The organism is Oryzisolibacter sp. LB2S (genome assembly GCF_040732315.1).
Classification (GTDB): domain Bacteria; phylum Pseudomonadota; class Gammaproteobacteria; order Burkholderiales; family Burkholderiaceae_C; genus Alicycliphilus; species Alicycliphilus soli.
This window is the reverse complement of record NZ_CP160388.1, coordinates 3619051-3734393: the sequence shown is the minus strand read 5'-3', so window position 1 is coordinate 3734393 and position 115343 is coordinate 3619051. Positions and strand designations below refer to the sequence as shown.

The window sequence follows — 115343 nt, the reverse complement described above, 5'->3', positions numbered from 1 at the left end:
GCCCTGGGCCAGCACGCTGCGGTCGGCAATGACGATGACCTCGTCCGCGTACTGCGCGACCAGGTTCAGGTCGTGCAGCACGGTCAGCGTGGTGCAGTGGCGCTGGCGCGTCTGCTCCAGCAGGATGTCCAGCAGTCGCACCTGGTGCTTGAGGTCCAGGGCGCTCACGGGCTCGTCGAGCAGCATCAGCGCGCTCTGGCGCATCAGCAGCTGCGCGAACAGCACCATCTGGCGCTGTCCGCCACTGAGCTGCGCCACGGAGCGGTTGGCCAGGTGCAGCAGCCCCACGGTGTCCAGCGACTCCAGCGCCTGCTGCAGCAGCTCGTCGCCGATGTGCATGCCGAGGTTGGACAGCCGGCCCAGCAGCACGACCTCGATGGCGCTCAGATCCACGTCCAGGCTGATGTCCTGCGGCATGTAGGCCATGCCGGCCTGCCAGGTGGGCAGGCGTGCGTGATCCTGCAGCACATCCCTGTGGCGCACCTGGCCCGCCTTCAGGCGCAGCTGACCGGTCACGGCCTTGAGCAGCGTGCTCTTGCCGGCGCCATTGGGGCCGATGATGGCGTGCAGCCGCCCCGGCCGCAGTTGCAGCGTGATGTCTTCGAGAATCGCGGTGTTGCCGCGCACAACGGTGGCGTGGGCGATGTCAAGCATGTCGGCGCAGCCCCCGCAGAATCAGCACGAAGAAGAACGGCACGCCGATGAGCGCCGTGACGATGCCGATGGGGAAGATGGCGCCCGGCAGAATCGTCTTGGACAGCACCGACGAGACCGACAGCAGGCAGGCGCCGCACAGCATGGACAGGGGGATGTAGTAGCGCTGATCCTCCCCCACGAGCATGCGTGCGATGTGCGGCGACACCAGGCCGATGAAGCCGATCACGCCGACGAAGCCGATGGCCGTGGCCGTGAGCAGTGACACCAGCGCCAGGGTCTTCAGGCGCAGCCGGCGCACGTTCACGCCCAGGCTGGCGGCGCGTTCTTCGCCCATGCGCAATGCCGTGAGCTTCCAGGCGTCGCGCATCAGGAGCAGCGTGCACATGACCAGCACGCCGGCCACGCAGGCCACGCTGTACCAATGGCTCTTGAGCAGGCTGCCAAACAGCCAGAACGTGATTTGCTGGCTCAGCTCGGGCGAGGCGATGTACTGCAGCAGGCTCAGCAGCGCCTGGAACAGAAACAGCAGCGAAATGCCCGCGAGCACCAGCACATAGGTGCTGATGGCGCGCATGGACGCCAGCGCAAACAGCAGACCCGCGGCGAGCATGCAGAACACGAAGCCGCCCAGAGGCACGGCCACCAGTGTGGGCAGACCGAAGCCATCGAAATACAGCGTCAGCGCGGCGCCAAAGCCCGATGCGGCCGCCAGGCCCAGCGTGTACGGGCTGGCCATGGGGTTGTTGAGCAGGGTCTGCATCTCGGCACCGCCCAGCGCCAGCGACGCGCCCACCACCAGCGCCATGGCCGCGATCGGCAGGCGCATGTTCATGACGATGGCACGGGTGGCGCTGTCGGCGGCATCCGGATTCAACAGGGTCTGCACGACGTCGCCCAGGCCGATCATCGAAGGTCCGGTGGCGATGTCCAGCACCAGCGAGCACAGGCTGAGCGCCACGAACACCAGCAGAAAACCGCCGCGGCGGCGTTCGTGGCGGCGGTGGCTCAGGCGTGCCGCATCCAGCTGTGCGGTGAGTTGCATGGGGGGCTTTCGGGAACCGCCGCGCGCGGGCGGCTTGCCCCGGCGCGGCGTCGGTCAAGCGAGCGCGGGCCTATCGCGCGCTCAGATCGGTGGCGAATGTGCCCTGCGGCACGACGGGCAGGTACTTCTTGTAGAAGTTGATGTAGTTCTGCTCGGGATTGAGGTCGGGGAACACCGTGGGGTACAGCGCCTTGGCGATGTACTGCACCATGGTGTAGTCGGCCTGCGTGCGCGATGCGCCCTGGTAGAGCGCGTGCAGGCGCTGGCCCTTGATGGCGGGCAGCGTGCCCCAGCCGGGGCGCTGGGCCCAGCCCGACAGACGCTCGGCCACCTCCTTGCGTGGCACGCCCTGGCCGATGCGCAGGGCCGTCGGGCTCTTGGCGGTTTCCGTGCCGGTGATCAGCACCACGTCCGGCTGGGAGGCCAGCACCTGCTCGGGGTTGATGGGGCCCCACCACTCGACAAAGGGCTTGGAGATGTTGATGCCGCCGGCCTGCTCGATCATGCCGCCCCACATGTTCTTGCCATAGCTGATGCCCACCTCGCCGGGGCCCTTGTTGCCGAACTCGGCGTAGGCCTTGGGCTTGGGCAGCCTGGCCTTGGCCAGCCGTGCGTCGATGTCGCCGAGGGCGTCCTTGTAGTCCTTGTTGATGGCCGCGGCGCGCGCGGGCTGACCGGCGATCTCGCCGAGCAGTTCGGTGCTCTTGAGGTGGCGTTCCAGGGTCTGTGCGTTGTAGTCCACCACGACGATGGGGATGCCGGCACTCTTGATCTGGTCGATGTCGCTGCCCAGGCCCTGCATCTGCCACTCGGCCAGCACCAGCACATCGGGCTTGAGGGCAATCACCTTTTCCACCGAGAACGTCATGGCCTCGACCTCGCCCATGTCGGGCAGCTTGTCGATGGCGGGCATGTGGTCGGTGTAGAGCTTCCAGCTTGCGGGGCGCCAGCCCTTCCACGCGTCCTTGGAGATGCCGACCACGTGGGACCAGCCCTTCTCGCCGGCCACGGCCAGATAGTCTTCAAAGTAGAAGCCCAGGGCCACGCGCTTGGCGGGCAGATCCAGCTTGACCTGCTGGCCGGAAATGTCGGTGAGGGTTTTGATTTCTGCCTGGGCGCCAAGGGCACAGACAGCCAGGGCAAGGCTGGCCAAGGAGTTTTTGCGGAGCATTGTGTCGATGGATGAATGAGGAGAACCGCCCGCCAACCCATGGACGCATGTCACGTGCATCGACATGCCCATCGGCCCGTACCGGCCGCGGCATTCTAGGGATTAAGTTGAAAACAATTCTCATTACCAATCAAAACACTAGGGTTTACGCTGTTGCCTGGCGGGTCAAACTGGTTCAAGAGTCTGCGCGCGGCAGGCGCAGCCGCGCCATGGCACAGGCGCTCGCTGCGGGCAGCAGCATCGCCAGGCCCCAGGCCAGGCCGGTGCCGCCCGGCACGGCCATGTGCGCGAGCGCGTCCTGCACCAGTCCCACGGCCACATTGCCGCACAGCACCATGAGTCCGCCCATCGAGGCCAGCAGGCCGTAGTAGACCGGCAAGGCCTGCTGCCGGGCAAAGTGCGGCACGAGCGACATGGCCACGGGCGCGGCGAACATCTGTCCGAGGCTGAGCAAGAGCACGAACAGCGTCACGGGCACGGCGCTGGCATGGGAGGCCGAAAAAGCATCGGGAACCCCGGGGAGCATGCTGCCCAGCAGGGCGCCAAAGGCCAGCGTCATCCACGCAAAGCCTATGACCAGGGCCTTGCGTGCGGACATCCTGCGGCACAGCGCCGCTATCGGAAACTGCAGCCCGATCACCAGCACCGAGGCCAGCACAAACAGCCAGGACAGCGCCATGGGCGGTGCGCCGATGCGTGAGATCTCGGCAGGCACGGCCATGTACAGCTGGTTGTAGCTGAACAGATAGGTGCTGTAGGCCAGCGCAAACAGCAGGAAGTCACGCTCGCCGAACACCCGGCGCCAGCCGCCCGGCATGGCCTTGGCGCGCTGCAGATCGTGCGGCACCGTCGCATGCAGCACGATGGCGGCCAGCACGAACACGCCGGCGCATGACACCGCAAGCCAGGCAAAGCCCCAGGGCATGAGCAGGCCACCCAGCACAGGCCCGGCCACGGCGCCGAGCTCTCCGGCCACGGCAAAGGCCGCAAACAGGTTGGCGCGAGCCTGCGTCGCTGGGCGCGCCTCTTGATCGCGGGCCTGTATCTCGGCCGTCAATGCCTCCATGCAGGGCGAGAACATGGCGCCGCCCAGGCCCGTCAGGGACGCGCTGGCAATGAGCATGAGCGGCGTCTGGGCAAGGGCCAGCCCCAGGTAGCCCAGCACCCGCACCGCACAGCCCGCCAGCATCAGCCGACGATAGCCCCAACGCTGCGCTAGCAGCCCGCCGAGGAAGAACATGCCCTGCTGCGAGAACGTGCGCACGCCCAGCACGATGCCGATCATGGCGCTGCCCATCAGCAGGTCGTCGCGCATGTGCATGGCGATGAAGGGCACGACGGCAAAAAAGCCGATGTTGAACACCAGCTGCGTGCCCAGGATGACGTTGCGCTGGGGAAGAGGCCTGGCCGGGGCCATGAGGTGAGCCTGGTTACTGGTCATGCTGCTTTGCTGGCGTCACGGCCTTGATGTCCCGGCATCGGGCGACAGCCGCTGCAGGCATTGCAGGACCAAGCGCGCCGCATCGACGACGCGCGGGCCCGGGCGCACCAGGAGGTCGAACTCGGCGTTCGGAATGCGGCAGTAGCCGTTGCCGCGCAGCGCGGCGATGCGGTTCCAGCCCTGGCGCTCGGGGGGCGGCACAGGCATGTCGGTCATGGTGATGACCAGGTCCGGGTTGGCGCGCACCACATATTCGGGGTTGAGCTTGGGGTACATCGGCAGGTCGCGGCCCGCGATGTTCACCAGCCCCAGGCCCTGCAGGGTCTGGCCGATGAACGAGGCCTCGCCCGCGGCCGCCATGCCGCTGTGCAGCTCGAAGTACACCTTCCTGCCCTGCCAGTGCGCGGGCACCTCGCGCCGCAGTGCGGCGAGCCGCTCCTTCGTCTGCCGCCACAGCCGCTGGCCCGCGCCCGGCCTCCCGATCAGCATGGCCAGGGTTTCCATGTCCCGGGCCATGTCCTCGTAGGTCTGCACGTTGAGCGCCAGCACCTGGATGCCCAGGCTCTCGAGCCGTTCGTTGAGCTTGTGCCCGGGCCGCGACAGCACCACATCGGGCCGCAGGGCGACGATGCGCTCCATGTCCGGGTCGCGCAGGCTGCCCACCTTGGGCAGTGCGGCCGCCTGCCCGGGCCAGAGTGAATGGCGGTCGACGGCCACAAGCGCGTCGCAGCCGCCCAGGGCGCACAGGGCCTCGGTGAACGAGGGTTGGAGCGAGACGATGCGCTGCGCCGGGCGGGCCAGTGTGATGGTCTTGTGCCTGGCATCGGCAAGCTCGATCGCGCCCTGTGCCGCCAAGGGCTGCGGCGCGCCGGTCAGGCAGAGGGCCGAGCTCAGCGCCAGGGCCTTGAGGTAGTCGCTCATGTCGCGGCTGGGTAAAGCCATCGATTCTATGCATCGCCTCAGGGACTGGAATCAGCGGCGGCTGTTTGCCTCCTCATTCCCTCGTCAGGCCCAAAGGCGCGCGGCGGTGGGGCAGGGCCGTCCCCGACCGCTCAGCATGTGAGCGCAGGCATCCGCGTCTGCTCCACGTGGGGCGTGTCGGCCGCGCTGCGGAACACCGCCACCGCCCGCACCAGTGCCTGGGACTGGCCGCTCAGCGCGTCGGCGGCGGCGGCCATTTCCTCGACCAGCGCGGCGTTCTGCTGCGTCACCTGATCGAGGGCGCTGACGGCCTCGCCCACCTGGGCCACGCCGTTGGCCTGTTCCTGGCTGGCGGTGCTGATCTGGCCGACCAGGGCGCTCAGGCGCTGCATGCTCTGCACCACCTCGGCCATGGTCTGGCCCGCGGCGGCGGCCTGCTCGTTGCCCTGGTCCACGCGCGCGCGGCTGTCCTCGATGAGGGCGCGGATCTGCTTGGCGGCCTCGCCGCTGCGTCCGGCCAGGCCGCGCACCTCGCTGGCCACCACGGCAAAGCCGCGCCCCTGCTCGCCGGCGCGCGCGGCCTCCACGGCGGCGTTCAGGGCCAGCAGATTGGTCTGGAAGGCGATGCCGTCGATCACCTGGATGATGTCGGCCATCTGCTGCGCGGCCTGGTGCACGCCGCGCATGGTGCCCACGACCTGCTCCACGCTGGCGCCGCCCTGGCGGGCCATGTCGCGCGTCTGCTCGGCAAGCTGGCTGGCCTCGCGCGCGGTCTCGGCGTTGTGCTGCACCGTGGCGCTGAGCTGCTCCATGGAGGCGGCCGTCTGCTCGAGCGCGCTGGCCTGGGATTCGGTGCGGCCCGACAGGTCGTGGTTGCCCTGGGCGATCTCGCTGCTCGCCAGGGCCACGCTCTCGGAGCCGCGGCGCACCTGGGCCACGATGGGGCGCAGGGTGGCGCGCATCTGCTGCTGTGCGGCGATGAGCTGGCCGACCTCGTTGCTGCCATGGGGCTGGTCGGCGCCGCTCAGGTCGCCCCGGGCCACGGCACGTGCCAGCGCCACGGCCTGGTCCAGTGGGCGCGTGATGGAGCGCACGAAGACGGCGGCCAGGGCCAGGGCCAGCAGCAGCAGGGCCGCGAGCGCGCCGGCCATGAGCCAGAGCGTGCGCCGTGCCTGCGCGGCCTGATCCTGGGCCATGGACAGCAATGCTTGCGTGGCCTGGCCGCCAAGCGCGTTCACGGCCTCGATGGCGGCCGTGAGCGTGTCGAAGTAGCGTGCGGCGGGGAGCTGCATCTCCACGGCCTCGAGCAGCCCCTCGTCGACCATGGTCAGGGCCTCGGCCACGCGCGCCTTTTCGCTCGCGAGTGCCGGCGTCAGCACGGCGCTGCGCTCGGGCGCGTAGCGCTGGGCGCGCTGCAGGCTGGCCTGGCTGGACGCATCGAACTCATCGGCGCGCGCGCGCAGGGCGCGCAGCTGGCCGCGGACGTCGGGGGGCAGTTCGGCGCGGGCCAGCGCGCCCGTGCCCATTGCGCGCATCTGGCCCAGCTGCTCGCCCAGCATGGGCAGTTGTTCGAGTGCGGCCTCGATCAACGCCTGGGTGTCGCGCCGGTCGCTGGTGCTCAGGCCGCTCGTGTGCAGCAGCTGATCGCTCAGCTCGAGCAGCCGCGCCACCAGCCGCGTGTGGCGCGCCAGGCTTTGCGCGGGCGCCAGGGCGCGGTCGGCCTCGGCCTGCTGCAGCGCCTGCCAGTCCTGACGCAGGCGCGCCAGCTCCGCGGCCTGTTCGGGCGCGACCGCGTCGAGCTCGGTGGCCGAGGCCTGCAGCGCCTGTTCCAGCGCGTCGCGCACGGCCGGCCGGCGCGCCGCGAGCTGCTCGTCGCCCGCGAGCGTGGCCGCGGACAGGCCCCGGTGCGTCTGCGTGAGGCGCACGGCCTCGCCGAGCCGCTGCAGCGCCGGCATGGCGCGTGCCTGCGTGTCCAGGATCTGGACCTGGTCCAGCTTGTCGCGCAGGTACAGGCCGGCGGGCAGTGCCATCATGAGCAGGGCGATGGCACCCAGGATCAGGAACTTCTGCGACAGGCGCAGGCGGTCGAGTAATCGCATGAAATTTATACAAATGTAATAAATTGCACGCGATTCTAGGGGTAACCCGGATGGGCGTCAGCCGCACCCCGGGGCGCTGTCGGAAAAATGCGGCACGCTTGATCCGGGTCAGGCGCGGGCCCGTGGCGTCAAAGCGCGCGCCGCCTGGCAAAGCGCACCACGGTCACGCCGGCGCGCGCCTGGCGCGTGCTGGGCATGACGAGCACGCAGTCGTCATAGGGCGTGGTGACCGGCTCGCCATCGTTGTCACCGATCACCGTGCCGGCCTTGGGGATCACCTCCAGGCCCGTGAAGGGCTCGGTGAAGCGAAAGCGCTCGCTTTTCGCCACCACCGGGCCCGTGACCGCGAGCGCCCATTGGCGCGGCGCGTCGGGCAGGCGCCAGCCGGGCAGCCGCTGCGCGAGCGTGGCCGCGTCCACCACGCCCGCGGCCTGCAGAAAGCGCAGGCACATGTCCTGGGCCACGGCGCGGCTCGCCGGGTCGCCGTGAAAGCCGCATTCCACGAGCAGCGAGCGGCTGTCGCCGGCCGCCGCGTCGTCCAGGCCGAAGCGCCCGTAGTCGCGCATGCGCGTGCCGTCCTGGTGGCCGGCGTCGATCACGATGTGCTCGGGCGTGGCCAGGGCCTTGGCCAACTGCAGGTTGCGCGGCTGCATGCCCGTGAGCAGCAGCGGCACGCAGGGCTCGTGCATGGAGTGCAGATCGAGCAGCCAGTCGGCCTCTGCCACATAGGGGCGCAGCGCGTCGCAGCGCCGGCGCTCCAGGCTGTCTGCGGCATCCATGCGCGCGTCCTGCCACTGGCGGTTCATGTCCTGCTCTACGAAGCGCGCCGCGTCATGGTTGGCCGGATCGAACCGGTCGAACGCCGCGAGGTTGCAGAAGGCCAGCGTGAGCCGGCCCGCCTGCGGGCGCAGGCCGGCCTCGAGCAGGCCCTTGAGCGCCCAGGCGCCGCACAGCTCGTTGCCGTGGATCAGCGCGCTGATCAGGACATGGCGGCCGGGGTTGCCGGAGTCGAAGCGCCACACACCCTCGGTGTCCGTGTTGCCGGCGCGCCAGGCGGCGATGTCGGGTGCGGGCAGCGCAAATTGCAGCGGGTCTGTCATTCGTCGATCTTCGCGAATTGCACGATCTTGGTGTACTTGGCGACCTCGTCGCGCCAGAACTGGGGCAGGTTGGCGTCGGGCGCGGCCACACCCGAGCCGGCGGCCGCCATCTTCTTGCGGAAGTCGGGCGACTGCAGGGTCTCGGCCAGCGCCTTCTTGAGCTTGGCGACGACGGGCTGGGGCAGGCCGGCCGGCCCGACCAGGGCGAACCAGCTCTCGATGTCCACGTTCTTGAACTGCGGCAGCTCGGCCAGGGCCGGGATGTCGGGCGTGGCCGGCGCGCGCTTGGCCGCCGTCGTGCCCAGCGCCACCACCTTGCCCGACTTGATGTGCGGCAGGCCGCTGGAGAGCACGAACACGCCGAACTCCAGGTTGTTGCCCACCAGGTCGTTGGTCAGCGGCGCCACGCCGCGGTAGGGGATGTGGGTCATGAACAGGCCGCCCTGTTCCTTGACCATCTCGCCGGCCAGGTGCAGGGCCGTGCCCACGCCCGAGCTGCCGTAGCTGAACTTGCCCGGGTTCTTCTTGACCAGATCGGTGAAGTCGCCGGCGTTCTTCACGCCAGTGGCGGTGGAGGCCACCAGCACCAGGGGCTGGGAGCCGATCAGGCCGACGGGCGTGAAGTTGGCGGGGCTGTACTTGACGCTCTTGTTGATCAGCCTGGCGATCGCGAGCTCGTTGCTCGAGCCCACCAGCAGGGTGTAGCCGTCGGGCGCCGCGCCGACCACCTTTTGCGCGCCTATGGTGCCGCCGGCGCCGCCCAGGTTTTCGATCACCACGGCTTGGCCCAGGCGCGTGGAGAGCTCGGCGCCCACCAGGCGGCCCATGAGGTCGGTGCTGCCGCCGGGCGGATAGCCCACGACGAGGGTGATGGGCTTGGCGGGCCAGGCGGCCTCCTGTGCGGCGGCCGGTGCCGTGCACAGCAGGGTCAAGCCGCCGGCGATGAGGGCGGCGGCAAGGCGGCGCGAGAGGGTGGGGGGCGTGGGACGCATGGATTCCTCTGATGTCATGTGGGGTGTGGCCGCATTGTGCGTAGCGGTGCACCGCAGCATGGTGCCGAATGGGCACGCATTTGTGCCAATTCGTGGCGGGTCAGCGCCGGGCCATGGCGCCCCACAGCGTCTCGGCCAACGGGCCCAGGCGGCGCTTGGGGCGGTACAGGCGCACGTCGAACTTCAGCTCCAGGCTGCGGTCACCTGCGCTCGCCAGCCGCCCTGCCTGGCAGTCGGCATGCACCATGGACCAGGGCAGCCAGGCCACGCCCAGGCCCTGGAGCGTGTATTCGTAGTTGGCGTCGGGCGAGTCGCATTCGAGCAGCCGCCGCAGGCGTGGGCGCGCCGGGTGGTGGGCCAGGTGGTCCTCGAGCAGCCGGCCCAGCGCCAGTGTGTGCGCATAGGCCACATGGGGCACCGGCGCGTCGCCGCCCAGCGCGTGGAGCGGCGCGCCCTGGGCGTCGGCGCGCGCGACGGGCACCAGCCGGTCGCTGGCCAGCGTGAGATGCTGGAACTGGCGCGCATCCAGCGGCACGACCAGCGTTGGGTGGTGGTAGAGGATGGCGAAGTCCGCCTCGCCGCGCTGGAGCCCGTCCACCGTCTCGGCCAGCGAGCCGGTGCGTATGCGCAGCTCGCCGTCCTGGCCCAGCAGCGGGGCGAGCCGTACCAGCCAGTCGGCCACCAGGGTGCGTGCCAGCGTGCGGCCGGTGGCCAGCGTCACGGTGCGCGCCTGACGCCCGGCAAGGGCCTGCAGCTCTTCGTGCGACTGGGCCAGGCCGCGCGCGGTCTGCTCTGCGGTCTCGAGAAACGCCTGGCCCGCGGGGGTCAGGCGCACCGGCGTGCCGCCATGCTCGACCAGCGCCGTGCCGGCCCAGGCCTCGAGCGCGCGAATGCGCCGGCCAAAGGCAGGGTGCGTGACATGGCGCAGCTCGGCCGCACGCGTGAAGCTGCGCTCATGGGCGAGCGCAATGAAGTCCTCCAGCCATTTGAGCTGCATGGCCGGGCCCGACAGGCTAGGTGCGTGCGGCGTTGAGCGCGGCGCGCGTGGCCAGGGCCGCGGCGCGCGCGGCCTGGGCAAAGTCGGCGCCGCTGGAGGCGTAGAGCACGGCGCGCGAGGAGTTGACGATGATGGGGCCGTCCTCGGTGAGCCCGGCGCGCACGGTGGCAACCGCATCGCCGCCCTGGGCGCCCACGCCCGGGATCAGCAGCGGCAGCCGGGGCGCGATGGCGCGCACGCGCGCGATCTCTTCGGGGTAGGTCGCGCCCACCACCAGGCCGAGCTGGCCGTTCTTGTTCCACGGGCCCTGGGCCAGGCGCGCCACATGCTCGTAGAGCAGGGGTTGGCCCTCGACGCTGGCCAGGCGCTGGGCCTGCAGATCGTCGCCGCCGGGGTTGGAGGTGCGGCACAGCAGAAACGCGCCCTTGCCGTGGTATTCGAGGTAGGGCGCGACGGAATCAAAGCCCATGAAGGGCGAGAGCGTCACGGCGTCGGCGCCGTAGCGCTCGAAGGCCTCGCGCGCGTACTGCTCGGCCGTGGAGCCGATGTCGCCGCGCTTGGCGTCCAGGATCACCGGCACATGTGGCGCGTTGCTGCGCATGTGCTGCATCAGGCGCTCGAGCTGGTCCTCCGCGCCATGGGCGGCAAAGTAGGCGATCTGCGGCTTGAAGGCGCAGACCAGGTCGGCCGTGGCGTCCACGATGGCGGCGCAGAAGTCGTAGATCCGGCGCGCGTCGCCCTGCATGCCCGCGGGAAAGCGCGTGGGCTCGGGGTCCAGCCCCACGCACAGCAGGGAGTCATTGCGCGTGGTGGCGTCGCGCAGCATGTCGAGAAAGGTCATGGGGGGAATTTTAGGAGAGCACCGCTGCAACGGCCGTCCGCGGTGACAATCGGGCCCGCGCACGCCGCAGGCCGGCTTGCTCCGCACCCAGCTCCCCTCCCGTCTCATCCCATGCCAACCCTTGTGCCCGCCGCGGTCCTGCGCACCGCGCTCCAATTGCTGTCCCTGCTGCGACCCGCCACCGCTGCCGCGTACCAGGGGCAGGCCCTGCCCATGGTGTTCAAGGGTTCGGGCGCGCCGGGCATGGCGGGCACCCCACCGGCCGCCATTCCCCGGCGCATCTGGACCTACTGGAACGGCGCCACGCTGGACCCCGTCGTCGCCCAGTGCGTGGACAACTGGCGCCGGCAATGCCCGGACTACAGCGTCGAGGTGCTCCATGCCGGCAACCTCGAGCGTTTCGTCGCGCCCGGCGATCTGCCGCCCGGTTTTCTCGACCTCGCCGCGGCCAAGCAGGCCGACTGGCTGCGCCTGTACCTGGTGCGCCACCATGGTGGCTTCTGGCTCGATGCCTCCATCGTGCTGACCCGCTCTCTGGACTGGCTGGTCGCCGAGCAGCAGGCGCAGGGCAGCGAGTTCGCGGGCTTCTTCCTCGAGGGCTTCACCCATGACGCGCGCTGGCCGGTGGTGGAGAGCTGGGCCTTTGGCGCGCCGGCCCACGCACCGTTCGTGACGGCCTGGCAGCAGGAGTTTCATCTGGCGCTGATCACCCAGGGCACGCAGGACTATCTGGCAGAGCTGCGCGCCAGGCCCTGGGGGGCTGAGCTGCTGCAGGGCATCCCGGACCCCGAATACCTGCTCATCCACGTTGCGGCCCAGCAGGTGCTGCGGCGCGGCAATGCCTTTCATCTGTCGCTGTACAGCGCGGAAGACACGGCCTACTTCTACCAGAAGGCCTTGCGCTGGAAGTGGTATCTGCTCTACCCCCGGCTCTGCCTGGCCCCGGCGCAGGCTGCTGTGGCGCCGTTGGTCAAGCTGCGCGGGGGCGAGCGACGTCATTTTTCCGAGCTGCTGGCGCATCACGGCGGGGCCAGCCCCGGCAGCCTGTGGCAGCGCGCCTGCGCCGCCAGGTCCGGTTAGCCACTGCGGCCTGGGGCCATGGGCCCCGCCGGCGGCGCATGCCGCGCCGGCCCGGCACAATCGCCGGCCATGCCCGCCTTCTCCCGCCGCCAGCTTGTCGTCCTTGCGCTCCTGACGCTGGTGTGGGGCTTGAACTGGCCGGTGATGAAGGTCGGCGTCGGGCATTTCCCGCCGCTGTCGTTTCGCATGGCATCGCTGTGGCTGGGCCTGCCGATTCTGGCGGCGGTGATCGTGCAGCAGGGCCTGTCGTTCAGGATCGAGCGCGCCCACTGGGGGCGGCTGGCGCTGCTGGCCGTGACCAACATGGTGCTGTGGCACGCGCTCATGATCCTGGCCATGCCGCTGCTCTCGAGCGGCCGCGCGGCCATTCTGGGCTACACCATGCCGATCTTCTCCGCCGTCATGGGCGCATGGCTGTTTGGCGACCGGCTCGCGGGCCGCGCCTGGGCCGGCGTGGCGGCGGCGCTGCTGGGCGTGGTGCTGCTGCTGTGGCACGAGATGGGGGCGCTGGGCAGTCGGCCCCTGGGCGTGACGCTGATGCTGGTCTCGGCCGCGAGCTGGGCCCTGGGCACGCAGCTGCTGCGCCGGCTCACCATACCCGTGCCGCTGCTCACGCTGTCGTTCTGGATGGTGGCCATCACCTGCGCGTCGCTCACGGTGCTCGCGGCGCTGTTCGAGCGCGACCGCTGGCAGTTGCCCGACGCCCAGGCGCTCGCGGCCATCGTCTACAACGGCCTGCTGGTGCTGGGTTTTGCGCAGACGGCCTGGTTCTTCCTGGTGCGTACGCTGCCGCCCGTGGCCTCCACGCTCAGCGTGATGATGATTCCCGTGCTGGGCGTGTTCAGCGGCACGCTGTGGCTGGGCGAGCCGCTGCGCTGGCAGGATTGGACGGCCGTGGCGCTCATGGTGCTGGCGATCGCCTCGGTGCTGTGGCCCGCGCGCAGTGCCACACAGAAAATTCAATAAAAAAAGGCCGCCAGCGCCCGTCCAATAAGCGCTGGGAGCTCTTGTTTGAATAGCTACTGCGGCGATCAGCCCGCGGCGCGCTTCTGCAGGATCTCGAAGGCCGGCAGCTGCTTGCCCTCGAGCACCTCGAGGAAGGCGCCGCCGCCCGTGGAGATGTAGCCCACGTCCTTCTCTATGCCGTACTTGGCGATCGCCGCGAGCGTATCGCCGCCGCCGGCGATGCTGAACGCGCTCGATTCGGCAATCGCCCGCGCAATCGCCTGGGTGCCGCCCGCGAACTGGTCGAACTCGAACACGCCCACCGGGCCGTTCCAGACGATGGTGCCAGCCTGCTTGAGCTGCGCGGCCAGGCGCGCGGCGGTCTCGGGGCCGATGTCCAGGATCATGTCGTCCTCCTGCACCTCGCTGGCCTTCTTCACCGTGGCCGGGGCATCGGCCGCAAAGGTCTTGGCCACGACCACGTCGGTCGGGATCGGCACCTCGGCGCCGCGTGCGGCCATGGCGGCGATCACGGCCTTGGCCTCATCCAGCAGGTCGGGCTCGGCCAGGCTCTTGCCTATGGGCAGGCCCGCAGCCAGCATGAAGGTGTTGGCGATGCCGCCGCCGACGATGAGCTGGTCCACGTTCTTGGCCAGGCTTTGCAGGATGGTGAGCTTGGTCGAGACCTTGGAGCCCGCGACGATGGCCACCAGCGGGCGCTTCGGTGCGGCCAGCGCCTTGGTGATGGCGTCGATCTCGGCGGCGAGCAGCGGGCCGGCGCAGGCTTGTTTTGCGTATTCGGCGATGCCGTAGGTCGTGCCCTCGGCGCGGTGGGCCGTGCCGAACGCGTCGTTGACGTAGATGTCGCAGAGCTGGGCCATCTTCTTGGCCAGCTCCGGGTTGTTCTTCTTCTCACCCATGTTCACGCGGCAGTTCTCCAGCAGTACGACCTGGCCGGGCTGCACGGCAACGCCGTCGACCCAGTTGGCAATCAGCGGCACCTCGCGCCCGAGCAGCTCGGACAGGCGTGCGGCCACGGGGGCGAGCGAGTCGGAGGGCTTGAACTCGCCCTCGGTCGGGCGGCCCAGGTGGCTCGTGACCATGACGGCGGCGCCGGCGTCGAGCGCCATCTGGATGCAGGGCACGGAGGCGCGGATGCGTGTGTCCTCGGTGATGCGGCCGGCATCGTCCTGCGGCACGTTCAGGTCGGCACGGATGAACACGCGCTGGCCGCGGGCCTGGCCGTTGGCGCAAAGGTCGGAGAAGCGAAGAATATGCATGGCGGGTCTTGCGGTCGAATGAAAATCGCGCCGCATTGTAGGCGGCGCGGTAACCGGCTCGTAACTCGGGAGCCCGCGCTCACCAGCCCAGGGCTATGTGCAGCGGCAGATACACGGCCATGCCGACGACGATGGTGCCCAGGATGCTGCGGCGCCAGAAGTAAAAGGCCGTGGCCGCGGCCGCGGCGGGCAGGCGCGCGTCCAGCAGGGTCTGGATGAGCGCGCCCTGGGTCATGACCAGCTCGGGCGCTATCACGGCGGCCAGCGCCGCCAGCGGTGCGTATTTGAGGCCCCGGCGCAGCCAGTCGGGCATGGGCAGCTCGCGCTCGGGGATCATGAAGAAGGCGCGCGTGACCACGGTGATGAGCACCAGGCCCAGCGTGGCGATGAGGGGCGAGAGCCATTCGCCGTTCATGCGTCGCCTCCCGTGGCGCGCATGCGCGCGCGCCGCGCGGCGCGCTCGGCAGCCTCCATGGCCAGGCCCGCCGCCACGGCCGCGGCGATGGCCACGAGGATGTTGAGCTTGAGCGGCAGCGCGAACGCCGCCACGGCCGCCGTGCAGGCCACGGCCGTGGCCAGCCAGCTCGCGCGATCGCCCAGCATGGACAGCAGAATGCCCAGCAGCGCCAGCACCCCGGCAAAGCCCAGGCCCCAGGACAGCGGAATCGCGTTGGCCAGGATGATGCCGGCAATCGACGGCACCTGCCAGGCCAGCCAGTTGGTCGTGGCCGCGCCCCAGAAGTAGGGCAGTTGCTCGGCCTGGGGCTCGGGCCGGGGGTAGCGCTTCATGAAGGCGACAAAGATCACGTCGCCGCTGAAATAGCCCAGCGCCATGCGCTGGCGCCGCGGCAGATGCGCGAAATAGCTGCGCCACATGCTGCTGAAGATCACGAAGCGCAGGTTCACGCAGGTGGCCGTGAGCCAGATCACCCACAGCGGCGCACCCGCCACCAGCAGCGGCAGCACGGCCAGCTGCGCGCTGCCCGCGTACACCGTGAGCGACATGAACAGCGCCAGCGGCGTGGACATGCCGCCCTTGACCATGGCCACGCCCGTGACCAGCCCCCAGGCGCCCACGCCCAGGCCGGCGCCCAGCATGTCGGCCGCGCCCTGGCGAAACACCGGGTCGCGCGTGCGGGCGAGCCAGGCCTGCAGATTCATGCGCCCAGCACCATGCCGGGCGCGAGTGCAAAGCCGCGCAGGAAGTCGGCCGCCGCCAGGCGCTTGCCGCCGGCGCGCTGCAACAGCGTCAGGCGCAGCACGCTGTCCGCGCCGCAGGCCACGCTGATGCCGGCATGATTTATATGCAAAATCTGGCCGCAGCGCGCACCACGCAAGCGCGAGCAGCTATCAATTTCGCAGTTCCAGACCTTGATGGTGTCGGGCCCGAGATGGGTGGCCGCGCCGGGGAAGGGGTCGAAGGCGCGCACGCGCCGGGCGATCACCTCGGCGCTCTGGCTCCAATCGATCACGCTCTCGGCCTTGTCTATCTTGTGCGCATAGGTCACGCCCTCGGCGGGCTGGGGCGTGGCCGTGAGGGCGTCGTCCGCGGCCCGGTGCAGCGCCTCGACGATCAGGCGCCCGCCCAGATCGGCCAGGCGGTCGTGCAGGCTGGCCGTGGTGTCGGTGGCGCCTATGGCCAGGCGCTCCATGAGCAGCATGTTGCCCGTGTCCAGTCCCGCGTCCATCTGCATGATGGTCACGCCGGTCTCGGCGTCGCCGGCCTCGATGGCGCGGTGGATGGGCGCCGCACCGCGCCAGCGCGGCAGCAGGCTGGCGTGGATGTTCAGACAACCGAGCCGGGGTAGATCAAGCACCCATTGCGGCAGGATGAGTCCGTAGGCGGCAACCACCATCACGTCGGCGTCGGCGGCCGCCATCGCCGCGCGCGCCGCGGCCGCATCGTCGGGGTATTTGCCATCGAGGCGCAGGCTGCGCGGCTGGGCGACGGTGATGCCATGCGCGATCGCGCATTGCTTGACGGGCGAGGCCTGCAGCTTCATGCCGCGGCCCGCGGGGCGGTCGGGCTGGGTCAGCACCAGGGGGACGGCAAAGCCCGCGGCCAGCAGGCGCTCGAGGGCCACGCGCGCAAACTCCGGCGTGCCGGCAAAGATGACTCTCATGGGATGGGTTCTCAACGAGGGGGTTCGAGGTCGCGCATGCGCTCGTCGGTGAACATCACGCGGCGCACCACGCCCGCGGGGTCGATGTGCACATGGGCCTGGCGTGGCTCGCCGTTGTCCAGGATGCGGTAGGTCCAGATGTCGCCGTCAAAGCGCGCCACCCGCTCCACGAGCGCTGGCGGGCCGAACATGCGCCGCACCGTCTCCCGGGTGTCCACGCCGCTGTGCAGCGCCTGGAAGTTCGCGAGCGTCAGCACCTGGCGCACGCGCACCAGGCGCTGGCCCGCGTCGAAGTCCATGTGATAGACCTGCTGGCCCGCGGGCTGTCGGCTGTAGAGCAGGCGCTGACCACCGCCTTGCAGGGGCTCGGTCAGCGTGGGCCGGCCCATGTCGCGCTCCACGTCCGCGAGCGGCGTGCCCGGTTGCTGCCACTCGGGCACGGCGCAGGCGCTCAGGCCCAGGGCCAGCGCCATGGCCGCGGCCAGCCTGGTCATGCGCGCGCGGCCTGCTTTTGCTGCTTGAGCAGCTTGGTCTTGATGCGGTTGCGCTTCAGGGGCGAGAGGTATTCGACGAACACCTTGCCCATCAGGTGGTCCATCTCGTGCTGCACGCACACGGCCAGCAGGCCCTCGGCCTCGATGGTGCGCTCCTGGCCGTCGCGGTCGAGCGCGCGCACATGCACGGCCAGCGAGCGCTCCACGCCGTCGTAGATGCCGGGCACGGACAGGCAGCCCTCGTCGCCCACGCGCTTCTCGTCGCTGGCCCAGGTGATCTCGGGGTTGATCAGCACCATGGGCTGGTCGCGCTCCTCGGACACGTCGAGCACCACGATGCGCTCGTGCACGTCCACCTGCGTGGCCGCCAGGCCTATGCCGTTGGCGTCGTACATGGTGGCGAACATGTCGTCGACGATGGCGCGTACGCGCTCATCGACCTGCGCGACGGGGCGCGCGACCTTGTGCAGGCGGGGATCGGGGTAGCAAAGAATCGGAAGAATGGCCATGGCGCGATGCTGGATATGTCGCTATTTTCGCCACTTTGCCCGGTCATTGCAGGCGCTGCCCACAATAATCATTGCCCGATGAAGGACTAGGGCAGAGAATCTCGAATCGTTTAATGAGTATCCAAGGCGGTTTCTTTTGTAAAAAAATTTACAGACTGCCGGTGGGAGGGGTGCTATCCAATGCATGACAAGAGAAACCATCTGACGGCCCTGGCCCGTTCGCGCGCGACGGCGCTGGGTGCCATGGTGCTGGGGCTGGGGCTGGCCGCGCTGGCGCCGGCCGCCCAGGCCCAGGGCTATCCCGTCACCGCTACCCAGCGCGCCACGGCGCAGCAGGTGGCCGCGCGCGGCGTGCCGCTGGCCGAACTGGCTCCGAACGCGCCCGACACCTATGTGGTCCAGCGTGGCGACACGCTGTGGGCCATCTCCGGCCTGTATCTCAAGCGCCCCTGGCGCTGGCCCGAGCTCTGGGGCATGAACCTGCAGGCCATTGCCAACCCGCACCTGATCTACCCGGGCCAGACCCTGTACCTGGAGAAGGTCGACGGCTATGCGCGCCTGAGCACCAGCCGCGGCGGCGGCGCGGGCGAGACCGTGCGCGTCTCGCCGCGCACGCGCTACGAGAGCCTGGCCGATGCGGCACTGCCGACCGTGAAGATGCACCTGATCGAGCCCTTCCTCGTGCAGCCCCTGGTGGTCGACGAGCTGGCCTTGGCGCAGGCGCCGCGCATCATCGCCACGCGGGACAAGCGCGTGATCATGGCCAATGGCGACCGTGCCTATGTGCGCGGGCCGCAGGGCAACCCGCTCGCAATGACGCCCGAGACGCCGCGCCAGTACCGGGTGTTTCGCAACGCCGTGCCGCTCAGGGATCCCGAGACCGGCCTGGTGTTGGGCTACGAGGCGCAGTACGTGGGCCGTGCCGAGCTCGCGCGTGGCGAGTCGCTCGAGCAGACGACGAAGGACGGGCGCGAAGCGGTGACGGATATCGTGCCGGCCACGGTGGACCTGACCGGCGTGAAGGAAGAGGTGCGCATCGGCGACCGCCTGCTGCCCGCACCGCAGCGCAGCCTGGTCAACTACGCGCCGCATGCGCCGCAGGGGCCGGTGCAGGCCAGCGTCATGTCCATCTATGGCAGCGGCGCCAGTGCCAGCGCCGGGCAGAACCAGGTGATCACCATCAACCGCGGCAGCGCGGACGGCATGGACGCCGGCATGGTGCTGCAGCTGCGCACCGGCGGCGAGCGCATCAGGGACAAGACCGACGAGGATAGGACCATGGTTCGCCTGCCGAGCGAGCCCAACGGCCTGGCCATGGTGTTCCTGACCTTCGAGCGCGTGTCCTACGCGCTGATCCTGCAGGCCGAGCGCGACGTGGTCGTGGGTGACCGCCTGGTCAACCCCGAGTAGGCGCCATTGATGGCGCGCGCACTGTGATGACCTCCATGGAGCGCGACGAACTTGCCGGCTGGCTGCGCCTGTCCACCACGCCCGGCGTGGGTCGGGGTGCGGCGCGACGCCTGCTGGCCGCGCTGGGCCTGCCGCAGGCCATCTTTGCGCAGCCGCCGGCGGCCTGGCGGTCCTGCGTGACACCGGCCCAGGCCGCGGCGCTGGCGCGCCCGCCCGAGACCCTGGAGGCGCTGCTGGAGCAGACCTGGGCCTGGCTACAGGACGCTGGCGAGCCCGCGCGCCGCATCGTCACGCTGGGCGACGCGGCCTATCCCCCGGCGCTGCTGGCCACCGAAGACCCGCCGCTGCTGCTCTACCTGCTGGGCGCGCCGCAGTTCGTGCACGCGCAGGGCCAGCCATTTGCGCCGCAGCGCTGCCTGGCCATGGTTGGCAGCCGCAACCCCACGGCCCAGGGGGCGCAGCATGCGCGCCAGTTTGCGCGCGCGCTGCGCGACGCGGGCCTGACCATCGTCTCCGGCCTGGCGCTGGGCGTGGATGCGGCGGCCCACGAGGGCGCGCTGCAGGCGTCGGCCGACCCGGCCACGCCGGCCACCATCGCCGTCGTCGGCACGGGGCTGGACCGCGTCTACCCGCGCGCCAATCGCGAGCTGGCCCAGCAGATCGCGCGCCACGGCCTGCTGGTCAGCGAGTACCCGCTGGGCACGCCGCCGCTGCCGGCCAACTTTCCCAGGCGCAACCGCATCATCTCGGGCCTGTCGCAGGGCACGCTGGTGGTGGAGGCCGCGCTGCAGTCGGGCTCGCTGATCACCGCACGCCTGGCGGCCGAGCAGGGGCGCGAGGTGTTCGCCATCCCCGGCTCCATTCACGCGCCGCAGTCACGCGGCTGCCATGCGCTGCTGCGTCAGGGCGCCAAGCTCGTGGAGGCGGCCGAGGACGTGCTGGAGGAGCTGCAGCCGGGCGGCGCTGCATCGCCACGGCCCGCCTCGGTGGCCGCGCCCGAGCCGGCACCGGCCACCCACCGGCATCAGGAGGTGCTGCAGGCGCTGGGCCATGACCCGTTGGGGCTGGATGCGCTCGTGGCGCGCACGGGGCGTGACGCCGCCACGCTGCAGGCCTGGCTGCTCGAGCTCGAGCTCGATGGCCTGGTGGCGCGCCTGCCCGGCGGCCTGTTCCAGCGCCTGGGCGCAGCCTGATTTACTATAAAAAGGTGAGCTGCTCGCGCTTGCTAGGAAAGTGTCATAGGCTGTTTTTATTCGATTCCCAGCATCAGCCTGAGGTTCTGCACCGCGGCGCCGCTCGCGCCCTTGCCCAGGTTGTCCAGCCGCGCCACGAGCACGGCGTGGCGATAGGTCTCGTTGGCAAACACGCGCAGCTCGAGCTGGTTGCTGTCGTTGAGCGCCTGGGCATTGAGCTTGCCGTCCTCGGTGGCGGGCAGCACCTTCACCCATTGCTCGGGCGTGTTGCTGCGGGTGTAGTGCGCGGCCAGCGCGTCGTGCAGGTCGGCGGCCTTCGGGCTGCCGGGCAGCAGATCGAGGTGCAGCGGCAGCTCCACCAGCATGCCCTGGCGGAAGTTGCCCACCGAGGGGATGAAGATGGGCCGGCGCGTGAGGCCCGTGTACTTCATGATCTCGGGCAGGTGCTTGTGCGACAGGCCCAGGGCGTAGAGCTCGAAGGGCGCGGCCTGGCCGGCCTCGTAGGCCTCGATCATGGTGCGCCCGCCGCCCGAGTAGCCGCTCACCGAGGGCAGGGCCAGCGCCTGGTCGGGGGCGATCAGCCCGGCATCGACCAGGGGGCGCAGGAGTGCGATGGCGCCCGTGGCGTAGCAGCCCGGGTTGGCCACGCGCGTGGCGCCGCGCACGGCCTCGCACTGGCCCGCGGCCAGTTCCGGGAAGCCGAACACCCAGCCCGGCGCCGTGCGGTGGGCGGTGGAGGCGTCGATGATCTTGATGGCGCGGCCCGTCTCGGCCGTGATGGCGTCCACCAGCGCCACGGTCTCGCGTGCGGCGTCGTCGTGCAGGCAGAGCACGACCAGATCCACGCCGGCGATCAGCGCGCGCTTGGCGCCCGCGTCCTTGCGCAGCTCGGGCGCAATGCTGACCAGTTCGACAGCAGGCATGGCCTGCAGACGCTCGCGAATCTGCAGGCCGGTGGTGCCTGCCTCGCCATCGATAAAGACCTTGGGCATGGGTGATCTCCTGCAGCGCCGCGCACAGGCGCGGCCGCATCGTCAATGTGCACCAAGCATGGTGCATCGCAACATAATACAATCGATGATTGCCATTCCCGGGCATGCGGCAGTTTCTGCACATCAATAGAACGGGTACAAACACCATCCTTCCCCTGAGAGAGACCTCATGAAGATTCACGAATACCAAGGCAAGGAAATCTTGCGCAGTTTCGGCGTGCCCGTCCCGCGTGGCATTCCCGCTTTCACGGTGCAAGAGGCCGTGGAAGCCGCTCAAAAACTCGGCGGCCCGATCTGGGTCGTGAAGGCGCAGATCCACGCCGGTGGCCGCGGCAAGGGCGGCGGCGTGAAGGTGGCCAAGACCATTGACGACGTCAAGAACCTGGCCGGCCAGATCCTGGGCATGCAGCTGGTCACGCACCAGACCGGCCCCGAGGGCCAGAAGGTGCGCCGCCTGTACATCGAGGACGGTGCCGACATCCAGAAGGAATACTACCTGTCGGTCGTGACCGACCGCGCGAGCCAGAAGGTGGCCTTCATCGCCTCCAGCGAGGGCGGCATGGACATCGAGGAAGTGGCGCACAGCACGCCCGAGAAGATCGTCAAGGTCTTCGTCGATCCGCTCGTGGGCTTCACCGACGCGCAGGGCCAGGAACTGGCGCGCGGCGTGGGCATGCCGGCCGACTCGGTGGAGCAGTTCGTGGACGTGTGCCGCAAGCTCTACAAGTGCTACATGGACACCGATGCCTCGCTGGTCGAGATCAACCCGCTGAACCGCGACAGCAAGGGCAACATCATCGCCCTGGACGCCAAGTTCAACTTCGACAGCAACGCGCTGTTCCGCCACCCCGAGATCGTCGCCCTGCGCGACCTCGATGAGGAAGACCCGGCCGAAGTCGAAGCCTCCAAGTTCGACCTGGCCTACATCAGCCTGGACGGCAACATCGGCTGCCTGGTCAACGGCGCCGGTCTGGCCATGGCCACCATGGACACCATCAAGCTGTTCGGCGGTGAGCCCGCCAACTTCCTGGACGTGGGCGGTGGCGCCACGCCCGAGAAGGTCACCGAGGCCTTCAAGATCATGCTCAAGAACCCCAAGGTCAAGGGCATTCTGGTGAACATCTTCGGCGGCATCATGCGCTGCGACACCATCGCCACCGGCGTCATCACCGCCTGCAAGGCCGTGAACCTGCAGGTGCCGCTGGTCGTGCGCATGAAGGGCACGAACGAGGAGCTGGGCAAGAAGATGCTGGCCGAGTCCGGCCTGCCCATCATCAGCGCAGACACCATGGCCGAAGCCGCCACCAAGATCGTCGAAGCCGTCAAGTAAGCCCCCGGAGAGAACAACATGTCGATCTACATCAACAAAGACACGAAAGTCATCACCCAGGGCATCACGGGCAAGACTGGCCAGTTCCACACCGAGAAGTGCCAGGAATACGCGAACGGCAAGAACTGCTTCGTCGCCGGCGTGAACCCGAAGAAGGCCGGTGAGTCCATCTTCAACATCCCGATCTACGCCAGCGTCAAGGAAGCCGCGCAGCAGACCGGCGCCACCGTCAGCGTGATCTACGTTCCGCCCGCAGGCGCGGCCGCCGCCATCCTGGAGGCCGTCGAGGCCGATCTGGACCTGGCGATCTGCATCACCGAGGGCATTCCGGTGCGCGACATGCTCGAAGTGCGCAACAAGATGAAGGCCAAGGAGGCCGCCGGCGGCAAGAAGACGCTGCTGCTCGGCCCCAACTGCCCGGGTCTGATCACGCCCGACGAGATCAAGATCGGCATCATGCCCGGCCATATCCACAAGAAGGGCCGCGTGGGCGTGGTCTCGCGCTCCGGCACGCTGACCTATGAGGCCGTGGCGCAGCTGACCGAGCTGGGCATCGGCCAGTCGTCGGCCGTGGGCATTGGCGGCGACCCGATCAACGGCCTCAAGCACATCGACGTGATGCGCGCCTTCAACGAGGACCCCGACACCGACGCCGTGATCATGATCGGCGAGATCGGCGGCCCCGACGAGGCCGAGGCCGCCCAGTGGTGCAAGGCCAACATGAAGAAGCCCATCGTCGGCTTCATCGCCGGCGTCACGGCCCCTCCGGGCAAGCGCATGGGCCATGCGGGCGCGCTGATCTCCGGCGGCGCCGACACGGCCGACGCCAAGCTCGCCATCATGGAAGAGTGCGGGTTCAAGATCACGCGCAACCCGTCCGAGATGGGCCGCATCCTCAAGGGCCTGCTGTAATCCCGCGTTGCCCGGCCACGCCGGGCAAGTCTTGGCGGCATGGGAGTGAGAAACCCCAGGCTGCGTGCCATGACCAGACGCCAGCCCGAGCCATCGGGCTGGCGTTTTGCATTCTGCCCGGCAATGGCAGCCCGGCGGAGTGGGGCTTCATGCCCCGCCAGGGTGCACAGGCCGCGGGGGGCTGGCCGAATACCCGCCATGGAATGAAAAAAAAGCCGCTGCCGCTCGCCACAAAAGAGCGACTCGGTCTATGATGCAGTCCTCTGTAACATATTGCATCAATTCATAACATGGTGGGATCTCCACAGACGGTCACGGCAAGACAGCGCTTGCCTCTCATCCCACCTGCGCGTACCGGCCGGAGCATTGGATGATGTCTCCGTCCAACCCCGGCTACGAGTTTTTCGCGCTGACCGATACCGGGCGCGTTCGCACCAACAACGAAGACGCGGTGGCCATCCATGAGAACGTCCAGCTCGTGCTGCTGGCCGACGGCATGGGTGGCTACAACGCCGGCGAGGTCGCGAGCGGCATGGCCATCAACGTCATCGGTGCCGAGTTGGCGCAGTGGCTCGAGGAGGCGCCGGCCGCCGTTTCCATCGCCGAGGTGCGGCGCGCGCTGCAGACCTGCGTGGACAACGCCAACCAGGCCATCTTTGGCGCGTCGCTGGCCAATCCGCAGTATCTGGGCATGGGCACCACCCTGGTCGTCGGAGTCTTTTGGGCCGGGCGCCTGATCCTGGGTCATATCGGCGACTCGCGCTGCTATCGCCTGCGCGGCAACGAGCTGCGCCAGATCACGCGCGACCATTCCTGGCTGCAGGAGCAGATCGATCTGGGCCTGCTCACGCCCGCGCAGGCCGCCATGTCGGGGCTGGGCAACCTGGTCACGCGTGCGCTCGGGGTGGACAGTACGGTGCACCCCGAGATCAACGAGTTTCCCGTCGAGCCGCAGGACCTGTTCATTCTGTGTTCCGATGGACTCACGGACATGGTGGGCGACGATACACTCGCCGAGCTCGCACGCCTGCCGATTGCACTGGCCGAGAAGGCCCGGCGCATGGTCGCCACGGCCAATGCCATGGGCGGGCGCGACAACATCAGCGTGTTGCTGGTGCGGGCGAAAGGGCGCAGGAGGCGTGGGTTGGTTTCCCGCCTTCTGGGGGCGTCATGAGTCGCCACGGTGCTATCGTCACCGCACAATCAGCGTAAACGGGGGGAACAGGGATCATGCCGAGAATGGTCGTGGCAATCGATGGAGCAGTCATCAAGGAGGTCTTGCTGACGCAGGGGCGCACGACCGTGGGACGCCGGCCCTACAACGACGTGGTCATCGACAACCTGGCCGTGAGCGGCGAGCACGCGGTGCTCGTCATGAACGGCGACGATGTCGAGCTGCAGGACCTGGGCAGCACCAACGGCACCTACGTCAACGGCAAGCCCATCAAGCGCCAGCTGCTGCGCAATGGCGACGTGGTGGAGATGGGAAAGTACCAGATCCGCTTCCTGCAGGACGCCCCCCCTTCCGGCTATGACAGGGCCCTGGCCTTTGCCAATGGCGTGTCGCCAAAGGAGCGTGCGGCGCCCGTGGGGGCCGGTACGAACGCGATCGTGCGTGTCGTCACCGGGCCCGCCACGGGGCGTGAGGTCGCCCTCACCAAGGTCGTCACGACCATTGGCAAGCCGGGCGTGGCCGTGGCCTCGATCACGCGGCGGCACTACAGCTTCGTGCTGGCCCATGTGGATGGGGACGAGCTGCCGCGCCTCAACGGCACGACGGTGGGCTCCGACCCCGTGCCGCTCAAGACCGGCGACCGCATCAGCCTCGCCGGCGCCGAGATGGAATTCCAGCTGAGCTGAGCCCGCGCAGGGCATCTGCCAACGTGCGGCCACCCATGCAGGTACGCATACTCGGCTGCAGCGGCGCCATTGCCAGGGGTTGCCGCACGACCTCGTTCCTGCTCGACGAGCGCATTCTGGTCGATGCGGGCACGGGCGTCGGGGAGCTCACGCTCGACGAGATGCGGCGCATCGAGCATGTCTTTCTCAGCCACGCGCATCTCGACCATATTGCGGCCCTGCCGCTGCTGCTCGACGCCGTGGGCACCAGCCGCGCCCGCCCCCTGCAGGTCCATGCCCTGCCCGCCACGGTGGCGGCATTGCGCGCCCATGTGTTCAACGACGTGATCTGGCCCGACTTCACGCGCATCCCGACGCCGCGGGCGCCCTTCGTGCAACTGCAGCCCCTGGGCGTCGGCGACGGCTTCGCCATCGCCGGTCTGGTGCTGGAGGTGCTGCCTGCGCGCCACAGCGTGCCCGGCGTGGGCTACGCCGCCAGGGGCGGGCTGGGCTGGTGGGTCTACAGCGGCGACACCGAGGGCGAGAATCCGGCGTTCTGGCGCCGCATCAAGGCCCTGCATGGCGAGCGCGGCGGCGTCGCGGCGCTGTGCATCGAAACCGCCTTCAGCAGCGCCGAGGCAGGGCTCGCGCGCGCCAGCCGCCACCTCTCTCCCATCGCACTCGCGCGCGAGCTGGCCGGGCTGCCCGCAGGCAGCGACATTCCCATCTACATCACCCACACCAAGCCGCGCGAGAGCGCGCTCATCATGCGCGAGGTGCAGGCGCTCGCGCCCGGCGGGTTGCGCCTTCTGGATCTGCAGGCCGTGGACATGCTGGAACTGTGACGCGGCTCGGCCCGGCACCGGGCCGCCGGTTCAGGCGACGAAGCTGCCGGACTTGCCGCCATGCTTTTCGAGCACGCGCACGCCGGTCATCACCATGCGCTTGTCGGCCGCCTTGCACATGTCGTAGATGGTCAGAAGGGCCACCTGCACGGCGGTGAGCGCCTCCATCTCCACGCCCGTGGGGCCCACGGTCTCCACGGTGGCGGTGCATTGCACCGCCGCGTCGGCGGGCAGCAGCGCAAACTCCAAGGCCACGCGCGTGAGGGCCAGCGGGTGGCACAGCGGGATCAGGTCGCTGGTGCGCTTGGCCGCCATGATGCCGGCGATGCGCGCGACGCCGAGCACGTCGCCCTTGCGCGCCTGGCCGGATGCGATCAGCTCCAGCGTGGCGGGCTGCATCTCGATGCGGCCCTGGGCAACGGCGATGCGATGCGTGGCGCTCTTGGCTCCCACGTCGACCATATGGGCCTGGCCCTGGGCATCGAAGTGGGTCAGCGGGGAAGGGGTCTGGGTCATGGCAGGCTTGCAGGCGGGGAAACATTTACGGAGCCGGGGCATCATACGGCCATGTGCCAGCGGTTGTGGCCCGCCGAAGCGGGTGGAGGATAGGGGTGCAGAAATTCAAGTCAAATTGGCGTTTGGCGCTTGCTGGTAAAGCGCTGGCAGCTTCTGTTTTGATAGTTGGCGGTGGCATGTTCGCGCCCCTGGCCCAGGCGCAGTCGCAGCTGCCCATGATGGGCGACGGGGCCGAGATGACGACCAGCGCCGAGCGCCGGCTGGGCGACAGCATCATCCGCGAGCTCTACCGCGACCCGGACTACATCGACGACCCGGTGCTGCAGGAATATGTCCAGGGCCTGTTCCAGGCTCTGGTGCACGCGGCCGAGGCGCGTGGCGAGCTCTCGCCCGAGCTCCAGGAGCGCTTTGCCTGGCAGATCCTGCTGGGCCGCGACCGCTCGGTGAACGCCTTCGCGCTGCCTGGCGGCTACTTCGGCGTGCACCTGGGGCTGATCGCCGTGGTGGCCACGCGCGACGAGCTGGCCTCGGTGCTGGCGCATGAGCTCAGCCATGTCACGCAGCGCCACATCGCGCGCCTGATGGCCCAGCAGGGCCGGCAGACGCCATTGATGCTCGGCGCCATGGTGCTGGGCGCGCTGGCGGCGGCCAAGAACCCGACCGCGGCCCAGGCCATGATGGTCGGCGGGCATGCGCTCGCGGTGCAGAACCAGCTCAACTTCTCGCGCGACATGGAGCGCGAGGCCGACCGCGTGGGCTTTGGCCTGATGCAGCCCGCGGGCTTTGCGCCCCAGGGCTTCGTGGCCATGTTCGACAAGCTGCAGCAGGCCAACCGCATCAACGACAACGGCAGCTGGCCCTATCTGCGCAGCCACCCGCTGACCACGCAGCGCATTGCCGACATGCACAGCCGCATTCCACAGGGCGCCGCGGCGCCGGGCGCGCCGACGGCCGAACATCTGATGATGGCCGCGCGCGCGCGCGTGCTCATGCGCCCGGGCGTCGACACCTGGCGCCAGTGGGTGGCAGAGCCGCAGGACGTCGGCTTTGCCGCGCGGCCACGCGCCCAGCGCGTGCCGGCCTGGTATGCGGCCACGCTCAGCGCCGTGCAGCTCGGTGACCATGCGGCGGCACGCCGCAGCCTGCGCGGACTGTTGGCCGACGTGCAGGACGATGCCGCGGCGCTGCGCCAGGCGCGTCTTTTGGGCGCCGAGGTGGAGCTGGCCGCGGGCGACGCGGCCGCGGCGCTGGTCCATCTGCAGCACGACAGGGCGGCCCAGGACAAGGGCGGTCGGCCCGAGCTGCTGCTGCGCGCCCAGGCCCTGCTGCGCAGCGGCGCGGCCGCCCCCATGGCCGGACCGCTGCAGACCTGGGTGAGCGCGCACCCAGGCGATGCGAACGCATGGCAGACCCTGGCGCAGGTGTGGCAGCAGCAGGGCCAGCGGCTGCGCGCCGTGCGTGCCGAGGCCGAGGCCCAGGTGGCGCGCTACGACTACGCCGCCGCGGTCGATCGCTTCAAGGCCGGGCAGGATCTGGCGCGCAGCCTGGCGCGGCAGGGCGCCGGCGGGGACTACATCGAGGCCTCGATCATCGACACGCGGCTGCGTGCCGTGCAGTCACTTCTGAAGGAACAGGCCGCCGAGCGCTGATTCGATCACCAGGCCCAGCAGCGAATAGATCAGCGAGCCTATCAGCGCCGCCGTGAAGCCGTGGACCTGAAAGCCGTCGCCCAGCACCGAGGCGGCGGCCCAGAACATCAGGGCGTTGATGACGAAGAGGAACAGCCCGATGGTGACGATGGTCACCGGCAGCGTGAGGATCACCAGAACGGGCCGCAGCACCACGTTGAACAGGCCGATGACGAAGGCCGCGAGCAAGGCAGCGCCGAAGCTGCGCACCTCCACGCCGCTGTAGACATAGGCCACGCAAAGCAGGGCGGCCGCGCTCAGCAGCCATTTGAGAAGCAGTCGCATATCAATCCGTTGCAAGCATGAACATCAGGCCCAGGCCGGTCAGCGAGCCGGGCACGGACCAGCGCCGCGCGGGCTTGCGGATGACGATGGGTGCCGCCTTGGCCTCCTGCGCGTCGGCCTGCTGCGGCGCCGGCGTCTCGAGCTTGGGGCGGCGCGCATCGAGCACGGCCGTCTGGGCGCCATGCTCGGCCTGCAGCTGGCCGAGCAGCTCGGGCAGCGGGCCCCTGGCCAGTACCAGGCTCACGCGGTGGCCGGCGCGGCTCAGCCAGGGCTGGAGCTCGCCAAACAGCCTGTCCGCCCATTTGGCGCGCCAACTCTCGCGCGTGCTGTGGCTCACCCACTTGCCGATGCGGTGCGTCATGCGCGGCGCGCAGGCCACGAGCACCCAATGCGTGGCCTCGGCGCTCGCGCCGGTGACCAGCGGCGCGAGCGCCTGCCGCGCGTGCGCGGCGTCGTCCACATACACGATGAGCGGGCGCATGTCCGTGGTGCAGCCGGTCAGTGCTTGGCGGCCGGTTCGGCGGTGCTGTTGCGCGCGGCGATGATCTTGCCGAGCACCAGCACCAGCAGGGCGCCGGCCACATGGGCCGTCCAGTACAGCGTGCGCGAGATCTCGGCCATGCCTTGCGCGTCCACCGTGCCCAGCTTGGGCATCCATTGCCACTTGTCGGGGTTGACGAAGGCCGGGTCGGTCACCAGCATGCCGCCCGCAATCCAGCCCAGCAGCATGCCGCCGGCGACGATGATGAAGGGAAAGCGCTCCATGAGCTTGATGACCAGCTGCGAGCCCCAGACGATGATCGGGATGGAGATCAACAGGCCCAGCACCACCAGCAGGGTGGAATGCGCGCCCGAGTTCTGTGCCGCGCCGGCGATGGCGATCACGTTGTCCACCGACATCACCAGGTCGGCGACGATGATGGTCTTGATGGCCGTGAGCAGCTTGTCGCTCTCCTGGATGTTGCCATGGGCCTCCTCGTCCGGGGCGATGAGCTTGACGCCTATCCACACCAGCAGCAGCGCGCCCACCACCTTGAGGAAGGGCAGGTTCAGCAGCGTCATGGCGAAGATGATGAGCACCACGCGCAGCACGATGGCGCCGGCCGTGCCGTAGATGATGCCCTTGGTGCGCTGCGCGGCCGGCAGCTTGCGGCAGGCCAGCGCGATCACAACCGCGTTGTCGCCGCCGAGCAGGATGTCGATGATGATGATCTGCCCGAGCGCGATCCAGAACGGGGCGTGGGTGAGAAAGTCCAAATCCATAGTGTGAGTACCTTGAAGTCGATTGCCGGCTCGGGGGAGCCTGGCTGCGTCCGAAAAATACCGGCCACCATGGATGGTGCGCAGCGACTGCCTGCAGGCAGGGAGAACCTGCTTGCACCAATGGGGCGCGCTTTGAACCGACCAGAAAGTGGCTGTGGCTCAAAGGTCTTGTTCGGTGCCCGCTGCGGTGGCGCCTGGCAGGCCGGAAGCACAAGGCTTCGTCTTGACGACCTGACATCCGTTTGCGCGGCCCGCAAGGCATGGCGCAAACGGGGAACTACTCCCCTTTGAAGGGCGCGATTAAACCATGATTCCCGGCCCTTGGCAAAGACCGGGCCGGCGGTGGCGGCACATCGGCCGCACTATCATGCGTGGCCCCTACCGCCTGTAGCCGCGCACCGTCCCGCGCATGACCGACCGCATCCACATCACCGACATGGAGGCCGCCATCAACCACTGGCGTGCCCGCGCGCCCTCGCCCGACGGCGTGCACCTGGCGCCCGAGCTCGCGGCGCTGGCCGAGGTCTATGCGCGCATGGTGGTCGCGCGCGCCGAGGAGGTGGAGGAGCGCCTGCTCACGCCCCAGGCCCGCGCCGCGTGGCTGGATTGGTATGCCACCACGCCGGACACGCCCTGCATCGCCATCTGCTCCACGAGCCAGGGCGACGCCTGGTGCAAGGGCTGCGGGCGCAGCTTTGCCGAGGTGCAGCAGTGGCTGGAGATGAGCCCCGCGGCCAAGCGCGCCGTCTGGCGCCGCATCACGCGCGAGGGCCAGGCGCTGCGCTTCACGCGCTATGCCGAGCGCGCGCTGTGAGCATGCTTTGACCATGGCCCAGGCCTGGGCTATCGTGGCGCCATGCTGCGCTTGACCCAGGCTCCCGACATCGCCATGGCCACGCTGTGGTGCGACCTGCTGTGTGAGGCCGGCCTGCCCGCGAGCGTGCAGCGCCAGCACCTCGGGGCGGCCGCGGGCCAGCTGCCGCCCGGCGAATGCCTGCCCGAGATCTGGCTCGCGCATGCCGAGCATGCCGACCGCGCCCGCGCGCTGCTGCGCGACTATGAGCGCCTGCCGCAGCGCCACTGGATCTGCCGCGGCTGTGGCGAATCCATTGAGGGTGGCTTCGAGCAATGCTGGAACTGCGGCGCCCTGATGCCGCGCTGAAGCCCCGTCGCTATTTCCAGCGCAGCGGCTCGATGTGCACGCTGCCAAGCTGGCTGCTGAGCGTGAGCGCACCCTCCTGCACCGTGGCCTGCAGCTGCATGCTGCGCTCGGCCAGGGTGGCGAGCTGCTGCGTGGCCTCGGTGGGCAGGCGCCAGACCTGCAGCCGATCCAGGCGCGTGAGCTTGTTCTCCATGCCCTTCCACCAGACCTCGGCCGCGTGGTGAAAGGCGTAGACGACCACGGCATCCGCGCGGCTCGCGGCCTTGGCGAGGGGCTTGTCCTCGGGCTGGCCGACCTCGATCCACAGGCGCTTGCGGCCCGTGAAGTCGGTCAGCGACGCGTCCGGGTCGTCGGGGTCGGACAGGCCCGCGCCAAAGGCCAGTGTTCCGTCGCCGCGGCAGATGTCCTGGAGCTGGTGCGCCTGCAGCGCCAGCGCCGCCAGGCGCACCATCATGCGCTCGTCGGTCTCGCTCGGGTGGCGCGCCAGGGTGAGCTGGTGGTCGGCGTAGTAGCCATGGTCTATGTCGGCGATGGCCAGGTTGGCCTTGAAGATGGTGGACTTGAGCGCCATGCGTTTCGCACTTTCAAAATGAGAGCTGCCCGCGCTTGACTGGCAAGGGCGGGCAGCCAAAAAGACTAAAAATCAGGATCAGACGCGGCGCGCGAGCTCGGCGGCCTTGCCGGTGTAGCTGGCCGGGGTCATGGCCAGCAGGCGCTGCTTGTCGGCCTCGGGGATCTGCAGGCTCTGGATGAGCGCATGCAGGGCCTCGGCCGTGACATGCTGGCCGCGCGTGACTTCCTTGAGCTTTTCGTAGGCGCCGGCCACGCCGTAGCGGCGCATCACGGTCTGGATGGGCTCGGCCAGCACCTCCCAGCTCGCGTCGAGGTCGGCGGCCAGGGCCTCGCGGTTGAGTTCCAGCTTGTCCAGGCCTGTCATCAGCGAGCTGTAGGCCAGCGTCGCGTAGCCCATGGCCACGCCGATGTTGCGCAGCACCGTGGAGTCGGTCAGGTCGCGCTGCCAGCGCGAGACGGGCAGCTTCTCGGCCAGGTGGCGCAACAGCGCGTTGGCCAGGCCCAGGTTGCCCTCGGCGTTCTCGAAGTCGATGGGGTTGACCTTGTGCGGCATGGTGGAGGAGCCGATCTCGCCGGCCTTCAGGCGCTGCTTGAAGTAGCCCAGGCTCACATAGCCCCAGATGTCGCGCGAGAGGTCCACGAGGATGGTGTTGGCGCGCGCGATGGCGTCGAACAGCTCGGCCATGTAGTCGTGCGGCTCGATCTGGATGCTGTAGGGCTGGAACGTGAGGCCCAGGCCTTCGGGCTCGTGCGTCTCCACGACCTTCTGGCTGAAGGCCTCCCAGTCGAAGTCGGGCCAGGCCGCGAGGTGGGCGTTGTAGTTGCCCACGGCGCCGTTCATCTTGGCCAGGATCTTCACGGCCGCGATGCGCTCTGCGGCGGCCTGCAGGCGCATGACCACGTTGGCCAGTTCCTTGCCCACGGTGGTCGGGCTGGCGGTCTGGCCGTGCGTGCGGCTGAGCATGGGCACGTCGGCAAAGGCGCGCGCCATCTCGCGCAGCTTGAGCAGGATGCGGTCCAGTCCCGGCAGGATGACCTGGTCGCGCCCGGCGCGGATCTGCAGCGCGTGGCTGGTGTTGTTGATGTCCTCGCTGGTGCAGGCGAAGTGCACGAACTCGGCGGCCTTCTCCAGCTCGGGGCGGGCCTCGAACTTGGACTTGATCCAGTACTCCACGGCCTTCACGTCGTGGTTGGTGGTCTTTTCGATGTCCTTGATGGCGGCGCAGTCGGCCTCGCTGAAATTCTTCACCAGACCCTGCAGATAGCCGCGTGCGCCCGTGGACAGGGGCTTGAATTCGGCAAAGCCGGCATCCGACAGCGCGATGAACCAGGCAATCTCGACCTGAACGCGGCGGTGCATGTAGCCATGCTCGCTCATGATGGGACGCAGGGCGGAGAGTTTGGCGGCGTAGCGGCCGTCAAGCGGCGAAAGGGCGGTAATGGTGGACAGGCTCATGGGGCGCAATTGTAGGTGGCAGGTGTGCGGGCGGCGGCTGGGGCGTTCCATTGGCCTGGGTGACCATGGCGCGCCGCTAGAATCATCCGCCCACCCCTCTCGCGCGCCACAGGCGGCGCCCAGAACTGACAAGACCACCATGAAGCTGATCGGAACGACGTCGAGCCCCTATGTGCGCAAGGTGCGCGTGGTGATGGCCGAGAAGAAGCTCGACTACCGCTTCCACGAGGACAACGTGTGGTCCGACGATACGGCGATCAGCGCCACCAATCCGCTGGGCAAGGTGCCCTGCCTGGTCATGGAGGGGGGCGAGGCGATGTTCGATTCGCGCGTCATCGTGGAATACCTGGACACGCTCTCGCCCGTGGGCAAGCTCATTCCAGCGTCCGGGCGCGAGCGCGCCGAGGTCAAGGCCTGGGAGGCGCTGGCCGACGGTGTGCTCGATGCCGGCGTGCTCGCGCGCCTGGAGGCCACCTGGGCCGGGCGCCAGGACGGCGAGCGCTGCCAAGCCTGGATCGACCGCCAGCTCGGCAAGGTGCGGCTCGGTCTCGCGGCCATGAGCCGGGGACTGGGTGAAAAGCCGTTCTGCAGCGGCATTCACCTGAGCCTGTCGGACATCGCCGTGGGCAGCACCCTGGGCTGGCTCGAGTTCCGCTTTCCGCAGATCGACTGGCGTGGTGACCACCCGAACCTCGGCCGCCTCATGGACAAGCTCATGCAGCGCCAGAGCTTCATCGACACCCAGCCGCGCTGACATCGGCCGCCCCACAACGCACAAAGCGCGCCTTCCGGAGGGAAGAGCGCGCTTTTGCTGCGGAATAAAAAATGTTGCGAAGCGCCCCGAAACGAATGAAGAGAGGGAGGGAGGAGAAGCGCCCCAGGGTTGCAGCCAGGTGATGCCTGGAAGACTTCGCAACAGCCAAAACAGTGTGGACTCAAGCCATAGACTTACATCCCTTGGTACATAGGAGTGGGGATGAGCGCAAAAGGTTCAACCACTTTGTGCATCAAAAAGCAAGCGGATGACCTGCGCAGACACGTTAGTTGACTTTCTCGCACAACGGAGCGGCCTGTGCGTAACTTCTTGCGTCCGATGTAAGAGTGCTGAGGCAAAATCCGCGAATCCTGCCTTGCGGGTTTCACCTTGTTGCCTTGTGACCCCCGAGGCGCCGGCGCAGCCATTGCTCGAGGTCGTCCACATAGGTGAACACGGCCGGCACCACGAGCAGGCTCAGCACCGTGGAGGTGATGAGTCCGCCGATGACGGCCACGCCCATGGGGGAGCGGAAGGTCATGTCCGCGCCGCCCAGGCCCAGCGCGATGGGCATCATGCCCGCACCCATGGCCAGCGTGGTCATGATGATGGGGCGCGCGCGCTTGTGGCAGGCGTCCAGCAGCGCGTGCAGGCGGTCCATGCCCTGGCGGCGCGCGACGATGGCGTACTCCACGAGCAGGATGGAGTTCTTGGTGGCAATGCCCATGAGCATGATGAGCCCGATCAGCGAGGGCATGGAAAAGCTCTTGCCCGTGAGCAGCAGCCCCACGAAGGCGCCGCCGAGCGACAGCGGCAGCGCCGCGAGGATGGTCACGGGCTGCAGGAAGTCCTTGAACAGCAGCACCAGCACGACGTAGATGCAGACCACGCCCGTGACCATGGCCAGGCCGAAGCTTGCGAACAGCTCGCCCATGACCTCGGCGTCGCCCACGTCGATCAGGCGCACGCTGGCCGGCAGCGACTGCACGGCGGGCAGCTGGCGCACGGCCTCGGTGACCTCGCCCAGGCCGCGGCTGCCGAGCTCGATCTCGAAGTTCACGTTGCGCGAGCGGTCGTAGCGGTTGATCACGGCCGGGCCGCCCGCGAGCGTGAGCCGGGCCACCTCGCCCAGGCGCACCGGGCCGCGGCTGCCGGGCACGGCCAGGTGTTCAAGCACAGCCAGGTCCTGGCGCGCCGCGTCGTCGAGGCGCACGACGATGGGCACCTGGCGCTGGGCGAGGTTGAGCTTGGGCAGGAACTGCTCGTAGTCGCCCACGGTGGCCACGCGCAGCGTCTCGGCGATGGCCTGGGAGGTCACGCCCAGATCCGCGGCGCGCGCGAAGTCGGGGTGCACGGCGATCTCGGGGCGCACCAGGCTGGCCGTGGAGCTCACGCCGCCTATGCCGGCTATGGTGCGCAGCTCGCGCTCGACGGCGCGCGCGGCCGTGGACAGCGCCTGGGGATCTTCGCTGGCCAGGGCCAGGATGTACTTGTCGTTCGATCCGCCCAGGCCCACCTTGACGCGAGCGCCGGGCAGTTCGGCCATGGCCTCGCGCAGCCGCTGCTCGATGTCCTGCTTGCGCGGGCGCTCATGGCGCGCCGCGAGGGTCAGCGTGAGCGTGGCCTTGCGCGGGTCGCCCGCGCCGGCGCCGGCGAACGGGTCGGCACCGGCCGAGCCGCCGCCAATGGTGGTGTAGATGCGCTGCACATGGCCCACCTCCATGGCCAGGGCCGCCGCGCGCAGGGCCAGGTCATGGGTGTCGGCGAGCTTGGTGCCCGGCGGCAGCTCCAGCGTCACCTGGGTCTGGGCGTTGTCGTCGGGCGGGATGAAGCCCGAGGGCAGCAGCGGGATCAGTGCCAGCGAGCCGACAAAGAACAGCAGCGCGCCCGCCAGGGTCAGCACGCGGTGGCGCAGGCACCAGTCGCTCGCGCGCATGTAGGCGGCCAGCCAGCGCGGCTCGCGCTCGGGCGCCACCAGCGGCTTGAGCAGATAGGCCGACATCATGGGCGTGAGCAGGCGCGCCACCACGAGCGAGGCGAACACCGCCAGCGCCGCCGTCCAGCCGAACTGCTTGAAGAAGCGCCCGGCAATGCCGCTCATGAAGGCCGTGGGCAGGAATACCGCGATCAGCGTGAAGGTGGTCGCGATCACCGCCAGGCCGATCTCGTCGGCCGCCTCCATGGCCGCCTGGTAGGGCGTCTTGCCCATGCGCAGGTGGCGCACGATGTTCTCGACCTCGACGATGGCGTCGTCCACCAGGATGCCCACGACCAGCGACAGCGCCAGCAGCGTGATGATGTTGATGGAAAAACCCAGCAGATACATGCCGATGAAGGCCGGTATCACCGAAAGGGGCAGGGCCACGGCCGAGACGATGGTCGCCCGCCAGCTGCGCAGGAACAGCCACACCACCACCACCGCGAGGATGGCGCCCTCGTAGAGCAGCTGCATGGAGCTGTCGTACTCATCCTGCGCGATTTCCACGAAGTCCAGCGTGCGCGTGAGCGTGAGGTGCGGATGCTCGGCGCGCAGGCGCTCGAGCGCGCGCTGCACGCCCGCGCCGACCTCCACCTCGCTCGCGCCGCGCGAGCGCGAGACCTCGAAGCCGATCACGGGCCTGCCGTCGAGCAGGGCCGCCGAGCGCGGCTCGGCCCAGGTGTCGCTCACCCGGGCCAGCTGGTCCAGCCGTACATGGCGCCCGCCCGATATCGGAATCTGCAGCGCCGCGATCTGCTCGGCCGTCTGCATGGTGGCCAGCGTGCGCAGGGGCTGCTCGGCGCCGCCCAGATCGGCGCGCCCGCCCGCGCTCTCGAGCTGCACGGCGCGCAGCTGCTGCGAGACCTCGGCCGCCGTCACGCCCAGGGACTGCAGCCTGAGCGGATCGAGCGCCACGCGCACCTCGCGCGTGACGCCGCCCACGCGCGTGACGGCGCCCACGCCCGTCACGGCCAGCAGGCGGCGCGTGAGCTGGTCGTCGACGAACCAGGACAGCTCCTGCTCGTCGAGCCGGCTCGAGGCGATGGCGAAGGCCAGGATGGGCTGGCTCGACAGCTCGAGCTTGGTGACCACCGGGTCGCGCAGGTCGGCCGGCAGGTCGGCGCGCACGCGCGAGACGGCCGAGCGCACGTCGTCCACGGCCTCCTGCACGGGCTTTTCGAGCTCGTACTCGGCGGCAATGGTGGCCGAGCCGTCCACCAGCGTGGTGGTGATGTGCTTGAGCCGCTGCGTGGTGGCGATGGCGTTCTCGATCTTGCGCGCCACGTCGGACTCGAGCTGGCCCGGCGCCGCCCCGGGCAGCGTGGCCGTGACGATGACCACGGGCAGGTCCATGTCGGGAAAGTTCTGCACCTTCATGGCGCGGAACGACATCAGCCCGGCCAGCGTCAGCAGCACGAACAGCATGGCCGCCGGCACGGGGTTCCTGATCGACCAGGCAGACAGGTTCATGAGCGTATATTGCTTTATATTTGATAGCTGCCGACGCTTTACTGTCGGGCGATGGAGGCTGTTTTTGCTCTGATTATTCGACCACGCGCACCATGTCGCCATCGTTCAGGAAGGCGCCCCCCTGGCGCACGATGCGGGCGCCCGCCGACAGGCCGGCGGTGATCTCCACGCGCCCGTCCACGCGCTGGCCGGTCTGCACGCGGCGCATGGCGACGCGCCCGTCGGCGCCGACCTCGAACAGATGGTGGAATCCGTCGCGCACCACCAGGGCCGACAGCGGCACGGTCAGGGCCTCGTGCCGGCCGAGCAGAAACTCGCCGCGCGCGAACATGCCGGCGCGCAGATCGGGGTGGGCCGGCAGGTCCACGTAGACCAGGGCATTGCGCGTCTGCGCATCCACCGTGGGTGCGAGCATGCGCACCCGGCCCTCGACCTGGGCGTCGCCCGCCGTGGCCACGAGCACCTTGCCGCCGGTGCGCAGCTGGGCCAGATCACTGGCCGCGACCTCGGCGCGCCATTCGAGCCGGCCGCGGCGCAGCATGCGAAACAGCTCCGTGCCCGCGGCTGCGACGGCGCCCACGGTCGCCTGGCGTGCCGAGATCACGCCCGCGTCGGGCGCACGCACCTCGGTGTAGCTCAGGCGCAGGCGCTGGCTGTCCACGCCCGCCAGTGCCGCGGCCACGCGCGCCTGGGCGGTCTGCGCAGCCGTCGCGTACTGGTGGATCTGCTGCTCGCTCATGGCGCCGCTGGCGCTGAGGGCGCGGGCGCGCTCGGCGTTGGCCTGGGCCTCGGCCAGGGCGGCGCGCGCCTCCTGCAGGTTGGCGCGGGCCTGGGCCAGGTCGGCGCGCACCTGCTCGCTCGCAAAACGCGCCAGCACCTGGCCGGCGCGCACCCTGTCGCCCACGTTGACCAGCACCTCGGACAGGCGCAGGCCGTTCACCTCGCTGCCTATGCTGGCCTCCTGCCAGGCCGCGACGTTGCCGTTGGCCGGCAACCGCCGCGCGAGCTGCTCGCGCCGGGGCTCGGCGATGGTCACTGTGAGGGCCGGGCGCGTGCCGCTCGCCGCGGGCTCGGGCGATGCGGCGCGCAAGGGCGCGCCGGCCAGCAAGGCGCCGCCCGCGGCAAGCAGGCAGGCGACGGCCAGGGCGGTCAGGGATGGGCGTGTCATGGAATGTCAGCCAAAGACGGCATGCCAGAGCGCGAGCACCGCGGTGCGCTCGGTGGCCAGGGCCTCGGGTGGAACGCGCGTGGGTTCCTCGTTCAGTCGTGCGCGGTGCTGCACCTGGCGCAGCGTGCGGTAGGCGTCGGCAGCGCCACGGCCCACGCCCTCGGGCAGCAGGCCCGCGGCCTCGGCGCGCTGCAGGAGCGCGATGTTGCCGAGGTTGCCCTGCAGCGTGGGGTAGGCCGCGGATTGCGACAGCACCAGGTACTGCACGGCAAACTCCGCGTCCACCATGCCGCCCGGGCTGTGCTTGACCTCGAACCAGTCGGCGCCGACCGGGTGGGCCGAGCGCATGCGCTCGCGCATGGCCATGATCTCGGTGCGCAGCGCGGCGTGGTCGCGCGGCGCGGTGATCACAGCCTCGCGCACGGCGTCGAAGCGCGCGCGCAGGTCCTCGCTGCCGAGCACGAAGCGCGCGCGCGTCATGGCCTGGTGCTCCCAGGTCCAGGCGGTGTTGCTGCCGCGCTGCTGCTGGTAGTCGGCATAGGCCGAGAAGCGCGTCACGAGCAGGCCCGAGTTGCCGTTGGGGCGCAGCGCGGTGTCGATCTCGAACAGGTCGCCCTCGCCGGTCTTCACCGTGAGCCAGTTGATGAGCTTGCGCACGAAGGCCGCGTAGACCTCGGGCGCGCGCTCGTCGTCGTCGTCGAAGACGAAGACGATGTCCAGGTCGCTGCCGTAGCCGAGCTCCTTGCCGCCGAGCTTGCCGTAGCCAATGATGGCGAACTGTGGCTCGTTGCGGTGGCGGTTCTTCAGGCGACTCCAGCACCACTGGGCCGTCACGCGCAGCACGCAGTCGGCGAGCAGCGACAGGTCGTCGGCCACCTGCTCCACCGTCAGTCGCCCCTCCACGTCACGCGCCAGCGTGCGGAAGGTCTCGGCATGGTGGGCGCGGCGCAGCAGGTCGAGCAGGTTTTCGTCATCGTCCTCGCCGGTGGACTGCAGCGCCGTCAGGCGCAGCGCCAGCTCTTTGTCGAAGTCCTCGGCCACGAAGCGCTCGGACAGCAGGGCCTCGCTGGCCAGCTCGTCGACCACGCCCGGGTGCTGCAGCATGTAGCGCGCGGGCCATTTGGCCGCGCCCAGCAGGTGCAGCAGGCGCTCGTGCACCAGCGGGCGCTCGAGCAGCAGCGCCAGATAGCTCTCGCGGCGCAGCAGCGGCTCGAGCCAGCCCACGAGGCGCACGGCCGCCTCCTCGCTCACCTGGCCCGCGGCCTGCCACTGGGCCGTGCGCTGCACGATGCGCAGCAGGCGCGCACGCGCCTCGTCGCGCAGGCCCTGCACGCGCGCATGGCTGCGCCATTCGGCCACGCGCTCGCGCAGCGCGGGCGGCAGTTCCTCGAGCAGCGCCTCGAGCTCGGGCGCGGGCGCCTCGGCCGCGCGCGCCTTGCCGCATCCGCCGTTGCTGCAGCGCCTGGGCTGCGCCCCGCCCAGCAGGGTGTCGAACTCCTGCGCCACGATCTCGCGGTGGGCGTCGAGCTCGCGCAGAAAATCGCAGCACGACAGGCCCATGGTGTGGGCGATCCAGGCCAGATCCTCGTCGCGCGTGGGCAGCACATGGGTCTGCTGGTCGTCCAGGTACTGGATGCGGTGCTCCACGCGGCGCAGAAAGGCATAGGCGGCGGCCAGCTGGGCGGCCTTGTCGGCCGGCATGAGCCCGGCCTGCTCCAGGCGCGCGAGCGCGTCGAGCGTGGGGCGCCGGCGCAGCTCGGGGAACTGGCCGCCACGCACCACCTGCAGCAGCTGCACGGTGAACTCGATCTCGCGGATGCCGCCGCGCGAGAGCTTGACGTCGTTGGCGCGCTCGGGCCGGCCGGCGCTGCGCTGCACGGCATGGTCGCGGATCTGGCGGTGCAGCACGCGCAGCGCGTCGAACACGCTGTAGTCCAGATAGCGCCGGAAGACAAAGGGCAGGACCACCGCGCGCAAGGCCTGGACGTTGCTCGTGGCGATGCAGTCGAGCGGCGCCACCACACGGCTCTTGAGCCAGGCAAAGCGCTCCCATTCGCGGCCATGCACCTGCAGATAGTCCTCCAGCGCCGACAGCGACAGCGCGGCCGGCCCCGAGTTGCCGTGGGGGCGCAGCGCCAGATCCACGCGGAACACGAAGCCATGCTCGGTGGTGTCGCCCACGAGGCTGTAGATGGCCTTGATGGCCCGCGCGAAGTACTCGTGGTTGGAGAGCCGGCCGCGCCCGCCGTCGAGGCCTGCGGTCTCGCCGTCATGCTCGTAGACGTAGATCAGGTCGATGTCGCTCGAGACATTGAGCTCGCGCGCGCCGAGCTTGCCCATGCCTATCACCCACAGCTGCACCGGCTGGCCCTGGGGGCCGAGCGGTGCGCCGTGGCGCGCGTCAAGCTCGGCGCGTGCCTGGCGGCAGGCGCGGTCCAGCGCCAGCTCGGCCAGCTCGGTGACGGGGCGGGTGATGTCGGCCAGCCCCGCGCCCTGGTCGCAGTCGAGCACGATGAGCCGGTGCATGACCAGCTGGCGCAGTATGCGCAGCGCCGCGCCCAGGTCGTGGCCGCGCGCGAGCAGGGCGTCACAGGCCTGGCCCATGGTCTGGTGGTCGGGCACGCCCGCAGGCAGCAGGGACAGCTCCGCGCCGTAGCGGCGTTCCAGGCGCTGGAAGAAGCGCGAGTGCTGCGAAAGTGGTTCATTCGCGGCGGCGAGGTCGGTCAAAGGCATCGGCATGGCAACGGTTGCGGCTGAACTCCCGGCGGGATGGGCGGGTCATAATTCCTGCCTTCGATTCCACCTGACATGACAGCGCCGCCCACCCATCCTTCCCGCATGCTCAGGTTCGTGGCGGGCTGTGCGCGATGGGGCTTGGGATTGCTGGCCATGGTGTGGCTGCTGCTGGCGGTGGCCTGGGTGGCGCTGCATGGCTGGATTGTGCCGCGTCTTGGCGACTGGCGCCCCGAGCTGGAGGCACAGGCCGGGCGCACCCTGGGGGTGCCGGTGCGCATCGGCGCCATCACGGCGCGCAGCGGGGGGATTTTCCCCACGGTCGAACTGTCTCAGGTGGCCCTGCTGGACGGCGCGGGACGGGAGGCCCTGGTGCTGCCGCGCGTGGTGCTGGCCCTGTCGCCGCGTTCGCTGCTGCGCCTGGGCTTCGAGCAGATCTACCTGCAGGGCCCGGCGCTCGACATCGCCCGCACGGCCGACGGCGCCGTGACCGTGGCCGGCATCGTCATGCGCGAGAGCGCCGAGGACGACAGCGCCGCGGCCGACTGGCTGTTCGACCAGACCGAGGTGGTGATAGAGGGGGGCACGCTGCGCTGGACCGATGCGCTGCGCGGTGCCGAGCCGCTGGCGCTGACCGGGGTGAACCTGGTGCTGCGCAACAAGGGCCTGCACCACGCCATGCGCCTGGACGCCACGCCGCCCGCCGACTGGGGCGAGCGCTTCTCGCTGCGTGGCGGCTTTCGCCAGCCCCTGCTCACCACCCATGAGGGCAACTGGCGGCGCTGGACCGGCGTGCTCTACGCGGACTTCACGCGCGTCGATGTCTCGCGGCTGAACCGGTATGCGGATCTGGGTGCCATGGAGGTGACCCAGGGCCATGGCGCGCTGCGTGCCTGGGTGGATGTGCAGCGTGGCGAGGTCGCCGGCGCCACGGTCGATCTGGCGCTGGAGGCCTTCGATGCCACGCTGGGCCGGGAGCTGCGGCCGCTGGTGCTGCACGAGGTCACGGGCCGCGTCGGCGGCCGCTGGCTGGCGGGGGGCTTCGAGTTCAGCGGGGAGAACCTGCAGTTCCAGGCCGACGATGGCCTGCGCTGGCCCGGTGGCCGGCTGTTTCTGCGCTACACCGACATGGATCAGCCGGGTCGCGAGCGCGGCGAGCTGCAGGCCGACGCCCTGGACCTGGCCGCCGTGGCGCAGATCGCCGGCCGCCTGCCGCTCGCGCCCGCCGTGCATCAGGGCCTGCAGACCTATGCGCCCCGGGGCCTGGTGCAGCAGCTCAAGGCCAGCTGGCAGGGGCCGCCGGAGCAGCCGCGCCAATACCAGCTGCGGGGCCGGGTGACGGGCCTGGCGCTGGCCGCTCAGGGGCAGTCGCAGGCCGCCGCGGGGCTGAGCGGCGCCAACCTCGAGCTCGACCTCACGCACCAGGGCGGGCGCGCCGAGTTGGCCATGGCCGATGGCCAGCTGCTGCTGCCCGGCGTGTTCGAGGATCCGGTCGTGCCCGTGCAGCAGCTGTCGGCCAGCGTGCGCTGGCAGGTCGAGGGCGGGCGCATCAGCGTGCAGAGCAACGACCTGCGCTTTGCCAATGCCGATGCCGCGGGCGAGGCCCGGCTGGCCTGGCGCACCGCAGACGCCGAGGGCGAGCGGCGCTTTCCCGGCGTGCTCGACCTGTCGGGCAGCCTGTCGCGTGCCGATGGCACGCGCGTGCACCGCTATCTGCCGCTGGTCATCCCGGCCGAGACACGCCACTACGTGCGCGATGCCGTCGTGGCGGGCAGCGCGACCCAGGTGCAGTTCCGCGTCAGGGGTGGCCTGGAGGACTTTCCCTACGGTCATGCGCCCGACAAGGGTGAGTTCCACATCGCCGCACGCGTCAAGGATGTGCAGTACCACTACGTGCCTGCCCGCCTGCTCGAACGCGGGGATCTGCCCTGGCCGGCGCTCTCCGGCCTGTCGGGCGAGCTCGTCTTCGACCGCGCCAGCATGCTGGTGCGCAATGCCACGGGCGGCTTCGGCGGCCGGCCCGCGCTGCGCATCCCCAAGGTGCAGGCGCGCATTGCCGATCTGGAGCACAGCGTGGTCGAGGTCGAGGGCCAGGTGCGCGGCCCGCTGCAGGACATGCTGGGCCTGGTGAGCGGCTCGCAGATCGCGCAGCTCACCGCTGGTGCGCTCGAGGGCGCCACGGCCACGGGTGGCGCCGAGCTGCAGCTGGGCCTGAGCCTGCCGTTGAGCGATCTGGCGCATTCCAAGGTGCGCGGCAGCGTCACGCTGGCGGGCAATGATGTGCGCTTCGTGCCCGAGGCGCCCACGGTCAGCGGCGCGCGGGGCGTCGTGCAGTTCAGCGAATCGGGCTTCACGCTGACGGGCGTGCAGGGGCGCGCCATGGGTGGTGAGGTGCGCCTCGAAGGTGGCATGGGCCCGCCCCAGGGCGCACGGCCATCGGCCGTGCAGGTGCGTGCGCGCGGCACGGCCACGGCCGAGGGGTTGGTGGCCTCGCCCCAGCTCGGACTGCTCGCGCGCGTGGCGCAGCACGCCAGCGGCAGCGCCGCCTACACGCTGAACCTCGGCGTGCGCCGCGGCGCGCCGCAGATCGAGGTGGCGACCGACCTCGTGGGCATGGCCGTGGCGCTGCCGGCCCCGCTGGGCAAGACCGCGCAGCAGGCCCTGGCGGTGCGCTTCGACCACAGGCTCACGCCGGAGGCGGCCGCCTCGGACAATGCGCCGCTGCAGGATCAGCTCACGCTCGACGTCGGTGAAGTCCTGCGCCTGGCCTATGTGCGCGCCATCGATGGCGACCAGGCGCGCGTGCTGCGCGGTGCCCTGGCCGTGGGTGGAGCGACCCTGCCCGACATGCCGCAGCAGGGCGTGGCCGCCAGTGCCGTGCTGGACGCGCTCGATGCCGATGTCTGGCGCGCGCTGCTTGACAACCCAGCCCCGACCGCCGCCGCCACCGCCTCCACGGCGCCTGCCCTGCCGCTGGGCGATGGGCAGGCGATGTCGGACTACCTGCCGACCCGCCTCGCGCTGCGTGCGGCCACGCTCACCGTGCAGGGGCGCACGCTGCACGACATGGTGGCGGGCATCACGCGCAGTGCATCGGTCTGGCGCGCCAATCTGAGCGCGCGCGAGCTCGATGGTTACCTCGAGTACCAGGCCGGCACCGAGGCCGCGGCGGGCGCGCAGCCGGCGCCGGAGCGGCTGCATGCGCGCCTGTCCAGGCTGGCCCTGCCCCAGAGCGCCGATGCCCAGGTGGATGCGCTGCTCGATGCGCGCCAGCCCGCAAGGCTTCCGGCGCTGGACATTGTGGTGCAGGACTTCGAGCTGCACGGGCGCCACCTGGGGCGCGTGGACATAGAGGCGCACAACCGCACCACGCGCGGCGGGCAGCGCGAATGGCATCTGTCGCGCTTCAACTTCACGGTGCCCGAGGCCACGCTCACCGCGAGCGGCGACTGGACGCTGCTCGGCGAGGCGGGCAGCGCCGCGCTGCGGCGCACGAGCATGCAGTTTGCTCTCGATATCCGCGACTCGGGGGCGCTGCTGGCGCGCTTTGGCATGGACGGCGTGCTGCGCCGCGGCCAGGGGCGCATGGAGGGGCAGGTGAGCTGGCAGGGATCACCCCTGTCGCCCGACTATCGCAGCATGGACGGGCAGCTCAACGTGAGCATGGAGGCCGGCCAGTTCCTCAAGGCCGACCCGGGCATGGCCAAGCTGCTCGGCGTGCTCAGCCTGCAGTCGCTGCCGCGGCGCTTTGCGCTCGATTTTCGCGACGTGTTCAGCGAGGGCTTTGCCTTCGACTTCGTGCGCGGCGACGTACGCATAGACCATGGCGTGGCCACCACCAACAACCTGCAGATGAAGGGCGTGAGTGCGGCCGTGCTCATGGAGGGGCGTGCAGACATCGAGCATGAGACGCAGAATCTGCATGTGGTCGTCGTGCCCGAGATCAACGCCATGACGGCCTCGCTCGTGGCCACGGCCATCAATCCCGTCGTCGGTCTGGGCAGCTTTCTGGCGCAGGTCTTTCTGCGCGGCCCGCTGATACAGGCCGCGACGCGGGAGTTCCGCATCGATGGCACCTGGGCCGATCCGCGCGTGGAGCGCATCCGGGGACGCAGCCCCGCTGCCGAGGTCGAGCGCACGGGCACGGCGCCAGCCGCCCCAACAGGAGGAAAGCCATGAGCATGAAAGTCGCAGCCCTGCAAATGGTCTCTGGCGTGCAGCAGCAGACCAATCTGGATCAGGCGCGCCATCTGCTCGAGCAAGCTGCCCTGGCCGGGGCCGAGCTGGCCGTGCTGCCCGAGTACTTCGGTGCCATGGGCCTGCGCGACGAGGACAAGCTGCAGCTGCGCGAGACCATGGGCGACGGGCCGGTGCAGCGCTTTCTGTCGCGCGCGGCGCGCGAGCTCGGGCTGTGGATCGTGGGCGGCACGCTGCCGCTCGCGGGTGACGACCCGCGGCGCGTGTACAACAGCTCGCTGGTCTTCGCGCCCGATGGCGCCTGCGTGGCGCGCTACGACAAGATCCACCTGTTTCGCTTCGACAACGGCCAGGAGCGGTTCGACGAGGCGCGCGTGATCGCGCCGGGCCGGGACAGCGTGCGCTTTGCGCTCACGGCGCGCGATGGCCGGGTCTGGCATGTGGGCCTGTCCGTGTGCTATGACCTGCGCTTTCCCGAGCTCTACCGTGACCATGCACGCTCCGGCGCCGAGCTGCTGCTCGTGCCCAGCGCCTTCACCTGGACCACGGGGCGGGCGCACTGGGAGCTGCTGCTGCGCGCCCGCGCCGTGGAAAACCTGGCCTATGTGCTGGCCCCGGCCCAGGGCGGAACGCACGAGAACGGCCGGCGCACCTGGGGCCACAGCATGCTCGTCGATCCATGGGGCCAGGTGCTGGCGCAGCGGGCCGAGGGCGCAGGCGTGGTGCTGGGCGAGCTCGATGCCGACACCTTGCGCCATCTGCGCGGCCAGTTGCCGGCGCTCTCGCATCGCGTGCTGTAGGCCGCATCGGGAAAGTCATGCAGGACGAGGCGGACGGCGTGCAGGAGCAGGGCAGCGACAGGCTGCCGCGGCGCTGGCGCCGCTGGCTCGGCGCATGGCGGCGCTGGTCGCTGTGGGTGCTGCTGCTGGCGCTGGTGGCCAGCATGCTGGTGACGCTGGTGTGGCTGGCCGGCCGCTACGAGGCCGCCGAGGTGCAGAGCCGGCTCGAACGCGACACGGCCGACGCCGTGGCCGACATGCGCAGCGCCTTTGCGCACAACCTGCAGAACCTGCAGGCCCTGCAGGCGGGCGACCCCGACCTCACGACCTGGGAGCTGCGCGCCGGAGAGCTGCTGTCCACGCGCCGCGAGCTGGTGCGCATCGAGTGGCGCGACGCGCAGCTGCAGATGCGCGCGCATGCCGAATCGCCTTACCGCGCACCGCACTGGGACCAGGGCGAGCGCAGCAGCGTGCACTCCGAGGCGGCCCTGGCCTGCATCAACGCGCGGCGCATCACCGGGGCGTCGTATTCCAGCAGCTACTTCCAGCCCATGCCCGATGGCGTGGGCGCGGAGATGATGGAGGTCTGCCTGCCGCTGATCCACGAGGGGCGCGTGCGCGGCTTCGTCGTCGCCACCTACGCCCTGCAGACCGTGCTGCAGGACCTGGTGGCGCCCGGTCTGCAGCGTACCCAGGAGGTGTCGTTCACCGAGGCCGACGGCACGCGCCTGGCCCTGGTCGGTGCCATGCGCCGCGGCACGCGCATGTTCACGGCGCAGCAGCTGTTCGACCTGCCCGGCAACACCCTGGTGCTGCGCATGGATGGCTGGCATGCCGCGCCCAATGTGTTCCCGAACGTGCTCACGGCGCTGGTCACGGCCATGTCCATTGCGCTGGTGTCGGTGCTGGTGGTGCTGGTGCGGGACAACCGCCGGCGCCTGCGCGCCGAGCGCGACCTGGGCGATGCGCTGGCGTTTCGCAAGGCCATGGAGGACTCGCTCGTCACCGGCCTGCGCGCCCGTGACGTGCGCGGGCGCATCACCTACGTCAATCCGGCCTTCTGCAGCATGGTGGGCTTTTCGGCCGACGAGCTCGTGGGCCAGGCCACGCCGCCGTACTGGCCGCCCGAGCATGCGCAGGAATACGCCGAGCGCCAGGGCGTGCGCATGGCAGGCCGGCTCGACCCGCCGCGCGAGGGCTATGAGTCCATCTTCATGCGCAAGGACGGCACGCGCCTGACAGTCATGATCTACGAGGCACCGCTGATCAACGCCCAGGGCCTGCACACGGGCTGGATGGGGTCGTTTCTCGATGTCACGGGGCAGCGCCGGGCCGAGGAGCTCTCGCGCACCTCGCAGGAGCGACTGCAGGCCACGGCACGCCTGGCCACCGTGGGGGAAATGGCGTCGCTGCTCAGCCATGAGCTCAACCAGCCCCTGGCCGCCATCTCCAGCTACGCCACGGGGTCGCTGAATCTGCTCGAGCCCGGAGCCTCTGCCGCCGCGCCCGCCGAGCAGGACCTGGCCGACGTGCGCCTGGCCGTGCAGCGCATCGCGGCCCAGGCCGAGCGCGCGGGCCGTGTCATCAAGAGCGTGCACGACTTCGTGCGCCGGCGTGACCAGTCGCGTGAACCCATCGCGGCGCAGGCGCTGTTCGACGCCGTGCTGCCGCTCATCCGGCTGCAGGCGCACAAGCTCGCCGTGCGCGTGATGCTCGACATCCCGCCGGACCTGCCGCAGGTATGGTGCGACGCGACCATGGTCGAGCAGGTGCTGCTGAACCTGGCACGCAATGCCATGCAGGCCATGGACGAGCCCGAGACACGCACGCGCATCCTGGAGCTGCGCGTGCGCCGCGCACCCTCCAACGGCACCAAGGGCTGGCTGGAGTTCTCCGTGGCCGACATGGGCAAGGGCATAGCGCCCGAGGTCGCAAAGCGGCTGTTCACGCCGTTCTACACCACGCGTGCCGAGGGCATGGGGCTGGGCCTGAGCCTGTGCCGCACGGTGGTCGAGCAGCATGGCGGCTTTCTGGCCTACACGGCGCGCACGCCCCGTGGTACGGTCTTCACCTTCACGCTGCCCGTATTTGAGGAAACCAAGCACTGATGGACTCCACCGCCCCTGCCACCGTGTACATCGTGGACGACGACGCCGAGGTGCGCGAGGCCATGGCCTGGCTGCTGCGCTCGCGCCGCCTGCTGAGCGAGGCCTATGCCAGCGCCGAGGCCTTCGAGCTCATGCTGGAAGAGCGCGCCGCGCGCGGACTGGCCCAGCGCGGCCCCTGCTGCCTGCTGCTCGATGTGCGCATGCCCGGCATGAGCGGCCTGGCGCTGTTCGACAAGCTCGTCGAGCGCGGCCAGACGGCCGCCATACCGGTGATCTTCCTCACGGGCCATGCCGACGTGCCCACGGCCGTGGCCACGGTCAAGCGCGGCGCCTTCGATTTCTGTGAAAAGCCGTTCTCGGACAACCAGCTCGTCGACCGCGTGCTGGCGGCGCTGGAGCTGTCGGCGCGCCATCTGCAGGACTGCCGCGCGCAGCACCAGCTGCAGGACCGGCTGGCCGAGCTGACCGAGCGCGAGCATGACGTGATGCGCCTGGTGGTCGAAGGCCTGCCCAACAAGCTGATCGCGGACCAGCTCAACATCAGCGTGCGCACGGTGGAGGTGCACCGCGCGCGCGTGTTCGAGAAGATGCAGGTCAAGTCCGCCGTCGAGCTGGCGAACCTGCTGCGCGCCTGACGTTCTGCCGCTGCCGGTTTCAGCCCTGGCGCTGACCCACGTAGATCTCCACCCGGCGGTTGCGCGCGCGGCCCTCGGCCGTGGCGTTGGTCGCAATCGGCTCGTGCGAGCCGCGGCCCGCGACATGGATGCGCGCGCCGCTCACGCCGCGCGCCGTGAGGTAGTTGCGCGCGCTCTCTGCGCGATCGAGCGAGAGCGGGTCGTTGATGGCGTCGTTGCCCGTGGAGTCGGTGTGGCCGATGATGCGGACCTCGGTGTTGGGGTTGTTGCGCAGGCCCTCGGCGAAGCGGTCCAGGATGGGGCGGAAGCTCGGCTCGATGTCGGAGCGGTTGGTGGCGAACGAGATGTCGCTCGGAATGTCGAGCTTGAGCTGGTTGTCGGCCGTCTGCGACACGGTCACGCCCGTGCCCTGGGTGGCGGCCTGCATCTCCCGCTTCTGCTGCTCCATGTGCTGCGACCAGATGTAGGTGCCCAGCGCGCCCACGCCCGCGCCGATCACGGCGCCCGTGCCGGCCTTGCCTCCCGTCATGGCACCGATGGCGGCGCCGCCCAGGGCGCCCGCGCCCGCGCCGATGGCGGTGCGACGCTGGGTGTCGCTCATTTCGGCGCAGCCGGAGGTCAGCAGGATGGCGATCGCCGTACCTGCGATAAGAGAGTTGCGCATGTCGGATTCCTTGTATGAAGAGAGAGTGAGGGGTCGACGCCAAGCCTAGCAGGCATGGCGTGCGAGCGCTGTAGGAATGGGCCCCGGGGGCGGGCCGGCTGGTGACAACAACCGTCAATCCTCCTGGTCGGGCGGCAGTTCGCCCCGCTTGCGTCCGGAGAACATGGTCCACCAGATAATCCCCACCAGGATCAGCAGCGCCACCAGCGCCTCAAGCAAAATCAGCCCCATGAACCTTCGTCTCCTGCGCCTGCTTGTTACCGCGTCGATTGTAGGAATCCTCGCGGCCTGTTCCACGCCGGTGCCCCTGGGGCCGTCGGATCCGTCCGCGCGTCCCGCCGCGACGGGGCCGGCCGCGGCGGTGGTGCCTGGCACGCTGGCCCAGGCCAAGAGCCGCTGGGTGCCGGCGACCTGGAGCGAGCTGCCGGGCTTTGACGGCGATGCGCTGCACGAGGCCTGGAACGCCTGGCTGCGCAGCTGCGAGCGCCCGGCGCCGGCGTTTGCGCCGCTGTGCGGCGATGTGCGCCGGCTGAGCATCGCCAGCGCCGAGGAGCAGCGCGGCTGGATCATGCAGCGCCTGCAGCCCTACCGCATCGAATCGCTCGACGGCGGCGCCGAGGGGCTGCTCACGGGGTACTTCGAGCCCTTCCTGGAGGCCTCGCGCCGGCCGGGCAACGGCTTTGTCGTGCCGCTGTACGCGCCGCCGGCGGACCTGGGCAGGCGCCGGCCCTGGTATACGCGTCAGCAGATCGAGACCCTGCCCGAGGCCCAGGCCCAGCTCGCCGGTCGCGCCATCGCCTGGGTGCGCGACCCGGTGCAGGCCATGGTGCTGCACATCCAGGGCTCGGGCCGGCTGCGCGTCCAGGAGGCCGACGGCAGCCAGCGTCTCGTGCGCCTGGCGTTCGCCGGCACCAACGACCAGCCGTACAGGAGCGTGGGCCGCTGGCTGCTGGACCAGGGCCTGGTGCGCGACGCCACCTGGCCCGGCATCACGGCCTGGGTGCAGCAGAACCCGCAGCGCGTCAATGAGATGCTGTGGTCCAACCCGCGCTACGTGTTCTTCCGCGAGGAGCCGCTCGACGCGCTGGACGCCGGCTTTGGCCCCAAGGGCGCGCAGGGCGTGCCGCTCACGCCGGGGCGCTCGATCGCCGTGGACCGCCAGAGCATCCCCTATGGCACGCCCGTGTGGCTTGCATCGAGCGGGCCCACGGCCGAGCTCTCGCGCCTGGTGCTGGCGCAGGACACGGGCAGCGCCATCGTCGGTGCCGTGCGCGCCGACTATTTCACGGGCTGGGGCCAGGAGGCCGGCGATCTCGCGGGACGGCTCAAGCAGAACCTGCGCCTGTGGGCGCTGTGGCCCAAGAACTGACCCCCGTGGCCCAGGCAAGTCCGCTGCCCGCACGCAGCGGCAGATAGAGCTCGGTGCGCCATGCGCTCGCGTCCGAGCCGATCTCGGGCCCCGTGACATAGCATTCCCACAGCTCGCCCGTGGCGGCCAGTCCCTGCCGCGCGATCCACGCCTGCAGGTCGGCCCAGGCCCTGGGCAGGTCCTCGTAGCGGCCGCGGTACAGCGCATGGGCCGCGCGCATGACTGGCCATTGGCTCGGGTGCACATGGCCTGCCGCCCGTACCGGCAGGTCCACGGCCACGCCGACCTCGCAGTCGAAGCTGTCGGTGGGGTCACGCATGTGGTGCGTGAACAGCGGGCCCATGGCGCGGGCGCCCTGGGTCTTGATGCGGTCGAGCAGCTCGCGCACGCCGCGGTTCAGCGTGCAGGACAGCTCCTCGCGGGGGCAGTGGATGCGCACCACGGCAATCGCGCGCGCGGGGTCGATGTCGATGATCTTCGGTGCCTCGATCATGATCGCCTCCTGCGCCAGCATGCGGTTGCCCGGTGGCGGTGCCCCCGGGGCCTGGGCAATCGTAGATCGCACGCGGCCCTCTTGTCTGTAGGAGGGTGGCGAAAGCATGTAACCGTCAGCGCCGCCGCCCGAGCCACCAGCCCGCGGCCAGGCCCAGGGCGCCGAGCAGGGCCACCAGGCCGGCCGACCCCTTCATGTGCCGGCGGTGGCCGCCGTCGATGGCCGTGTGCAGCGACGGGCGGAACAGATTGCCCTCGGAGACGGGCGCGGGCGCCGCGCGGCGCAGCCCCTGGTCGCTGAGCCAGCGCAGCGCGCGCGCCGTGCCCTGGGGTGCGAGCGCGTGGGCGAGCCTGCCGGGCAGCGCACCCAGGCCCAGCCAGGTGACGGCGCGTGGTTCGGGGCTGTCGGCCAGGGCCACGATGGCCTGGGCCACGGCATGGGGATCGACCATGGGCAGAGGCGCGCGCAGGCGCCGGCCCGTGTAGTTGGCGCCATGGGACATGCCCGGGGTGTCGACCACGGTGGGCGCCACGTCGCAGATATGCACGCGCGGCAGGTCGGCGACCTCGGCGCGCAGGCTCTCGGAGAGGCCGCGCAGCCCGAACTTGCTCGCCGCATAGGCCGCGGCATAGGGCGTGGGCAGCCAGCCGCCGAGCGAGATCAGGTTCACCAGCAGGCCGCTGCCCTGGGCGCGAAAGCGCGTGAGTGCCGCATGCGCGCCGTGCAGGTGGCCGAGCAGGTTGGCCTCGACCACGCGCCGGTGCGCCGCCAGCGGCACGCCGTCAAAGCGCCCCACGGCACCCACGCCCACGGCGTTGACCCAGATGTCGATGCGCCCGAAGTGGCGCTGGGCCTTGTCGGCCAGCGCGAGCACGGCATCGGCATCGGTCACGTCCGTGGGTATGCCCAGGGCCTGGCCGCCCGCGGCGCGGCAGGCCAGGGCCACGGGCGCCAGGGTGTCGGCATTGCGCGCGGCCAGCACCAGGCGCGCGCCGCGCCCGGCAAAGGCCAGCGCCGTCGCATGGCCTATGCCGCTGGAGGCGCCGGTGATCACCACCACCGGCTCCGGCGGGGCGGCGGTCAGGCTGTCGGGTGCGGCGGCTGCGGAGGGTAGGGGCTGGCGCATGGTCTGGCCGGGGCGGTGGTGGCAATGCCTTGTTTGTAACCGCTAGTCCGCCATGGTGGCGTAGGACATGGCCCGCGCAGGAAATATGAGTCAAAACGGGCTCCAACGCCCTTCCATCAAGCGCTGAAAGCTATAAATTCAAAAGCAATCAGGGCAGTGGTCTTGCGCCAAAGCGCAGCAGCAGGCCGCGTGGCGTGACGCTGATGGCCTCGGGCTGCAGCCCCAGCGCGTGGACGGACGCCAGATCCTTGTCGCGCAGCCGGTGCAGCACGACCTCGCGCAGCGACTGGTCGGCAAGCTGCTGGCCGTAGCGCTGCAGGAGTGCGGCGGCCTGGGGCCTGAGGCCGTCCACGCGCAGCGCGTTCACATGCAGCTGGTGCGCGCGGATGCTGCGGTCCGTGGGCTCGTAGCGCAGGCCGAAGTCCACGTCGAACAGCCCGCCGTGGCGCTGCGCCAGCAGCGGGCCGGTGGCGGCGAGGTCGAGCACGGCGTTGAGGCGGTTGCTCTCGGGCAGCAGGGTCAGGCGTGGCGTCTGCAGTTCCAGGTCCAGCAGGCCGGCGAGCGGGTAGCTGCGCGGAAAGCGCTCGGCCAGGGCCTGCTGCAGCTGCTGCAGGCTGATGGTGTAGCCGGGCTCGGCGCTGGCGCAGCCGGCCAGCAGCGCCAGGGCCGCGGTGCCGGCGTTGTTCAGAAAGCGTCTGCGGTGCATGGGCCCGATTGTGCCGGCATGCGCGCCGGCAGCTTCACGGCTGCGCCGCCGCCTCGCGCAGCCGCTGGAGAGCGGCGCTGGCCGGGTCCACGGGGCGCTGCTCGCGCGCCAGCAGGTAGCGCTCGGAAAACAGGTCCAGCCAGGCCTGCAGCAGCGCGCCGGCGCGCAGGTCACCCGCCTGGGCCAGGCACAGGGCCGCGACCTCGGCGGTGCAGAAATGGTCGCCGCGCGTGGAGCGGCGCAGCCGGTAGCGCGAGGCCGTGTCGCTGTGCAGGCTGAGCACGGGCAGATGCGCCAGATAGGGGCTCTTGCGGAACATCTTGCTCGCCTCGGGCCAGGTGGCGTCGAGCAGCACAAACAGCGGGCGTTTGCCCGTTCCAGGGTCCGTGGGCGCCACTTGCTGCACCACGCGCTCGGGCGCGGCGAACTCGCCCGGGAACACCACACAGGGCTGCCACTCTGGGTCGGCGAGCAGGGCCAGCAGGGCCGGGTCGACCTCGGTGCGCGCCCAGCCGAAGGCATAGGTGTCGGCCACCAAATCGGCGATCAGCCAGCCGGTGTTGCTGGGCTTGAGTGGCTCGATGTCGTGCATCAGGAGGCAGACGCCGGCGCGCGCCTCGACGTGCGGGCGCAGCGCGCAGATGCAGTGGCTGGGCACGAGCCGGCAGCCCGGGCAATGCGCGCGGCGCGAGCCGCCGCGCGCCAGAAACGGCTTGGCGCTGCGCGCCAGGCGTGCGGCGCGCAGGCGGGAGACGGCGTGGGCCATGGCTACTCGACCTGCGCCGCCGCCAGGCTTTGCACGATGGCCTCGAGCTGGGCGCTCATGGGCAGGCCCAGGCGCTCGCCGCTGCCGGGCAGCTTCTGCAGGAACCAGCGCCGGTACTGGCGGTCGATCTCGCCGTCGCGGGCCAGCCGGCGCATGGCGTCCGTGACCAGCCTGGCCAGCTGCGGGTCGCCTTGGCGGAACATGATGGCGTAGGGCTCGTAGGAGAGCAGCTCGCCGACCACGGCCAGGCGCCCGGCCGCGTCCGGGGTCTGCGCGAGCAGGCCGTAGAGCAGCACGTCATCGGTGGCGAAGGCATCGGCTGCGCCGTCCGCCACCTGCGCGAAGGCCTGGGCATGGTCGGGCGCGACCACGATGCCCATGGGGATCTTCAGGCGCTGCGACAGGCTGCGCATCACCGGCTCGTTGGTGGTGCCAGCGGTCACGACCACCTTCTTGTCCACCAGGTCACGCCAGTCGCGTATGCCGCCGCCCTTGCGCACCAAGAGGCGCGTGCCCGCGACGAAGATGGTGGGCGAGAAGGCCACGGTCTTCTGCCGCTCCAGATTGCTCGTGGTGGAGCCGCATTCGAGGTCGGCCTGGCCCGAGGTGATGGCCTGCATGCGCGTGGCCGAGGTCACGGGCACCCAGCGGATCTGCAGCGGGCGCTGCACGGCCGTCTCCATCGCACCCACGAGGGACTTGCACAGCTCGATCGAGTAGCCAATGGGCTGGCCGCGCGCGTCGAGGTAGGAGAACGGCACCGAGCTGCCGCGGTAGGCCAGTGCCACGGTGCCGCTCGCGTGCACCTTGGCCAGCGTGCCCGTGAGCGCCTGGGGCCCGGGGTTGGCGGGGGTGCTGTCGATGTCCTGCGCCTGCGCGGCCAGGGCCGCCAGCAGGGGCAGGGCGCACAGCAGGCGGCGCAGGGTTTTCATGCCAGATCCTGTCCGGGAATCGGGTGGGCGCGCGCGGCGGCCTCCTCGTCCATGCGGCGCGCATGGGCGTCGGCCTCGTCCTGGGGCAGGAGCTGGTCCTCCCACTTGGCCACGACGGCGCTGGCAATCGAGTTGCCCACGGCGTTGGTGGCCGAGCGGCCCATGTCGAGGAAGGTGTCCACGCCCAGGATCAGGAGCAGGCCGGCCTCGGGAATGTCGAACTGGTTCAGCGTGGCGGCGATCACCACCAGCGAGGCGCGCGGCACGCCGGCCATGCCCTTGGAGGTGAGCATGAGGATGAGCAGCATGGTGATCTGCGTCGCCATGGACAGGTGGATGTCATAGGCCTGGGCGATGAACAGCGTGGCGAAGGTGCAGTACATCATGGACCCGTCCAGGTTGAACGAGTAGCCCATGGGCATGACGAAGCTCGAGATCTTGCGCTTGACGCCGAAGCGGTCGAGCGCGTCCAGGATCTTGGGGTAGGCCGCCTCGGAGCTGGCCGTGGCAAAGGACAGCATGAAGGCCTCCTTGATCAGCACCATGAGCCTGAAGATGCGCGGCCCGAGGAAGACGAAGCCCGCGAGGATGAGCAGCGCCCAGAGCAGGAACAGGCCCAGGTAGAAGTCGCCCATGAACACGGCGAACTTGAGCAGAATGCCCAGGCCGTTCACGGCCACCGTGGCCGCCATGGCCGAGAGCACGGCCAGCGGCGCGAGCTTCATCACATAGCCCGTGATCTTGAGCATCACATGGGCCAGCTCCTCGACCACCAGCACCAGGGTCTTGCCCTTCTCGCCGAGCGCCGCCAGGGCCACGCCGAAGAACATCGAGAACACCACGATCTGCAGGATCTCGTTGTTCGCCATGGCCTCGGCAAAGGACTTTGGGACAAGGTGGTTGATGAATTCCTTGAGCGTGAACTTGGCCGTGGCCAGGTTGGTCGCCGCGCCCACCTCGGGCAGCGGCAGGCCCAGGTTGTGGCCGGGCTGCAGCCAGTTGGCCAGCACCAGGCCCAGCACCAGCGACACGAGCGACGCGGTGACGAACCACAGCATGGCCTTCAGGAACACGCGCCCCACCGAGGCCGCGTCGCCCATGTGCGCAATGCCCACGACCAGGGTGGAGAACACCAGCGGCCCGATCAGCATCTTGATCAGGCGCAGGAACACGTCCGAGGCGATCGAGATGTAGCCCGCGATCTCCTTGGCGGCCTGCTTGTCGGGAAACTGCACGAACACGAAATAGCCGATGCCGATGCCGATCAGCATGGCGATGAGGATCAAATATGCAGGCGGTATGCCTCTTTTTTCGGAAATTGGGGCAGTCATGGTGTGATCCTCGTGCGGAGCGGGCTGTGTTCTATGTCGGGGTCTGCAGGCCGCGCTGCACGGGGGCTCGGCCCTCGAATGCGGCGAGTGCGCGCTGGATCTGGACGAAGTCGGAAAACCCCACCAGGTCGCCCGCACCATAAAACCCCACGAGGTTGCGCACCCAGGGGAAGACGGCGACATCGGCGATGGTGTAGTCGGGCCCCATGATCCATGTGCGCTCCGTCAGACGTTGCTCCAATACGCCAAGCAGACGCCGCGATTCTGCCACGTAGCGGTCGCGCGGCCGCTTGTCCTCATAGTCCCTGCCGGCAAACCTGTGGAAGAAGCCGAGCTGCCCGAACATCGGGCCCAGGCCGCCCATCTGCCACATCAGCCACTGCAGCGTCTCGTAGCGCGCGGCCGCATCCCGGGGCAGCAGCCGGCCGGTTTTTTCGGCCAGGTAGACCAGGATGGCGCCGGACTCCCACAGCGCCAGCGGCTGGCCGTCCGGGCCATCGGGGTCGATGATGGCCGGGATCTTGTTGTTCGGATTGAGCGCGAGAAACTCCGGCGAGAACTGGTCGTTGCTCTCGAAGCTCACCTTGTGCGCCTCATAGGGCAGACCCAGCTCCTCGAGCGCGATCGACACCTTGACGCCATTGGGCGTGGGCAGCGAATACAGCTGGATCCGGTCGGGGTGCCGGGCGGGCCATTTCGCGGTGATGGGGTGGGTCCATGCCATGGGCGTAGCCTCCTTCGGGGGTGGTTCAGGGGTGCGGCAGCGGCCTCAGCCCGCCTTGGCCGGCTGGTGCAGCACGCACAGCTTGTTGCCCGCGGGGTCGCGCAGGTAGGCCAGGTACATCCGGCCCGCGCCCTCGCCGCGCCAGCCGGGCGGGTCTTCGCAGGTCACGCCGCCGGCGGCCAGGCCCGCGGCGTGCGCGGCATTCGCCTGCTCGGGCGACTCGGCCACAAAACCCGTGGTGGCGCCGTTGCCGTGGCTGGCCGGTTCGCCATTGATCGGCGCGGAGATGGCGAAGGTGTTGCCGCCGTGGCGCCAGAAGGTGCGGTTCTTCGGGTCGGTGAAGCCCGGCTTGCAGCCCAGGCTGCCGAGGAAGGCGTCGTAGAACTGCCTGGATTTGTCGAGATCGCTCGCGCCGAGCATGACGTGGCTGAACATGTGCAAAAGTCTCCTGTGGTGGAATGGAACCGCCACGGCTGTGGCGGCCCGCATATCGTAGTGCGTGGCGCTGCCGGACCGGTCGCTGGGGCCAGGCCGGGCAGCGCAGCCTGCCTCAGGCCAGATGTGGCCCGAGCACGCCGGCCAGCTCGAACATGCCGATGCGGTCCTTGCCGAACACCGCGCGCAGCTTGTCGTCGGCGACGATGGTGCGCTTGTCCTGCGGGTCCTGCAGGCCGTGGGCCTTGATGTAGTCCCACATCTTCTTCACGGCCTCGGGGCGGGCCACGAGTTCGGCGCCGATCACGGCGGCCAGTGCGGCGCTCGGGGTCTTGCCGGCCGTCGTGCCGGTCTTGCGCGGGGTCTTGGCCGCGGCGCTCTTCTTGGTTGCAGGTTTAGTGGATTTTTGGGCTCCAGCTCCCGTCCCTGCTGCGCGAGCAGCTCCTGTTTTTGATGCTGCGCGGGCCGGGTACTTGCCCTCGCGCTGCTCGAACTCGAAGTTCACCTTGGCCGCCACCTTGTCCCAGACCAGATGCGCCTTGAAGGCGCGGCGCGTGCGGTTGGAGATGAACTTGTCCAGCAGGTCGGTCCTGCCGGTCTCGAGGAGCTTGTGCATCTGCGCGCGCTCCACGGGCTGCTGCAGGATGATCTTGCCGCTCTTGAAGCTGCACGTGGGCGTGGGGTGCTGTGCCGTGGGCACGGCGCGGCTGCAGACATAGTTGCTGCCATGCTCGTGCACCGGGCTGCCGCAGGCGGGGCACGGCCCCAGGCTGGCGTCGGCGAATTCGACCAGCTCGCCCGTTTCCTCGGCGTTTTTGTCGTCGCCGAAGTCGAATTCAAGCTTGTAGCGGCCCGGGGCCTCGTCGTCCTGCACGATGGCGACCTCGGCCGTGAACGGCCAGCCGGCCTTGGAGCGAAAGCCCTCGAGCGGGCCGAGCTTGCGCGCGCGCAGCAGTTCCTCGGCCTCGGCCGTCTCGAAGGTGCGGCCCGCGGGCGACTTGCCGAACGAGAAGCCGCAGCCCTCGCCGCCGTCCCTGCCCACGCAGGCATAGCGGCGGTAGTTTTCACGCACCACGCCGCCGCAGTTGGGGCAGGGGCTGGCGAGCTCGGCGTAGTCGCCGGGGATGGTGTCGCGGTCGTATTCCTTGGCCTTTTTGACCATGCGCTCGGTCATGGCGGCGATCTGCTGCATGAAGCTCTCGCGCGAGAGCTCGCCGCGCTCCATCTGCGCGAGCTTGTACTCCCATTCGCCCGTGAGTTCGGCCTTGCACAGTTCGTCCACCTCCAGGCCGCGCAGGAGCGTCATGAGCTGGAAGGCCTTGGCCGTGGGGATGAGCTCGCGCCCCTCGCGCAGCATGTATTTCTCGGTCAGCAGCCCTTCGATGATGGCTGCGCGCGTGGCCGGCGTGCCCAGGCCCTTTTCCTGCATGGCGCTGCGCAGTTCCTCGTCGTCGATCTGCTTGCCCGCGCTCTCCATGGCGCCCAGCAGCGTGGCTTCGGAATAGCGCGCGGGCGGTTTGGTCTTGAGCCCCTTGGCCTCGGCGAATTCGGTGTGCGTCATCTCGCCGGGCCGCACGGGCACCAGCGGCTGGCCCTTGTCGCCCTCCTTGCCGCCCTCGACCTCGCTCGCGGCCTCCTTGCCGTAGATGGCGAGCCAGCCGGGCTTGACCAGCACCTTGCCCTCGGTCTTGAAGTGGTGGCCCAGCACCTGGCTGATGCGCGTCGTGACCTGGTATTCGGCGCTCGGGAAGAACACGGCCATGAAGCGGCGCACCACCAGGTCGTAGAGCTTTTGCTCGGCCTCGGACAGGCCGTGCGGCGCCTGCGTGGTGGGGATGATGGCGAAGTGGTCCGACACCTTGGCGTTGTCGAAGATGCGCCTGGAGGGCCGCACATAGCCGTCGTCCAGCGCCTGCTGGGCGTAGGGCGCGAGGTGGCGCATGCCGCTCGTGGCCAACATGGCGAAGGTGTTCTTGGCCACCGGCAGGTAGTCCTCGGGCAGGGCGCGCGAGTCGGTACGCGGGTAGGTCAGGGCCTTGTGCCTTTCATACAGCGCCTGGGCCAGGGCCAGCGTGGTCTTGGCCGAGAAGCCGAACTTGCCATTGGCCTCGCGCTGCAGGCTGGTGAGGTCGAACAGCAGCGGCGATGCCTGGGTCGTGGGCTTGGATTCCTCGGTGACCGTGGCGGCCTTGCCGCGCACGGCCTGGGCTATTGCTTCGGCGTCCTGGCGCGACCACAGGCGGTCGGCGCGCGCCTCGGGGTCGTCGCTCTTCTTCCACTGTGGGTCGAACCATTTGCCCAGGTATTGCCCGGCCTCGGCCTGAAAGCCCGCGTGGATCTCCCAGTAGTCGCGGCTCACGAACTTGCGGATCTTTTCCTCGCGCTCGACGACGAGCGACAGCGTGGGCGTCTGCACCCGGCCCACGGTGGTCAGGAAGAAGCCCCCGCCCTGGGAGTTGAAGGCCGTCATGGCGCGCGTGCCGTTGATGCCGACCAGCCAGTCGGCCTCGGAGCGGCTGCGCGCGGCGCTGGCCAGGCCCTGCATCTGCGCGTCGCTGCGCAGGCTCTCGAAGCCCTCGCGAATCGCCTGGGGCGTCATGCTCTGCAGCCACAGGCGCCGGATGGGCTTGCCCAGCGTGCCCTTGGCGCCGCCCGCGTACTGCTCGATGAGGCGGAAGATCAGCTCGCCCTCGCGCCCCGCGTCACAGGCGTTGACCAGTTCCGTCACGTCCTTGCGCTTGGCCTGTTTGACCACAGCGGCCAGGCGGCTCTTGGTCTTGTCCACGGGCTTCAGGTCGAAATGTGGCGGGATCACCGGCAGGTGGGCAAAGCTCCACTTGCCGCGCTTGACGTCGTACTGCTCGGGCGCCTGTATCTCCACCAGGTGGCCCACGGCGCTGGTGACCACATAGCGCTCGTTCTCGAAATGATCCTCGTGCTTGTCGAACTTGCCGGCCACGGGCGTGAGGGCGCGCACGATGTCCTGCGCCACCGAGGGTTTTTCTGCAATTACCAGGGTCTTGGTCATGTGTGGGTCTATCGGGCCAAATCGCGCCATGCCGGCGCTTCTACAATCGTCGCTCCACGCGCGCACGCGCATGTGTGCACATATTCAAGGTAGCAGAGTTTCCCCCATGTCCCGCAAGTCTCCGACCGCAGCCCCCATGCCAGCCGCAGGGCGGCGCATACAGACCCGGCGCTCGGGCGTGCATGGCAAGGGGGTGTTCGCGCTGCAGGACATCGCCGAGGGCGAGGTCATCATCGAGTACACCGGCGAGGTCATCAGCTGGCAGGAGGCGCAGGACAGGCACCCGCACGACCCGGCACAGCCCAACCACACCTTCTACTTCCATGTGGACGAAGACCGCGTGATCGACGCCAAGCATGGCGGCAACTCCTCGCGCTGGATCAACCACAGCTGCAACCCGAACTGCTTTGCCGACGAGCGTGATGGTCGCATCTTCATCACCGCGCTGCGCAACATCCGCGCCGGTGAGGAGCTCAACTACGACTACGGCCTGATCATCGAGGAGCGCTACACCAAGCGCCTCAAGGCCGAATACCCCTGCTGGTGCGGGAGCAAGAACTGCCGCGGCACGCTGCTCGCCCCCAAGCGCGGCTGGGCGCCGCCGGGCCTGCCGGCGCAGCCCGCGGGCGACAGGAAGGCAGACGGCAAGAACAAGGGCAAAAAGACGGGCAAGAACGGAGGCAAGGCGCGATGACCCCGTTGCACACGCGCTGGCCCGCCGAGGCCATCTGGCAGGCCGTGGCGCCGCTGCTGCCGGGCTTCACCGTCGAGGTGCTGCCCAGCATCGACTCCACGAGCAGCGAGCTCATGCGCCGCGCGCGTGCCGGTCGCCAGGAGCCCACGCTGCTCGTCGCCGAGACACAGACCGCGGGCCGCGGCCGCCTGGGCCGGGACTGGCACAGCGAGGCCATCTACCGCGACACCGGCGTGGTGCCCGCGCTCACCTTCTCGCTGGGCCTGCCGCTGGCGCCGCGCGACTGGTCGGGCCTGTCGCTGGCCGTGGGCGTGAGCGTGGCCGAGAGCCTGCAGCCGCAGCTGCCCGCGGCGGCCAGCGGCCAGCCGCGCGTGCTGCTCAAATGGCCCAACGACCTGTGGCTGCAGGACGGTCGCAAGCTCGGCGGCATCCTCGTGGAGACGGCCAGCCTGTCCGGCGTGGCGGGCGAGCCGCGCCATGTGGTCATAGGCATAGGCCTGAACGTGCTGCCCGTGCTGGCCCAGGGGCTGCGCACGCCGCCCGCCTGTCTGCGCGAGGTCGATGGCACGCTCACCGCGGCCCGGGCGCTCGAGCGCATCGCTGCGCCGCTGGTGCAGACCCTGCTCGGCTTTGCCGAGGCGGGCTTTGCGCCGTTCCAGGCGCGGTTTGCCCAGCGCGACCTGCTCGCGGGCCGCGCCGTGACGCTGAGCGACGGCAGCCAGGGCACGGCCCATGGCGTGGCCGAGGACGGTGCGCTGCTCGTGCACACGGCGCGCGGTATGCAGGTCGTCACCAGCGCCGAGATCAGCGTGCGCCCCGCGGAGGCCTGAGATGCTGCGCCTGGCCGTCGTTCTGCTGCTGCTGGCCAATGCCGGCTACTACGCCTGGGCCCATGGCCTGCTCCAGGGCTGGGGCCTGGGGCCCGTGAGCCAGTCCGAGCCGCAGCGCCTGGAGCAGCAGATCCAGCCGCAGAACCTGCGCCTGCTGCCCGCCGAGGATGGCGAGCCGGACAACATCCCGGCCAGGCCGGCCGGGGAAAGGGCGTACGGGGAAGGGACGAACGGGGAAAGGGCGGCTGCGCCCGGCGGCGCGCCAGGTCAGTCCGCCGTCTGCCTGCAGGCCGGCACCTTCGACGCGCGCCAGGCCGAGGCCCTGCGCCAGGCCGCGGCGCAGCTGCCTGCGGGCAGCTGGCGCCTCGATCCGATTCCGGTCTCCGGCCGCTGGATGGTCTATCTGGGCCGCTTTGCCGACGAGGAGGCCGTGGCCAGGAAGCGCGCCGAGCTGCGCGCACTCAAGATCGACTACGACAGGCCCGGAGCCGCGCTCGAGCCCGGTCTGTCGCTGGGGCGCTATTCCACCGCCGAGGGCGCGCAGCGCGCCCTCGCCCAGCTGAGCGAGCAGGGCGTGCGCAGGGCGCGCGTGGTGCAGGAGCGTGGCGACGCGCCGGCCTACCTGCTGCGCCTGCCGGCCGTGAGCGATGCGCAGCGCGCCGAGGCCGAGGCCGCGCTGCGCCCGGCCCTGGCGGGCAAGGCGCTGCGGCCCTGTTGAGCGGCCGCTACCGCGATGCGAACTTTGCGCCGGCGGCGCGTATGCCCCAGATCAGCTCCACCAGCGCGCGGTTGTTGAGCAGGGGCTCGCCGCCGATGATGAGCCAGTAACCCGTGCCGTCCACCCAGAACAGCATGAAGGTCGTGGTCGGCATCAGCATGTCGATGCTCTCGTGGAACGACACCGCCCGGCCCGTGCCACGGAAACCGCGCTGCTTCTGACGCCTGACGAAATCCAGGAAGTCGGCCGCGGCGACGCACAGCGTGTCGGCCTCGTCCTGGGCGTAGCCCACGCTTGCGAGGCAAAAGCCGTCGTCGGAGGCCAGGGCCGCCATGCGCGAGCCCGACAGTCCCGCGATCGCATGCGGCAGATAGTTGTCCAGGCGCACATCGGGTGCGCGCAGCTCGCGCTGCACCTCATGCACCCAGCCCTGGTCGAGCGCCTGCCGCAGCAGTTCCCCGCGCGCCTCATCCTGCGCCAGCCACACACCGCGGCGCAATGCCGCTTCGCGTGGCATGAGCGACTGCAGGGCCGAGCAGAGCGCGTCGGGCTCGCGGTCGGCATAGGCGTGCAGTGCCCCGGCGGGCGTGAGCATCAGATACGGATCTGATCCGGCGCTGTCGGTCATGGCATGGGCCGGCGCACAGGGTGGGCCGGATCGTGGCGTGGACAGGGTCTCAGCATTGTTCGGCGCCGCTGAAGGGGTCGAGGCTGTAGATCATGGTCTTGATCAGCGTGGACATGTCGGTGCGGCTGCGCGCATCGGTGTCCATGGCGCAGGGCGGCAGCCCCATGCGCACCAGCTCGTCGCAGATCAACTGGTGTGTCTGCCAGCCACCCCCTTCGGTGTGCGTGATGCCCACCACCAGAGACGTGCGGTCTATGAAGTCGCGGAACTCGTTGACATAGAGCCGCAGGTCGGCCACCGGGTCGACCGCGATGCCCCGGATCATGAGCACGAGGCCGAGCGCGTTCTCGGTGAGGATGTCCCACATGAAATCAAAGCGCTTCTGGCCCGGCGTTCCATACAGTCGCACCTGATCGCCATTGGCGAGCTTCATCAGGCCGTAGTCCATGGCCACGGTCGTGGACGACTTCATGCGCCTGACATCGTCGCTCGCCCTGGCCTCGGTGCTGACCACCTCGATGTCGGACAGGGATTGAATGGCGGTCGTCTTGCCCGACCCCACGGGGCCGGCAAACACCAGCTTGGAAATGGTTGCCATGGAAGTCCTGTTCCTCAGAAAAGCCTGTCGAGAAGTGACTTGAAGAATCCGCGTTGGGCCGCGGCCGGTCGTGCCATCGGCAAGCCGGTCCTGCGTGCGTCCGCGCCGCCGCCCTGCACGGCCGCTGCTCCGCACAGGCTCGTCAGCAGCGCGAAGCGATACACCTCCTGCGCCTTGCCGGGGAATGCGCGCACGAGGTCCGCCAGCGACTGCGATGCGCGCGCGCAGATGGTCGCGAGCTGGATGTCCAGCGGGCCCACGCGTGACAGCCGCGTGAAGTTGGGAAAGCGGCGCAGGCGCAGCGACAGGTCGCCCCGGGGTTCGAGCCGCAGGTCTTTCAGGGCGTCACCGGCGAGCTCCCAGAGCGCGTGGTCCAGTGCATTCCAGTGACGGTGCAGAGGCTCGCTGGCGATCTGGTGCAGTGCGTCCTCGAGCTGCGCCGGCTCTATGGGGGTGAGTGTGGCGCAGGCGTTCACGCCGGGCGTCTGCAGCCGCGAGACCAGGGTCTCGAGCGAAACGCCGCTCACCAGCCATCCCTGGCGTGGGTCGAGCACGCATATCGCCTCGTCGCCCGCGCGCAGCAGCTGAAGACCGTCCGCCGTGGCGAGGCGCACCATCAGCTCCATCACCGGCAATCGCCACACTTGCGGCATGGCCGCCACGAGCGTGCGCAATCCCTCGGGCCGCCAGGCGGCGGAGTGGTCGGCCGCCTCTGCGGGGTCGGGGGAGACCAAGGGCTGCCGCGGCGTGGCCTGGGCGCCGCTGTGGGCGTTCTTGATCTGCTCCGCGAGTGCCAGTGCCCGGCGCCAGGCCGGCAGCTCGGTCGGTGTCTCGGCGGTCGGGGCGGGCGTCGGGGGGGACCCCTGGGTCGAGGCCGGATCGGCACCGGGGCGTCCTGCGCCTGGCTGTGGCTCGCTGGCTGGCTCGTTCATGCCAATGCTCCTGAGCGCGTCGAGCATCTGCGCGCTGGTGTAGTGGAGGTTGATCCAGGCAAGGCGCGGTGCGTCGCCGCGCGCCAGAGGCGACTCCAGCCAGCCACCGCCCGAACCCCATATCAGCAGTACCGCCGGACGCCCGTCGAGGAACGCGAGCAGCCGCGCCTCGTTGTCCGCCGAATGCCTGCGCATGCCCAGCCCGAACAGGTCGATGACGCAATGTCCGCATGCGCGTGCATCGCTGCCTTGTCCGGGGACTGACAGGCTGTTGTTCCGGGCGATCGTCACCACCCGCTGCCTGCGCCAGTGCATGCCGATCAATATCTCTGTTGCGGCGGCTTCCCTGTCGGTCAGCCCTGCGAGCAGAACGCCGCTCATGCCGACACCTCCTTCTCCAGCAACATGGCGACAGCGTCCCAGCGCTGCGCCAGGACGCGTCCGCTGCGCGTCAGGGCCCTGCGCGCCAGCATGAAGGCCAGCGTGTCGCGGGCGCCCTCGCAATGCCGCAGAAAGGCCTCCTCCGCCACCGCGTCGCCCTGCAGCAGCCGTGGTATGGCCGCCTGGGCGATGCCGCGCGAGTCATCCACGCCGCACAGCACGGCACGTGAGGGCACATCCAGCGATGGCGAGGCCAGGACGCAGTAGCGCGTGGCCAGCGGCGTGATGCGCGGCAGGCGCCGGCCGCTGCGCGCCAGCGCGGCGAAGGTCTGCAACACAGGCGGCGCCAGACGCCCGGACACCAGCGGCTGCGCGAGCAGCCGGCCCAGGCGATCGGGCGCGGGGGCGCAGGCGTGCAGGCAATCGACGATGGCGCCCTGCAGGGGCTCCGTGCCGTCGAGCGCGCCGGCGGTGGCGACATGCGCCTCGTGCGCGCCCCAGTCGCCCGGGGTTCGCAACACGCCGCGCCCGGCCTGCCTGTGGCGCGCGCGTGCCTGCAGCGATGGGGTGATCTGCATGTCAGTCGACCAGCGTGTCCATGAGATCGAGCATGAACTCGCCGTCCTCTGCCGTCATGGCAGCAAAGCCGTCGTCCATGCCCAGGGCCTCGAGCACGGGCTGCCCGTCGGGAGTGCCCGCGAGCCCGACCAGGGCCTGCTGCAGCCTGGCGGCGTCGTCCGCGCGGCGCGCATGGACCAGCATCACATGCGTGATGTCCGTGAGCTTGCTCTCGATCAGCGGCCTGAGCTGTGCCCGGGTCAGGCCGGACAGCGAGTGGTATGCCTGCGCCAGCATGAAGCAGGCATCGACCTCGCCCTTGATGGCCATGCGCGCGGCTGCCTGATACGACTCCACCAGTTCCCAGCGCAGGTCTGCCTCGGTCAGGTCCGCAGGTTCGAGCAGGCGCAGGCCGATGAGTCTGACGTCCTTGTTGTCGGTCAGTGCGATCCTGGCGCCGGCCTTCAGGTCGGTGATGTGCTCGTTGCCGGAGCTGGCCGCCGCGGCGATCACCATCTCGCTGGACCGGCCGATCGGCCGCGCGATCGCCTCATAGCCCGACTCGCGGATCATCGAGGCCGCATCGAATGGATTGGCGTAGACCACATCCACGTCGCCCCGCGCGATGAGCTCGCCCTGCTCGGCGGCCGATGCGGGCGTCAGCAGGTGGATGGAGAGGTCTGTGCGCCTTTGCAGCACGGTGTTGAGCATGTGCCATCCGGCGAAGCGCTCGGGTGCGAAGTCGGGGGCGATCAACAGGTTCAATCGGCTCATGACGCGCCTCCTTCCTTGGCCAGCAGTTGTTTGTACAGCGCCTCGGCCTCGCCGATCTTGCGGCGCGAGGGCTCGCGCCGCACCGACGTATAGCCCACCACCTGGCCGTTGCGCCTGTTGGGTACGGCCGTCGCGTAGACCCAGTAGTGCGACCCGTCCTTGCACAGATTCTTGATGTAGCCATGCCACTTGTTGCCGGCGCGCAGGGTGCGCCACAGATCTTCATAGGGCGCCCGGGGCATGTCCGGGTGGCGCAGGATGGACTGCGGCTGGCCTATGAGCTCGTCGCGCTCGTATCCCGAGATCTCGACGAAGGCGTCGTTGCAGTGGGTGATGACGCCGTCCAGGTCGGTGCGCGAGATGATCAGCCGACCGGCGGGATAGGGACGCTCGCGCTCGCTGACATGCAGGAGGGCCGTGCGCCCGTCGTGATAGCGGTGTTCCCGCGCGCGTGTCGCATCGGCCGCAGGCTGTTGTACGGTCAAGCCCATGGTCGGCTCCTCAGATCAGCTTGGCCAGCGCCTCGGCGGCGCGCTTGATGTCCAGGAACAGCAGGCCGAGCTTGGCGTTGTGCTTGGCCAGAACCGTCAGCACGGCCTCGTTGCCGCAGGCGCTCATGATGACGTAGCCCTTCTCGCCCTGCAGCAGCACGCGTTCGAGCGTGCCTCGGGCGAGTTCGCGCGCGGCGCGGTCGCCCAGGGACAGCAGGGCGGCAGACATGGCGCCGACGCGGTCCTCGTCCATGCCCTGGGGCAGGGCCGAGGCGATCATCAGGCCGTCGGTGGATATCAGCGCCGAGGCCTCGACGTCTGCGGACGAACTTTTCAACTCCTCAAGTACTTGCTGAAACATGTCAGTACGCATGGCTTGATACTCCTTCGTGAATGCCGTTTCCCATCGGTGATGTGCAGCGCCGGGCGATGCACCCCGAGCCCTCGAATGCGTCATGCCGCCGGTGTCGCCACGCCGCGGACGCGGGCAGTCGGTGCCATCCTCGAAGCCCTGGGGGCGCCCCTGGCGAGAGCCATGGATCACCGTACGGCCGGCGAATACACGTCACATCGAGAAACAAATTTAACACTAATCAATGTTTGTCCATGTCAGTCGTCGGTAAGCATTGATTTTTTCTACCGATGTCTATGGGTTGATTGCGGTGGGCTGTCGCGTGCATGGCCACGGCTCGGGTCGAGGCACGGTCCGCCCGTGCGCCGCCATCGGGCGTCCTGAGGAAGGCGGCGCTGCGAGCGAAACGCGAGGGCGGGCTGCGGCACGCCCAGGAGGCTGAAACGGCCGGTTGATGCCGCGGAGGGCATACGGCCGCGATGAATGGGCGTCTTCAGTCGTCCGCGCTGGCGGCAAAGCGCACGCTGAAGCGCGCGCCCGGCATGGGCGCTCCGGGGCGCACGTCCTCGAGCAGCACGTCGGCGCCATGCTGGCGCGCGATCTCGCGCACGATGGGCAGGCCCAGGCCCGAACCGTCGGCCTCCGAGCCCAGGGCGCGGTAGAAGGGCTGGAAGACCAGTTCGCGCTCGGCCTCGGGCACGCCCGGGCCCGTGTCCTCGACCTGCAGCAGCACGACCTGGGCAAAGCGGTCGGGCAGCACGCGCGCCGTCACCATGCCGGGCTGGCCGCCCCCCGCGGGCGTGTAGTTGATGGCGTTGTCCACCAGGTTGCGCACCAGTTCCTTGAGCAGTGTGGGGTTGCCCTCCATCCACACGCCGGGCGTGCCGGGGTCGGCGCCGTCGTAGCCCAGGTCGATGTGCTTGTCCATGGCGCGCGGCACGCTGTCCTGCACCACCTCGATGACGAGCCGCGCCAGGTCCACGCGCTGGCGCTGCACCACGGTGCTGCCGCCTTCGGCGCGCGCCAGGGCCAGCAGCTGGTTCACCGTGTGTGTGGCGCGGATGGAGGAGCGTCCGATCTGCTTGAGCGACTGTTTGAGCTCCTCGGTGCTCGTGCCCTCGCGCTGGGCCAGGTCGGCCTGCATGCGCAGGCCGGCCAGCGGGGTCTTGAGCTGGTGCGCGGCGTCGGCCAGGAAGCGCTTTTGCGTGGCCATGGATTCCTGCAGGCGCTGCAGCAGGTCGTTGACGGAGTCGACGAGCGGCGCCACCTCCATGGGCACGGCCTTGTGGTCCAGCGGCGAGAGGTCGTCGCTCTTGCGCGCGCGAATGCGCTCCTCGAGCTGGTGCAGCGGCTTGATGCCGCGCACCAGGGCCAGCCACACCAGCAGCACGGCCAGCGGCAGGATGACGAACTGCGGCAGCATCACGCCCTTGATGATCTCGGTGGCCAGCACGCTGCGCTTGGAGCGCGTCTCCGCCACCTGCACCAGCGCCGCCGGTGCGCCGGGCAGGGGCACGCGCACCCAGATGTAGGCCACGCGGATGTCGATGCCGCGCAGCTCGGTGTCGCGCAGCCTGACCTCGCCCGAGAACGGGCGCTCGTCGGGCGGTGGCGGCGGCGGCAGGGGCAGGTCGCGCTCGCCCGAGAGGTATTCGCCCTTGGGGCCGAGCACCTGGTAATAGATGATGTCGGACTCGTCGGCGCGCAGGATCTCGCTCGCGGGTTGCGGCAGGTTGAACGCCACGCGCCCTCCCTGCACCGTGACGAGCTGGGCCAGCGCATGGGCGTTGTATTCGAGCGCGCGGTCGAACGGCTTGTTCGCCAGGCCCTGGGCGACGAGCCAGGTCAGCGCCAGGCTCACGGGCCACAGCAGCAGCAGCGGGGTGAGCATCCAGTCCAGGATCTCGCCGAAAAGGGAGCGCTGCTCGCGCTGGAAGAGTTTCACGGTTTTGGGTGTTTCAGGCCGCTGGCGCCCTTGTGGAAAGCGTCGACAGCTATCAACAAGAGAGCATCAGCCGGAGATTTTTTCCAGGCAGTAGCCCAGGCCGCGCACCGTGGCAATGCGGATCGGGCCCTTCTCGATCTTCTTGCGCAGGCGGTGGATGTAGACCTCGATGGCGTTGTTGCTCACCTCCTCGCCCCATTCGCACAGGCGCTCGACGAGCTGCTCCTTGCTCACCAGGCGGCCGGCGCGCTGCAGCAGCACCTCCAAGAGGCCCAGCTCGCGCGCCGACAGCTCGACCATCTTGCCGTCTATGGTGGCCACGCGCCCGGCCTGGTCGTAAACCAGCGGGCCATGCTTGATGGTGGCGCTCGTGGCGCCCATGCCGCGGCGCGTGAGGGCGCGCACGCGCGCCTCGAGCTCCGACAGCGCAAAGGGCTTGGCCATGTAGTCGTCGGCGCCCAGGTCCAGGCCCTTGACGCGCTCCTCGATGCTGTCGGCCGCCGTGAGGATGAGCACCGGCAAGGCCGATCCGCGCCCGCGCAGGCGCTTCAAGACCTCCAGCCCATGCAGCTTGGGCAGGCCCAGGTCCAGGATCAGGAGGTCGAATTCGTTGTTCGTGAGCAGGGCGGTGTCGGCCTCGCTGCCGCTGGCCACATGGTCGACGACGGCGCCCGAGGCGCGCAGGGTGCGCAGCAGGCCGTCGGCCAGCACCTGGTCGTCTTCGGCGATGAGGATGCGCATGGTGTATTACTCCTGGATTCCGCAGGTGTCCCTGTCGTGGGGGCGGGCACCTGCCGGAATTCTAGGAGTTCTGCACCCTTGTGCGCCCCGATCTGCGGCAAGGGGCGCAGCCCGGTGCCAAGCCGGCCTACGCGGCGTGACCGGTGGCGTGGCGCAGCGGTTTGGCCGGCGCGCCGCCCAGGTAGCGGTCCACGGACAGGCCGTCGGTGGAGATCTCGGTCTTGCGCCCGGTGAGGATGTCGGCCAGCAGCCGGCCCGAGCCGCAGGCCATGGTCCAGCCCAGCGTGCCGTGGCCGGTGTTCAGGTACAGGTTCTTGTGCGGCGTGCGGCCGACGATGGGCGTGCTGTCGGGCGTCATGGGGCGCAGGCCGGTCCAGAATTCGGCACGTGCCAGGTCGCCGCCGGGGAAGAGCTGGCGCGTGACCATCTCCAGCGTGGCGCGGCGCTGGGGCCGCAGGGTCTTGTCGAAGCCAGAGAGCTCGGCCATGCCGCCCACGCGGATGCGCTTGTCAAAGCGCGTGAGCGCGATCTTGTAGGTCTCGTCGAGCACGGTGGAGACGGGCGCCAGCGCCTCGTCCTCGATGGGGATGGTGAGCGAGTAGCCCTTGACCGGGTAGACGGGGATGTCCAGTCCGCTCGACAAAAGCAGTTCACGCGAGTAGCTGCCCATGGCCAGCACATAGCGGTCGGCCGTGACCACCTCGCGCTCGGGTGTGGCCAGCTGCACGCCGTTCACGGCGCCATGGCCGTCGAAGAGCAGTGCATCCACGCCTGTGCCAAAGCGGAACTTCACACCCAGCGCCTGCGCCATGCGCGCCAGCGCGTTGGTGAACTGGAAGCAGTCGCCGGTCTCGTCCTGCGGTAGGCGCAGGCCGCCGGCAATCGTGGCATCCGCGCGCGCCAGCGCGGGCTCGGCCCGGCGCACGCCCTGGGCGTCGAGCAGCTCGTAGGCGATGCCGCATTCCTCGAGCACGGCGATGTCGCGCTGGGCCTGGTCCACCTGCTTCTGCGAGCGAAACAGCTGCAGCGTGCCGGCCTGGCGCCCTTCGTATGCGATGCCGGTGTCGCGGCGCAGTTGCTGTATGCACTCGCGGCTGTAGTTGGCCAGGCGCAGCATGCGCTCCTTGTTCACGGCGTAGCGCTCGGCCGAGCAGTTGCGCAGCATCTGGGCCATCCAGCGCAGCTGGAACAAGCTGCCGTCGGGGCGGATGGACAGCGGCGCGTGCTTCTCGAACATCCACTTGAGGGCCTTCATCGGGATGCCGGGCGCGCCCCAGGGCGTGGAGTAGCCGAACGACACCTGGCCGGCGTTGGCAAAGCTCGTGTCCTGCGCCGGGCCGTCCTGGCGGTCGATCACGGTGACCTCGGCACCCGCGCGGGCGAGGTAATAGGCGGTGGTCACGCCGATCACGCCGGCACCCAGGACTACAACTTTCATGGTCTGTCTCCGATGTTCGATCAATGATCGTGACTTTACGGATTTGCGCGCGCATACTTTGCTGAAATATCGTCGCACTACAGCAATGTTTGCTGTTTGTGCCCCTCCTTCCCTTACTTTTCAGCAATGTCTGATCTCGACGCCATAGACCGGCGCATCCTGGCCCTGTTGCAGCAGGATGGGCGCCTGACCATGACCGAACTCGGCGAGCGCGTGGGCCTGTCCACCTCGCCCTGCTCACAGCGCGTCAAGCGCCTGGAGGCCCAGGGCGTGATCACCGGCTACCACGCGCGCGTGAACCCCGCGGCGCTGGGCAAGAGCCTGCTGGTGTTCGTGGAGATCACGCTGGCGCAGAAGTCCGAGCAGATCTTCAAGAAGGTGCGCGACGAGCTGCAGAACATGCCCGAGGTGCTCGAATGCCATTTGATCTCGGGCAGCTTCGACTACCTCGTCAAGGCGCGCCTGGCCGGCATGTCGGAATACCGCAGCCTGCTCGGTTCCATCCTGCAGCAGATGCCCGTGCCCGCGCAGTCCAACAGCTATGTGGTGATGGAGGAGGTCAAGGAGAGCCTTGTCATCCCCGTCGACCGCGGGCGTTGATCAGCCGTTTGCATAGGCCTCGAGCCCCAGGGCCACGACGGTGGCCACCTCCTCGCCGACCGCGGCGCGAAACTCGCTTTCTGCCTGCGCCACGGCCGCGCGGAACGCCGCAAGCCACGCCAGGCCCGTGGGCGTGAAGCAGACGCGGCGCGCACGCGCATCGTGCGCGTCGGCCTCGCGCGTGACCAGGCCCCAGGCCTCGCATTGGTCCACCAGGCTGGCCATGGCCTGCTTGGTCATGCCGGCGCGCTCGGCCAGGTCGGTCAGGCGGTCGCCCTGCAGCGACAGATGGCGCGTGATGTGGATATGGGCCGCGCCCACCTGCTCGCGCGCGGCCAGGTTGGACAGAGCCAGCGGCACCTGCACGTCGCGCGCCATGAGCTGCAGCACGCGCGCGTCGAAGCGCCGCAGCGCATGGCCCATGAGGCGGCCCAGGTGGGTCTGGCGCCAATCGTCGGCGTGGGAGAGGAGCGGGTTGAACATGGGCGCATATTGTCAGGCAAACTGACTAAAAATATCTTCCGGATAGAATGGCGGCCTCATAAACTACTGTTCACGCATACAGACTGTTGATCAAAACAGTCTGCCACCGAAAGCACTATGGCCACCAAGAGGAGCAACTCCATGGACACCACCGTCAAGACCGCCGACCAGAGCGAAAAGGCCAAGGCCCTGCAGGCCGCGCTGGCCCAGATCGAGAAGCAGTTCGGCAAGGGCACCATCATGCGCCTGGGCGAGGGCGAGCAGATCGAGGACATCCAGGTGGTCTCCACCGGCTCGCTGGGCCTGGATATCGCCCTGGGCGTGGGTGGCCTGCCGCGCGGGCGCGTGATCGAGATCTACGGGCCGGAATCCTCGGGCAAGACCACGCTCACGCTGCAGGTCATTGCCGAGATGCAAAAGCTCGGCGGCACCTGCGCCTTCATCGACGCCGAGCATGCGCTCGACACCCAATACGCGCAAAAGCTCGGCGTGAATCTCAACGACATCCTCATCAGCCAGCCCGACACCGGCGAGCAGGCGCTGGAGATCGTCGACTCCCTGGTGCGCTCGGGCGCCGTGGACCTGATCGTCGTGGACTCGGTCGCGGCCCTGGTGCCGAAGGCCGAGATCGAGGGCGAGATGGGCGACCAGCTGCCCGGCCTGCAGGCGCGCCTCATGAGCCAGGCGCTGCGCAAGCTCACGGCCACGATCAAGAAGACCAACTGCACGGTCATCTTCATCAACCAGATCCGCATGAAGATCGGCGTCATGTTCGGCAGCCCCGAGACCACGACGGGCGGCAACGCGCTCAAGTTCTACGCCTCGGTGCGCCTGGATATCCGCCGCACGGGCAGCATCAAGAAGGGTGACGAGGCCATAGGCAACGAGACCAAGGTCAAGGTCGTCAAGAACAAGGTCAGCCCGCCGTTCAAGACGGCCGAGTTCGACATCCTGTTCGGCGAGGGCATCTCGCGCGAGGGCGAGATCATCGACATGGGCGTGAACGCGCGCATCCTGGAAAAGAGCGGCGCCTGGTATGCCTACAACGGCGAGAAGATAGGCCAGGGCCGCGACAACGCGCGCGAGTTCCTGCGCGAGAACCCCGACCTGGCGCGCGAGATCGAGAACAAGGTGCGCGAGAGCCTGGGCATCGCCCTGCTGCCCGTGGCCACGGCGGGCGATGCGGCCGAGGACAAGCCCGGCCGCGGCAAGAAGGCCGCCGAGGCCTGATCGACGTCTGGATTTCGTTGCAAAAAAAGGCTTCCGGCGCTCATCCATTAAGCGCTGGAGGCTATTGTTTTTGATGATTCGCGCTGAGAATCCCCCGCGCCATCCCCGCCCCCCGCGTCATCCCCGCGAAGGCGGGGATCCATGCGCGCCACAGGTGGTCGCCTCGTCGCAGTGGTGGATCCCCGCCTTCGCGGGGACGACCGGGGCAGTCGGCGCCGCGCCCGGCGGCCACGCGGATCAACGGCTCCTGCAGCCGCACTGCTGCGGATAGCGTCCATGGGCTTCGCCAAACCCTCGCTCAAGGCCCGCGCGCTGCGCCTGCTCGCGCAGCGCGAGCATTCGCGCGCAGAGCTCGAGGCCAAGCTCGCGCGCCATGTGCAGGAGGGCGAGGACCTCGCGGCCCTGCTCGACGAGCTGCAGCGGCGCAACTTCATCAACGAGGAGCGCGTCGCCGAGTCCGTGGTGCATCGCCGCGCGGCGCGCTTCGGCGCCCAGCGAGTGGCGCAGGAACTGCGCCGCAAGGGGCTCGACGAGGACCTGGTGCGCGCCGCGGCGGCGCAGCTCGCGGACACCGAGCTCGAGCGCGCACTGGCCGTGTGGCGCCAGCGTTTCGGCGCTGCGGCGCCGGCCGCCACGCCCCAGGAGCGCGCGCGCCAGATGCGCTTTCTGGCCGCGCGCGGCTTTGCCGCCGACGTGGTGCGCCAGGTGCTGCGCTGCGCCGATGAATATGAATGAAAAGCGGCCGCAGCGCTTGTCCACACAGCGCTGACAGCTCACTAATTTGTAGTGTCTACTCGAACAGACGCTCGGGATTGGCGTCGAGCTTGGTGAGCGCGTCGCGCGTGGCGCGCAGCGTGAGGCTTTCGTCCTCCTGGGCCGCCAGCAGGCCGGACTGCAGATAGACCCCCAGGCGCCTGAGCTGCAGCAGGTAGCTGCTGCCATCGGCGGCGGCAAACAGGTGCAGCTGCTTGCGCTCGCTGTGCCAGACATATTGCACGCGCGCCGAGGCGCCGTTGTGGTCAATCGTGAACCAGGCGCCCAGCGGCAGCTGCTGCGCCCAGGCCACCATCTCCTCCTGCACCGGCGCCTCGTTGTCGGCGATGACATGGATGGCCGAGGCGTCTATGCCCAGCAGCAGCTCGATGTTGTCGGCGCTCAGCGGGATCTCGCCGAGGGCGTCGTCGCTGATGAAATCCTCGAGGCTGGCCAGGCGCCGGGCCAGGGCGTCGATATGCTCCTGGGGGATGGCGGCGGTCTTGGACAGGAAGGCCTCGGCCAGCGTGTCGGTCAGCCGCTTGATCTGCGCGTCCTGGGGCGCTCCGACCACGCCCGCCAGCGTCAGGCCCTGGCGCAGGCGCTGCAGCAGCGTGGGCAGCTGCTGTATGACGCGCGCACGGTCGGCGCGGTTGGGCTTGGCGCTCGCGGCCCACACCAGATCCCCGGCGGCGCGCTTGTAGTCCGCGGTGTCTGCATGCTGCGGGCCGTCGCGCACGGCCGAGATGGCGAGCACCTCGGCCCAGGTCTTGAAGAGGAATTCGCGGATCTCCTCGCGTATGGGCATGTCCTTGAGCAGCTTGCGCAGCTCGATCGTGTACTGCACGGTCAGCGTCTCGCGCTGCTCGACCTGCTGGGCCACGCTCACGATGCGGGCCGTGCCCTGGCGCTCCGTGAGGAACTTCGCGAGGAATTTCTCGAACTCGGCCAGCACCAACTCGAACACGCGCTTGCCGGTCTCGGGGTACTGCTCGATGACCTGCACCACGCGGCGCACCTCGGACTCGAGCGCCGTGCCGCTGATGGCGCTGGCGTCGAAGCCCAGCACGCAGCTGCCCATGCGGTCGATGAGCTGGCGCGCGGGGTGGGCCAGATCGTTGAAGAACTCGGGTTCGGCCAGCGCCACGCGCAGCACCGGTACCTGCAGGCGCGCAAACCACACGCGCATGGCCGGCGGAATGCGGTCCTCACTCAGAATGCTCTGGAACATCAGGGCCACGACCTCGATGATGGCCTTCTCGCTCGCCGTGCTGGCCTTCTTCTTGAACTCGGTCGCGCGATCGCGCACCACCTGGGCCACATGCACCACGGCCTGCGGGCTGTAGTCCTCCACGAGGGTGGCCATGCCGCTGTAGTACAGGTCGGCGACCACGCGCTCGTCGGCCAGCGCGTGCATGAGCACCGGCGAGGCCGGCATCGGCTGGGTCGCGTCGCCGTCCGTGTCCGGCTGCGTCAGCAGGCGGCGCAGCTGCACGATGACGCCCTGGGCGCGCTGGCGCGCGTAGGCCAGCGGGTTGGGAAAGCCGGCAAAGCCGCCACGCGCACCCGCGCCGGCGGCCGGCACGGCGCCGGGCGGCGCCATCACCGTGGCGGGGAAGGGCGTGTCGCGCCCCAGCCGTGCGCCGCCGCTGTCCGCGCCCAGGCCGCCGGAGCGGCTGCTCCCCATGCCCGCGGGGCGGCGCGTCAGCGTGCGCAGTTCCTCGGCCGTGGCCACGCCCTGCTGGTCGTAGAGCTGGGTCAGCGCCTCGTACTGCGCGAGCGCCAGGTCGCCGAGCTGGCGCTGCAGCGGGTCCAGGGCCAGCTGCATGTCGTCGCGCTTGAGGCCGACATCGAGCCATGGCTCGATCATCCGCAGGCACAGGGTCTCCGCGCGCAGCACGTCGCGGCCGGGCAGCTCCTGGCCCTCCAGGTGCTGGGTGCGCTGGCGCACGGCGTCGAAGCTGGCGCCCACATGCTCGGCCACCGTGAGCGCCATGCGCGAGGCGAGCAGCTTGTTCTCGACCACATCGTCGCCCACGAGCTCGAGGCCGCCGTCCAGCGGCACGGCCGAGCTGATGGGCTGGGGCTGCAGGGCCTCGCGCCAGGCGCGCCCGACCTGCTCGACCCAGGCCTTGCGGTGCTTCTGGTAGTCCATCCAGGCGTCGCGGCGCCGCTGCATCTCGCGCTGCGTCCCCGTCTGGTTCATGAGTGTGGACAGAAACTCATGCACCGCCTTGTCCAGCGCCGGCAGGCCGGCGCACAGGCCGTCCACAAAGCGGTGCCGGCCCAGCTGGGCCAGGCGGCGTTGTGCGGGAGGGGGCGCGGAAACCATAGGGTAGTGATATTAGCCTTTGCCTCGGCCGTGGAGGCATGGCCGCTGTGGCGCTCAGACCACGGCGCCGGAGTTCGGGTCGTTGGGATCCTCTTCCTTGCGCGTGGAGGCCTTGACCAGATCCTCGCGCTTGACACCGAGCCACATGGCGATGGCCGCGGCCACGAACACCGAGGAGTAGATGCCGAACAGAATGCCGATGGTCAGCGCCAGCGCGAAGTAGTGCAGGCTCGGGCCGCCAAAGAAGAACATGGACAGCACCATGGCCTCGGTCGAGGCGTGGGTGATGATGGTGCGGCTCATGGTCGAGGTGATGGCGTGGTCTATCACCTCGTGCGTGCTGAGCTTGCGAAAGCGCCGGAAGGTCTCGCGGATACGGTCGAAGATCACGACCGACTCGTTGACCGAGTAGCCCAGCACGGCCAGCACGCCGGCGAGCACCGAGAGCGAGAACTCCCACTGGAAGAACGCGAAGAAGCCCAGGATGATGACCACGTCGTGCAGGTTGGCGATGATGGCCGCGACGCCGAACTTCCACTCGAAGCGAAACGCCAGGTAGATCACGATGCCCAGCACCACCATGCCGAGCGCCATGAGGCCTCCATGCACGAGCTCCTCGCCCACCTGCGGGCCGACGAACTCGGTGCGGCGCAGCACCACGTCGGCGTCCTGGGCCTTCAGGGCCGTGAGCACCTGCTCGCTTTGCTGCGCCGAGGTCACGCCCTTCTGCACCGGCAGGCGGATCATGACGTCGCGCGAGGTGCCGAAGTTCTGCACCACCACGTCCGGGTAGCCCAGGTTGGCGACGGTGTCGCGCACCTTGCCGATGTCGGCGGTCTGGGTGTAGGCCACCTCCATGACGGTGCCGCCCGTGAACTCCACCGACAGGTGCAGGCCGCGCGTGACCAGGAAGAACACGGCCAGGATGAAGGTGATGAAGGAAATCGCGTTGAGCACCAACGCGTACTTCATGAACGGGATGTCTTTTTTTATTCGAAAGAATTCCATGATTCCTTCCCCTTATTCGTTGCTCGAGCGCCCGGCCACGGAGCGCAGCTGCGACGCGTCCTCGGGCTTCCAGACCTGGCCGATGGCCACGCTCTTGAGCTTTTTCTTGCGGCCGTACCAGAGGTTGACCAGGCCGCGCGAGAAGAACACGGCCGAGAACATGCTGGTCAGAATGCCGATGCAGTGCACCACGGCAAAGCCGCGCACCGGGCCCGTGCCGAAGGCCAGCAGCGCCAGGCCCGCGATCAGCGTGGTGACGTTGGAGTCCAGGATGGTGGCCCAGGCGCGCTCGTAGCCCGCGGCAATCGCCGCCTGCGGCGCCACGCCCGCGCGCAGCTCCTCGCGAATGCGCTCGTTGATGAGCACGTTGGAGTCGATGGCCACGCCCAGCGCCAGCGCCATGGCGGCGATGCCGGGCAGGGTCAGCGTGGCCTGCAGCATGGACAGCACGGCGATCAAGAGCAGCACGTTCATGCCCAGGGCCACGGTGGAGAACACGCCGAACAGCATGTAGTACACGCACATGAAGACGGCGATCGCCGCCATGCCCCAGACCACGGAATGGATGCCGCGGTCGATGTTGTCGGCGCCCAGGCTCGGGCCTATGGTGTATTCCTCGATGATCTCCATGGGCGCGGCCAGCGACCCCGCGCGCAGCAGCAGCGCCGTGTCGTTGGCCTCCACGGTGGTCATGCGGCCCGAGATCTGCACGCGGCCGCCGCCGATCTCGCTCCTGATCACGGGGGCGGTGACGACCTCGCCCTTGCCCTTCTCGAACAGCACGATGGCCATGCGCTTGCCAATGTTCTCGCGCGTCACGTCCTTGAAGATGCGCGCGCCCTTGGCGTCCAGCGTCAGGTTGACGGTGGGCTCCTGGGTCTGGCCATCAAAGCCCGGCTGGGCGTCGGTGAGGTTCTCGCCCGTGAGGATGACCTGCTTCTTGACGATCACGGCCTGGCCGTTCCTGTCCAGATATTTCTCGTCGCCGAACGGCACGGGGCCGGTGCCGATCTCGGCCGCGCGCGCCTCCGTGCCCTCGTCGACCATGCGCACCTCCAGCGTGGCGGTGCGGCCCAGGATGTCCTTGGCCTTGGCCGTGTCCTGCACGCCGGGCAGCTGCACGACGATGCGGTCCAGCCCCTGCTGCTGGATCACGGGCTCGGCCACGCCGAGCTCGTTGATGCGGTTGTGCAGCGTGACCATGTTCTGCTTGAGCGCCTGCTCCTGCACCTTGCGCAGGGCCTCGGGCTTGATGGTGGCGCGCAGCTGAAAGCCCGTGCCGTCGGGCGTGGCCACGGTGGCCAGGTCCGGGAACTGGTCGGCGATCAGGTTGCGCGCGGCCGTCAGCGTGGCCTCGTCGCGCACGCGGATGTCCACGGTCTGGCCGTCGCGGCTGATGCCGCCGTGGCGGATGTTCTTCTCGCGCAGCGAGGTGCGCAGGTCGCCCGCGTAGGACTCGGCCTTCTTCGTGAGCGCGGCCTGCATGTCCACCTGCAGCATGAAGTGCACGCCGCCGCGCAGGTCCAGACCCAGGTACATGGGGCGGGCGTTGATGGCCGTGAGCCAGTCGGGCGAGCGCGACACGAGGTTGAGCGCCACGATGTAGCCCGGGTCGGCGGCGTCGGGGATCAGCGCCTTCTCGATCGCGTCCTTGGCCTTGAGCTGGTTGTCCGGCGTGTCGAAGCGCGCGCGCACCGAATGGCCGTCGAGCGCCACGGAGTCGGCGCTCACGCCGGCCGCCTGCAGCACCTGCTCGACGCGCTGCTTGAGCGCCTCGTCGACCTTCACGGAGGTCTTGGCCGAGGACACCTGCACCGCAGGGGCCTCACCGAAGAAATTGGGCAGGGTGTACAACAACCCTATCAGCAGCACGACCACGAGGATCGCGTACTTCCAGACCGGGTAACGGTTCATGATCGCGTTCTACTTCTCAATGGGAGCTGCCCGTGCGCGGGCCGCCGTGCAAGGGCCGCCCCGCCGCACGGGCGGCGTCCCCCTTCCCACGCGCAGCGTGAGAGAAGGGGGAAGCGGCGCAGCCGCTCAGGGGGTTGTTCACTTCACGGTGCCCTTGGGCAGCACCTGGGTGACGGCGCTGCGCTGCATCTGCACCTGCACGCCGCTGGCGATTTCCAGCTGGATATAGCCTTCCGACAGGCCGGCCACCTTGCCCAGCAGGCCGCCGGCCGTGGCCACCTCGTCACCCTTGGCCAGGGCGTCGATCATGGCGCGGTGCTCCTTCTGGCGCTTCATCTGGGGGCGGATCATGATGAAGTACAGCACCACGAACATCAGCACCAGCGGCAGCATGCCGGTGAGCGAGGCCATCACGCCCCCCTCGGCGGCGGCTGCGGGTGCGGTCTGGGCAAAGGCGGAAGAAATAAACACGGATGAAACTCCACTCGAATAGGGGGATGGAAGATCTGACACGCCCCGGAGGGCCTGCCGCGAGGGCAACAGGTGATTGTATGCGGCAGGCAACGCAGGGCGCCCGGCAGGGCCCACGGCCTGCCGGGGCTTGTGCTGGTTGGGGCAGAAAAAGGCCGCCAGCGCCCGTCCATCAAGCGCAGGCAGCTATCAATAACGCAGCGTTCAGGCCGTCTGGCGCGCGGCGGCCGCGGGGGCGCGCCAGCGCTGCATGAGCGCGGCCCACCGGGCGCGCGCCGCCTGCAGGTGGCGCGCCTTGACATGGCCGTAGCCGCGTATCTCCTCGGGGATGCGCGCGATCTCCAGCGCCAGGGCCAGGCGCTCGGCCGTCAGGCCCGCGAGCAGCTCGTCGATGCAGACGCGGTATTCCTGGATCAGCGCGCGCTCGGTGCGCCGCTCCTCGGTGCGGCCAAACGGGTCGAGCGCCGTGCCGCGCAGGCCCTTGCATCGGGCCAGCCACCCCATGGCCCGGCGCATCCAGGGGCCATAGGCCTTCTTCACCGGCTCGCCCATGTCGTTCTTCGCGGCCAGCGTGGGCGGGGCCAGGTGGTGGACGATTCTGTAGTCGCCCTCGAACATGTCGGCGATCTGCTGCGTGAAGGCCGCATCGGTGTGCAGGCGCGCGACCTCGTACTCGTCCTTGTAGGCCATGAGCTTGAACAGGTAGCGCGCCACGGCCTCGGTCAGGCGCAGGCCCCGGCCCAGGTTCTCCTCGGCGGCGCGCACCTTGTCGACGAAGGCGCGGTACTCGGCCGCATAGGCGGCGCTCTGGTAGCCGGTGAGAAACTCCTCGCGCCGGGCCACGATCTCGGCCAGGCCGGGCTTCTTCACGAACTCGATGACCTGCGCCGTCCGGTACAGCGCCTGCACCGCGGCCAGGTCATGGGCGCAGCGCCGGCCCCATTCGAACGCGGCCTGGTTGTTTTCGACCTGCACGCCGTTCAACTCCATGGCGCGCATGAGCGCGGCGTGCGACAGCGGCACGCGCCCCATCTGCCAGGCGTAGCCCAGGATCAGCGGGTTGGTGTAGATGCTGTCGCCCAGCAGCGCGGTGGCGGCGCGCTCGGCGTCGAACACGCCGAGCAGCTCGCGTCCCACGGCGGCGGCGATGGCGTCCTCGCAGCCCTGGGAGGGGAACTGCCAGTCGGGGTTGTGCACAAAGGCCGCGGCCGGCGTGCCGTGGGTGTTGAGCGCCACAAAGGTGCGGCCCGGCTGCATCACGGCCAGCGTGGCCGGGTTGGCGGCGACGATGGCGTCGCAGCCAATCACCAGGTCGGCCTTGGCCAGGTCCACCTTGGTGGTGTGGATGTCCTCGGGGCGGCGCGCGATCTGCACATGGCTCCAGGTTGCGCCGCCCTTTTGCGCCAGGCCCGCCGCGTCCTGCGTGACCACGCCCTTGCCCTCGAGGTGCGCGGCCATGCCCAGCAGCGATCCTATGGTGATCACCCCCGTGCCGCCCACGCCCGCGACGACGATGCCCCAGGCCGCATCGAGCGCGGGCAGGCCCGGCTCGGGGATGGGGGGCAGGGCGGAGAGGTCGCCCCTTTTCTCCTTCTTCGGCCGCTTGAGCGCGCCGCCCTCGATGGTGACGAAGCTCGGGCAGAAGCCGTTCACACAGGAAAAGTCCTTGTTGCAGCTGTTCTGGTTGATGCGGCGCTTTCTGCCGAACTCCGTCTCCGCCGGCTCCACCGACAGGCAGTTGGACGCCTCGCCGCAGTCGCCGCAGCCCTCGCAGACCAGCTCGTTGATGAGCACGGTCCTGGCCGGCGTGGCCAGCTTGCCGCGCTTTCTGCGCCGGCGCTTCTCGGTGGCGCAGGTCTGGTCGTAGATCAGGGCCGTGCAGCCCGGTGTGCCCCGCAGCTCGCGCTGGATGCGGTCGAGCGCGTCGCGGTGGAACACCTCTATGCCCGGCGGCAGGTCGTCGAGCAGCTCGGCATGGCCGGCGCGCGCGGCGTTGGCCGGGTGGGTGCGGCCCTGGTACTTCTCGGGCTCGTCCGTCACCACCACGAGTCGCGTCACGCCCTCGGCGCGCAGGCTGTGGGCGATCTGCGCCACCGAATGGCCCTCGGGGCGCTCGCCCACCTGCTGGCCGCCGGTCATGGCCACGGCGTCGTTGTAGAGGATCTTGTAGGTGATGTTGGCGCCCGCGGCGATGCTCTGGCGAATCGCCAGCAGGCCGCTGTGGAAGTAGGTGCCGTCGCCCAGGTTGGCGAACACATGGGCGGTGGTGGAAAACGGCGCCTGGCCCACCCAGGTCACGCCCTCGCCGCCCATCTGGGTGAAGGTGCTGGTGGCGCGATCGGGCATCCAGTTGGCCATGTAGTGGCAGCCAATGCCGGCCACGGCGCGCGAGCCCTCGGGCACGCGCGTGCTGGTGTTGTGCGGGCAGCCGCTGCAGAACCAGGGCAGGCGCTCGCCCGTGTCCTGCGCCTTGGCCGCCAGGCCCCGCTCGCGCGCCGCGATCACGGCCAGGCGCTCGTCCATGCGCGCGGCCACGTCCGCGGGCACGCCCAGCTTCTTGAGGCGCTTGGCAATCGCCTTGGCGATGATGGCCGGCGTCAGGTCGGCCTGGGGGCGCAGCAGCCAGTTCTCGCTCGGGTTCGGCATGCCCCATTCGCCGCCCGTGTGGTCGCCATCGACCTCGTCGAACTTGCCCAGCACGTCGGGGCGCACGTCGGCGCGCCAGTTGTAGAGCTGCTCCTTGATCTGGTATTCGATGACCTGGCGCTTTTCCTCGACCACCAGAATCTCCTGCAGCCCGCGCGCGAAGTCGCGCGTGATGCCGGCCTCGAGCGGCCAGACCACGTTGACCTTGTGCACGCGTATGCCCAGCTGCCGGCAATGGTCGTCATCGAGGCCCAGGTCCACGAGCGCCTGGCGCATGTCGTTGTAGGCCTTGCCGCTCGCGATCAGGCCGAAGCGGTCCTGCGCCGTGGCCACCACGTTGTAGTTGAGCCGGTTGGCGCGCACATAGGCCAGGGCCGCATACCACTTGTAGTTCATGAGGCGCGCCTCCTGCTCCAGCGGCGCGTCGGGCCAGCGGATGTGCAGGCCGCCCGGCGGCATCTGGAAGTCCTCGGGCAGCAGGATCTGCACGCGATCCGGGTCCACCGAGATGCTGGCCGATGACTCCACCACCTCCTGCACCGTCTTCATGCCCGACCACAGACCCGAGAAGCGGCTCATGGCAAACGCGTGCAGGCCCATGTCCAGGATGTCCTGCACGCTCGAGGGGAAGAACACCGGCAGGCCGCAGGCCTTGAAGATATGGTCGCTCTGGTGCGCGGCCGTGCTGCTCTTGGCGATATGGTCGTCGCCGGCCACGGCGATCACGCCGCCGTGGCGCGCCGTGCCCGCCATGTTGGCGTGCTTGAACACGTCGCCGCTGCGGTCCACGCCCGGGCCCTTGCCATACCAGATGCCGAACACGCCGTCGTACTTGCGGCTTTCGGGGTAGATGTCGAGCTGCTGCGTGCCCCAGACGGCGGTGGCGGCCAGCTCCTCGTTCACGCCGGGCTGAAAGACGATGTGGTGGTCCTGCAGATGCCTGCGCGCGGCCCACAGCGCCTGGTCGTAGCCGCCCAGCGGCGATCCGCGGTAGCCGCTGATGAAGCCCGCGGTGTTCAGGCCCGCCACCGCGTCGCGCTGGCGCTGCAGCATGGGCAGGCGCACCAGCGCCTGCGTGCCGCTCATGAAGGCGCGGCCCCGGTCCAGGGTGTACTTGTCGTCCAGCGTCACCGCTTCGAGCGCGCGGCGCACATCGTCGGGCAGGGGGGCGTTCATGGTTTGTCTCCTTATCGTTGTGGGGCCTGCGTGGGGTGGCCCATGGCGCGCAGTGTATGCCCTGGCCGTCGATCAATGTTTTCCTTCTTTGCCGTGAAAACCGTTGTTTGAGCAACATCCTTTCCTGAAATAATGAAAACATGAACAGCCTGGACAAATACGACCTCGCCATACTGGGCGAGCTGCAGCGCGATGCGCGTCTGACCAACGCCGAGCTGGCCCAGCGCGTGGGCCTGTCGGCAGCGCCCTGCTGGCGCCGCGTGCGCGCGCTCGAGGAGTCGGGCTTCATCCGCGGCTACCGCGCCGAGATCGACCGCCACAAGATCGGCCTGGGCGTGCTCGCCTTCGTGCGCCTGGACGCCGAGCGCAGCACGGGCGACCTCACGCGCGCCATGGAGCAGGCCATCGCGCAGATCCCCGAGGTCGTCTCCTGCCACTACATCAGCGGCACCGGCACCTTCGAGCTGCAGGTCGTCGCGCGCGATCTGGAGAGCTTTTCGCAGTTCGCGCGCAGCGTGCTCCTGAACCTGCCCAACGTGAAGGACATGCACACCAGCTTCTCGCTCGGCGAGGTCAAGGCCGGCGGCGCGCTGCCGCTCGCTCATCTGGGGCGCGGCAGCGGCTGAAAACTATCAAAACAAGAGCTGCCAGCGCTTGCAGGTAAAGCGCTGGAGCCTGATTTCATACCAAATCGCGCTGGCATCCATACGGACCATGACGCGCGCCGCGGCTTGCCGCGACAATGGCGGGCCCATGCCGTCACAGCCGCCACCCGCCACCCCCCCGGAAACTCCCCCGGACAGCACCCGGGACAGCGCCGCCACCGACGCCGCGCGCCTTGCCGACGAGGCCGAGGCCGCCGCCGCGGCCGAGCTCAGGCGCAGCGCCGCGCAGCGCTCGGACGGCTCGGCCCTCGCGCCGCTGTCGGTGCCGGTGTTTCGCATGCTCTGGCTGACCTGGGTGGTGGCCAACATCTGCACCTGGATGAACGACGTGGCCGCCGCCTGGCTCATGACCTCGCTGACCAGCTCGCCCACGCTGGTGGCGCTGGTGCAGACGGCGTCCACACTGCCGGTGTTCCTGCTCGGCCTGCCCAGCGGCGCGCTGGCCGACATCCTGGACCGGCGGCGCTACTTCATGTTTACCCAGTTCTGGGTGGCCGCCGTGGCCGTGCTGCTGTGCGCGACGGTGCTGCTCGGCGGCCTCAACGCCTATCTGCTGCTGGCGCTGATCTTCATCAACGGCATAGGCCTGGCCATGCGCTGGCCGGTGTTTGCGGCCATCGTGCCCGAGCTCGTCGAGCGCCATCAGCTGCCCGCGGCGCTTGCGCTCAACGGCGTGGCGCTCAACGCCTCGCGCGTCGTCGGGCCGCTCGTGGCCGGCGCCATCATCGCCAGCGCGGGCAGCGCCTGGGTGTTCGTGCTCAACGCCGTGCTGTCGCTGCTCGCGGGCTTCACCATCATGCGCTGGCAGCGCCAGTCCACGCCCCACCCGCTCGGGCGCGAGCCGCTGTTCAGCGCCATGCGCGTGGGCTGGCAGTTCGTGCGCGAGTCACCGCGCATGCGCGCCGTGCTCTGGCGCATCACCATCTTCTTCCTGCATTCCACGGCGCTGCTGGCGCTGCTGCCGCTTCTGGCGCGCGAGCTCGATGGCGGCGGCGCGGGCACCTTCACCGTGCTGCTGTCGGCCATGGGGGCGGGGGCGGTCATCGCGGCGCTGTTCATCCCGCGCCTGCGCGAGCTGCTGCCGGGCGACAAGCTGGTGCTGCGCGGCACCGTGGTCCATGCCATCGGCATGGGGCTGGTGGCCGTCGCGCCCTCGGTGTACCTGGCCGTGCCCGCCATGCTGCTGTGCGGCGCGGCCTGGGTCAGCACGGCCAATGCGCTCACCGTCACCGCCCAGCTGGCCCTGCCCAACTGGGTGCGCGCGCGCGGCATGTCCATCTTTCAGATGTCCATCATGGGCGCCATGGCCATCGGCGCGGCCTTCTGGGGGCGCGTGGCGGGCATGAGCAGCGTGCACGCCAGCGTGGGCCTGGCCGGCGCCACCGGCGTGCTGGCCATGCTGCTCGTGCTGCGCCTGGTGCGCGAGCACCAGGGCGACGAGGACCTGAGCCCCTCGCGCGCCTTCCCGGCGCCCCGGGCGGACACCCCGCCCGAGGCCGGGCGGCGCCTGGTCACCAGCATCGAATACCTCATCGACCCGGCACGCGCCGCGGAATTTCGCGCCGTGATGCAGGAAAGCCGCCGCGCGCGCATCCGCCAGGGCGCGCTCTCCTGGGAGCTGCAGCACGACATCGCCGACCCGCGCCGCTATGTGGAGCGCATCGTGGACGAGTCCTGGACCGAGCACCTGCGCCGCTTCGACCGGCTCACCGCCTCCGACGCGGCGCTGCGCGAGCGCAAGAACGCCTTCCACATCGGCGAGGCGCCGCCCGTGGTGTCGCGCTACGTGGTGGAAGAGGATTGACGCCCCGTCAGTCCCCTGGACACGTAGGTAGCGTGTCCTTCCAGCCACTTCGGATCGTGCAGGAATGTCAAACATTGTTGGCAGCGTCCTGCGGTCGAAAAATTTGTGTCAATCGGCACAGAATTTCTAAGGGCTTTGCGGCGCCTGGGTCTCCGGTAGACCCAGAGCCGTTCTTTCCAGTCTCTCCTGCCCATGGAGCGGCAACGCCGCTTCGTGTGACCCAGCGCCGTCACGGCGCAGCGGTGGAGCTGGTCATTTCTGTCATTAGGAATTCGAGTCATGGCGCAAACGCAAACACACATGGAAGCGGTCTACAAATCCGGGCAGCTGGTATCGAACAACGATGCCAACGGCGCGCCCGTCCTCGACCGGCCGTCCATCGTCTCCATGAAGATCGCGCCCGAGAAGGTCGCCCGGTACGAGCGCCGTGGCGACGACCTCGTGCTCGTGCTGCGCGACGGCCAGGAGGTGCTGGTGCCGCGCTTCTTCGCCGCCCATGAGAACGACGGCCGCAACGACCTGGTGCTCGAGGACGATGCGGGTGTGCTCTGGTGGGGCCAGTACCACGGCCCCTGGACCGAATTCCACTTCACCGAGATCGAATGGCACGACGCCATCCCGTTGCCGCTGTGGCTGCTGACGGGGCTGGGCGTTCTCGGGCTCGGCGCCGCCATGGGTGGCGGCAGTGGCGGCGGCAACCTCCCGCCCGAGGCCCCGTCCTACCAGCACACCGTCGCCGAGGACGGCGCCGTCAGCGGCCGCGTCGTCGGCCGTGACCCTGACGGCAACACCCTGAGCTACACCACCGGCACCCCCCCGAGCCACGGCACGGTGGTCGTCAACCCCGACGGAACCTACACCTACACGCCGGACCCCGACTACCACGGCCCCGACAGTTTCACCGTCACCGTCGACGACGGCCAGGGCGGCACGACGACCAGCACCGTGACCATCGAGGTCACGCCGGTCAACGACCCCGTGCAGGCCCAGGACGACAACCTCACCACCACGGAGGACACGCCCCTGGTGCTGGACCTGCTGGGCAACGACAGCGCGCCCGACGGTGGCCTGCACGTCACCAGCATCAACGGCACGGCGCTCACGCCGGGCGTCGCGCAAGACATCGTCATCACCGACGACGGCACGCCCACGGGCAACGTCATCGGCCGGCTGGAGATAGCCGCGGGCGGCACCATGACCTTCGTACCCGCGCCCAACTACAACGGCCCCGTGCACTTCGACTACGAGGTCGCGGACGCAGACGGCGACACCGCCAGCGCCTCGGTCGACATCACGGTCACGCCGGTCAACGACGCACCGACCGTGCCCGACTACAGCGCGACGACGCCGGAGGACACCACCATCAGCGGCACCGTGGTGGGCAGCGACGTGGACGGCGACAGCCTGACCTACACGGCCGGCACGCCGCCGAGCCACGGCACGGTGGTCGTCAACCCCGACGGCACGTATACCTATACGCCCAACGCGGACTGGAACGGCACCGACAGCTTCACCGTCATCGTCGATGATGGCCAGGGCGGCACGACGACCAGCACGGTGACCATCGAGGTCACTCCGGTCAACGACGCACCGACCGTGCCCAACTACAGCGCGACGACGCCGGAGGACACCCCCATCAGCGGCACCGTGGTGGGCAGTGACGTGGATGGCGACACGCTGACCTACACGGCCGGCACGCCGCCGAGCCACGGCACGGTGGTCGTCAACCCCGACGGCACGTATACCTACACGCCGGACGTCAACTACCACGGCCCCGACAGCTTCACCGTCATCGTCGATGACGGCCAGGGCGGCACGACGACCAGCACCGTGACCATCGAGGTCACGCCCGACGCCGCGCCCGGCATCACGCCGAACGATGGCAACGGCAGCGGTACCACGGCCATCGAGCAGGGCCAGGCCACGGTCTACGAGTCGGCCCTGCCCGGCGGCAGCGGCGGCGGCGCGACTCAGGTCAACGGCACCATAGGCATCACGGCGGGCGACGGCGTGAAGTCCGTCACCATCGGCGGCACGACCATCCCGCTGGCCGACCTGCAGCGCGCGGGCACCACGCCCGTGGTCATCACCACGCCGCAGGGCAACACGCTGACCATCACCGGCTACACGCCCAACGGCACGGACTTCAACGGCGTGTCCACGGGCGGCACCATCGACTACCAGTACGACTTGCTCACCCCAAAGGCCAACACGCCGGGCGCGGACAACTTCATCGACGACATTGCGCTCACCATCGATGACATGGGTGGCGGCAGCTCCAGCGGCTCGCTGCAGATCAATATCGTCGACGACGGCCCGAGCATTGGCAGCCCGGTGAATGGAACGGTCGAGGAAAAATACCTGCCCACGGGCAGCGAGGCCCCTTCGACGCCCGCACCCGTGCAGGCCACGGGCACGCTGGGCGTGAGCTTCGGCGCAGACGGCGCGGGCGATGTGGTGTTCACTGCAGACACGATCACCCAGTTGCAAGCCGAGGGCCTGCAATCCGGCGGTGCGGCACTGGACTACACGCTGTCCCCCGACGGCCACACCCTGACCGCCACTGCGGGCGGGCAGCAGGTGTTCACCGTGGTCATCGACAATCCAACCGGCCCGAACCCGAGCTATACCTTCACGCTCGACAAGGCGCTGAACAACCCCGCGGGGGCCGACCTGACGCCGGACTTCCTGTTCCACGTGACCGACGGCGACGGCGACCACAGCGAGCAGAGCTTCACCGTCACCATCAAGGACGACGGTCCCGCCGCCACGCGCGGCATCACGGTCGCCGAGGATGGCCAGACCATCTTCACGACCTCGGCCGACGGCAGTGACACCAACGTCGCCGTTACTGGCGTGCCGACCCATGGCACGGCCACCGTGAACCCGGATGGCACCATCACCTACAAGCCCGCAGCCAACTACAGCGGCACGGACAGCTTCACCTACACCACCACGGCCGACGACGGCAGCACCGTCACCACCACCGTCAACGTCACGGTGAGCCCCGTGGCCGATGCGCCGGGCATGGGAGACGACAAGACCGTGAACGTCAACGAGGATGAATCGGTGTCGCTGGGCCTGATACTGCCGACCATCACCGACGACACCGACCAGAACGGCACCGGCACCGGCACGGGCGACAACCCCGAGCGCCTCGGGGCCATCACGCTGACGGTATCGGGTGATGGTGCATCCGGCGTCACCCTCAGCACGGGCTCGACGGTGCTGACGCCGGTGAGCGGCAAGATCACGGTGGTCATCACCGATCAGCCCCATATCAGCGGCGTGCCCGCGGCCGATGCGGCCAATGGCATCTACCACCTGACCCGGGCCGAGTACCAGGCGCTGCAGGCCAACCCGGCGCCCGAAAGCGGACGCAACTTCACGGTGACCGTCTCGGCCACCAGCTACGAGGTCGATGACACGGGTGCGGCCATTGGCGCCGGCGCGTCCGCCTCGCAGGCCATCACGGTCGATGTGCAGGCCGTGACCGATGGCGCCACGCTGACCCTCAATACGACGGATGTGACCTTCAATGAGGACGCGACCTTCGACCTGTCGAGCTACCTCGGCGCCACATTGACCAGCACCGATGCCAACGCCGGCAACGACACCGACGGCAGCGAAACCTACTGGTACAGCATCGTCGGCCTGCCGCAGGGCACGGTGGTCCAGATCAATGGTGCCAGCTACACCGCCGGCGCGGACGGCACGGTGACTTCCAGCAGCAGCTTCACGGCGACGCCCAGCATCACCGTCAAGCCGCCGGCCAACTTCAGCGGTGACATCAACGGCGTCACGATCACGCTGCACACGAAGGACACCGATGGCGATTCGGCCGGTGCCATCGCCGAGCAGACCTCGGCTGTCACCGTGAACCTGCATGTGACCCCGATGGCCGACGATGTCAACGTCGTCAACCCCGCCGCCGCGGGCGAGGATTCGCAAATCGCCTTCCTGGCCGGCATCAGCCACACGGACGGCGACACCACGGGCGGCGGTAGCGAGCGCATCACCGAGGTCTCGTTCGGCGTGCCCACTGGCTGGACGCTGACTTCGCCGTCCATCACGGGAGTGACGGTGAACACGTCGGGCGCCACCGCGACCATCAGCTTCGATGCGGGCATGACCCAGGCGCAGATCGAGACCGCGCTCGACGCCTTCACGATCCGTCCGCCCGCGCACAGCAGCAAGGACGCCACGATCCAGGTCACCATCAAGACCGAGGACACGAACACCGTGAACGGCAGCCCGGTCACGGCGAGCGTCACGGAGACGAAGCCGGTCACGGTCACCGTCACCCCCGTGGCCGAACGCACCGACAGTGACAGCGACGGCCAGGCCGGCAACGACGTGACCATGAATGGCGACCATGTCTATACCGCTGCAGGCAAGGAGGACCAATGGTTTGCGCTCGGCACCGACTTCACGGATGCCGCAAACGGAAACCCTGGTGATGCAGGAGTTAACCTGGCTGGCCCCTGGACCAACGAAGACTCCGACGAGTTCACCTTTGCCGTGCTCACGCCCAGTCTGAGCAATGCCAGCTCCGGTGACTCGGTCAACGGCACGACGTTCCGTTACCACGATGGCAGCGGCTGGAAGGAGCTGGTGTTCAACGGCGAGGCGGTCTGGGTGCCGTCGCAGTACCTCAACACGCTGCAGGTCAAGGCGCCGCCCAATGTGGCGGGCACGCTCACGGTGACCGTGCAGGCGGCCACGGTGGACTATGACGATGATGCGGATCCGTCGACTCCGCCCACGGGCCCCGTCAGCTCCGGGGCGGGCGTGAACGTGCAGCTTTCGGGCAGCGCGGAACTGACGCAGATCCAGATCAACCCCGTCGCCGACGAGGTGACCCTGGCCCTCAATGGCCATGCCAGCGGGCAGGAAGACCAGGCGATCGCGCTGGCCATCAAGGCCACGAGCTCCGACCCCTCGGAGACCATCACCCTCACGATTGCGGACATTCCTGCGGGTGCGGTGCTGACCTATGACGGCAATGCCGTCAACGTTTCAGCGGGTTCCGCAACGATCGCCAACTTCGACCACAGCAAGCCGCTGACGATCACGCCGCCGCCCCACAGCAATGCGGATTTCACGCTGAAGATCTCCGCCGTGTCCGTCGATGGCAGCAACCATTCGACGCCCACCCCCGCGCGCGACATCGAGGTCAGCGTCAAGGGCGTGGCGGATGTGCCGGTGGTGACAGTCGCCCAGGCGCCGACCTACGCCGAGGCGGCCCTGGACGGCAATACCGCGACGGTCAGGCTCTCGGACCTCGTGACCAGCGTCACCTCGCCCGATGGCGATGGCTCCGAGGTCGTGAGCCTGCGCATCACCGGTCTGGCCGAGGGCTTCACGCTCACGGGCGCCACGCTGGTGACCGGCGGCACGGGCACGGAGCGCGTCTGGACGGTGCCGGCCAGCCAGATGGCCAATGTGGAGGTCAAGCTGCCCGCCAACTTCAGCGGCCAGGTGAGCCTGCAGGTCGTGGGCGTGACGACCGAGAACGATGGCGACTCCCTCACGGGCACCATGAATGAGGTGAGTTTCACGGTCACGCCCTCGGCCGAGGGCGTGGCCAGTACCTCCGCCACCGTGGCGGAGGATGTGCGCTCGTCGCTGGGGCTGTCCATCGTCCATGTGGGCGGCGACGCTGACGAGCGGCTGGGCAAGGTCTGGATACAGGCCGACCAGGTGAGTACCACGAACTACACGCTCTACCTGATGGACGGGACGGCGCTGAGCAGCCTGCCGACGACGAACATCGGCGGCGTCAATTACGTGGAGATCGCCGCGACGGACGTGCCCGGTTTGCAGGTGCAGGGCGCTGCGAACCTGGACGGCCATCTCGGCAGCTTCAACTACCGCTACGAGGTCATCGACGACCATTTCGGCACCACGGCCACGGGCCCGGCCAACACGGTGGAGAAGACGGGCAGCTTCACGATCGGCGCCACGGCCGTGACCGATGCGGTGGACCTGAGCATCGCGAACATCGATGGCACCCCTACCGACACGACTACAGTGACCAGCGCAGGCAGCACGGTCACCGTGAACCTGCAGGTGGACTCGGTGGACAAGGACGGCAGCGAGCATGTGATCCGCGTGCTCATCGAAGGCGTGCCCGAGGGCGTGACCGTGGTCGATGGCGCGCAGACCGGCACCAACACCTGGGTGCTGGTGTACGAGGGCTCTGCCGCCAAGGCCATAGGCGCATCCGGTGTCGGCCTGCCCGTGCAGTTCATCGTGGCGCAGGACGCGGGCACGGGCAGCCTGGTCATGCACGACATCACGATGACGGTGCTGGCGCAGGACAACGGCGATCAAGTCAATCCCGGCACTGCCGTTGTGGCAGATTCGGTCACCTGGCATCTGGGCATCGACCTTGCCCAGGGGGACGGCGCCGCGCCGCCGACGATTGGCAAATGGGAGTACAACGGCGCCGTGGCGACCGAGGACGTGTCTTTCGCCCTGTCGGACGTCCTCACCGGCGAGGTCACGATCATGTCGCCTGCCGCGCCCAATACCCTCACGGTCACGGTGACCGACCTGCCCCCGGGCACGAGCGTGAGCGGCATGGTGCTGACCATGATCAACGGCACGCCCACCTGGACCGCCAGCGTGACGGTGACGGGTACCGGCGGACAGGCCGCGCTCGATACGCTGCTGGCCGGCATCACCATCACGCCGCCAGCGGACTACAACGACAACACGGGCGGCTTCACGTTCAACGCCAGCCTGCATACCTCGGCGGCCGGCGGCACGAGCAACCAGGCCACCACAGCCATGCCCGTGCCGGTGACGCCCGTGACCGATGAGGCCGTGATCACCGTGAGCGCCGCCGACATGGCCGAGGGCGCCGCGAGCATCCCCGTGACCATCACCGTGGCCGACCCCAGGGACGGCGCGCATGGCCAGATCGTGGACGGCAAGCTCTACGTGCAGGTGGACGCCCCGGGGAACGCCGGCGGCACCCTGTCGCAGGGCGGCACGGCGCTGACGCCGGAGGCGGTCACGGGCGTGCCCGGCGTTCCGAACGGCAACTACTACGTCATCGACGTCGGCCCGAATGGCGGCAGCGTCAGCCTGGACTACACGCCGCCGGTGGGCAGCCTTCAGCCCGGCAGCGTCACCATCAATGCCTACGCGCAGACGCAGGAGACGGGTGCCTCCAACCAGGTCACCGGCAGCGGCAGCGACGCAGCGACCATCTCCATCGTCAACAACGGCGTGACCGTGAGTGGCAACACCGACTGGACGGGCAACGAGCCCGACACCTCTGCGCAGGGCGATGCCATCGCCCTGGGCGGACTGAGCGTGGCGCTGGCCGACAGCGATGGCTCGGAGACCATCAACACCATATTGCTCTCGGGCGTGCCCGTGGGCTTCCTGGTGTACGTGGGCGGCGTGCTGGCCAACAACGCGGGCGGCGACGGCACGAACAACACCTGGGTGCTGTCGTCCAGCGGCGCGTTGCCATTGGTCTCCATCCTGCCGCCGGCGCACTGGAGCGGCACGCTGTCGGGGCTGAAGCTGCTGGTCGAGTCGGGCGAGACCTCGCTCGCCGGCAAGCGGGTGGACAGCATCGATCTTGCCGATGTGGTCGTGAACGCGGTGGCCAATGGGCTGACCATGGCCCCCACGCACTCCTTCGGCAAGGAGGGCGGCATCATCGACCTGAACCTGAACGCCAAGATGAACGACCCGGTTGCGGCCACGGCCACGTTGGCCGACGCAAGCGTGGAGACGACGACGCTGCAGATCACGGGCCTGGGCGAGCATGCGGCCTTCTATATCGGCACCACCCTGATCGACGCCGGCCGGGTGAGCCATTCCGGCGGCACCTACACGATCACCGGCCTGAGCCAGGCCGATCTGGACAAGCTGGGCTTTGTGCAGGCCGCGTCGGCGCTCGACGATCAGGACGGGGTCCAGGCCGGCGTGCAGATCGGCGTGACGGCGTGGACGGTGGAATCGGCCACGGGTGTCCAGTCCGTGCAGGTGACGGACACGCTCGACCTGCAGGTCTCCAAGGTGGCGGGAACCACCGGGGCCGACTCGCTCATCTGGGGCGGCGCGGCCAAGCCGGTCATCGACGGCCTGGCCGGCGACGACACGGTGGCGCTGCGCCTGGGCGAGGACGTCGCCGGCGCGGATCTGAGCCTGGGGCTGAAGAACATCGAGACGCTCGACCTCTCGGTCGCCGGTGCGAACAACGTCACCGGGTTGACCGCGGCCGATGTGCTGTCCCTCACCGACAGCCGCAACACGCTGACCATCCTGGGCGACGCTCAGGACGGCGTGGCCCTGAGCGGCGGCGGCTGGACCAAGGGGAGCAGCAGCGGTGGCTACACCGAGTACAGCTCCGGCTCGGGCGCCAGCCTGGTGAAGGTGCTGATCGACGACGACATCACCAACGTCTCCTATTCCTGATACGCAGGGAGCGCGGCCGCCGCGGCGGCCGCGCTCCCCGCGTCTTTCTGGCAGTGATTTCTTGACTACCGTTTCCCATCGTTTCACAGGTCTGCCGCCGCGCCCACGGGCGCTCGCGGCCCTTTGTGCCGGCCTGCTGCTGTGCGCCGGCGCGGCGCGCGCGCAGCCGGCCCCCGCCGGCCCCCTGACGCTCGAGGCCGCCGTGCATGCGGCCGCGCGCTGGCACCCCAGCGTGCGCCATGCGGCGCAGCAGGTCCTGCAGGCCCAGGAGGGCATTGCCATGGCGCGCTCGGGCTACATGCCGCAGGTGCGCGCGGGCGTCGGCGCGCAGTTCGGCAACAACAACATTTCCTCCTACAACTCGCGGCGCGTGCAGACGGGCACGCTGGGCGTCTCGCAGATGCTGTACGACTTCGGCAAGGTGGACAGCGCCGTGGACCAGGCCCAGGCCGCCACGCGCGCCACCGAGGCCCAGGTGCAGCAGAGCATCGACGACGTGGTGCGCGACACGGTGCAGAGCTGGGTGGAGGTGCACCGCCAGCAGGCGCTGGGCCAGATTGCGCGCGAGCAGCTCGAGGGCGTGCAGGCCCTGGCCGCGCTGGTGAGCGAGCGCGAGCACAAGGGCGCCGGCACGCGCTCGGATGTCGCCCAGGCGCAGGCCCGCGTGGAGGCGGCGCGCGTGCAGGTGCTCGGCGCCGACGCGCTGGCCACGCGCGCGCGCCTGAACCTGCGCAACCTGGTTGGCGGCCGCAGCGCCGACGGCATCGCCGGCGACCCGCCGGCCTGGCTGGGCCAGGCCTGCGGCGCGCAGGCCGACGCGAGCGAGCCCGTGACCCCCGCGGTGCGCGCGGCCGAGGCCCGGCGCGCCGAGGCCGACGCGCAGATGCGCGGCGCGCGCGCGCAGCGCCTGCCCACGCTGTCCCTGGACGGCACGGTGAGCCAGGCGCTGTCGGGCCGCTCGCGCATGGTGGGCGAGGGCAGCACCCACACCACGGTGGCCGTGAATTTCTCGGTGCCGCTGTACGAGGGGGGCGCGGGCGACGCGCGCGAGCGCGCAGCCGTCCATGCGCTGGGCGCGGCCGATGCGGCGCTGGAGCAGGCGCGCCAGGACGCGCGCCAGAGCCTGGACGATGCGCAGGCCCTCGCGCAGAGCTTTGCCGGGCGCGACCCGGCGCTGGCCGCCCGCGTGCAGAGCATCCGCACCACGCGCGACCTGTACCACCAGCAGTATCTGCAGCTGGGCACGCGGTCGCTGCTGGATCTGCTCAATTCCGAGCAGGAGTACCACACCGCGCGCCTGGAGCAGGCCGAGAGCCTGCACGAACAGCTGCGGCTGGGTGCGCTCTGCCTCTACAACACCGACCGGCTGCGCAGCGCCTTCGGGCTGGACATGGCGCAGGACGCCGCCGGCGGCGGGAGCATGAAATGACACAGGCGACGAGCGATACAACCCGTGCCGCCGCGCCCGAGGCCGCCGGCGCCCCCGAGGCCGCGCGCGCGCTGCAGGGCGGCTGGCGCGAGGCCGTGCTGGCCGTGGCCGCGCACTACCACCTCGAGGCCTCGCCCGAACATATCCGCGTGAGCGCGCAGTGGAACGAGCGCCTGCCCATGGAGGAGCAGGCGCGGCTGATGGCCCGCCAGGCGGGCCTGTCGCTGCAGATGGTGCAGCCGCGCCTCGAGGGCCTGAGCCCCTGGCGCCTGCCGCTGGTGGTGCAGCTCGAGGGCGGGCAGGTGGCGGTCATCACCGCCCTGGCCGCCGACGGGCTGCGCCTGATGATGAGCGGCGACGCCGGCGTCGAGACCACCTGCAGCGCCGCGGAGCTTGGGCCGCGCCTCAAGGCCATGGCCGTGCTGCGGCCCATGCGCTCGGCGCCCGATTCGCGCGTGGACGACTACATCCGTCCCGTGCAGCCGCATTGGCTGCGCAGCCTGGTGCTGGCCGACCCGCGGCCCTACGGCCATATCCTGGCCGCGTCCCTGGTCACCAATCTGATGGCGCTGGCGGGCGTGCTGTTCTCCATGCAGGTCTATGACCGCGTGGTGCCGGCGCAGTCCATGCCCACGCTCTATGTGCTGTTCGGGGGCGTGCTGCTGTCCATCGTGTTCGCCTGGGTCATGCGCGACGCGCGCATGCGCATCACCGACCTGCTGGGCAAGCGGGCGGACCTGCGCATTTCCGACCGCGTGTTCGGCCATGCGCTGCGCGTGCGCAACAGCGCGCGGCCGCGCTCCACGGGCAGCTTCATCTCGCAGGTGCGCGAGCTCGAGCCGGTGCGCGAGATGCTCACCTCCACCACGATCACGGCGGCGGCGGACCTGCCGTTCTTCCTGCTGTTCTGCGTGGTGTTCTGGCTGATCGCGGGGCCGCTGGTCTGGGTGCCGCTGGCCGCGGGCGTGCTGCTGCTGGTGCCCAGCCTGCTGGCCCAGCCCAGGCTGCGCGCGCTGGCCCAGGAGAGCATGCGCGAGTCGTCGCTGCGCAATGCCATGCTGGTGGAGGCCGTGCAGGGCGTGGAGGACATCAAGCTGCTGCAGGCCGAGCCGCGCTTTCAGAACCAGTGGAACCACTACAACGCGGTCAGCGCCGAGTCGGGGCTGAGGATGCGTTCGCTGCTCAACCAGCTCAACAACTGGACGCAGACCGTGCAGGGCGCGGCGTTTGCGGTGGTGCTCTTTGCGGGCGTGCCGCAGGTGATCTCGGGCGAGGTGAGCACCGGCGTGCTGGTGGCGGCCTCCATCCTCATTGGCCGCATGCTGGCGCCGCTCGCGGGCGTGACGCAGGTGCTCAACCGCTGGCAGCAGGCCAGGGTCGCGGGCCAGGCGCTCGATCAGCTGATGCAGCTGCCCGTGGACCATGCGCCGCAGGACACGCGCGTGCACCGCCCGGTGCTGCAGGGCGAGTACGAGCTGCGCGAGGCGATGTTCAGTCATGACGGGCAGACGCCGGCGCTCAAGGTGCAGGCGCTCAGGATCCGCGCGGGCGAGCGCATCGCGGTGCTGGGCCGCAACGGCGCGGGCAAGTCCACGCTGCTGCAGGCGCTGTCGGGCCTGATGGAGCCGCGCGCGGGTTCGGTGCTGCTCGACGGCGTGTCGCTCGCCCACATCGATCCGGCCGACGTGCGTCGCGACGTGGGCCTGCTGACCCAGAACGCGCGCCTGTTCCATGGCACGCTGCGCGAGAACCTGATGCTGGGCGCCCCCCATGCGAGCGACGAGCAGCTGCTGGCGGCGCTGCAGGCCTCGGGCGCCTGGGCCTATGTGCGCGGCCTGCCCCTGGGGCTCGATCATCCGGTGCTCGAGGGCGGCCTGGGCCTGTCGGGCGGCCAGCGTCAGGGCCTCCTGCTCGCGCGCCTGCTGCTGCGCGAGCCGCGCGTGCTGCTGCTCGATGAGCCGACGGCGGCGCTCGACGAGGTGGCCGAGCGCGAGGTCATTCAGCGCCTGCGCCAGCAGTCCGTGGGGCGCACGTTGGTGGTGGCCACGCACCGGCCCGCGGTGCTCGATGTGGTCGAGCGCATCGTCGTGGTCGATGGCGGCGCCATCGTGATGGACGGCCCGCGCGACGAGGTGCTGGCGCGGCTGCGCGCGGGACCGGCCGGCGCGGCCGCGGGCGCCCCGGCGGCGCAGGCCGTGCCGGGCCTGCAGCGGCTGCAGGTGCCGGCGCTGCGCAAGGGCGCGGCCGTCGTGCAGGTCAAGGGAGAAACCGCATGAACGCCGCCGTGAAGCCGAACCCTGCGGCGGGCGCCGCTGCCCCCGTGCCGCCCGTGCATGTCACGCGCCTGCCCAACCTGGACGATGTCGACGAGGTGCGCGCCACGCGCTCCAACCATGTCGTGTGGTGGCTTGTCGCCTTTCTGCTGGCCTTCGTGGCCTGGGCCTGGTTCTTCGAGATCGACGAGGTCTCCAGCGGCATGGGCAAGGTGATTCCGAGCTCGCGCGAGCAGCATATCCAGTCGCTCGAGGGCGGCATCCTGGCCGAGCTGCGCGTGCGCGAGGGCGAGATCGTCGAGAAGGGCCAGGTGCTGGCCCAGCTCGATCCCACGCGCAGCGCCTCGAACGTGGAGGAGACGGCGGCGCGCTATCGCGCGGCCCTGGCGAGCAGCGCGCGCCTGCGTGCCGAGGTCGATGGCAGGTCCGCGATCGCGTTTCCGGACGAGCTCGATCGCTGGCCCCAGCTCAGGCAGTCCGAGCAGGCGCTGTTCCAGTCCCGCCGCGCCAGCCTGAGCGAGACGCTGGGCGGCCTGCAGCAGGCGCTGTCGCTGGTGCGGCGCGAGCTGGAGATCACGCGCTCCCTGGTGGGCAGCGGCGCGGCCAGCAACGTGGAGCTGATCCGCCTGCAGCGCCAGGGCGCGGACCTGGAGCTCAAGATCGCCGAGGCGCGGGCCAACTACATGGTGCGCAGCCGCGAGGAGCTGGCCAAGGCCGATGCCGAGGTCAAGTCGCTGTCCTCGGTCGTGCGCGGCCGCACCGACAGTCTGGAGCGGCTCACGCTGCAGTCGCCCGTGCGCGGTGTCGTCAAGAAGGTCGATGTCACGACGCTGGGCGGCGTGGTGCCGCCCAACGGCTCGGTCATGACGCTGGTGCCGCTGGACGACCAGCTCATCGTGGAGGCGCGCATCTCGCCGCGCGACATCGCCTTCATCCACCCGGGCCAAAAGGCCCTGGTCAAGGTCACCGCCTACGACTACGCCATCTACGGCGGGCTGGAGGGCGAGGTGCTGACCATCGCGCCGGACACGCTGCGCGACGAGGTCAAGCCCGAGATCGTCTACTACCCCGTGCTCGTGCGTACGACCGCCGACGCCCTGGTCAACAAGGCCGGCGCGCGCTTTCCCATCGTGCCCGGCATGGTCACCACGGCCGACATCCGCACCGGCCGCAAGACCGTCTGGGACTACCTGACCAAGCCGCTCAACCGCGCCCGCGAGGCGCTGCGCGAGCGCTGAGATGCCGCATTCACCCACCTTTTCCATGAGGACCCCTGCCATGCATTCCCTCCGCGTTCCTTCTCTCGCTTCTGCCGCCCCCATGGTCGGCGCGGCCCTGCTGACGGCGGGCTGTGTCGCGATCGGCCACAACAACCCGGTGGACCCGGTGAGCAACCGCGACGAGCTCAAGTTCAGCGATGTCTCGATCGACCGGCCCGACTTCAGGGACCCGTTCGTGCGCGACGGCGTCGTCTCCGAGCCCGTGCAGCTGCGCCGGATCACCGCCGGGCTCACGCCCGAGCAGGTGCGCCAGGCCCTGGGCCAGCCGCTGCAGGAGCAGGATGGCGCGCGTGGCCGCGAATGGGACTACAACTTCAAGTTCCGCATGCCGCAGTCCACGAACTACCTGGTCTGCCAGTACAAGGTGGTCTTCGACGCCGCCACCTCTGCCGTGCGCGAGACGGTCTGGCGCCGCCGGCAATGCCAGGAGCTGGTGGCCGCGGCGCGCTGAGGCGCCCCCGGCCTGGCGCTGGCCATATGCGGGACAATGGCGGGCTTCGCCCCGCACCGGGGCCATCACCGCAAACCCTGCCATGCACATCACCAAAGACACCGCCGTCACCATCAGCTACAAGATCACCGACCCGGCCACGGGCCGGCCGCTCGACTCGGGCCATGTGGCCTATCTGCATGGCGGCTACGAGAACATCTTCCCCAAGGTCGAGGCCGCGCTCGAGGGCCAGGCCGCGGGCCATGCGGCCACGGTGGATCTGGCCGTGGAGGACGCCTTCGGCGCGCGCGACGAATCCCTGGTGCGCACCATCCCCAAGAGCGAGTTTCCGCCCGGCGTCAAGGTCGGCGGCCAGCTGCAGGGCCCGGGTGCCGACGGCCGGCCGCAGATGTTCTACGTGGTCAAGATCAAGGGGCCCGAGGTGCATCTCGACGGCAACCACCCGCTGGCCGGCCAGGCGCTGCGCTTTGCCTGCAAGGTGACCGAGGTGCGCGCCGCCACGGCCGAGGAGATCGCCCACCGCCATGTGCATGGCGGCCATGGCCATCATCACTGATTACTTCTGTTTTGATAGCTGCCAGCGCCCGCCCGCAGGGCGCTGGAGCCGTTTTTATCTCTTGAGCCGCAGCAGCGCACGGCGCATCAGGCGCTCGGCCCGGTCGCGGATCTGCAGCGGGCTGTGGCCGGGGCGCGGGCGCAGGCGGGCCTGCTCGCAGGCGGCCAGGAAGTCCTGCAGCAGCGGCGTGGCGTCCAGCGTCACGCCCTCGCGCGAGCGGAATTCCGGGTGCCATTGCGTGGCCGCGATGTAGCCGCGCCCGCGGCCGGCGCTGCGGCGTATGGCCTCGGGCACGGCGTCGGGGTAGCTCCAGGCCTCGATGTCGAAGCCCGGCGCCAGGTTCTTGATGCCCTGGTGGTGGATGCTGTTGACCGTGGTGCGCGTGCAGCCCGGGTAGAGCCGCGCCAGATGCGAGCCGGGCACGATGTCCACCTCGTGCACATGCTGGTCGTAGGTGCTGGGGTTGCGGTGCTGCATGGCGCCGGGGTGCTGGGTCTCTATGTCCTGGTAGAGCGTGCCGCCGAAGGCCACGTTGATGAGCTGCAGCCCGCGGCAGACGCCGAAGATGGGCTTGCCCGCCTGCTCGAAGGCCTCGACCACGGCCAGGTCATACAGGTCGCGCACGCGGTCGCCCATCCACTCGGCCTGCAGCGGCATCTCGCCATAGCTGCCGGGCCAGACGTCGGCGCCGCCATGCATGACCACGCCGTCGAGCCATTCGGCGTAATGCTTGAGCGAGACGTCGCCGCGCGCCGTCTCGCCCGTGGGGCAGGGCACCATGACCACGAGCGCGCCCGACGACATGATCCAGTGCGCAATCGACTGCTCCACATACTGCAGCGTCTTGTTGGTGAACAGCGAGCGGCCCGGGTCGGCATGCGAGAAGCAGGCCGACAGGCCGATCTTCAGACGCGGGGGCGTGGGATGCAGGGCGGACATGCAGCAGTTGTAGCACTGCCGCGCCGGCCTGTCTGCACGCGCGCGTTGCCGCGGGGAGACACCAGCGCCGACGCACATAAATTGACGGGTATCAAGCCGGCCCGCCCCGCCTGGTGCATGATGTGGGCAAGGCACGGGCACAGGGCCCGGCTTCAACAGGAGGAAAACCATGCAAGTTCAGGTACACACCAACGACCATATCCAGGGCGGTGAATCGCTGATCCACTGGGCGCAGGAGGAGGTCGCCACCAAGCTGGCCCGCTTTCGCGACCATGTGACGCGTGTCGAGGTGTTCCTGTCCGACGTGGACGCGGGCAAGTCCGGCGTGGCCGACAAGCGCTGCGTGATCGAGGCCCGCCCCAATGGCCGCCAGCCCGTGGCCGCCACCGCCGAGGCCGCCAAGGTGGCCGATTGCGTGGCCGGCGCGCTCGACAAGCTGGTGCGCTCGCTCGGCGACGACATCACGCGCGCCAAGGACCGCCAGGGGCGCGAGACCATTCGCACGGCTGAGTGACGCCCCGCCGGGGACCATGAGAACAGGCGCCTCGGGCGCCTGTTGTTCTTTCTGGGGCGCCATGCTGCCTTCTGGTGGCCAGGCGCCTGCCTACTGTGCTGGACGGGATTCGCTGTCCGCACACAACAGCCGCTCGAACTCCGGCAGCGGCACTGCTTTGGAGAAGAGATAGCCCTGTGCCAGGTCGCAGTCCAGGGTCTTCAGCAGGTCGCGCTGTGCCGTTGTCTCCACGCCCTCGGCGATGGTCTGTATGCCGAGCTTGTGGGCCATCACGATGATGGCTTCGAGGATGGCCTGGTCGTCGTCGTCCCTCTCCAGGCTGCGCACGAAGGAGGCGTCGATCTTCAGGTAGTCGATGTCAAACCGCTTGAGGTAGGCCAGCGAAGAAAAGCCCGTGCCAAAGTCGTCCAGCGCCACCTCGATGCCATGGTTGTCGAAGCCCGTGAGGCAATGCTTGACCTGTTGCGAGTCCTCGACCAGCGTGCTTTCGGTGATTTCCATCGACAGTGCATTGCGCGGCAGGCCTGCAGCGTCCAGCAGGCCTGCCCACTGAGTGGCTCCAAAGCCAGGGCTGGCCAGTTGTCTGCCTGACACGTTCACGCTGATGGGCAGCAGTCGGCCCGTGCGTGAGTGGATGCGCGCCACCGCGTGCACGGCCTGGCCAAGCACCCAGGTGCCCAGCTCGTGAATCAGTCCCGACTCTTCCGCCAGGGGAATGAACTCCGCAGGGCTGACCATGCCGTGGTCCGGGTGCCACCAGCGCAGCAGGGCTTCGGCCTTGGCCATGCGGCCGGTGCGCAGGTCGACGATGGGCTGGAAATGCACATGCATCTGTTGCCTGTCCAGCGCTTCGCGCAAGTCGCGCACCAGCAGGGCGCGACGAGTGAGTCGGGCCTGAATGTCGGGGCTGAAATGGGCATATCGGTTGCGCCCTTCGGACTTCGCTTCATACATGGCCTGATCGGCGAACCTCATCAGGTCACCGATCTCGTGGGCATCGTGTGGGCACACGGCGATCCCGATGCTGGCGTGGGTGTGCAACTGGACGTCGCCCAGTGACAGTGGCTTGGCCAGCTCATCGTTGATGCGCGTCGCCAACAGGGCAATCGGACCGGATGCCGTGAGGCCAGGCAGGATGATGCCGAACTCGTCCCCGCCCAGGCGGGCCACCAGGTCACCCTGGCGCACACAGGTTTGAATGCGTTTGGCAACGGCCTTGAGCAGTTCGTCGCCCTTGGCATGTCCCAGGGTGTCGTTGACTTCCTTGAAGTTGTCCAGGTCCAGCAGCAGCAGTGCCGCAGGCCTATCGCGGCCGACCGTGGATCGCAACTGGTTGCGAAACATGTTGCGGTTGGGCAGGCCTGTCAGCTCGTCGAAGTGGGCCTGGTGCCAGATCAGGTCGCCCTGGCGCTTTTTTTCGGTCACGTCCTTGAGCACGACGGTGGTGCCGATCTCGCCCTGTACATCATCTTCAATGGGCGTGACGGTAATTTCCACGTGCAGCTCACGCCCCTGGCAGTTGCTCAACATGGAGGTGTAGCCACTGGGCAGCTCCTTGTGGATCTGCACGCTTTGCCGACCCTGGGGCTCGATCAGAGGAATGACGGCTTCAAGCGGCCTGTCCAGGCATTCTCCGGTCTGGCAACCCAGCAGCTCTGCCGCCGGCAGGTTCATGAAGCCCACGCGTCCGTTCCTGTCGGCCACCACCACGCAGTCGCTGATGCTCGACAGGATCGCCGCCTGGGTGATGCGGGCGGTTCGCAGGCTTTCCTCGACCTTGTGGCGGTGCAGGGCCGTGCGCAGCGCCATGAACAGGTCATGCTCGCGAAACGGCTTCACGATGTAGCCAAACTGGGCGTTGATCTGTGCGCGCTGCAGGGTTTCGCGGTCGGAGTGCGCAGAGGCAAAGATGACGGGAATCTGCCGGCTCTGGTATATCTGTTCCGCAGCCTCGATGCCGTTCATTGTCCCCTTGAGGCGTATGTCCATGAGTATCGCATCGGGCAGCAGCTCCTGCGCCATTGCAATGGCCTCTGCGCCCGTGTCCGCAATGCCCAGCACCTCGTAGCCCATGCGCGTCAGACGGTCGGCCGTTTCCTCGGCAATCAGTGCCTCGTCCTCGACGATGAGCAGTCTCTGCGGCGGTGGATTGCTGCCGCTCATTCGGTTTCCTTTGCCGTGCATTTGTGCGGCAGCGGCAGACTCAGCACCACGCGCGTGCCGGGACTGGCCGGTGCAAACTCCACCGTCCCGTCGATCTGCTTGGTCAGGGAGCGGATCAGGCGCTTGCCCAGCGATGTTCCGCCGGACAGGGTGAAATCTGCCGGCAGGCCGCGGCCATTGTCACGCACCTCCAGTTCGATGCGGCCCGGCCCGCTGTGACGCAGGCCGATCTGCAGCGTGCCCTGCTGACCCGGTGTCATGCCGTGCTTGAGCGCATTGGTGATCAGTTCGTTGAGGATCAATCCGCACGGTACGGCCATGTCGATGCTCAGCAAAATGGGTTCGAGTGAGGTTTCGAGCCGCACCTGATCCGCAGTCAGGCTGTAGCTGCCGATGAGCTGGGTGCTCAGGCTGGTCACGTATTCGGCAAAGTCCACCGTCGCCAGGTTGTGGCTGTAAAGGGTTTCATGCACCAGGGCCATGGATCGCACCCTGTCCTGGCTTTCGCGCAGGATGGCCTTCATGCTCTCGTCCTGCAGCAGGTTGGACTGCAGCGAGAACAGGCTGGCAATCACCGCCAGGTTGTTCTTGACGCGGTGGTGTATCTCCTTGAGCAGCACCTCCTTTTCCTTGAGCGCGGCGAGCACCAGTTGCTCGGCACGCTTGCGCTCGCTGATGTCGCGCACCACGCACAGCGTCACCGGGCCCTCGCTGCTGCGCAAGGGGCTGATCATCACGTCGGCAGGGAACTCGCTGCCGTCCTTGCGCAACCCGAACAGCGCAAGCCCGGCGCCCATCGAGCGCACGCGAGGTGCCTCCTGATAGTGCTGGCGATGCGCCGCGTGCTGATGCATGACTCGCTTGGGGATCAGTTGCTCGATGATCATGGAGTTCAGCTCACCCTGCGCATAGCCAAACAGGCTGCAGGCGCGGCTGTTGGCCTGGGTGATGCGTCCGTCCTGCGCCACTAGCAGCAGTCCGTCGGGCGAGAACTCAAATACTTGTCGATACAGGTCCATGGAATGGTCTTTCGCTGCGTTCCTAGTGCGCCAGCACAGGCAAGGCATGGGCCTTGTGCTGACGGCGAAGCACGACGGCGTCCGGCATGCTGGCCTGGGAGTCCCCTTCCAGCCGGAAGATCTGTACCGACTCGCTCGTGGCATGGGCCAGGCCCTGCAGGGACTGGGCCGAGGAGGCAATCTGCTCGACCATGGCTGCGTTTTGCTGGGTGATGCCGTCAAGCTCGGCGATGGCGGTGTTGACCAGGGCAATGCCACTGCGCTGCTCGCCCGTGGCATGGCTGATTTCGTCCACCAATGCATTGACCTGGCGCACGCTGGCCATCATCTCGGTCATGGTCTCGCGTGCCACCTGCGTGGTCTCATGGCCGGCGCGCACCGTGTGCGCCGCATCGTCGATGAGCTGCTTGATCTCCTTGGCCGATTGGGCGCTGCGCTGTGCGAGGGCGCGGACCTCAGAGGCCACGACGGCAAAGCCGCGCCCATGCTCGCCGGCGCGCGCGGCCTCCACGGCAGCATTGAGCGCGAGGATGTTGGTCTGGAACGCGATGGAGTCGATCACCTGCGTGATCTCGCCGATGCGCTGCGAGGCCTTCTGGATCGCGTCCATGGTCTCGCCCACCTCGTTGACGGCGCGGTGGCTGCGCTCCGTGACGGCCTGGGTCTGCGCGGACAGCTGGCTCGCCTGCCGGGCCGACTCGGCCGTCTGCTCGACGGTGCCCGTGATCTGCTCCATGGCGGACGCCGTCTGCTGCAGGTTGCCGGCCTGAGTCTCGGTGCGCTGCGACAGGTCCAGGTTGCCCTGGGCGATCTCGCGCGTGCCCAGCACCATGCCCTGGCTGTGCGTGCGCGCATCGCGCACGATGGAGCGCAGGTTCACGCCGAGCTGCCCGAGGGCCTGCTCCAGTGCGCCGAGCTCGTCGCCGCGCGTGCGCGCGATCTGCTGCGTCAGGTCGCCCGCGGCCAGGCGGTTGGCGTTGGTCATCAGGCGCCCGAGGGGACTGATCAGCTGGCGCTGCAGCAGCCATCCCGCGGCGCCGAACAGGCCCAGCCGCAGCAGCCAGGCCAGGGCGTTCCATGCGGGCGCATCGGCGGGCAGCAGCGCGATGGCCTGGTTGCCGGCCAGCAGGACGAGCAGCGTGCAGGCGAGCTTGGCGCTGAGCCCCATGCGGGCCAGATCGGCCAGGCGCCCGGCCCACCCGGCCTTGACGACGCGGCCCTCCGAGAGGCGGTGCACGGGGCGTCCAGCCTTCTTCTCGTCACGCATGCGCGCATAGAGCGCCTCGGCCGCGGCGATCTGGGCGCGTGTGGCCTCGGTGCGCACCGACATATAGCCCACGGCCCGACCGTTCTCCATGAGCGGCGTGGCGTTTGCCATGACCCAGTAATGGTCGCCGTTCTTGCGCCGGTTCTTGACCGGGGCCGACCAGGGCTTGCCGCTGGCGATGGTCTGCCACATGTCGCGGTAGGCCTCCTCGGGCATGTCGGGGTGACGCACGATGTTGTGCGGCTGGCCCAGCAGCTCCTCGCGGGTGTAGCCGCTGACCTCGATGAATGCCGGGTTGCAATACAGGATGCGGCCCTTGGTGTCGGTGGTGGACACCAGGGTCTGTCCTGTCGGAAACGGGTATTCCTGGTTCGAGACGGGAAGGTTCAGGCGCATGGCGGGCATCCGATGAGTGAACGGAGAGTTGGGGCAAACCTGTTGCGTGACGCAGGTCCGGCTCTCCGCGTGCCTTGACCTGACGTCAAGAGGGGATTTTATCACACATGCGACTTATGTAAATAAATGTTGCATAAATGCCAAGGGAGTCCCTTGGGCGGACACAAAAAAACGCGCCCGAAGGCGCGTCTGCTGTTGCGGTCGAGCGAAGTGCTGGCTTACTTGCCGGCCATCACGCGCACCATTTCCAGGCACTTGTTGGAGTAGCCCCACTCGTTGTCGTACCAGGCCACGACCTTGACGAAGGTCTTGTCCAGGGCGATGCCGGCGTCGGCGTCGAACACCGAGGTGTGGGTCTCGCCGACGAAGTCGGTGGCCACGACCTTGTCCTCGGTGTAGGCCAGCACGCCCTTGAGGGCGCCCTGGGACTGGGCCTTCATCTCGGCCTTGATCTCGTCGTAGCTGGCTTCCTTCTCGAGTTCGACGGTCAGGTCGACCACCGACACGTCGGAGGTCGGCACGCGGAAGCTCATGCCCGTGAGCTTCTTGTTCAGCGAGGGGATCACCACGCCCACGGCCTTGGCGGCGCCGGTGCTGCTGGGGATGATGTTTTCCAGGATGCCGCGGCCGCCGCGCCAGTCCTTGTTCGAGGGGCCGTCCACGGTCTTCTGCGTGGCGGTGGCGGCGTGCACGGTGGTCATCAGGCCGCGCTTGATGCCCCACTTGTCGTGCAGCACCTTGGCCACGGGCGCCAGGCAGTTGGTGGTGCAGCTGGCGTTGCTGATAATGGCCTGGCCGTCATAGGTCTTGTGGTTCACGCCGAAGACGAACATCGGCGTGTCGTCCTTGGACGGGGCCGACATCAGCACCTTCTTGGCGCCGGCGGCGATGTGCTTCTCGGCGCTGGCCTTGTCCAGGAACAGGCCGGTGGACTCGATCACGATGTCGGCGCCGACCTCGTTCCACTTCAGGTTGGCGGGGTCACGCTCCTGGGTCAGGCGGATCTTCTTGCCGTTGACGATGAGGGTATTGCCATCGACCGACACCTCGCCCTTGAAGCGGCCATGCACCGAGTCATAGCGCAGCATGTAGGCCAGGTAGTCAGGCTCGAGCAGGTCGTTGATGGCGACGACCTCGATGTCGGAGAAGTTCTGCAGCGCCGAGCGCAGCACGTTGCGGCCGATGCGGCCGAAGCCGTTGATGCCAATCTTGATGGTCATGGTGAAGCCTCTAGGGATGGAAAAAACGAAAAACGGGTGGGTTCAGTGCTTGCGCGCCAGCGCCGCACGCACGGTGTCGGCCACGTTCTCGGCGGTGAAGCCGAAATGCTTGAACAGCACGCCCGCGGGTGCCGACTCGCCGAAGCAGTCGATGCCGACCACGGCGGCGCAGCCGTACTTCCACCAGAAGTCGGTCACGCCCATCTCCACCGCGATGCGCGGCAGGCCCGCAGGCAGCACCAGCTTCTTGTATTTGACGTCCTCGCGGTCAAAGGTGGTGGTGCTGGGCATGGAGACCACGCGCACGGGGATTTTTTTCTCGGCCAGCAGCCTTTGCGCGGCCAGCGCCAGCTGCACCTCGGAGCCGGTGGCGATGATGACGGCCTTGGCCTTCTTCTTCAGGCCGATGTCGGCCGGCTCGGACAGGATGTAGGCGCCGCGCGAGATGTCGCCCAGGTCCTTCTTGGGCGCATAGGGCAGGTTCTGGCGGCTCAGCAAGAGCGCCGTGGGCTTGTCGCGGTTGGACAGGGCCACGCTCCAGGCGACGGCGGTCTCGGTGGTGTCGGCCGGGCGCCAGACGTCCAGGCCGGGGATCAGGCGCAGGCTGGCCGCATGCTCGATGGACTGGTGCGTGGGGCCGTCCTCGCCCAGGCCGATGCTGTCGTGCGTGAACACATGCACCACGCGCTGCTTCATGAGCGCCGCCATGCGGATGGCGTTGCGGCTGTAGTCGCTGAAGGTCAGGAAGGTGCCGCCGTAGGGGATGAAGCCGCCATGCAGCGCGATGCCGTTCATGATGGCGGCCATGCCGAACTCGCGCACGCCGTAGTTGATGTGGCGCCCGCCGACCTTCACGGTCTGCTCGCCCAGCGTGACCTCGGCCTGCACGACCTCGCCGGCCTCGTCAAAGCGCAGCGCGGGCGTGCTCTTGGTGTTGGTGAGGTTGGAGCCGGTCAGGTCGGCGCTGCCGCCGAGCAGCTCGGGCAGGGCTGCGGTGAAGGCCTCGAGCGCGATCTGGCTGGCCTTGCGGCTGGCCACGGTCTGGCCCGCGGCGTGGGCCGCGACCACGGCGTCCACAGCGGTCTGGGCGAAATGCTTGGGCAGGTCGCCGGCCATGCGGCGCGTGAGCTCGGCGGCCAGCTCGGGGTAGGCGGCGGCATAGGCGTCAAAGCGCTCGCGCCACTGGCTTTCCGCCTGGGCGCCGGCGTCGCGGGCGCTCCAGTCGGCGTAGATGTCGGCCGGGATCTCGAACGGCGCGTGGCTCCAGCCGATGGCGTTGCGCGTGAGCGTGATCTCGTCGGCGCCCAGCGGCTCGCCATGGGCCTTGGAGGTGCCCGCGCGGTTGGGCGAACCCTGGCCGATGGCGGTCTTGCAGACGATGAAGCTGGGCTTGTCCTGGCTGTCCTTGGCCAAGCGGATGGCGTCGGCCACGGCGCCCGCGTCATGGCCGTCCACGGGGCCGATCACGTTCCAGCCGCAGGCGCGCAGGCGCGCCGGCGTGTCGTCGATGAACCAGGGTGCGACCTGGCCGTCGATGCTGATGCCGTTGTCGTCGTACAGCGCGATCAGCTTGTTCAGCTTCCACGCGCCGGCGAGCGCGATGGCCTCGTGGCTGATGCCCTCCATCAGGCAGCCGTCGCCGAGGAACACATAGGTGTGGTGGTCCACGACCTGGTGGCCATCGCGGTTGAATTCCTTGGCCAGCAGCTTCTCGGCCAGCGCAAAGCCCACGGCGTTGGTGATGCCCTGGCCCAGCGGGCCGGTGGTGGTCTCCACGCCCGGGGTGATGCCATGCTCGGGGTGGCCGGCGGTCTTGCTGTGCAGCTGGCGGAAGTTCTTCAGCTCCTCGATCGGCAGGTCATAGCCCGTCAGGTGCAGGACTGCGTACAGCAGCATGGAGGCATGGCCGTTGGAGAGCACGAAGCGGTCGCGGTCCATCCACTGCGGGTTGGCGGGGTTGTGCTTGAGGTGCTGACCCCAGAGCGCCACGGCCATGTCGGCCATGCCCATGGGGGCGCCGGGGTGGCCGGAGTTGGCTTGTTGAACGGCATCCATTGCGAGTGCGCGTATCGCATTCGCCATTTGTTGTGCATTGGCCATGTAAGGGCGGCTCCACTGGAGAAGGGGTGGGGGCAAAGCCTGCTATTTTACCGGCGTGCCACCGCAGGAGGCCATGGCGCGGCCGGCGCAGGGGCAATGCACTACAGTCGCGGCCATGCACACACAGCCCCCCGCATTGCTGCTGGCCGCCGGCCGCGGCGAGCGCATGCGCCCCCTGACCGACCACATGCCCAAGCCCCTGCTGAGCGTGCAGGGCCGGCCGCTGCTCGAATGGCATTTGCGCGCGCTGGCCCAGGCCGGCGTCGACCGCGTGGTGATCAACACCGCCTGGCTGGGCGAGCAGATCGAGGCGCGGTTTTCAAGCGGTTTTGGCCTCCAAGGCGCACAGGATCAGCGCGAGCAGCTATCGATTTTGTATTCGCACGAGGGCCGGGACTTTGGCCGCGCGCTCGAGACTGGCGGCGGCATCGCGCGCGCGCTGCCGCGGCTTGGGCCCTTGTTCTGGCTTGCCGCGGGCGACGTGTTCGCGCCTGATTTCCGCTTCGAGGCCGAGGCCGCGCGGCGCTTCAGGCAGGGCGACGCGCTGGCCCATCTGTGGCTGGTGGAAAACCCCGCGCACAACGCGCGCGGCGACTTTGGCCTGTCGGACCAGGGCCTGGCGCTGAACCTGCCCGCGGACGATGCCCGTCCGCGCTACACCTACAGCACCATCGCGCTGCTGCGCGCCGAGCTGTTCGCCGCGCCCTGGTGCGACATCCCCGCGGGCAACCCCGAGGGCCTGGCCGCACCGCTGGCGCCGCTCCTGCGCCGCGCCATGGACGCGGGGCGCGTGACGGCCGAGCTGTACCGGGGGCGCTGGACCGACGTGGGCACGCCCGAGCGGCTCGCGGCGCTCAATGCCCACGCGGCGGGGTGAGGCCTGAGCCGACTGTGGCCTGGGCCATGCCAGGCCTGCCTTCCCGATCGGCCCCGCTGCCGGTGGGGTGGCGGCTGCGCGCACCGTGTGGGGCGTGTGGCGGCAGTACGATAGCCGCATGAGCTCCATCTACACCGAACGCCGCGCGCGCCTGGCGGCCCAGTTGGGCGCGGGCGGCATCGCCATCATCCCCACGGCCCCCGAGCGCCAGCGCAACCGCGACAGCGACTACCTGTACCGGCACGACAGCTACTTCTACTACCTGACCGGCTTTGCCGAACCCGGGGCCTGGCTGGTGCTCACCGCCGAGGGCGAGGCCACGCTGCTGTGCCAGCCCAAGGACCTGGAGCGCGAGATCTGGGACGGCTACCGCCTCGGCCCCGAGGCCGCCGTGGCCACGCTGGGCGTCGCGGCCGCGCATTCGGTGACCGAGCTCGATGCGCGCCTGCCGCGCCTGCTGGAAAACCGCGGCCGGGTCTGGTTCCCGTTCGCCACGCACAGCGGCCTGGCCGCGCGCGTCGAGGGCTGGCTGAACCAGGTGCGCGCGCGCGTGCGCTATGGCGCGCTGTGCCCCGAGCAGCAGGGCGACCTGTGCCTGCTGCTCGACGAGATGCGCCTGGTCAAGGACGCGCACGAGCTCGCCATCCTGCGCCGCGCGGGCGCCATCAGCGCCCAGGCCCATGTGCGCGCCATGCAGCGCAGCAGCCGCATGCTGCGCGCGGGCGAGGAGGTGCGCGAATACCACCTCGATGCCGAGCTGCTGCACGCGTTTCGCGAGCAGGGCTCGCAATACCCGGCCTATGGCTCCATCGTCGCCGCGGGCGCCAATGCCTGCGTGCTGCATTACCGCGCCGACAAGGCGCCCGTGCGCGCGGGCGAGCTGGTGCTGATCGACGCGGGCTGCGAGCTCGACGGCTACGCGAGCGACATCACGCGCACCTTCCCGGCCGACGGGCGCTTCACCGGGCCGCAGCGCGCGCTCTACGACCTGGTGCTCGAGAGCCAGAAGGCGGCGATTGCCAGCATCCGCGCCGGCGCGCGCTTCAACGACCCGCACGACGCCGCCGTGGCCGTGCTGGCCCAGGGCATGCTCGATCTGGGCCTGCTGGACAGGAACCAGGTCGGCGGCCTGCAGGACGTGATCGATAAGCGCGCCTACTTCCAATTCTACATGCACCGCACGGGCCACTGGATGGGCATGGACGTGCACGACTGCGGCAGCTATGTCGAGCCTTCCGAGGTCGGCCAGGTGAGCGAGCGCCTGGACCCGTTGTCGGGCGAAACCATCAAGAACCGCCCGAGCCGCATCCTGCGCCCGGGCATGGTGCTGACGGTGGAGCCCGGCATCTACGTGCGCCCCGCGCCCGGCGTGCCCGAGCGCTTCCACGACATCGGCATACGCATAGAGGACGACGCCGTCGTCACCGCGGACGGCTGCGAGCTGCTCACGCGCGGCGTGCCCGTGGAGGGCGATGAGATCGAGGCGCTGATGCGCGCTTGATGCGCGGCTGAGGCCTGACTCCCTCTCCCTCTCCCGCTGGCGGGAGAGGGTAGGGGTGAGGGTGCAGGCCATGGGCGCAGCCCATGAACCACCCCCTCACCCCCACCCTCTCCCCCAAGGGGGCGAGGGGGTGGAAGCCGGCGCCGGACAAGCGCAAGGCGCTATCCAATTTGCGGCTCAAGCAGTGATATCTATTGATTCGTCCTGCCAAGGCACGCGATGCACGCGGAGCCCGTCATCCCCGCGAAAGCGGGGATCCAAGTGCTACCCAAGCCGTTGATTCGTCGCTGCTGTGGATCCCCGCTTTCGCGGGGATGACGGTGGTTTCCTCCTCAACAGACATCGCTACTTGAGCCCAATTTGCCTGGTGCGGCCCATTCTTCCCTTGCTCAGCCGCGCGCAAACCCATAGGGCGTCTCGCGGCTCTGGTGCTCGTCGACCGCAAGCGCCGCGCCCAGGTAGGGAAAGGCGCGCTGCGGGCAATGCGCGCGCTCGCAGACCTTGCAGCCCATGCCTATGGGTGTGGCAGCCTCGGGGGCGTTCAGATCCAGGCCCTGGGCGTAGACCAGGCGCGGGGCGTGGCGTATGTCGCAGCCCAGGCCGATGGAGAAGGTCTTGCGCGGCGCGCCAAAGCCGCGCCCGCCGCCCGAGACCGTGCGCGCAATCCACAGATAGCGGCGCCCATCGGGCATGGCCGCGATCTGGCGCAGCAGGCGCGTGGGCTGCTCGAAGGCCTCGTACACATTCCACAGCGGGCAGGTGCCGCCCGTGCGGCTGAAGTGGAAATGCGTGGCCGACTGGCGCTTGGAGATGTTGCCCGCCCGGTCCACGCGGATGAAGAAAAACGGCACGCCCGGCGCGCCCGGGCGCTGCAGCGTGGACAGGCGGTGGCACACGGTCTCGAAGCCCACGCCAAAGCGCTGCTGCAGCAGGCCTATGTCGTAGCGCAGCGCCTCGGCCGCCTGCAAAAACGCGCCGTAGGGCAGCAGCAGCGCGCCCGCAAAGTAGTTGGCAAGGCCTATGCGCGCGAGCCGGCGCGCGGCCTCGTCGTCCGCAAACGGCGGCGCATCGACCAGCCGGTCCAGGGTGTCGGCCAGCTCCAGCAGGGCCAGCTGCGTGGCCAGCTGGAACGCGCGCTGGGCGGGCTCGAGCTGGGCCGACAGCTGCAGCGTGCGCTGCAGCGGGTCGTAGCGGCGCTTGGCGCCCGCGCCCTCGTCGGCGGGCTGCAGGCGCACGCCATGGCGCTCGCGCAGGCGCTCGGCCAGCCAGTCGGCCAGATCGCCGCCGTGGCGGCCCGGGGCCTCGCCGGCCAGACGCTCGGCGGCGCGGTCCACGGCATCGAAGTGGTTCTGGTGGTCGAAGAAGAAGTCGCGCACCACCTCGAAGGGCATGGCGCGCGCGGCCGCGCCGTCCACCAGGCTCGAGCGGTCGTCGCCCAGGCCCAGCGCCAGGCTCTCCAGCCGCTCCTGGGCCTGCAGCGCGCGCCGCTGCAGCGCAATCACGGCGCGGCCCAGCGCGGGCATCTGCGTCGCCACCTCCTGCAGCTCGGCCATGGCCACGGGCTCGGCGGCATCGGCCAGCGCGTCGCGCAGGCTGGCGACCAGGCGCGCCTCCTCGTCCTCGGAAAACTGCTGCACGTCCACGCCCAGCGCGCTGTGCAGCTTGAGCAGCACCTGCACCGTGAGCGGGCGCTGGTTCTGCTCGATCTGGTTCAGATAGCTCGGCGACAGGCCCAGCGCCTGGGCCAGCGCCACCTGCGACAGGCCGCGTTCGGCGCGCAGCTTGCGCAGCTTCACGCCCATGAAGGTCTTTTTCATGCCGCACCCTCCGGGGGGCGGGTGCCGGCGTTCGCGTGATTCGCAAGATTCGCAGATTGTGGGGTTGTGCTTCGCAAGATTTCGCCTTTTCAGCCCTATGTGGGGAGGGGTATTTTGCGTAAATTGCGAAGCATGACAACACCCCCAGGAACCGTAGAGACACGCGCGCTGGTGCTGCCCCTGCATGCCAACCACCGTGGCAGCCTGTTTGCCGGCCAGGGCCTGCAGCAGCTGGCCAACGCGGCCTTTCTGGCCGCGCGCAGCCTGGCGCAGCGCGAGGTCGTCATGGCCGGCGTGACGGGCGTGCAGTTCCTCGCCCCCGTGCCCGTGGGCAGCCAGCTCACGCTGCGCGGCTGGGTCAGCCGCGTCGGGCGCAGCTCCATGA

Annotated in this window: 95 protein-coding genes (2 of these 95 only partly in view); 36 read left to right on the top strand and 59 right to left on the bottom strand. The window is 69.3% G+C overall.

Going from position 1 to position 115343, the window contains the following annotated elements; all coding sequences use genetic code 11:
• The 10 genes from ABUE11_RS17555 to pyrF all read right to left on the bottom strand — a co-directional run.
• Positions 1-654, bottom strand: partial view of an ABC transporter ATP-binding protein gene (locus tag ABUE11_RS17555; RefSeq protein ID WP_367066733.1) — the 5' portion only. Its footprint begins 183 nt before the window's first position; the window shows 654 of its 837 coding nt (coding positions 1-654); the start codon lies at positions 652-654; its stop codon lies beyond the left edge, outside the window.
• Positions 647-1699, bottom strand: coding sequence for an iron ABC transporter permease (locus tag ABUE11_RS17550; RefSeq protein WP_367066731.1), 1053 nt, complete (start codon positions 1697-1699; stop codon positions 647-649). The genes ABUE11_RS17555 and ABUE11_RS17550 overlap by 8 nt, the downstream gene beginning before the upstream one ends.
• Positions 1700-1769: 70 nt before the next feature.
• Positions 1770-2870 (bottom strand): ABC transporter substrate-binding protein, encoded by a 1101-nt coding sequence (locus tag ABUE11_RS17545; RefSeq protein ID WP_367066729.1) that lies wholly within the window; start codon positions 2868-2870, stop codon positions 1770-1772.
• Positions 2871-3045: 175 nt separating this feature from the next.
• Positions 3046-4311, bottom strand: coding sequence for an MFS transporter (locus ABUE11_RS17540; protein WP_367066727.1), 1266 nt, complete (start codon positions 4309-4311; stop codon positions 3046-3048).
• Positions 4312-4326: 15 nt separating this feature from the next.
• Complete coding sequence (locus ABUE11_RS17535; RefSeq protein WP_367066725.1) at positions 4327-5253, bottom strand: helical backbone metal receptor; 927 nt, start codon at positions 5251-5253, stop codon at positions 4327-4329.
• Between the two features lie 110 nt (positions 5254-5363).
• Positions 5364-7331, bottom strand: a complete 1968-nt coding sequence (locus ABUE11_RS17530) for a methyl-accepting chemotaxis protein (protein WP_367066724.1) — start codon at positions 7329-7331, stop codon at positions 5364-5366.
• A 128-nt stretch (positions 7332-7459) separates the two neighbouring features.
• A complete protein-coding gene (locus tag ABUE11_RS17525) occupies positions 7460-8431 on the bottom strand; it encodes a succinylglutamate desuccinylase/aspartoacylase family protein (protein ID WP_367066722.1) in 972 nt (323 codons plus the stop codon).
• Entirely contained in the window at positions 8428-9423 is a 996-nt protein-coding gene (locus ABUE11_RS17520; protein WP_367066721.1) for a tripartite tricarboxylate transporter substrate binding protein, read from the bottom strand. The genes ABUE11_RS17525 and ABUE11_RS17520 overlap by 4 nt, the downstream gene beginning before the upstream one ends.
• A gap of 100 nt (positions 9424-9523) precedes the next feature.
• Positions 9524-10420: a LysR substrate-binding domain-containing protein gene (locus tag ABUE11_RS17515; protein ID WP_367066719.1), complete on the bottom strand. Its 897-nt coding sequence runs from the start codon at positions 10418-10420 to the stop codon at positions 9524-9526.
• A 16-nt stretch (positions 10421-10436) separates the two neighbouring features.
• Entirely contained in the window at positions 10437-11261 is an 825-nt protein-coding gene (gene pyrF / locus ABUE11_RS17510) for an orotidine-5'-phosphate decarboxylase (RefSeq protein ID WP_367066717.1), read from the bottom strand.
• A gap of 111 nt (positions 11262-11372) precedes the next feature.
• Between pyrF and ABUE11_RS17505 the strand changes: the two genes are divergently transcribed.
• Positions 11373-12341, top strand: coding sequence for a capsular polysaccharide synthesis protein (locus ABUE11_RS17505; RefSeq protein WP_367066716.1), 969 nt, complete (start codon positions 11373-11375; stop codon positions 12339-12341).
• 69 nt (positions 12342-12410) lie between these two features.
• On the top strand, positions 12411-13307 hold the full coding sequence (locus ABUE11_RS17500) for a DMT family transporter (RefSeq protein WP_367066715.1): 897 nt from the start codon (positions 12411-12413) through the stop codon (positions 13305-13307).
• 65 nt (positions 13308-13372) lie between these two features.
• Here ABUE11_RS17500 and ABUE11_RS17495 read toward each other — a convergent pair whose 3' ends face one another.
• The 6 genes from ABUE11_RS17495 to def all read right to left on the bottom strand — a co-directional run bounded on the left by ABUE11_RS17495 (position 13373) and on the right by def (position 17692).
• Positions 13373-14566 (bottom strand): phosphoglycerate kinase, encoded by a 1194-nt coding sequence (locus ABUE11_RS17495; protein ID WP_367066714.1) that lies wholly within the window; start codon positions 14564-14566, stop codon positions 13373-13375.
• A gap of 79 nt (positions 14567-14645) precedes the next feature.
• Positions 14646-14981 carry an AzlD domain-containing protein gene (locus ABUE11_RS17490; RefSeq protein ID WP_367066713.1) on the bottom strand — a complete coding sequence of 112 codons (336 nt, stop codon included), beginning with the start codon at positions 14979-14981 and terminating at the stop codon, positions 14646-14648.
• Entirely contained in the window at positions 14978-15727 is a 750-nt protein-coding gene (locus ABUE11_RS17485) for an AzlC family ABC transporter permease (RefSeq protein ID WP_367066712.1), read from the bottom strand. Before ABUE11_RS17485 ends, ABUE11_RS17490 begins: the two co-directional genes overlap by 4 nt.
• On the bottom strand, positions 15724-16689 hold the full coding sequence (fmt, locus tag ABUE11_RS17480) for a methionyl-tRNA formyltransferase (protein WP_367066711.1): 966 nt from the start codon (positions 16687-16689) through the stop codon (positions 15724-15726). Before fmt ends, ABUE11_RS17485 begins: the two co-directional genes overlap by 4 nt.
• Positions 16690-16700: 11 nt before the next feature.
• Positions 16701-17183, bottom strand: coding sequence for a hypothetical protein (locus ABUE11_RS17475; RefSeq protein WP_367066710.1), 483 nt, complete (start codon positions 17181-17183; stop codon positions 16701-16703).
• Entirely contained in the window at positions 17180-17692 is a 513-nt protein-coding gene (def, locus tag ABUE11_RS17470; protein ID WP_367066709.1) for a peptide deformylase, read from the bottom strand. The genes ABUE11_RS17475 and def overlap by 4 nt, the downstream gene beginning before the upstream one ends.
• A gap of 180 nt (positions 17693-17872) precedes the next feature.
• Between def and ABUE11_RS17465 the strand changes: the two genes are divergently transcribed.
• Together ABUE11_RS17465 and dprA are read left to right on the top strand one after the other, a co-directional pair.
• Positions 17873-19102, top strand: a complete 1230-nt coding sequence (locus ABUE11_RS17465) for a LysM peptidoglycan-binding domain-containing protein (protein ID WP_367066708.1) — start codon at positions 17873-17875, stop codon at positions 19100-19102.
• Between the two features lie 35 nt (positions 19103-19137).
• On the top strand, positions 19138-20295 hold the full coding sequence (dprA, locus tag ABUE11_RS17460) for a DNA-processing protein DprA (RefSeq protein ID WP_367068857.1): 1158 nt from the start codon (positions 19138-19140) through the stop codon (positions 20293-20295).
• 56 nt (positions 20296-20351) lie between these two features.
• Here the strand turns inward: dprA and argC are convergent, their stop codons facing one another.
• Entirely contained in the window at positions 20352-21287 is a 936-nt protein-coding gene (gene argC / locus ABUE11_RS17455; protein ID WP_367066707.1) for an N-acetyl-gamma-glutamyl-phosphate reductase, read from the bottom strand.
• A 169-nt stretch (positions 21288-21456) separates the two neighbouring features.
• On the opposite strand from argC, the gene sucC reads away from it, so the two are divergent.
• From sucC to ABUE11_RS17430, 5 genes are all read left to right on the top strand, one after another.
• Positions 21457-22617, top strand: coding sequence for an ADP-forming succinate--CoA ligase subunit beta (gene sucC, locus ABUE11_RS17450; RefSeq protein WP_367066706.1), 1161 nt, complete (start codon positions 21457-21459; stop codon positions 22615-22617).
• An 18-nt stretch (positions 22618-22635) separates the two neighbouring features.
• Positions 22636-23529, top strand: a complete 894-nt coding sequence (gene sucD, locus ABUE11_RS17445; RefSeq protein ID WP_367066705.1) for a succinate--CoA ligase subunit alpha — start codon at positions 22636-22638, stop codon at positions 23527-23529.
• 373 nt (positions 23530-23902) lie between these two features.
• Positions 23903-24703 (top strand): PP2C family serine/threonine-protein phosphatase, encoded by an 801-nt coding sequence (locus tag ABUE11_RS17440; protein WP_367068856.1) that lies wholly within the window; start codon positions 23903-23905, stop codon positions 24701-24703.
• Between the two features lie 56 nt (positions 24704-24759).
• Positions 24760-25389 carry an FHA domain-containing protein gene (locus ABUE11_RS17435; protein WP_367066704.1) on the top strand — a complete coding sequence of 210 codons (630 nt, stop codon included), beginning with the start codon at positions 24760-24762 and terminating at the stop codon, positions 25387-25389.
• A gap of 35 nt (positions 25390-25424) precedes the next feature.
• Positions 25425-26213, top strand: coding sequence for a 3',5'-cyclic-nucleotide phosphodiesterase (locus ABUE11_RS17430; protein ID WP_367066703.1), 789 nt, complete (start codon positions 25425-25427; stop codon positions 26211-26213).
• 30 nt (positions 26214-26243) lie between these two features.
• Here ABUE11_RS17430 and moaC read toward each other — a convergent pair whose 3' ends face one another.
• Positions 26244-26729, bottom strand: a complete 486-nt coding sequence (gene moaC, locus ABUE11_RS17425) for a cyclic pyranopterin monophosphate synthase MoaC (RefSeq protein ID WP_367066702.1) — start codon at positions 26727-26729, stop codon at positions 26244-26246.
• A 176-nt stretch (positions 26730-26905) separates the two neighbouring features.
• On the opposite strand from moaC, the gene ABUE11_RS17420 reads away from it, so the two are divergent.
• Positions 26906-28378, top strand: a complete 1473-nt coding sequence (locus ABUE11_RS17420; protein ID WP_367066701.1) for a M48 family metalloprotease — start codon at positions 26906-26908, stop codon at positions 28376-28378.
• Here the strand turns inward: ABUE11_RS17420 and ABUE11_RS17415 are convergent.
• Genes ABUE11_RS17415 through ABUE11_RS17405 form a run of 3 tightly spaced genes read right to left on the bottom strand, consistent with a single transcriptional unit; the run spans position 28346 to position 29965 of the window.
• Positions 28346-28702 carry a phage holin family protein gene (locus tag ABUE11_RS17415; RefSeq protein ID WP_367066700.1) on the bottom strand — a complete coding sequence of 119 codons (357 nt, stop codon included), beginning with the start codon at positions 28700-28702 and terminating at the stop codon, positions 28346-28348. The genes ABUE11_RS17420 and ABUE11_RS17415 overlap by 33 nt on opposite strands.
• A gap of 1 nt (position 28703) precedes the next feature.
• On the bottom strand, positions 28704-29183 hold the full coding sequence (locus tag ABUE11_RS17410; RefSeq protein WP_367066699.1) for a hypothetical protein: 480 nt from the start codon (positions 29181-29183) through the stop codon (positions 28704-28706).
• Positions 29184-29200: 17 nt separating this feature from the next.
• A complete protein-coding gene (locus ABUE11_RS17405; protein WP_367066698.1) occupies positions 29201-29965 on the bottom strand; it encodes a TerC family protein in 765 nt (254 codons plus the stop codon).
• A 409-nt stretch (positions 29966-30374) separates the two neighbouring features.
• Between ABUE11_RS17405 and ABUE11_RS17400 the strand changes: the two genes are divergently transcribed.
• The gene (locus tag ABUE11_RS17400; RefSeq protein WP_367066697.1) at positions 30375-30779 is read left to right on the top strand and encodes a DUF3717 domain-containing protein; all 405 of its coding nucleotides are present in this window, start codon (positions 30375-30377) and stop codon (positions 30777-30779) included.
• Positions 30780-30821: 42 nt separating this feature from the next.
• On the top strand, positions 30822-31127 hold the full coding sequence (locus ABUE11_RS17395; protein ID WP_367066696.1) for a DUF2007 domain-containing protein: 306 nt from the start codon (positions 30822-30824) through the stop codon (positions 31125-31127).
• A gap of 10 nt (positions 31128-31137) precedes the next feature.
• Here the strand turns inward: ABUE11_RS17395 and ABUE11_RS17390 are convergent, their stop codons facing one another.
• Positions 31138-31698 carry a YaeQ family protein gene (locus ABUE11_RS17390; RefSeq protein ID WP_367066695.1) on the bottom strand — a complete coding sequence of 187 codons (561 nt, stop codon included), beginning with the start codon at positions 31696-31698 and terminating at the stop codon, positions 31138-31140.
• A 78-nt stretch (positions 31699-31776) separates the two neighbouring features.
• Entirely contained in the window at positions 31777-33156 is a 1380-nt protein-coding gene (gene purB, locus ABUE11_RS17385; protein ID WP_367066694.1) for an adenylosuccinate lyase, read from the bottom strand.
• 139 nt (positions 33157-33295) lie between these two features.
• Between purB and ABUE11_RS17380 the strand changes: the two genes are divergently transcribed.
• Complete coding sequence (locus ABUE11_RS17380; protein WP_367066693.1) at positions 33296-33910, top strand: glutathione S-transferase N-terminal domain-containing protein; 615 nt, start codon at positions 33296-33298, stop codon at positions 33908-33910.
• 385 nt (positions 33911-34295) lie between these two features.
• On the opposite strand, the gene ABUE11_RS17375 is transcribed toward ABUE11_RS17380, so the two are convergent.
• The 3 genes from ABUE11_RS17375 to glnE all read right to left on the bottom strand — a co-directional run bounded on the left by ABUE11_RS17375 (position 34296) and on the right by glnE (position 41265).
• Positions 34296-37358 carry an efflux RND transporter permease subunit gene (locus ABUE11_RS17375; RefSeq protein WP_367066691.1) on the bottom strand — a complete coding sequence of 1021 codons (3063 nt, stop codon included), beginning with the start codon at positions 37356-37358 and terminating at the stop codon, positions 34296-34298.
• A gap of 73 nt (positions 37359-37431) precedes the next feature.
• Entirely contained in the window at positions 37432-38526 is a 1095-nt protein-coding gene (locus ABUE11_RS17370; RefSeq protein ID WP_367066690.1) for an efflux RND transporter periplasmic adaptor subunit, read from the bottom strand.
• A gap of 6 nt (positions 38527-38532) precedes the next feature.
• A complete protein-coding gene (gene glnE, locus ABUE11_RS17365) occupies positions 38533-41265 on the bottom strand; it encodes a bifunctional [glutamate--ammonia ligase]-adenylyl-L-tyrosine phosphorylase/[glutamate--ammonia-ligase] adenylyltransferase (protein ID WP_367066689.1) in 2733 nt (910 codons plus the stop codon).
• Between the two features lie 69 nt (positions 41266-41334).
• Here glnE and ABUE11_RS17360 point away from each other — a divergent pair, with 69 nt between their 5' ends.
• From ABUE11_RS17360 to ABUE11_RS17345, 4 genes are read left to right on the top strand one after another with little or no spacing between them, the layout of a single operon-like run.
• Entirely contained in the window at positions 41335-45438 is a 4104-nt protein-coding gene (locus tag ABUE11_RS17360) for a YhdP family protein (RefSeq protein WP_367066688.1), read from the top strand.
• 2 nt (positions 45439-45440) lie between these two features.
• The gene (locus ABUE11_RS17355; protein WP_367068855.1) at positions 45441-46256 is read left to right on the top strand and encodes a carbon-nitrogen hydrolase family protein; all 816 of its coding nucleotides are present in this window, start codon (positions 45441-45443) and stop codon (positions 46254-46256) included.
• A gap of 17 nt (positions 46257-46273) precedes the next feature.
• Entirely contained in the window at positions 46274-48343 is a 2070-nt protein-coding gene (locus tag ABUE11_RS17350) for an ATP-binding protein (protein ID WP_367066686.1), read from the top strand.
• Positions 48343-48978, top strand: a complete 636-nt coding sequence (locus tag ABUE11_RS17345) for a response regulator (protein WP_367066685.1) — start codon at positions 48343-48345, stop codon at positions 48976-48978. The genes ABUE11_RS17350 and ABUE11_RS17345 overlap by 1 nt, the downstream gene beginning before the upstream one ends.
• Positions 48979-48997: 19 nt before the next feature.
• Here the strand turns inward: ABUE11_RS17345 and ABUE11_RS17340 are convergent, their stop codons facing one another.
• A complete protein-coding gene (locus tag ABUE11_RS17340) occupies positions 48998-49642 on the bottom strand; it encodes an OmpA family protein (protein ID WP_367066684.1) in 645 nt (214 codons plus the stop codon).
• A gap of 229 nt (positions 49643-49871) precedes the next feature.
• Here ABUE11_RS17340 and ABUE11_RS17335 point away from each other — a divergent pair, with 229 nt between their 5' ends.
• Complete coding sequence (locus ABUE11_RS17335) at positions 49872-51011, top strand: MltA domain-containing protein (protein ID WP_367066683.1); 1140 nt, start codon at positions 49872-49874, stop codon at positions 51009-51011.
• Here ABUE11_RS17335 and ABUE11_RS17330 read toward each other — a convergent pair.
• The 9 genes from ABUE11_RS17330 to ABUE11_RS17290 form a co-directional block, all read right to left on the bottom strand.
• On the bottom strand, positions 50968-51576 hold the full coding sequence (locus ABUE11_RS17330) for a GyrI-like domain-containing protein (protein ID WP_367066682.1): 609 nt from the start codon (positions 51574-51576) through the stop codon (positions 50968-50970). The genes ABUE11_RS17335 and ABUE11_RS17330 overlap by 44 nt on opposite strands.
• 43 nt (positions 51577-51619) lie before the next feature.
• Positions 51620-52630: an SDR family oxidoreductase gene (locus ABUE11_RS17325; protein ID WP_367066681.1), complete on the bottom strand. Its 1011-nt coding sequence runs from the start codon at positions 52628-52630 to the stop codon at positions 51620-51622.
• Between the two features lie 148 nt (positions 52631-52778).
• Positions 52779-53336 (bottom strand): DUF1439 domain-containing protein, encoded by a 558-nt coding sequence (locus ABUE11_RS17320; RefSeq protein ID WP_367066680.1) that lies wholly within the window; start codon positions 53334-53336, stop codon positions 52779-52781.
• A gap of 34 nt (positions 53337-53370) precedes the next feature.
• The gene (locus ABUE11_RS17315) at positions 53371-54102 is read right to left on the bottom strand and encodes a tRNA-uridine aminocarboxypropyltransferase (RefSeq protein WP_367066679.1); all 732 of its coding nucleotides are present in this window, start codon (positions 54100-54102) and stop codon (positions 53371-53373) included.
• Positions 54103-54104: 2 nt separating this feature from the next.
• Complete coding sequence (locus ABUE11_RS17310; protein ID WP_367066678.1) at positions 54105-55034, bottom strand: amino acid ABC transporter substrate-binding protein; 930 nt, start codon at positions 55032-55034, stop codon at positions 54105-54107.
• The gene (locus ABUE11_RS17305) at positions 55031-56365 is read right to left on the bottom strand and encodes a dicarboxylate/amino acid:cation symporter (protein ID WP_367066677.1); all 1335 of its coding nucleotides are present in this window, start codon (positions 56363-56365) and stop codon (positions 55031-55033) included. The genes ABUE11_RS17310 and ABUE11_RS17305 overlap by 4 nt, the downstream gene beginning before the upstream one ends.
• 31 nt (positions 56366-56396) lie before the next feature.
• Positions 56397-57089, bottom strand: a complete 693-nt coding sequence (locus ABUE11_RS17300; RefSeq protein WP_367066676.1) for a glutathione S-transferase N-terminal domain-containing protein — start codon at positions 57087-57089, stop codon at positions 56397-56399.
• Positions 57090-57134: 45 nt separating this feature from the next.
• Positions 57135-57524: a VOC family protein gene (locus tag ABUE11_RS17295; RefSeq protein ID WP_367066675.1), complete on the bottom strand. Its 390-nt coding sequence runs from the start codon at positions 57522-57524 to the stop codon at positions 57135-57137.
• A gap of 115 nt (positions 57525-57639) precedes the next feature.
• Entirely contained in the window at positions 57640-60552 is a 2913-nt protein-coding gene (locus ABUE11_RS17290) for a DNA topoisomerase III (RefSeq protein ID WP_367066674.1), read from the bottom strand.
• 106 nt (positions 60553-60658) lie between these two features.
• On the opposite strand from ABUE11_RS17290, the gene ABUE11_RS17285 reads away from it, so the two are divergent.
• The 3 genes from ABUE11_RS17285 to ABUE11_RS17275 are packed head-to-tail and all read left to right on the top strand — an operon-like array spanning position 60659 to position 62794.
• A complete protein-coding gene (locus ABUE11_RS17285) occupies positions 60659-61246 on the top strand; it encodes an SET domain-containing protein-lysine N-methyltransferase (RefSeq protein WP_367066673.1) in 588 nt (195 codons plus the stop codon).
• Complete coding sequence (locus tag ABUE11_RS17280; protein ID WP_367066672.1) at positions 61243-62076, top strand: biotin--[acetyl-CoA-carboxylase] ligase; 834 nt, start codon at positions 61243-61245, stop codon at positions 62074-62076. The genes ABUE11_RS17285 and ABUE11_RS17280 overlap by 4 nt, the downstream gene beginning before the upstream one ends.
• A gap of 1 nt (position 62077) precedes the next feature.
• Complete coding sequence (locus tag ABUE11_RS17275; RefSeq protein WP_367066671.1) at positions 62078-62794, top strand: SPOR domain-containing protein; 717 nt, start codon at positions 62078-62080, stop codon at positions 62792-62794.
• 7 nt (positions 62795-62801) lie between these two features.
• Here ABUE11_RS17275 and ABUE11_RS17270 read toward each other — a convergent pair whose 3' ends face one another.
• The 10 genes from ABUE11_RS17270 to ABUE11_RS17225 all read right to left on the bottom strand — a co-directional run bounded on the left by ABUE11_RS17270 (position 62802) and on the right by ABUE11_RS17225 (position 71632).
• The gene (locus tag ABUE11_RS17270; protein ID WP_367066669.1) at positions 62802-63422 is read right to left on the bottom strand and encodes a hypothetical protein; all 621 of its coding nucleotides are present in this window, start codon (positions 63420-63422) and stop codon (positions 62802-62804) included.
• Positions 63423-63471: 49 nt separating this feature from the next.
• Positions 63472-64020 (bottom strand): GTP-binding protein, encoded by a 549-nt coding sequence (locus tag ABUE11_RS17265; RefSeq protein ID WP_367066668.1) that lies wholly within the window; start codon positions 64018-64020, stop codon positions 63472-63474.
• A 14-nt stretch (positions 64021-64034) separates the two neighbouring features.
• The gene (locus ABUE11_RS17260) at positions 64035-65333 is read right to left on the bottom strand and encodes a hypothetical protein (protein ID WP_367066666.1); all 1299 of its coding nucleotides are present in this window, start codon (positions 65331-65333) and stop codon (positions 64035-64037) included.
• Positions 65330-65911 carry a hypothetical protein gene (locus tag ABUE11_RS17255; protein WP_367066664.1) on the bottom strand — a complete coding sequence of 194 codons (582 nt, stop codon included), beginning with the start codon at positions 65909-65911 and terminating at the stop codon, positions 65330-65332. The genes ABUE11_RS17260 and ABUE11_RS17255 overlap by 4 nt, the downstream gene beginning before the upstream one ends.
• A 1-nt stretch (position 65912) precedes the next feature.
• Positions 65913-66665 carry a phosphate/phosphite/phosphonate ABC transporter substrate-binding protein gene (locus ABUE11_RS17250; protein WP_367066662.1) on the bottom strand — a complete coding sequence of 251 codons (753 nt, stop codon included), beginning with the start codon at positions 66663-66665 and terminating at the stop codon, positions 65913-65915.
• Positions 66662-67156, bottom strand: coding sequence for a PAS domain-containing protein (locus ABUE11_RS17245; protein ID WP_367066661.1), 495 nt, complete (start codon positions 67154-67156; stop codon positions 66662-66664). The genes ABUE11_RS17250 and ABUE11_RS17245 overlap by 4 nt, the downstream gene beginning before the upstream one ends.
• Positions 67157-67166: 10 nt before the next feature.
• On the bottom strand, positions 67167-67529 hold the full coding sequence (locus ABUE11_RS17240; protein ID WP_367066660.1) for a roadblock/LC7 domain-containing protein: 363 nt from the start codon (positions 67527-67529) through the stop codon (positions 67167-67169).
• 472 nt (positions 67530-68001) lie between these two features.
• A complete protein-coding gene (locus tag ABUE11_RS17235) occupies positions 68002-69453 on the bottom strand; it encodes a sensor histidine kinase N-terminal domain-containing protein (RefSeq protein ID WP_367066659.1) in 1452 nt (483 codons plus the stop codon).
• Between the two features lie 66 nt (positions 69454-69519).
• Positions 69520-70194, bottom strand: coding sequence for a response regulator transcription factor (locus tag ABUE11_RS17230; protein ID WP_367066658.1), 675 nt, complete (start codon positions 70192-70194; stop codon positions 69520-69522).
• 127 nt (positions 70195-70321) lie between these two features.
• Positions 70322-71632, bottom strand: a complete 1311-nt coding sequence (locus ABUE11_RS17225; RefSeq protein ID WP_367066657.1) for a D-amino acid dehydrogenase — start codon at positions 71630-71632, stop codon at positions 70322-70324.
• Between the two features lie 126 nt (positions 71633-71758).
• Between ABUE11_RS17225 and ABUE11_RS17220 the strand changes: the two genes are divergently transcribed.
• Positions 71759-72232, top strand: coding sequence for a winged helix-turn-helix transcriptional regulator (locus ABUE11_RS17220; protein ID WP_367066656.1), 474 nt, complete (start codon positions 71759-71761; stop codon positions 72230-72232).
• Here ABUE11_RS17220 and ABUE11_RS17215 read toward each other — a convergent pair whose 3' ends face one another.
• A complete protein-coding gene (locus tag ABUE11_RS17215) occupies positions 72233-72715 on the bottom strand; it encodes a helix-turn-helix domain-containing protein (protein ID WP_367066655.1) in 483 nt (160 codons plus the stop codon). It abuts the gene before it with no gap.
• A gap of 141 nt (positions 72716-72856) precedes the next feature.
• On the opposite strand from ABUE11_RS17215, the gene recA reads away from it, so the two are divergent.
• Positions 72857-73945, top strand: a complete 1089-nt coding sequence (gene recA, locus ABUE11_RS17210; protein WP_367066654.1) for a recombinase RecA — start codon at positions 72857-72859, stop codon at positions 73943-73945.
• Positions 73946-74221: 276 nt separating this feature from the next.
• Complete coding sequence (gene recX / locus ABUE11_RS17205; RefSeq protein ID WP_367066652.1) at positions 74222-74680, top strand: recombination regulator RecX; 459 nt, start codon at positions 74222-74224, stop codon at positions 74678-74680.
• Between the two features lie 55 nt (positions 74681-74735).
• On the opposite strand, the gene ABUE11_RS17200 is transcribed toward recX, so the two are convergent.
• The 5 genes from ABUE11_RS17200 to ABUE11_RS17180 all read right to left on the bottom strand — a co-directional run bounded on the left by ABUE11_RS17200 (position 74736) and on the right by ABUE11_RS17180 (position 84245).
• On the bottom strand, positions 74736-77030 hold the full coding sequence (locus ABUE11_RS17200) for a DUF1631 family protein (protein ID WP_367066650.1): 2295 nt from the start codon (positions 77028-77030) through the stop codon (positions 74736-74738).
• 54 nt (positions 77031-77084) lie between these two features.
• A complete protein-coding gene (gene secF / locus ABUE11_RS17195; RefSeq protein WP_367066648.1) occupies positions 77085-78038 on the bottom strand; it encodes a protein translocase subunit SecF in 954 nt (317 codons plus the stop codon).
• A gap of 12 nt (positions 78039-78050) precedes the next feature.
• Positions 78051-79952 carry a protein translocase subunit SecD gene (gene secD, locus ABUE11_RS17190; protein WP_367066646.1) on the bottom strand — a complete coding sequence of 634 codons (1902 nt, stop codon included), beginning with the start codon at positions 79950-79952 and terminating at the stop codon, positions 78051-78053.
• Between the two features lie 138 nt (positions 79953-80090).
• Positions 80091-80423, bottom strand: a complete 333-nt coding sequence (yajC, locus tag ABUE11_RS17185; RefSeq protein ID WP_367066644.1) for a preprotein translocase subunit YajC — start codon at positions 80421-80423, stop codon at positions 80091-80093.
• Positions 80424-80627: 204 nt separating this feature from the next.
• Positions 80628-84245, bottom strand: a complete 3618-nt coding sequence (locus tag ABUE11_RS17180) for an indolepyruvate ferredoxin oxidoreductase family protein (protein WP_367066643.1) — start codon at positions 84243-84245, stop codon at positions 80628-80630.
• A 140-nt stretch (positions 84246-84385) separates the two neighbouring features.
• On the opposite strand from ABUE11_RS17180, the gene ABUE11_RS17175 reads away from it, so the two are divergent.
• The 8 genes from ABUE11_RS17175 to ABUE11_RS17140 all read left to right on the top strand — a co-directional run bounded on the left by ABUE11_RS17175 (position 84386) and on the right by ABUE11_RS17140 (position 101145).
• Positions 84386-84871, top strand: a complete 486-nt coding sequence (locus ABUE11_RS17175) for an Lrp/AsnC family transcriptional regulator (protein WP_367066642.1) — start codon at positions 84386-84388, stop codon at positions 84869-84871.
• A 127-nt stretch (positions 84872-84998) separates the two neighbouring features.
• Positions 84999-86714, top strand: a complete 1716-nt coding sequence (locus ABUE11_RS17170) for an MFS transporter (RefSeq protein ID WP_367066641.1) — start codon at positions 84999-85001, stop codon at positions 86712-86714.
• A 279-nt stretch (positions 86715-86993) separates the two neighbouring features.
• Complete coding sequence (locus ABUE11_RS17165; protein WP_367066640.1) at positions 86994-95156, top strand: tandem-95 repeat protein; 8163 nt, start codon at positions 86994-86996, stop codon at positions 95154-95156.
• Positions 95157-95217: 61 nt separating this feature from the next.
• The gene (locus tag ABUE11_RS17160; RefSeq protein ID WP_367066639.1) at positions 95218-96585 is read left to right on the top strand and encodes a TolC family outer membrane protein; all 1368 of its coding nucleotides are present in this window, start codon (positions 95218-95220) and stop codon (positions 96583-96585) included.
• On the top strand, positions 96582-98861 hold the full coding sequence (locus ABUE11_RS17155) for a type I secretion system permease/ATPase (protein WP_367066637.1): 2280 nt from the start codon (positions 96582-96584) through the stop codon (positions 98859-98861). The genes ABUE11_RS17160 and ABUE11_RS17155 overlap by 4 nt, the downstream gene beginning before the upstream one ends.
• Positions 98858-100096: an HlyD family efflux transporter periplasmic adaptor subunit gene (locus ABUE11_RS17150; RefSeq protein WP_367066636.1), complete on the top strand. Its 1239-nt coding sequence runs from the start codon at positions 98858-98860 to the stop codon at positions 100094-100096. The genes ABUE11_RS17155 and ABUE11_RS17150 overlap by 4 nt, the downstream gene beginning before the upstream one ends.
• Before the next feature lie 40 nt (positions 100097-100136).
• A complete protein-coding gene (bamE, locus tag ABUE11_RS17145; protein WP_367066635.1) occupies positions 100137-100589 on the top strand; it encodes an outer membrane protein assembly factor BamE in 453 nt (150 codons plus the stop codon).
• Between the two features lie 82 nt (positions 100590-100671).
• Entirely contained in the window at positions 100672-101145 is a 474-nt protein-coding gene (locus ABUE11_RS17140) for a peptidylprolyl isomerase (RefSeq protein ID WP_367066633.1), read from the top strand.
• A 54-nt stretch (positions 101146-101199) separates the two neighbouring features.
• On the opposite strand, the gene ABUE11_RS17135 is transcribed toward ABUE11_RS17140, so the two are convergent.
• Positions 101200-102084: a type 1 glutamine amidotransferase gene (locus tag ABUE11_RS17135; RefSeq protein ID WP_367066631.1), complete on the bottom strand. Its 885-nt coding sequence runs from the start codon at positions 102082-102084 to the stop codon at positions 101200-101202.
• Between the two features lie 169 nt (positions 102085-102253).
• Here ABUE11_RS17135 and ABUE11_RS17130 point away from each other — a divergent pair, with 169 nt between their 5' ends.
• The gene (locus tag ABUE11_RS17130; RefSeq protein ID WP_367066630.1) at positions 102254-102598 is read left to right on the top strand and encodes an HPF/RaiA family ribosome-associated protein; all 345 of its coding nucleotides are present in this window, start codon (positions 102254-102256) and stop codon (positions 102596-102598) included.
• A 90-nt stretch (positions 102599-102688) separates the two neighbouring features.
• Here the strand turns inward: ABUE11_RS17130 and ABUE11_RS17125 are convergent, their stop codons facing one another.
• The 5 genes from ABUE11_RS17125 to tkt form a co-directional block, all read right to left on the bottom strand.
• On the bottom strand, positions 102689-104761 hold the full coding sequence (locus ABUE11_RS17125) for an EAL domain-containing protein (protein ID WP_367066629.1): 2073 nt from the start codon (positions 104759-104761) through the stop codon (positions 102689-102691).
• On the bottom strand, positions 104758-105780 hold the full coding sequence (locus tag ABUE11_RS17120) for a histidine kinase dimerization/phosphoacceptor domain -containing protein (protein ID WP_367066628.1): 1023 nt from the start codon (positions 105778-105780) through the stop codon (positions 104758-104760). Before ABUE11_RS17120 ends, ABUE11_RS17125 begins: the two co-directional genes overlap by 4 nt.
• A 22-nt stretch (positions 105781-105802) precedes the next feature.
• Positions 105803-107443, bottom strand: coding sequence for a methyl-accepting chemotaxis protein (locus tag ABUE11_RS17115; protein ID WP_367066627.1), 1641 nt, complete (start codon positions 107441-107443; stop codon positions 105803-105805).
• A gap of 218 nt (positions 107444-107661) precedes the next feature.
• A complete protein-coding gene (gap, locus tag ABUE11_RS17110) occupies positions 107662-108663 on the bottom strand; it encodes a type I glyceraldehyde-3-phosphate dehydrogenase (RefSeq protein ID WP_367066626.1) in 1002 nt (333 codons plus the stop codon).
• Positions 108664-108705: 42 nt separating this feature from the next.
• Positions 108706-110763: a transketolase gene (gene tkt, locus ABUE11_RS17105; RefSeq protein WP_367066624.1), complete on the bottom strand. Its 2058-nt coding sequence runs from the start codon at positions 110761-110763 to the stop codon at positions 108706-108708.
• 115 nt (positions 110764-110878) lie between these two features.
• Between tkt and ABUE11_RS17100 the strand changes: the two genes are divergently transcribed.
• Together ABUE11_RS17100 and ABUE11_RS17095 are read left to right on the top strand one after the other, a co-directional pair.
• Complete coding sequence (locus ABUE11_RS17100) at positions 110879-111640, top strand: nucleotidyltransferase family protein (protein ID WP_367066622.1); 762 nt, start codon at positions 110879-110881, stop codon at positions 111638-111640.
• A 118-nt stretch (positions 111641-111758) separates the two neighbouring features.
• A complete protein-coding gene (locus ABUE11_RS17095; RefSeq protein WP_367066620.1) occupies positions 111759-113141 on the top strand; it encodes an aminopeptidase P N-terminal domain-containing protein in 1383 nt (460 codons plus the stop codon).
• A gap of 389 nt (positions 113142-113530) precedes the next feature.
• Here the strand turns inward: ABUE11_RS17095 and ABUE11_RS17090 are convergent, their stop codons facing one another.
• Entirely contained in the window at positions 113531-114958 is a 1428-nt protein-coding gene (locus ABUE11_RS17090) for a short-chain fatty acyl-CoA regulator family protein (protein WP_367066618.1), read from the bottom strand.
• Between the two features lie 132 nt (positions 114959-115090).
• On the opposite strand from ABUE11_RS17090, the gene ABUE11_RS17085 reads away from it, so the two are divergent.
• Positions 115091-115343, top strand: the 5' portion of a protein-coding gene (locus ABUE11_RS17085) for an acyl-CoA thioesterase (protein ID WP_367066616.1). The gene runs 146 nt beyond the window's last position; 253 of the gene's 399 nt are visible here — the first part of the coding sequence; the start codon lies at positions 115091-115093; the stop codon falls past the right edge of the window.

Coding starts and splice junctions, on each gene's coding strand:
- ABUE11_RS17550 (WP_367066731.1), bottom strand. CDS start 1,699: ATGCAACTCACCGCACAGCTGGATGCGGCACGCCTGAGCCACCGCCGC.
- ABUE11_RS17545 (WP_367066729.1), bottom strand. CDS start 2,870: ATGCTCCGCAAAAACTCCTTGGCCAGCCTTGCCCTGGCTGTCTGTGCC.
- ABUE11_RS17540 (WP_367066727.1), bottom strand. CDS start 4,311: ATGACCAGTAACCAGGCTCACCTCATGGCCCCGGCCAGGCCTCTTCCC.
- ABUE11_RS17535 (WP_367066725.1), bottom strand. CDS start 5,253: ATGGCTTTACCCAGCCGCGACATGAGCGACTACCTCAAGGCCCTGGCG.
- ABUE11_RS17530 (WP_367066724.1), bottom strand. CDS start 7,331: ATGCGATTACTCGACCGCCTGCGCCTGTCGCAGAAGTTCCTGATCCTG.
- ABUE11_RS17525 (WP_367066722.1), bottom strand. CDS start 8,431: ATGACAGACCCGCTGCAATTTGCGCTGCCCGCACCCGACATCGCCGCC.
- ABUE11_RS17520 (WP_367066721.1), bottom strand. CDS start 9,423: ATGCGTCCCACGCCCCCCACCCTCTCGCGCCGCCTTGCCGCCGCCCTC.
- ABUE11_RS17515 (WP_367066719.1), bottom strand. CDS start 10,420: ATGCAGCTCAAATGGCTGGAGGACTTCATTGCGCTCGCCCATGAGCGC.
- pyrF (WP_367066717.1), bottom strand. CDS start 11,261: ATGACCTTTCTCGACATGCTGCGCGACGCCACCACGCGCAATGACTCC.
- ABUE11_RS17505 (WP_367066716.1), top strand. CDS start 11,373: ATGCCAACCCTTGTGCCCGCCGCGGTCCTGCGCACCGCGCTCCAATTG.
- ABUE11_RS17500 (WP_367066715.1), top strand. CDS start 12,411: ATGCCCGCCTTCTCCCGCCGCCAGCTTGTCGTCCTTGCGCTCCTGACG.
- ABUE11_RS17495 (WP_367066714.1), bottom strand. CDS start 14,566: ATGCATATTCTTCGCTTCTCCGACCTTTGCGCCAACGGCCAGGCCCGC.
- ABUE11_RS17490 (WP_367066713.1), bottom strand. CDS start 14,981: ATGAACGGCGAATGGCTCTCGCCCCTCATCGCCACGCTGGGCCTGGTG.
- ABUE11_RS17485 (WP_367066712.1), bottom strand. CDS start 15,727: ATGAATCTGCAGGCCTGGCTCGCCCGCACGCGCGACCCGGTGTTTCGC.
- fmt (WP_367066711.1), bottom strand. CDS start 16,689: ATGAGAGTCATCTTTGCCGGCACGCCGGAGTTTGCGCGCGTGGCCCTC.
- ABUE11_RS17475 (WP_367066710.1), bottom strand. CDS start 17,183: ATGACCAGGCTGGCCGCGGCCATGGCGCTGGCCCTGGGCCTGAGCGCC.
- def (WP_367066709.1), bottom strand. CDS start 17,692: ATGGCCATTCTTCCGATTCTTTGCTACCCCGATCCCCGCCTGCACAAG.
- ABUE11_RS17465 (WP_367066708.1), top strand. CDS start 17,873: ATGCATGACAAGAGAAACCATCTGACGGCCCTGGCCCGTTCGCGCGCG.
- dprA (WP_367068857.1), top strand. CDS start 19,138: ATGGAGCGCGACGAACTTGCCGGCTGGCTGCGCCTGTCCACCACGCCC.
- argC (WP_367066707.1), bottom strand. CDS start 21,287: ATGCCCAAGGTCTTTATCGATGGCGAGGCAGGCACCACCGGCCTGCAG.
- sucC (WP_367066706.1), top strand. CDS start 21,457: ATGAAGATTCACGAATACCAAGGCAAGGAAATCTTGCGCAGTTTCGGC.
- sucD (WP_367066705.1), top strand. CDS start 22,636: ATGTCGATCTACATCAACAAAGACACGAAAGTCATCACCCAGGGCATC.
- ABUE11_RS17440 (WP_367068856.1), top strand. CDS start 23,903: ATGTCTCCGTCCAACCCCGGCTACGAGTTTTTCGCGCTGACCGATACC.
- ABUE11_RS17435 (WP_367066704.1), top strand. CDS start 24,760: ATGCCGAGAATGGTCGTGGCAATCGATGGAGCAGTCATCAAGGAGGTC.
- ABUE11_RS17430 (WP_367066703.1), top strand. CDS start 25,425: ATGCAGGTACGCATACTCGGCTGCAGCGGCGCCATTGCCAGGGGTTGC.
- moaC (WP_367066702.1), bottom strand. CDS start 26,729: ATGACCCAGACCCCTTCCCCGCTGACCCACTTCGATGCCCAGGGCCAG.
- ABUE11_RS17420 (WP_367066701.1), top strand. CDS start 26,906: ATGTTCGCGCCCCTGGCCCAGGCGCAGTCGCAGCTGCCCATGATGGGC.
- ABUE11_RS17415 (WP_367066700.1), bottom strand. CDS start 28,702: ATGCGACTGCTTCTCAAATGGCTGCTGAGCGCGGCCGCCCTGCTTTGC.
- ABUE11_RS17410 (WP_367066699.1), bottom strand. CDS start 29,183: ATGCGCCCGCTCATCGTGTATGTGGACGACGCCGCGCACGCGCGGCAG.
- ABUE11_RS17405 (WP_367066698.1), bottom strand. CDS start 29,965: ATGGATTTGGACTTTCTCACCCACGCCCCGTTCTGGATCGCGCTCGGG.
- ABUE11_RS17400 (WP_367066697.1), top strand. CDS start 30,375: ATGACCGACCGCATCCACATCACCGACATGGAGGCCGCCATCAACCAC.
- ABUE11_RS17395 (WP_367066696.1), top strand. CDS start 30,822: ATGCTGCGCTTGACCCAGGCTCCCGACATCGCCATGGCCACGCTGTGG.
- ABUE11_RS17390 (WP_367066695.1), bottom strand. CDS start 31,698: ATGGCGCTCAAGTCCACCATCTTCAAGGCCAACCTGGCCATCGCCGAC.
- purB (WP_367066694.1), bottom strand. CDS start 33,156: ATGAGCCTGTCCACCATTACCGCCCTTTCGCCGCTTGACGGCCGCTAC.
- ABUE11_RS17380 (WP_367066693.1), top strand. CDS start 33,296: ATGAAGCTGATCGGAACGACGTCGAGCCCCTATGTGCGCAAGGTGCGC.
- ABUE11_RS17375 (WP_367066691.1), bottom strand. CDS start 37,358: ATGAACCTGTCTGCCTGGTCGATCAGGAACCCCGTGCCGGCGGCCATG.
- ABUE11_RS17370 (WP_367066690.1), bottom strand. CDS start 38,526: ATGACACGCCCATCCCTGACCGCCCTGGCCGTCGCCTGCCTGCTTGCC.
- glnE (WP_367066689.1), bottom strand. CDS start 41,265: ATGCCGATGCCTTTGACCGACCTCGCCGCCGCGAATGAACCACTTTCG.
- ABUE11_RS17360 (WP_367066688.1), top strand. CDS start 41,335: ATGACAGCGCCGCCCACCCATCCTTCCCGCATGCTCAGGTTCGTGGCG.
- ABUE11_RS17355 (WP_367068855.1), top strand. CDS start 45,441: ATGAAAGTCGCAGCCCTGCAAATGGTCTCTGGCGTGCAGCAGCAGACC.
- ABUE11_RS17350 (WP_367066686.1), top strand. CDS start 46,274: ATGCAGGACGAGGCGGACGGCGTGCAGGAGCAGGGCAGCGACAGGCTG.
- ABUE11_RS17345 (WP_367066685.1), top strand. CDS start 48,343: ATGGACTCCACCGCCCCTGCCACCGTGTACATCGTGGACGACGACGCC.
- ABUE11_RS17340 (WP_367066684.1), bottom strand. CDS start 49,642: ATGCGCAACTCTCTTATCGCAGGTACGGCGATCGCCATCCTGCTGACC.
- ABUE11_RS17335 (WP_367066683.1), top strand. CDS start 49,872: ATGAACCTTCGTCTCCTGCGCCTGCTTGTTACCGCGTCGATTGTAGGA.
- ABUE11_RS17325 (WP_367066681.1), bottom strand. CDS start 52,630: ATGCGCCAGCCCCTACCCTCCGCAGCCGCCGCACCCGACAGCCTGACC.
- ABUE11_RS17320 (WP_367066680.1), bottom strand. CDS start 53,336: ATGCACCGCAGACGCTTTCTGAACAACGCCGGCACCGCGGCCCTGGCG.
- ABUE11_RS17315 (WP_367066679.1), bottom strand. CDS start 54,102: ATGGCCCACGCCGTCTCCCGCCTGCGCGCCGCACGCCTGGCGCGCAGC.
- ABUE11_RS17310 (WP_367066678.1), bottom strand. CDS start 55,034: ATGAAAACCCTGCGCCGCCTGCTGTGCGCCCTGCCCCTGCTGGCGGCC.
- ABUE11_RS17305 (WP_367066677.1), bottom strand. CDS start 56,365: ATGACTGCCCCAATTTCCGAAAAAAGAGGCATACCGCCTGCATATTTG.
- ABUE11_RS17300 (WP_367066676.1), bottom strand. CDS start 57,089: ATGGCATGGACCCACCCCATCACCGCGAAATGGCCCGCCCGGCACCCC.
- ABUE11_RS17295 (WP_367066675.1), bottom strand. CDS start 57,524: ATGTTCAGCCACGTCATGCTCGGCGCGAGCGATCTCGACAAATCCAGG.
- ABUE11_RS17290 (WP_367066674.1), bottom strand. CDS start 60,552: ATGACCAAGACCCTGGTAATTGCAGAAAAACCCTCGGTGGCGCAGGAC.
- ABUE11_RS17285 (WP_367066673.1), top strand. CDS start 60,659: ATGTCCCGCAAGTCTCCGACCGCAGCCCCCATGCCAGCCGCAGGGCGG.
- ABUE11_RS17280 (WP_367066672.1), top strand. CDS start 61,243: ATGACCCCGTTGCACACGCGCTGGCCCGCCGAGGCCATCTGGCAGGCC.
- ABUE11_RS17275 (WP_367066671.1), top strand. CDS start 62,078: ATGCTGCGCCTGGCCGTCGTTCTGCTGCTGCTGGCCAATGCCGGCTAC.
- ABUE11_RS17270 (WP_367066669.1), bottom strand. CDS start 63,422: ATGACCGACAGCGCCGGATCAGATCCGTATCTGATGCTCACGCCCGCC.
- ABUE11_RS17265 (WP_367066668.1), bottom strand. CDS start 64,020: ATGGCAACCATTTCCAAGCTGGTGTTTGCCGGCCCCGTGGGGTCGGGC.
- ABUE11_RS17260 (WP_367066666.1), bottom strand. CDS start 65,333: ATGAGCGGCGTTCTGCTCGCAGGGCTGACCGACAGGGAAGCCGCCGCA.
- ABUE11_RS17255 (WP_367066664.1), bottom strand. CDS start 65,911: ATGCAGATCACCCCATCGCTGCAGGCACGCGCGCGCCACAGGCAGGCC.
- ABUE11_RS17250 (WP_367066662.1), bottom strand. CDS start 66,665: ATGAGCCGATTGAACCTGTTGATCGCCCCCGACTTCGCACCCGAGCGC.
- ABUE11_RS17245 (WP_367066661.1), bottom strand. CDS start 67,156: ATGGGCTTGACCGTACAACAGCCTGCGGCCGATGCGACACGCGCGCGG.
- ABUE11_RS17240 (WP_367066660.1), bottom strand. CDS start 67,529: ATGCGTACTGACATGTTTCAGCAAGTACTTGAGGAGTTGAAAAGTTCG.
- ABUE11_RS17230 (WP_367066658.1), bottom strand. CDS start 70,194: ATGCGCATCCTCATCGCCGAAGACGACCAGGTGCTGGCCGACGGCCTG.
- ABUE11_RS17225 (WP_367066657.1), bottom strand. CDS start 71,632: ATGAAAGTTGTAGTCCTGGGTGCCGGCGTGATCGGCGTGACCACCGCC.
- ABUE11_RS17220 (WP_367066656.1), top strand. CDS start 71,759: ATGTCTGATCTCGACGCCATAGACCGGCGCATCCTGGCCCTGTTGCAG.
- ABUE11_RS17215 (WP_367066655.1), bottom strand. CDS start 72,715: ATGTTCAACCCGCTCCTCTCCCACGCCGACGATTGGCGCCAGACCCAC.
- recA (WP_367066654.1), top strand. CDS start 72,857: ATGGACACCACCGTCAAGACCGCCGACCAGAGCGAAAAGGCCAAGGCC.
- recX (WP_367066652.1), top strand. CDS start 74,222: ATGGGCTTCGCCAAACCCTCGCTCAAGGCCCGCGCGCTGCGCCTGCTC.
- ABUE11_RS17200 (WP_367066650.1), bottom strand. CDS start 77,030: ATGGTTTCCGCGCCCCCTCCCGCACAACGCCGCCTGGCCCAGCTGGGC.
- secF (WP_367066648.1), bottom strand. CDS start 78,038: ATGGAATTCTTTCGAATAAAAAAAGACATCCCGTTCATGAAGTACGCG.
- secD (WP_367066646.1), bottom strand. CDS start 79,952: ATGAACCGTTACCCGGTCTGGAAGTACGCGATCCTCGTGGTCGTGCTG.
- ABUE11_RS17180 (WP_367066643.1), bottom strand. CDS start 84,245: ATGAACGCCCCCCTGCCCGACGATGTGCGCCGCGCGCTCGAAGCGGTG.
- ABUE11_RS17175 (WP_367066642.1), top strand. CDS start 84,386: ATGAACAGCCTGGACAAATACGACCTCGCCATACTGGGCGAGCTGCAG.
- ABUE11_RS17170 (WP_367066641.1), top strand. CDS start 84,999: ATGCCGTCACAGCCGCCACCCGCCACCCCCCCGGAAACTCCCCCGGAC.
- ABUE11_RS17165 (WP_367066640.1), top strand. CDS start 86,994: ATGGCGCAAACGCAAACACACATGGAAGCGGTCTACAAATCCGGGCAG.
- ABUE11_RS17155 (WP_367066637.1), top strand. CDS start 96,582: ATGACACAGGCGACGAGCGATACAACCCGTGCCGCCGCGCCCGAGGCC.
- ABUE11_RS17150 (WP_367066636.1), top strand. CDS start 98,858: ATGAACGCCGCCGTGAAGCCGAACCCTGCGGCGGGCGCCGCTGCCCCC.
- bamE (WP_367066635.1), top strand. CDS start 100,137: ATGCATTCCCTCCGCGTTCCTTCTCTCGCTTCTGCCGCCCCCATGGTC.
- ABUE11_RS17140 (WP_367066633.1), top strand. CDS start 100,672: ATGCACATCACCAAAGACACCGCCGTCACCATCAGCTACAAGATCACC.
- ABUE11_RS17135 (WP_367066631.1), bottom strand. CDS start 102,084: ATGTCCGCCCTGCATCCCACGCCCCCGCGTCTGAAGATCGGCCTGTCG.
- ABUE11_RS17130 (WP_367066630.1), top strand. CDS start 102,254: ATGCAAGTTCAGGTACACACCAACGACCATATCCAGGGCGGTGAATCG.
- ABUE11_RS17125 (WP_367066629.1), bottom strand. CDS start 104,761: ATGAGCGGCAGCAATCCACCGCCGCAGAGACTGCTCATCGTCGAGGAC.
- ABUE11_RS17120 (WP_367066628.1), bottom strand. CDS start 105,780: ATGGACCTGTATCGACAAGTATTTGAGTTCTCGCCCGACGGACTGCTG.
- ABUE11_RS17115 (WP_367066627.1), bottom strand. CDS start 107,443: ATGCGCCTGAACCTTCCCGTCTCGAACCAGGAATACCCGTTTCCGACA.
- gap (WP_367066626.1), bottom strand. CDS start 108,663: ATGACCATCAAGATTGGCATCAACGGCTTCGGCCGCATCGGCCGCAAC.
- tkt (WP_367066624.1), bottom strand. CDS start 110,763: ATGGCCAATGCACAACAAATGGCGAATGCGATACGCGCACTCGCAATG.
- ABUE11_RS17100 (WP_367066622.1), top strand. CDS start 110,879: ATGCACACACAGCCCCCCGCATTGCTGCTGGCCGCCGGCCGCGGCGAG.
- ABUE11_RS17095 (WP_367066620.1), top strand. CDS start 111,759: ATGAGCTCCATCTACACCGAACGCCGCGCGCGCCTGGCGGCCCAGTTG.
- ABUE11_RS17090 (WP_367066618.1), bottom strand. CDS start 114,958: ATGAAAAAGACCTTCATGGGCGTGAAGCTGCGCAAGCTGCGCGCCGAA.